The sequence below is a fragment of the uncultured Slackia sp. genome (genome assembly GCF_959608125.1).
GTDB lineage: Bacteria > Actinomycetota > Coriobacteriia > Coriobacteriales > Eggerthellaceae > Slackia.
In genome coordinates this window covers 56,490-171,832 of sequence record NZ_CAUHPG010000001.1, presented here as the reverse complement: position 1 = coordinate 171,832, position 115,343 = coordinate 56,490, and the positions used below count along the sequence as shown (strand labels likewise).

The following is a 115,343-nucleotide window of genomic DNA, read 5'->3' as shown; positions in this document are numbered from 1 at the left end:
CTCCGACTACACGGGCAAGGTGTCCAGGTCCGCCTCCGACGAGACCGTGAATCTGACGGTGCACGCCGCGCTCAACGCGGGCGGTCCCGAGGGCCTTTCGGCCTCCAAGACGTTTACCGTGGTGGTGAAGGGCGACCCTCAGAAGGTCGAGGAGGATCGCAAGGAACTCGCGCAGAAGCTCGATGACGCGTTCAAGCCCGAATCGCTCGAGTACTCCGAAAACGGCGCTTCCGCCGTCGACCCGTCGAAGGTGACGGGCGACCTTCGACTGCCGACGGCGCGCCAAATCGGCGTGGACGGAAAATACTATCCGGTCACGTATACGGCCGATTCCGATGCCATCGTGGTGAACGGCTATCGCGCCAACGTGTATCGAGGCCTGCCCGGCACCGAGCCGGTGAAGGTGAAGCTGACGGCCGCCGTTGAAAGCGCGTCTAATGCCGCCGTGTCGGCCGCCAAAACGATCGAAGTGACGGTCCTGCCTCTCAAGGCCGCCGAAATCGACGCCGAGGTCGCGCTGATGGATGCGGCGGTCGCAGGCTATGCGCCGGCCATCCTGAACGGCCAGCCCGCCGATGCGGTGACGGGGGATCTGCATTCTTTCCAGAAGGCGTATCGCGCAAGCGATGGCTCTGTCGCGTGGTCGTACGACGTTCACGACAACGCCCCCGACGGCATCGTGCCTGACGATCTTCCGAACGCGTCCGAACAGGCGGGCTATCGTACGTTCAAATCGAGCGTTCCCTCTGTCGTTAAGCACGAGAATCTGCACGTCTCCCAGCCGGAATACAACACGAAGGTCACGGTAAGCTCGCGCCTTAAGAGCGAGGCGTTCGCCCGCTATGCCGAGCGCTATGCATCCGATCCTGCGTGGGGCTCGAAGTTCGCGCAGCTCGCGGACCGCGACGTTTCGACGAGCTTCACGGTGCTCGGCACCTCGGGCGTCGACAACCCGAAGGTCACGGCGACGCTTTCCGTGGTGGGAGAAGACGCCCAGGGCAACCCGCAGACGTGGGCCGCGGCCGATACGTACACGCTCGACACCGGAGCCACGGCGGCCGACCTTTCCATGGCGGCGTTCAAAGCCACGGGCCTGAAGGCCGACTACGGCACGAGCGAATACGGCTGGTTCCTCAATACGATCACGTCCCCCTTCGACGGCCGCGTGCTCGGCTGGGACCAGTCCACGGGCAAGTTCTGGCAGCTGTTCGTCAACGGCGTGTCTTCCGATTTGGGGGCGAGCGGCGTCGTTTTGCAGCCGGGCGATTCGGTGGTGTGGTCGTATTCGACCGACGGCTCGCAGCCTCCCGTCGAGGAAGTGTCGGTCAGCGCTGCGGTCTACGGCAAGAACGCCGCGGGCGATCGCGAAACCTGGGCTCCTTCGACGAGCTTCACGATGAAGCGCGGCGCCACGGCGGCCGAGCTGTCCGACGCCCTGTTCGCCCAGGCAGGCTTGAAGACCGATACGGGCATGGGTTCGTACGGCTGGTTCCTCAACAGCATAGCCTCGCCCTTCGACGGCCGCGTGCTGGGATGGAACGAAGCCACGGGAGATTACTGGCAGCTGTTCGTCAACGGCGTGTATTCGCAGCTCGGTGCGGGAAGCGTCGTGCTGCAGCCCGGCGATACGGTGACGTGGGTCTACGGCTCCGATGAATCGATGACCCCCGAAGGCAAGGTGTCCGCGACGATCGACGTCATGGGCGAAGACGCCAACGGCGTCGCCCAGCGCTGGGCCGCTCCCGCGAGCTTCGAGCTCGACGAGGGCGCCACGGCGGCCGACCTGTCCGAGGCCCTGTTCGCCCAGGCGGGCCTTAAGGCCGATTACGGCACGGGCGCCTACGGCTGGTATCTCAGCACGATCACGTCTCCCTTCGACGGCCGCGTGCTGGGATGGGACGAGGCCACGGGCAAATACTGGTGCCTCTATGTGAACGGCGTGCAGTCCGAAATGGGCGCCGGCGGCGTGGTGCTTGCCGAAGGCGACACGGTGAGCTGGTGCTACACCACCTACGGCGCCGAGCTGCCCGATGCCGACGATATCGTGATCGATCCGTCCGCCCCGCGTCCCGACTACAAGGGCGAGCATGCCATGTTCGGCGGCTCCACGCAGGGCGGCAATGTCACGCAGGCCCCCACGCCTACGGCCGGTACGCAGCTGAACTGGGAGTATGAGTTCGGCGAAGGTCTAAAGAGCGGATCGGACCCGCTGATCGTGAACGGCGACCTGTATGTGGTCGCAGGCACCGCGTTGCGCGTGCTCGACGCGAAGACGGGCGTCGAAAAGGCCCGCACGTCGATCGGCGCGCGGGCGGGCTATTTCTGCCGTCCCGCCTATGCGGGCGGCATCGTGATCGTGCCGCGCGAAGACGGAAGCCTCGCCGCCTTCACGGCCGACACGCTGACGTGCGTGTGGATCAGCGATGCTCTGGGCGCGCTCGAGGCGCGCGCGGGCAATCAGTACCAGGCTCTTTCGACGCTCACGGTGAACGGCGATTACGTCTACGCCGGCTTCACTATGGCGGGCAGCTTGGGCGCGTCGATGGACCTGTCGGTCGCGGGCGCGCTGGTGTGCGTCGATACGAAGGACGGCCGCGTGGTGTGGACGAAGATGTCCGACGCGGCCCAGACGGGCGAAGCCGCAGGCTACTACTGGGCAGGCGCTGCCGCTTCGGGCGACGATATCGTGATCGGCGACGAGTCGGGCACGGTGTCGTTGATCGACGGATCGACCGGCGACGTGCTTTCGAGCGTTTCCGGGCTCGGCGGCGCCGTGCGCGCCGGCGTGATTTCGGTTCCGGGCGATGCTGACACGCTGCTGGCCGTGTCGCGCGATAACGGCACGCTGCACAAGATCGCGCGCGAGGGCGACCGCCTGGCGCTGAAGGCGTCGGTTCCGTTCGCCAAGGAGTCCACGTCGACGCCTGCGGTGGCAGGCGGCAAGGCGTTCGTCTGCGGCGTGGACGCCCAGGGCTACGGCACCGTTTCGGCGATCGACCTGGCCTCCATGACGGTCGTTGCCACCGCGCGCGGCGGCAACGGCAAAGCGCAGGCGGCGCCGCTGGTCTCGATGACGGGCGGCAAGACGTACGTCTATTTCACCTGCAACGGCCGACCGGGCGGCGTGTATGCGTACTGTTTGGAAGACGACGCGGTGACGCAGATCTATGTGCCCGAAGAGGGCCGTCAGCAGTATTCCACCTCCACGGTGGTGGCCGACGCCCAGGGCAACCTGTACTATGCCAACGATTCGGGCGTGCTGTTCTCGCTTGCAGGCGCCGAGTCGTGGAAGGTGACGTTCGATTCGTGCGGCGGCAGCGCCGTGAACGCGGCGTTCGTGGCGAAGGGCCGCGCCCTTGCGCGCCCGGCCGATCCGACGCGCGACGGCTTCGTGTTCGACGGCTGGTATGCCGATGCGGCATATGAGCAGGCGTGGGACTTCGCCACGGCTCCTTCGGCAGACATGACGCTTTACGCGAAATGGACGCCTGTCGAGCAGGGCGGTCAGAACGCGCCGTCCGCGGGCGGCGCGCTGAACGCTTCGACGGGCGCGTCTTCGTCCGCGGGCATCGCGCAGACGGTGCTTGCGGGCAAGACGGTGCTGTCGGCGGCGGGCGCTCCCGTCCAGGCCGCTTCTGCCGCTGCGGCCGTCGAGGCCGATGAGGCGGTTGCGGAGGCGTTCGTTTCGTCGCAGGGCGCTGCTGCGAAGGCGTCTTCGGCGGCATCCGACGCCGCCCAGCCCGAGCAGGGCGGCTCGATGCCGTGGTGGCCGTTCGTCGGCCTTGCCGTGGGCGTGTGCGGCCTTGCGGTCGCCATCGCCTGGGCCATGAAGACGAGGAAGAACGACGGAAGGTAGCCGTATGCAAGACCATAAGACCGGTCGAAACGACGCGCAGGGCGGCGGACGCGATTCCGCCGCCGCAGCGGCGCTCCATGTGGGCGCCCCTGCCGATGAAACCGCCGCGATGCCCGCCGAGCGCGTCGAGCGCGCGCCGCGCAACGTGCGCGCCCAACGCATCGGCATCGCCGTGGTGGCGGTGCTTTCCGCCCTGCTGATCGGCGTTTCGGCCTTTTCGCTCGCGGGCGGCGGGTCGTCCGACGAACGCGAGATGGCGGCCGAGGCCCCTGCGGCCTTCGAGTCCGCGGTCGAGACGGGCGAAGACGAGACCGCCGCTCCCGACGAGGACGCGTCGGACGCATCGCATGAGGTCGAAGGCGACGCCGCCGATTCCGCGTCGGCGAGCGCGCCGCAGGCTTCGGCCGAGGCGTCTCAGCCTGCGGCGGTCGCGACCGTCCAACCCGCTCCTGCGCCGCAGTCGCAGTCTTCGGCGAGCGAGCCTCCCGCCGCGCGCATGGTGAACGTGACGGTGACGGTGGATTCCTCGATCGTGGGCAACCCCGTTTCCGGGTCGGGTTCGTTCTCGCTACCCCAGGGCTCGACGGTCTATGACGCGTTGTGCCAGCTGACCACGCCGAACGGCGGTCCGAACTACGTGCGCGCCATCGGCGGCCTCGCCGAGTTCGACCACGGCAGCCAGAGCGGCTGGAAGTACTCCGTCAACGGGGTGGACCCCTCGGTGGCGTGCGGGTCGTATGTGCTCTCCGACGGCGACGTCGTGGCGTGGCGCTACGTGACCTCGATCAACGGCTAGCTGCAAGCCGGCGAAGGGCGGATTTTCCGTCTTTCGCCGGTCCCGCGCATCGTGCGGGCGTTTCGGCGGAAAGAGAAGAAGGGAATGCGCATCCTCTTATGCACCACGCGTTTTCGTCCTACCATCCCGCGGCGGCGTTCTCGTTCATCGTGAGCGCGGCGTTGCTTTCCATGGCCGCCATGCATCCCGTGTACGTGGCGCTTTCGCTCGCGGGCGCGCTCGCTGCATCGATCGTGCTGCGCGGCGCTCGTCGAACCGCGCGTTCTCTGACGTGGGTAGCACCGATGTGTGCGATCATGGCTTGCGCGAACCCGCTATTCTCCGCATCGGGCTCGACCGAGCTCTTTCGCGTCGGCGGCCTGGTCGTCTATGTCGAATCGGTCGTCTACGGCCTGTGCTCGGGCGGCATGTTCGCGGCGGTCTTTCTGTGGTTCGCTTCGTATGCCCGCTGTATGACCAGCGAGAATTCGCTCGCGTTGCTTGGCAATGTCGCGCCGACGGTGACGCTCATGGCGTCGCAGGTGCTGCGTTTGGTTCCGCAATTCGTTTCGCGCGGCGCCTCGGTGGCCGCCGTGCAGGATGCGGCGAGCGCCGCCGCCCCTGTCACGAAACGCGATGCGGCACAGGGCCGTTTCCGCATCGTATCGGTGCTGATGGAGTGGGGGATGGAGGACGGCATCGGCCGGACCGACGCCATGCGGGCCCGCGGCTACGGCTGCGGGGCGCGTCGCAGCACGTATAGGCGCTATCGCTTCGGATCGACCGACGCCGCGCTGACGGGGCTGATCGTCGCCTTGGCGGCGTTGAATGCGGGCCTGATCGCGGCCGCGTGTGCGGCTTATGAGTTCTATCCCGTGATGACCCCGCTGCATATGCAGGCGGGCTATGCGGCCTATGCCGCGTTTTTGGCGATTCCTATCGTGCTGCAGGCGAAGGAGTGGTGGCAGTGGCGTTCATTGAAGTAGAAGGCTATTCCTTCGCGTATCCGCCTGCGGAAGGGCGGCCGTCCCGTTCGCGGACTGGGCTCGACGGTCCCGTATGGGTCGTGCGCGACGTGGGCTTTCAGGTGGAAGAGGGCGATTTCTGCGTGATCGTGGGTTCGACCGGCTGCGGCAAGACCACGTTGCTGCGCAGCCTGAAGCCCGAGCTTTCGCCCGTGGGAACGCGCGCCGGGTCCGTGCGCGTGGCGGGGCGCGCCCTTGTGGAAGGCGGCGAAGTCGTGCACGGCTTCACGCCGCTGGAAAGCGCGTCTTCGATCGGGTATGTGATGCAGGACCCCGGCGCCCAGATCGTCTGCGATACCGTGTGGCACGAGCTCGCCTTCGGGCTTGAAAATCTCGGCATTCCGCAGGACGAGATGCGCCGTCGCGTGGCGGAGGTCGCCCATTTCTTCGGCATCGAGCCGTGGGTGCGCAGCGATGTCGAATCGTTGTCGGGCGGCCAACAGCAGCTGGTCAACCTGGCGGCCGTGCTGGCGTTGCGCCCGCAACTTCTGCTGCTCGACGAGCCGACCGCTCAACTCGACCCCAACGCGCTTAAGCGCTTCCTGTTCATGCTTGCGCGCGTGAATAAAGAGCTCGGCATCACGGTGGTCATGGCGACTCATGCTCCCGAAGATGTGTCCGCGTACGCGACGCGCGTGATCGAGCTGCGGCCTTTGGGCGCGGCCGCGTCGCGCGAAGAGGCGGAAGCGAAGGTCGCTCCGCGCAGGAGGGCGCGCCGCGAGGAATTGGCGTCGGCGGGGGCTGCGATCGAGGTCCGCGACGCGTTCGTGCGTTATGGCCGCCAGGCGCCTTGGGTGCTGCGCGGCATGGATCTGCGAGTTCGCCGCGGCAGCGTGCATGCGCTCGTGGGAGGTAACGGATGCGGCAAATCGACGCTGCTCAAGCTGATGGCAGGCATCCTGCGTCCGCAGCGAGGCAGCGTGAAAAACGCGTTGGCGGGTTCGCAGGCCTTGATGCCGCAAGACCCCAAGGCCCTGTTCGTGTGCGACAGCGTGGCCGAAGAATTGCACGAGTGGAGCGCGCGCTGCGGCTACGGCGAAGACGACGAGGCCGAGGCGCTGCGTCGTTTCGGGCTCGCGCAGCATGCCGCGCAGCATCCTTATGATTTGTCGGGCGGCCAGCAGCAGAAGCTCGCTTTCGCGAAATTGCTGCTCACGGGTGCGCGTCTGCTGTTTTTGGACGAACCCACCAAGGGCCTGGATCCTGCGTCGTGCGCCGATGCGTCGCGCATCGTGCGCACGCTGGCCGACGAGGGGCGCACGGTCGTCATCGTCACGCATGATCTCGATTTCGCGTTGGTGACAGCCGACGAGGTGTCGATGCTTTTCGACGGCGAGATGGCCTGCACCGAAGGCGCGGAAGAATTCTTCGCGAACAACCTGGTCTATCGTCCGAACGTGCAGGCGCGTCTGTTCGGGGAGGTCTAGATGGGCGCACGAAAGCATGCGGCGCAGACGTCCGAGGCGTCTGCTGCCCGCGCGCCGGGCCGTCTGCGGCTGCGCGTTTTCCCCCTTCTTGCCGAAGCGTTCGCCGTGGGCGCGGTGCCTGCGGCGCTTATAGCCTGCGCCTGGTGCGGCGTCGAACAGACGGCGCTTGCGAGCATGGTCGTGGTGGCTTGCGCGCTGCTGCTGTTCTTCGCGGGCTACGAGGCAAGCCGCCCGCGTTTGCGCGACATCATGCCCGTGGCGGTGCTCGCCGCGCTCGCTGCGGCGGGCCGCATCCTGTTCGCTCCGTTTCCGAGCTTCAAGCCCGTGTCGGCCATCGCGATCATCGCCGGCGCCGTGTTCGGGCGGCGCAGCGGCTTTTTAGTGGGCGCGCTTGCGGCCCTGGCTTCGAATTTCTTCTTCGGGCAAGGACCTTGGACCCCTTGGCAGATGTATGCATGGGGCATGATCGGCTACGGAGCAGGGCTGCTTGCCCAGGCGGGGTTCGAGAAAAGCCTTCCGGTCATGTGCTGCTACGGGTTCGCGTCGGGGTTCGGTTACGGTCTCGTCTTGAACACGTGGAGCATCGTGGGATTCTTCCATCCCCAAAGCATCGTCCAGGCATTGGCCGTTTATGCGGCGGCATTGCCGCTCGATACGGTGCATGCAGCGGCCACCGTCGCGTTTCTCTTGGCTCTGTATGCGCCCTGGCGGCGCAAGCTGACGCGTATAGGGCGTAAATACGCCCTTGGCGACCGATCGACGTGATATGGTGTGACGCATCGAGGCGGCGTCATCATCCGCAGGGCCTCGGAATGCCATAAGAAGGAAAATCGGTCGTTCGAGGCCCGATACGGCAAGGAGCGAAGGCAATGACGGAAATAGTCATCGGAGGGTTCGTCGCGGCGGCGTGCCTGATATCGGCAGTCATCCTCTTTTCGGGGCATGGCGTATTCATGGTCGCCACGCTGAACCGCATGGATCCCGCCGAGCGCGAGGCGTCCTACGACGTGCCGCGTGCCTGCAGGATCACGGGCGTGTTCGCGGCGGTCGCGGGCGTTTCCGTCCTCGTCTTCATCGCGTTAAGGTATGTTGCGCTGACGAGCGGCCTGCCCGATGTCGTGATGTCCGCATATACTGTCGTCATGTTCGCGGCCATCGTCTTGTCTCTTGTTTGGAGCGTGTCGCGCATCGAAAGCCGCTGCAGAATACAGACGCATGGGAAGAAGAAGTCGAAGAAGAAGGCGCGGTAGGGCGCCGTCTGCGGCCGGACTCGATGTGCCGGCCGTCGTGCATGAAGGTCTTCGTTATGCGTTATTTGATGCGTTATAGCTTAAATTCAACCGTCGATTTCCTGTTTTCGTGCATGTTACACGATACATTCCGTATCAATATCGCGCTTTAGTGTGCTAGACTGAGGCGCATTGTCGAGATGCGGGCATGAGCGCCGACACCGATCGCCCTCGGGCGATTTTTCGTGTCGCCTGCACGGTTCGGAAAGGCGTTCGCCTGCCGCGTCTTCGACGTATCGGCCGTATCGCACGAAAGGGGGCGTCTATGTCGTCTGAATCCGAGGCTATGAGCTTCGAAACCGAAGGAATGCATGTCGACGAATCGGAGAAGCGGGGTTTGTGGCCGCTTACGGTTATCTGGATCAGCAATGCGTTCAACGTTTCGACGCTTATGACGGGCGCGGCCCTCGGCGCGGCGCTTACCTTGGGCGATAGCTTCATCGCTGCTTTCGTCGGCTTCGGTATCATCACGGCCTACATGGTGCTTGTCGCCATGCAGTCTTCCGACTTGGGTCTTCCCACCTCGGCGCTTTCCACTGCGGCATTGGGCAAGACGGGCGGGCGCTATCTGATCAGCATCGTCGTGGGCCTGGCGCTCATCGGTTGGTTCGGCGTGCAGACGGCCGTATGCGGCTCGTCGTTTTCCATCGCTCTTGCCGAAATCACCGGCTTCGAGATTCCTGTCTGGGTATCGTCGGTGGTGCTGGGCGGCTTGATGCTGGTCACGGCGGTGTTCGGCTTCGACGGCGTGAAATGGGTCAACTACATCGCGTTGCCGCTGCTGTTCATCATCTGCATGTACGGCCTGGTCGTGTCCGTTTCGGGTGCGGGTGTCGACAGCGTGTTCGACTACGTTCCCGCCGAAGGCATGGGCTTGGTCGCAGGCATCAATATCTCCGTCGGCCTGTTCGCGCTCGGCGGTGCCACCATCGGCGATTTCACCCGTTATGCGAAAAGCCGTCGCGACGCCGTGATATCTTCGGCGGCGGGCGTGTGGCCCGCAAACGTCGTCGTGATGATGATCGGCGCGGTGCTTGCCATCGTGGTTCCCGAGTCGGGCGGCGATATCACGCTGATCATGGCGGGCCTCGGCCTGGCGGTGGTCGGCATGGTGGCGCTTGTGGCAAGCACGTGGACCGTCAATGTGAGCAATGCTTATTCGGCAGGCCTGGCTTTCGCGGTCATGCTCGGCAAGGGCGAACGCGGCTACAAGATTTCAACCATCGCGTCGGGCGCGATCGGCATCGTGCTGGCGGCGATAGGCATCATGGACCATTTCACGTTCTTCCTTACGCTGCTCTCGGCCATGATTCCGGCGCTGGCGGGCTCCATGATCGCCGACTACTGGCTGGTGCGCAAGGCGCGTCCCGAGAACTTCAAGCCGCTCGACGGCGTGTCGATTCCCGGCATCGTGAGCTTCGTGGTCGGTGCCGTGGTGGCTATGATCACGGGCGGCACGTTCGCGGGCACCGCGCTCGCGTTCTTGGACATTCCGTTTTTGCTCGGGCCCGTCAACGGTATCGTGGTTTCCATGGCGCTGTACGTTCTTATCTACAAGGCCATGAAGCTGCCGTCGTTCGACGGTCCCATCCAGATCAAGACCCCGCAGCGTTAGACGGGCGTCGTTATTGAGGAAACCGGGCGTCCGTGCGTGCGCGGGCGCCTTCGGCATGTAAGGAAAAGGTTCGCTCTGCGGGGCGGACGAAGAAGGAAAGGATATCGACGTGCGCACGATAGGTTTGGAAGATATCGACGATATCGCGCTCGGTTCGTCGCTCCTCGGTTCGGGAGGCGGAGGCGATCCGTATATGGGCCGCCTCGAGGCCATTGCCGCCGTGAAGGAGCATGGTCCCGTGACGCTGCTCGACCCCGATGAGGTTCCCGACGATTGGACGGTCGCTCCCATCTGCGGCGTGGGCGCGCCGAGCGTTTCTCTCGAGAAGGGCACCAACGGCATCGAGTATCCGAAGGTGCGCGCGATGATGGAGCGCATGCTCGGCAAGAAGCTCGATGCGTTTCTGCTGTCCGAGGCCGGCGGCATGAATTCCATGATTCCGATCAGCGCGGCGGCGCGCGCGGGACTTCCTCTGGTCAATGCGGACGGCATGGGCCGAGCATTTCCCGGCATCCAGCAGGATACGTTCACGCTCAACGGCGTGTCCACCAACCCGTTCATCATCGCCGATGAAAAGGGGAACTGCACTGTTCTCTACACCATCGATAACGACTGGACCGAATCGATCGGCCGAGAAATCACCACGGCTTCGGGCGGACAAGTGACCACGCTTGCTTCGCCGATGACGGGCGCGAAGATGAAGACGAGCGTCGTATCCGGTACGGTCGACTATGCTCAGAAGCTCGGTCGCGTCATCCGTACCGCGTCCGACGCCGAAGGCGAAGAGCCCGAGGCGTATTTCCTGCGCGAAAGCGGCGCGCTGCGCTTCTTCAAGGGCAAGATCTGCGACGTGCTGCGAGAAACGCGCGAAGGCTTCAACTTCGGCAAGGTGACGCTCGAGGGAATCGCGGAAGACAAGGGCCGCGAGGCGGTGGTCGAGTTCCAGAACGAGAACATCTACGCCGAGGTCGACGGCGAAATCGTCGCCACGGTTCCCGACCTGATCTGCCTGGTCGATTCCGAGACGTTCGTTCCTGTTACCACCGAGAACCTCAAGTACGGCAAGCGCGTGCTGGTCGTCGGCCTGCCGTGCGATCCGGCATGGCGTACTGAAGGCGGCCTCGAGCTTGCCGGTCCGCGCTGGTTCGGGCTGGATATCGATTACGTGCCGGTGGAAGACCGCGCGTCTGCAAGGGGGACCAATGCGTAAGCTGGGCATACAGGATATCGAAGAGATCGCTCTCGGCGCGGCGCTTCTGGGCGCGGGCGGCGGAGGCGACCCGTACATCGGCAAATTGACCGCTATCGGCGCGGTGAAGGAATGCGGCGAGGTCACGCTGATCGACGTGGATGAGCTCGACGACGATGCCGTGGTGGTTCCCGTGGCGTCGGTCGGCGCTCCCACGATTTTGACCGAGAAAGCCGTCGGCAACAACGAATTCGCCAAGCTGCTCGACATGATAGAGACCTACTACGGAAAGAAGGCGACCGCCGTCATGCCGATCGAGGCGGGCGGTGTGAACTCCATGCTGCCGATCGCTGCGGCGGCGCGTCTCGGCCTTCCCATGGTGGACGTGGACGGCATGGGCCGTGCGTTCCCCGAAATCCAGATGGTCACGTTCACCATCGGCGGCCAGAGCGCAAGCCCGATGATCTTCATCGACGAGAAGGGCAACCTGGGCCTGATGGAGACGGTTACCAACAAATGGGTCGAAACCGTGTGCCGCGCGGGCTGCACCGCATGCGGCGGATCGGTGCTGAGCGTCGAGTACGTCATGGAGGCGCGCGTCGTCAAGGAATTCGGCGTGAAGGGCATCGTGACGCGTTCGCAGGAGCTCGGGCGTACGATCAGAGCGATCAAGAATTGTCCCGAAGGCATGACGCCCGAGCAGTACTTCCTCGAATACACCCAGGGCCATCGTCTGTTCAAGGGCAAGATCGCCGACTTGGTGCGCGAGACGCGCGGCGGTTTCAATTTCGGCCGCGTGATGCTCGACGGCATCGGCGAGGACAAGGGTCGCAATGCGTTCGTCGAATTCCAGAACGAGAATCTCGCCTGCACCGTCGAGGGCGAGATCGTTGCCACGACTCCCGACTTGATCTGCCTGGTGGATACGGAGACGTTCATGCCCATTCCCACCGATGCGCTCAAGTACGGCAAGCGTGTGCTGGCCGTGGGGCTGCCATGTTTCCATCTGTGGCGTACCCCCGAGGGCCTCGAGCTCGCGGGACCGCGCTATTTCGGCCTCGACACCGACTATATCCCCGTCGAGGAGCGTTGCAAGAAATAGCGTCGAAACGAGGCGTATCGGCGCCTTGCATTCGATCGGATGACGCGCCTTTCGGGGCGTTTCGAAAGAGGAGGAACCAATGTATAAACTCGGTATCGACGTCGGAGGCACGAACACCGACGCGGTCTTGATCGATGAGAATCTCGATGTGGTGGCTGCCATCAAGAACCCTACGTCGGGCGATATCTACGAAGGCATCATGGGCGCGGTCGACGCCGTCCTGGCTGCGAGCGGCGTCGATCCGGCGCAGATCGGCCAGGCGATGCTCGGCACCACGCAGTGCACCAACGCTATCGTCGAGCGCAAGGGCCTGGCTCCCATCGCCATCCTGCGTATCGGCGCGCCTGCATCGGTGGGCATTCCCCCGATGGTCGACTGGGCCGACGACATCGCGGCCGTCGCGGTGGATTCCGCCATTATCGGCGGCGGCTTCGAGTATGACGGCAAGCGCCTCGCCGAATTCGACGAAGCGGCGTGCCGTTCGTTCTTCGAGGGCGTGAAGGGCAAAGTCGGCGCCGTGGCGATCAGCTGCGTGTTCTCTAGCGTCCGCAACGACGACGAGCTTGCCGCCGCGCAGATCGCGCGCGAGGTGCTCGGCGAAGACGTCCACGTGTCCATTTCGTCCGAAATCGGCTCCATGGGTTTGGTCGAGCGAGAAAACGCCACCATTCTCAACGCTGCTCTTCATGAGGTCGCCAAGCGCTTCACCGAAGGCTTCGCGAAAAGCCTCGCCGAACGCGGCATCACGAACGCCGACGTGTACCTGTCTCAGAACGACGGCACGCTCATGACCATCGAGCACGCTCGCCAGTATCCGATCCTCACCATCGCATGCGGCCCCACCAATTCCATCCGCGGCGCAAGCTATCTGTCCAAGATGGAAGACGCCATCGTTATCGACGTGGGCGGCACCACCACCGACCTGGGCGTTCTGCAGAGCGGATTCCCGCGCGAAAGCGGCGTGGCGGTGACGATCGGCGGCGTGCGCACGAACTTCCGCATGCCCGACGTCATCTCGATCGGTCTGGGCGGCGGCTCCATCGTGCGCGAGCATGAAGACGGCCGCGTCACCGTGGGTCCTGATTCGGTGGGCTACGAGATTACCAAGCACGCGCTCGTTTTCGGCGGCGACGTCATGACGGCCACCGATATCGCGGTGCGTCTGGGCATGGCCGAGGTGGGCGACGCTTCCAAGGTCGCGCATATCGACGAGGCCTTCGCCAATAAGGCGCTCGACGCCATGCGCGAGCTGGTGGAAGAGGGCATCGATATGATGAAGGTGTCCAATGACGACATCGACGCTATTCTGGTGGGCGGCGGCTGCATCATCCTGCCGACCGACCTGGCAGGCACGGCCGAATGCGTGAAGCCTGAGCACTCCGGCTGCGCCAATGCGATCGGCTCCGCCATTTCCAAGGTGAGCGGTACATACGAGGCGCTCGTCGATTACGACGTGACGCCGCGCGAGCAGGCTCTGGCCGCCGCCCGCGCTGCGGCCATCGACCAGGCGGTCGAGGCAGGCGCCATCCGCGAGACGGTGGAAATCATCGATTCCGAGGACGTACCCCTGCAGTACTATCCCGGCCACACCAACCGCGTGAAGGTGAAGGCGGCGGGCGATCTGGCGCAATAGCCGCGCCGCGCGCTCGAAGGAGGGCCTCCGGCTTCGTGTCGGAGGCCCTTTGGCTGTCGAGCGGCGCTTTGGGGCGTTCTTTGGAAAAAAGAGGCCGTTGCGGCCATTTTTTCGAGGGTTTGCCACGAATGGACGCGCTGCCCTGCTTTGGTGCGTCATTTTATTCTACATTTATCAATTAGATGAGTATTAAAGAGCATTCTGAAGTGATAATGGGGCGTCTTCGGGGCTTTGCGCGTGGCAGAGCTTCGATTTTTCGGCCTCATGTTGCTGATTTTTCCAAAATACCGGCGGCCGTTCTGTTGAAGCTGTAACGAATGGCTGCTGAAACGCGTCGCGTGCTTGCCTGCGGGTATTATGCGGAATCGACGATGCCGCCGAGGCGCGGCCGTGAAAGCGAGGTTTTCATGAAACAGACCGATAGCATCGAGAAAACCGCTGCGGCGCTGACCGCAGGCAAGCCCGTGGTGTTTCCGACCGATACCGTTTACGGCATAGGCGTGGCGGTTGGCCTGGCGAAAACGCCCCAGGTGCTCTACGACATCAAGCGCCGCGATTCCGATAAGGCCATCCCTTGGCTCGTCGGCAAAAAGAGCGCGCTCGCGTTCTACGGCCGCGATGTTCCTGCGTATGCGCTTGCGGCGGCCGAGAAGTTCTGGCCCGGTCCTTTGACCTTGATCGTGAAGGCTGCAGGCAATGTGCCCGAGGCGTTTCGCGCCGAGAACGGCACTATCGCGTTGCGCATGCCGAACGATCCCGTCGCGCTCGCGTTGATCGAACGCGTCGGCTTTCCGCTCGCAACCTCGAGCGCCAATTTTCAGGGGAAGCCTCCCGCGCACACGTTCGACGAGGTCGATCGCGAGCTGCTTGGCTTGGTAGCGGCTGCGCTCGGCGACGGTTCGCCGCGCAGCGGCATTTCTTCGACCGTGGTCGACTGTACGGGGTCGCGTCCGATGGTGCTGCGCCACGGCTCGGTGACGGAGAAGGATCTGTTTGCGCTTGTATAGCCTAGCCGTGCTTGATCGGCTTGAAAGAATCTTTGCCGCGAAGGCCTGGATGGATAGCCGTCCAGGCCTTCGCCTTTCGTTCTTGAGCATGCGAAGCTCGTTTCCCTTTTGCGGTCATTTTGCCTACGAACTGGAATTATACGTTACTTTACAGTGTAAATAACATTCAGTGTCATCGGAGCTTCTGCATAATGCATGGCGGCGCAACGCGCTTTTTTCCGCACTAACGACGCCATTGCCTTATGAAGGGCATGGCGATCCATGCGACGACGCATGCGAGCACGCCGATGATCGGGGCGAGCATCCAGTTGGGGCTGCGCAGGACGAAAAGCGTCATTAGCGCGACGATCGCGGAAAGCGCCATGATCACGCCCGTCGCGGCCTTTCTTCTCTCCTGAATGCGGTAGTAAAGCGATTCCGCACCGGCCTGGCGTTCGCATGGCGCGCCGCCGGCGTCAAGGGTGTGCGGGTCGGCTTCGTATGAAACAAGCGCCGAATCGAGCGGGCCGGCTTCGGGCGATTCGCTTTGCGCCGGCGTGCGGCAACCCTGCGTTTTGTCGGTGCACGGCGGCAGCTCTTGATGCGCGGCGGCGTTGCTCGGGCGTGCAACCAGGCTTAAGCGGCGGGCTTCGTGGTCTTGCCACGCGGCGCGCTCTTCCATGCGACGGTTGTAAGAGGCAACGTTGACGGACGATGCGCGCATCGATGCGTAGACCACGGGCCATGCGGCGCATGCGAGCGAGATGTTCAGCGAGGCCAGCCCGCCGTAGAGATGCTGTAGCGGAATCGTCTGGAACCAGCAGACGGCGGCACCCACGATCGTGATGACGACCGCCGCCGCCCATGCCATGCCACGCTGTTTTCGTGCACGGACTTTGTCCTCTTCGCTATAGAAGTCCCCGACGAAAGGATGGCGGCGCGTGAACGAGCGATGGGCGCTTTGGGCGAAAATCAGCAGAGCGCAGGCGGGCAGGATGCCTGCCAGAAGGAATACGTACGGCCACATGATGTATTGCGTCTCGATTCCGTAGATTGCGATACCGCCTGTGCCGCAGAATCCGGCAACGCCGAGCAGCGCGCAGGATACTCCCGTGGCGACGATGGCCGCTCGCGCACGCATGTGACGGTCGTAATCGCAGATGTCGCTGGCCGGTCCCGGGGCGACGGCCAGCGCGGGTTCGTCGGGCCGATGCGTCAGATCGCCGCGGGCAAGCTCGTCGAGCGAGCATTCGAAGATGTCGCACAGGCGCAAGAGTTTGTCCATTTCGGGATAGGCCGCGTCCGATTCCCATTTCGAAACGGCCTGCCTGCTTACGCCGAGCAGCATGGCGAGCTGTTCTTGGGTCATGGAGCGTGTCGCACGAAGGTGCTGAAGGTTTGCACTGAAGCTCATGGCGTCCTCCTTCACTCGGTAGGCTGTTTGCTTGGCATAAAGTTTCGCCGTTTCGCGCGGTTGCGGCCACCATGTTTCGGTTGCGTTTTGGGAAAAGGCGGTTGCGGGCGAGCGGGGTGCGGCGCGGCGACGGATTGCGGGAAGATGACGGCAGGAATCGATCCGGGACGGATCGCCGAGCCGCCTGGATTCGCGACGGGGCCGTCATCTAGGCTAGGGGTATGGAACTGCTGTTCGACATACCTTTCGATTTTATGCCGCGACTATGCGCCGGCTTTGCGGCGACCGCGCTCGGGTGCGTTCTCGCGTGGGCGAGCGTCGTAGATGCCAGATTCCGTATCGTGCCTGATGCGGCGGTCATTTCGGGTATTCTCGCCTGGGCGGCCGCATTCGTTTTCTCGGCGATTTGCGATGCCGTCGGATGGCAAGGGGGCCGGTCTGTTTTTTCGTGGATGCGCGGAATCGCCGCAGGAGGCGTCGGCGCCTCGGCCGTTTCGGCGTTCGCCCTGATGCTCGATTTCCTTCTTTCGCATAGAGCGGGCAGGTCGGCGCTCGGCATGGGGGATGTGAAGCTGCTGTTCGTGATGGGGTTGTATTGCGGGACGGCAGGGGCGTTCGTCTGTCTTGCTGCGGCCTGCGTGTTTGCCGTATCGTATTCCGCCGTCCGCTTCGCTCGCGACCGCGTTTTCGCTATGCTTCAGGCGCGCGGGCTAATCCGAGCGCCTTTTCCTGCGCCGTTCGACGGAACGTTTCCGTTCGTGCCGTTCCTTTCGGCTTCGCTCTTCTTGCTCGCCATGGCGCACATCATCGTTCGGGGAGTCGGATAGCGCTATCTCTGCGTCGATGGCGCCGATGCGTGCGCTTGAAGACGATGCGATGCCCCGCGCCTCGATGATGATAGGAGGCACGGGCATCTTATGCAGGTCTTATTCGTATCGACGCGCCGCTTCGGCGAGCCGGTCCACGATGTCTATCTTCTGCGGGCACATGTCTTCGCAAGCGCCGCAGGAGATGCATGCGCTTGCGGGGGCTTTGGCCTGCCATGAATACTGTCCTTTGACGAAGGCGCGGTTTTCAGTGTACGCCTCGAGATTGAGCAGCGCCAAGATGTTTGGTATGGCTACGCCTTGCGGGCAGTCTTTCACGCAGTATCTGCAATTGGTGCAGGGGATGGATCCAACGGCATGCAGCGCCTTGACGGCGTCGTCGAGCGCCCGACGCTCTTCGATGGAAAACGGATCCGACCCGAATCGCTTCCAGTCGGAGACGTTTTCGCGTACCTGTTCGGTCGTCGACATGCCCGAAAGCACGGCGATCACGTTCGGCAGGCCGTAGCAGAATCGATACGCCCATGATGCGATGCTGTTGCCGGGCGCCGCCTGCTCGAGCACGGTCGCCGCGCGCTCGGGGAGTTCGATCAGGCGTCCGCCGCGCGCTGGTTCCATGACGATTACGGGAACGCCATGCTTTCGGGCGATTTCCAGGCAGCGGCGCGACTGTACGATCGGATCGTCCCAATCGAGGTAATTCGCCTGAAGCTGGACGAAATCCACTTCGGGATGCGCCGTCAGCAGGGCGTCGAGCGCCTTTGCGCCGTCATGCATGGAAAAGCCGATGTTGCGGATTTTTCCCTGGGATTTCATTTCGCGCACGAAATCCCACATGCGGTATTCGTCGAATTTCGCCGTGCGTGCGCCGCCGACGTTGTGCAGCAGGTAATAGTCGACGTAGTCGACGCCGAGGCGCTCGAGGGACGTTTCGAGATTCGATCGCGCGGTGCGTGCGTCGGGCGCGGCCCAGGCAAGGCATTTCGTCGCGATGGTATAGGCTTCACGCGGGTAGCGATTCACGAGCGCTTCGCGCAATGCGCTTTCCGAGGCGCCGTCATGGTATACGAAGGCGGTGTCGAAATACGTCCCGCCTCCCTCGATGAACGTATCGACCATGCGTTTGAAATGCTCGATGTCGATGCTCGTCGGATCGTTTCGGTCGAGCAGCGGCAGGCGCATGCAGCCGAATCCGAGTCGCGGGGTGTTTCGGGGAGCTTCGCTCATGATGTCCTTCCTTTCCGGTTCGTCGACAACCCTAACGCTTCGAGTGCGGTTCAAGTCAAGAAGTCCGACGCGCATTTTTCGCAAAGCCGATGCTTTGGCGGCGTCCCGGTCGGTAAGGCGATTCACATGCTTGCTCGCTTTCGCCGTCGCCTCATGCTCCGACCCTCGTTTTTTCTCGAAGGGGACTTTCGTAAAAGGTTCGCCCGACATTCTCCGCGCATGCGGACGGAGCGAGTCGGGTATTCTGTAAGTTCATATTGCCGAGGGAGGGAAGGGATATGAAAACACAGCGTCTCGGATTCGCGAGCCATGACGGAGCGTCGCGCATCCATGCTTTGCTCTGGCAGCCCGACGCGCAGTCCGTCGCGCCGCGCGGCATCGTACAGATCGTGCACGGCATGGCCGAGCATATCGACCGATACGAGCCTTTCGCGCGCTATCTGGTGTCGCAGGGTTTCGTCGTGTGCGCGAACGACCATGCAGGTCATGGTAAAAGCGTGCACGACGAAGGCGACCTCGGCCATCTTCCTGTGGAGGGTGGCGACGATGTGCTGATCGAGGACGTTCACGAGCTGCGCTGCATGACGGCCGCGCGATTCGCGAGCACCGTCCCGTACGTGATGTTCGGGCATTCCATGGGCAGCTTCGTGACACGGTGCTATCTGACCAGGCATGGCGAAGGGCTTGCAGCTGCCGTGCTGTGCGGCACGGGCCAGCAGCCGCGTCCGTTGGCGCGCGCGGGCAATATGCTGTCGCGCCTCATCGCGGCTCTCAGGGGGGGACGTCATCGCAGCGCGTTCATCGATTCGCTCGGCGCCGGCTCGTTCGGAAAGGCCATCGCCGACGCGCGCACCGAGGTGGATTGGATATCGACGGACCCCGCGGTCGTCGATGCCTATATCGCCGACCCCGCATGCGGGCAGATGTTCACGGTGGGAGGATACGCTTCGCTGACGGCGCTCACGCTCGAGGCCACCGATGCCGCGCGCGCCCGCCTCGTGCCGCACGGCCTGCCGCTTCTTTTCGTGGCCGGCGTCGAAGATCCCGTGGGCGAATGCGGGGCCGGCGTCCGCCGTGCCGTCGACGAATACCGTACGGCGGGCGTCGTCTCGGTCGATTTGAGGCTCTACGACGGCATGCGCCACGAGATTCTCAACGAGCCTGGTAAAGAGGGCGTTTACGCCGACATCGAGCATTGGCTGGAAGGCAAGGGAATCTGATCGCGTCGCTGCTTCGATATCCCCATAGACGAAAAACGACCGCGATATTCGCGGTCGTTTTCATGCATCGGGCCATCGGTCTTCCGGGGCACGATGTCCTTTTATCGATGCAGGAGGGACGAGCATGCCGTGTGGAGGGGAATGGGCGGCATGCTCGTTGGAAAAGGCGTAGAGGGCGGCGGTTCGGCGAGGCCGGGCCGCCCGGCCTCGCACGTCGTTCGCGTTTCGTTAGGCGATTTCGCCCGCGACGGTGTCGGCCATGATGAAGCCGTAGTTCATGGCCGCGTCGAAGCCCATGCCGTACTGCTTGCCGTCTTTCTCCTCGATGGAGCCGCACACGTCGCCTGCGGCGTAGAGACCGGGGATGACCGTGCCGTCTTCCTTGGTCACGTGGCAGGTGGTGTCGATCATCAGACCGCCCGTGGTCAGGTAGAAGGTCGGCTCGATGCCGCAGACCCAGATGCCGTCGTGGGTGTCGAGGTAGGGCAGCTTGGAGCGCTTCCACTCGTCCTCTTCGCCCGCCAGCGCATGCTGGTTGTGCTTCTCGAGGGTCGCGGCCAGGTTCGTGCAGCCCGTGGCCTCGGCGGCTTCTTCCACGGTGTCGTAGTGCACCATGTCGCCGCGCTCGAAGACGGCTTTATAGGTGTCGAAGCCCCAGGTGAGGTTGTTCATCGTGGTCACAGCGCCGGATTCGTCGGTGATCCAGTAGAACTTGCCGCCGTTGGTCTCTTCGTCGAGCAGCGCGTTGCCGATCACGAAGTGGTTGGCCTTCATGACGTTGCCGAACTGGTCGCCGTGCGCGTTGACCATGATGCCCGGGGTGGTCTGGTACATGAAAGCGATCTCCATGCGGGAGCCCGCCTGCGAGGTGGTGGACATGTAGGCGCCCAGCTCGCGGCCCATGCACTCGATGCCCGCGCCGACCTTCTGGCCGAGCACGATGCCGTCGCCCGTGGATGCGGGGCAGCAGTTGAAGGAGCGGCCGGCGTACTGCGGGTAGTACTGGTCGACCATTTCCTGGTTGGCGCCGAAGCCGCCGGAAGCCAGCAGCACGGCTTTGGCGTTGGCGGTGTAGACGGAGCCGTCCTTGCCTTCGGCCACGAGGCCGGCGGCGCGGTCGCCGTCCATCACGATATCGACGACCTTCGCGCCGTAGATGATGGTGCCGCCCAGGGCGCCCACGCGGTCGGCGAGGTACTGCATGGCCTGGCCGCAGCCGCCTTCATAGCAGCCGGGCGCCAGGTACGGGGTGATGCCGTAGGCCTTGTTCACGCCCATGCTGTAGAAGCCGATGCCGATGCCGTGCATCCAGTCGACGAGCGCTCCCGACGTGTCGTACATGGCGTGGTCGTAGGGCATCGCGCCGTCGAAGCGGTCGAACTCGGGGTTCACGTACTTGGACAGGACGGCCATCATGGCGTCCTTGTTGTAGTTCGGGTTATCGTCGAAGCGGCCCTGGGAATAGGTCTCCTGCAGCTTGCTGCCCGCGCTGGCGACGCCGGAATAGGTCATCGACATGGAGCCGCCGGGGATGTCCTGCTTCTCGAACAGGGTGACCTTCACGCCCTTCTCGAGCAGACGGGCCGCGGCGACCAGGCCTGCGGTGCCGGCGCCCATGATGACGACGTCGGTGTCGATGGCCTGCTCGGTGCCGCCGGTCAGCTGCTCGGGGCCCTTCTGGAATTCGGCCGAATCCACGCCTGCGTTCTCGAGGCACTCGAGTGCGGCGTTCTTGATGGCGTTGCAGGTGGTGGTGGCGCCGGAGATGGCGTCGACGTCGAGGTTCTGGGTCTCGAGGACCTTCGCGGGCCACATGGTGGCGGCCAGGCTGCCGATGCCGGGGGTCTCGTCGTGGTTGAGAACCTGCAGGTTCGCGATCGCGCCGTCCTTGACGGTGGTCTCGACGAAGACGAAGTTCTCGTGGCCCATGGCCTTGGCCACGTACTTGCCGTCGGTGGACTCGTCCATCTTCTTATAGACGGTCTCGTTCGGGGTTTTCACGCCTGCGGCGGTTTCTGCGGTCTCGGCCTTTTCAGTGGACTGCGCGGGCGCGCACCCCACGCCCATCGTTGCAACGGCGCCCAGTGCGCCCACGACGCCTGCGCCCTTCAGGAAATCGCGACGATTCAGATCCATAGTCATTTCTCTCCTCCTTGGTTCCTCCCGTTTCGGTGCGAAGAAGCGTGCGTGCAGCCGTGCGGCGCAAGGCGCGTTCGGCTGGCCTGCGCATGATGTGCGCCGCCGTCGGGCGGCGTGGCCGCGTCGCGAAGGAGGGGCTTCGTGACGAACGCGTCTGCAGGCTTCGCAAGCACCGAAGACGCCATCAACCTTACGCGCCTGTGCTGCCGATGTCCTCACCGAGTATCGGTGAAGTTTGGAAAATGCCTGGTGAAGTTGATGTTTTGCAATTCGATCGGTGATACGCTGGGCGATGTGCCGTGCTGAGCCCGACAGGCGCCTGCGCGGGCATTCGCATGGGCTGTGCTTCATGGGGCGCAGCGCTTGCGGGGTCGCGCCGGTCGTTTTCGACATCGCGCGCGTCGGTGCGTCTTTCGGTCGCTTTCGGCCGCGGGGCAGGAGTTCTCGATCCATATCGGCGCGCTGTGATTTCGCGGCAAGGAAGGCGCTCTCTCGTGCGAGCACGCGCATGCGAGGGCTATACTGTGCCGAACTACTCAGGGGGAGGGTATCCATATGCGCGTTTTTGCTCCGAATGCCGGGGCCGTTTCCGCATGCGGTTTCGGATTGTCGAAGGCGGCCACGTCTATCGGCTATCTGTCCGCCATGGGATCGGTCGCGCACAATATAGGTTTCGTGACCGAGTTGTGGTTCATGCTGGCAAGCGAAACGGTGTCGCTCGCGATCGCCGCCGTGGTGGGCGTGCTCGCCGCCCGCGGCCGTATTCGCCCGCGTTCTATTCCGCAGTGGCAGGCGCTTCTGGTGTTTCTCGCCGGCTTCTGTCTGAGCACCACGGGCGTGCTCGCGGGTCTGCCCGCTGCAGCGTCGGCCGCGGTACTCGGCGTGACGTACGGCGTCTCGTCGTTTCTTCTGTGTGTGACGTGGCTCGAGGAGTTCGCCTATCAGGAGCCGCGCGAGTCGCACAAGAACATGGTGGCGGGCTTATGCATCCAGATGGTCGTGGTGGCGCTTACGTCGCTTCTGCCGACGTTTCTGGTGCCGGCGAGCGCGATGGCTTCGGCGGTCGTGTCCTGCCTGTGCCATATGCACGTCGGCCTGCTCGCGTCGGGCGCGCTCGATGCCGAGGGGAAGGGGTCTCCGAATCGTTCCGCGCCGTCGGTTTCCGAAACCTTCGAGCCCGTGACGGCGCGTGCGTTCGTGGCCAAATACGGCGCGTCGTTCGCCTGTCTGTTCGTGCTCGTGGGCGTGGTGGGCATCTTGCATACGTCGGTTCTCGGATCGTCGTTCGAGCATATCGTCGGCGGCGTGTCCATGTGGATCCCGCTCGCGGCGGCGACGCTCGTCACCGTGGCTGCGGCGTTGGTGGCGCTGCGCCTGCCCGACCCCACGTCGGTGTATAAGGCGGTCCTGCCCGTCATGCTGGTGCTGCTGTCGCTGCTGCCGTTCATGGGCGAGCTGCTCGGCCCGTTCGCCGGCACCGTCATGATCGCCTGCTACGACGTGTGCGGCATGCTGTTTCTGTTCTTCATCGTCGATGCGGCCCACTGCCATCGCCAGCAAAGCTATCTGCTCTCGAGCGTCTACATGGGCGGCTCGAACGGATTTCTCGCGCTGGGCCTGGGCATCGGCCTGCTGCTGAACTACCTGAGCGGCGATTACGACATCTCGCTCATGACGCTGCTTGCGTTCGTTGCCATCTATCCGCTGTGCATCGCCTTCGTGGTGGTCATGCGTCGCAGCCTGCAGGGCATGAGGCGCACGGTGCAGGCGCAGTCGGACGGCGTGCAAAGCGACGCTCCCGAAGCTTCGACGCCGGCCGCGGCCGCTGCGTCGCAGACGGCCCCCGCTTCGCGCGAGGAGGCTTCTCGCCTCGAAGGTGCGCCGGCTTCGTCCGTGCCGCTCGAGCCTGATTGGGAGGCCGCGCTGCAAGCCTTCGCCGCGCGCTACCGGCTCACCAAGCGCGAGACCGAGATCTGCTCGTATCTGGTGCGCGGCCGTTCGGCCAAGCGCATCGCCGAAGAGCTCGTCATTTCCGAGAACACCGTGTGGACGCATACGAAGAACGTCTATGCGAAGACGAAGGTGTCGGGTAAAGACGACCTGATCAACCTGTTCGAGTGCGAAGCGCTCGGCGGCGGGGCCTCCTAGCATTGCGGGGCATTACAATAGTCGATTGCATCGCATATCGAATCGCGTCGAAAGGACCTCTTTTATGAAACGCCTGACTTCTCGTGCCGAAGACGGCTCCGCATCCGTCGACCAGGATCGCATCGACGAGGCGATCGGACGTCTGGCGGCGTATGAGGACATGCATGACGACCTGGTGGCGCGTCTTGCCGATTTGGAAGAGACGATTGCCGAGCGCAAGGCGGAAGGAACGCTCAACGCGTCGACGGGCAATCAGCTTATCGCGCAGAAGGTGGCCCTTAAGACCACGATCGGCATGTTCGACATCTACGGAATAGAGTAGGGGGCAGACATGTCCGCTCGTTACGTTCTGTCGCTCGACCAGGGCACCACGTCGTCGCGCGCCATCGTCTTCGATCGCCGCGGCCGCATTCGCGGCTCGGCGCAGCATCCGTTTCGTCAGATTTATCCTCAGCCCGGCTGGGTGGAACACGACCCGCGCGAAATAGCGTCGTCGCAGCTCGGCGTCATGGTCGAGGCGCTCGTTTCGAGCGGCGTCTCGCCCGACGATATCGACTCCATCGGCATCACCAACCAGCGCGAGACCACGGTTGCATGGAACAAGAAGACAGGCGCGCCTTTGTGCAACGCCATCGTGTGGCAATGCCGTCGCACGGCCGACATGATCGAAGAGCTGTGCGGCCATCCCGATGTGGCGGCCATGGTCCGCGCCAAGACGGGCCTTGTTCCCGACGCCTATTTCTCCGCCAGCAAGATGCGCTGGATTCTGGACAACGTGGAAGGCGCGCGCGAGCTCGCCGATGCGGGCGATTTGGCGTTCGGCACGGTCGACTCGTGGCTTATCTGGTGTTTGACGGCGGGAGCCGTGCATGCGACCGACGTGACCAACGCGAGCCGCACGATGCTTTTCGACATCCACGAAGGCCGCTGGGACGACGACCTGCTCGAACTGTTCGGCGTGCCCGCTTCGACGCTGCCCGACGTGCGTCCGTCCTCGGCCGACTTCGGCGTCACGGCCTATCCGGGCCTGCCTGCAGGCATCCCCATCCGCGGCGTTGCGGGCGACCAGCAGGCCGCCTTGTTCGGCCAGTGCTGCTTCAGCGCGGGTCGTGCGAAGAACACGTACGGCACGGGATGCTTCCTGCTCATGCACACGGGCGGGCGCGCTGTGGAGTCGGCTCACGGCTTGGTGACCACTATCGCCGCCAGCGCTCCCGGCACGCAGGGGATCGAATACGCCCTCGAGGGCAGCGTGTTCGTGGCGGGCGCCCTCATCCAGTGGCTGCGCGACGAGCTGGGCATCATCGGCAGCGCCGCCGAAAGCGAGGCGCTTGCGGCGAGCGTGCAGGATACGGCGGGCGTCTACGTGGTGCCCGCGTTCACGGGTTTGGGCGCGCCGTACTGGGATGCGCAGGCCCGCGGCGCCATTTTCGGCCTGACGCGCGGCGCGACGCGCGCCCATGTGGCGCGCGCGGCGTTGGAGTCTCTCGCGTTCCAGGTGGCCGACGTGGCGCGCACGATGGAGCAGGATGCGGGCATCGTCATCGACCAGCTCAACGTCGATGGGGGCGCTTCGGCTAACGACCTTCTCATGCAGATGCAGTCCGATATCCTGAACGCCCAGATCAACCGTCCTGTGGTTATCGAGAGCACCGCGCTCGGCGCGGCGTTTCTGGCGGGCTTGAACACCGGGTTTTGGGAAAGCCTGCAAGAGATCAGGGCCATGCGCGAGCCGGACGAGCATTTCCTTCCCGCGATGGATGCGGCGACGCGCGAGGAACGCATGGCGGGTTGGCACGACGCCGTGCACCGCGTGCTGACCGATTGACGTCGGTCCGAGCGGGGCGGGGAAGCGTTCCGATGTCGTCGGTCGTCGGGCCGGGGTGTCGTCCGGCCCCGCTCGGCCGCGGTTATTTCGTGTTCGACGGGCCATAGGGCCTGAAGCGGGCGCGCGGTTGTTATTATGGGTTCGTTAACGGAGACGGGGCGCGGCCCCGAGGCGAAAAGGAACGGCGGGCCCACCCGTCGTCGCGAAAGGAACAGACAGCTATGATCATCTCCATCGCAAGCGATCACGCGGGCTTCGAGCAGAAGCAGGCGCTGGCCGAGTACCTCAAGGGCGAAGGCTACGAAGTGATCGACCGCGGCCCCGAAAACGACGACCGCGTCGATTATCCCGATTACGCCGCTGCCGTCGCCAACGACGTCTCCGATGGAGCCGCCGACCGCGGCGTGCTGGTGTGCGGCACCGGCATCGGCATGGCCTTGGCCGCTGACAAGGTGGTCGGCTGCCGCGCCGCCAACGTCATCAACGTGCAGTTCGCCGAGCTGTGCCGACAGCATAACGACGCCAACATCGTCACGCTGTCCGGTCGCTTCGTCGAACTCGAGGAGAACAAGAAGATCGCCGACGCCTTCCTCACCACGAAGTTCGAAGGCGGCCGTCATGCCATGCGCGTAGCCAAGATCATGAAGCTCGACGCCCAGGGCAAGGCCGTGATCGGAGCCGACGGCAACGTCCGTCGCGGATAAGGAACGAATCGGAATCGGTCGCCTCGGCGGCCGATTTTTTTACACTCTCGTTTCATGCGTGCTAAAACCTACCGCAAGGCCGCTTCTCCGGATGTCGGACCTTTCGGCGGTGGTAGGATGGACCGACCCAGTCATGCTCGGGGCCCGATCGGGGTTCCGACGAACGAAAGAAAGGACGCACCTATGCCTTTTGCCTATCTGGACAAAGACCCGAAAGTCGCTGCCGCCGTCTCCGCGGAGCTTTCTCGCCAGCGCGATTCTATCGAATTGATCGCGTCCGAGAACTTCACGAGTCCGGCCGTGATGGAGGCCATGGGCAGCGTTCTTACTAATAAGTATGCGGAAGGGTATCCGGGTAAGCGCTACTACGGAGGCTGCGAAAAGGTCGACGTGGTGGAGGAACTCGCCCGCGAGCGCGCCAAGGAGCTGTTCGGTGCGAAATTCGCAAACGTGCAGCCCCATAGCGGCGCCAACGCCAACCTCGCCGCTTACTTCGCGCTGATCGAGCCCGGCGACACCGTTCTCGGCATGAGCCTCGATAACGGCGGCCACCTCACGCATGGCTCGCCGGTCAACTTCAGCGGCCGACTGTACGATTTCCACGGTTATGGCCTGACCGAAGACGAGACGATCGATTACGACGCCATCGACCGCATGGCTTCCGAGCTCAAGCCGAAGCTGATCGTCGGCGGCGCTTCGGCCTACCCGCGTACGATCGATTTCGAGCGCATGGCCGACATCGCCCACTCTCATGGCGCCTACTTCATGGTGGATATGGCCCATATCGCAGGTCTTGTCGCCACGGGAGCCCATCCCAGCCCCGTGCCGTATGCCGACGTGGTCACCACCACGACGCATAAGACCCTGCGCGGCCCGCGCGGCGGCTTGATTCTGTGCAACGATGAGGCGATTGCGAAGAAGATCGACAAAGCGGTTTTCCCTGGAAGCCAGGGCGGTCCGCTCATGCACGTGATCGCCGGCAAAGCCGTTGCTTTCGGCGAGGCGCTGCAGCCTGATTTCAAGGAGTATATCGACAACGTCGTGGCCAATTGCGCCGCCATGGCCGAGGGTCTGATTTCCGGCGGCCTTCGCCTGGTTTCGGGCGGCACCGATAATCATCTGTGCCTGGTCGACTTGACGCCTGCCGACGTGACGGGCAAGGATGCCGAGAAGCTGCTTGAAAGCGTCGGCATCACGGTGAACAAGAACTCGATTCCCAACGAGCCCCGTTCTCCGTTCGTTACGAGCGGCATTCGCGTCGGATCGGCCGCCGCGACCACGCGCGGTCTTAACGCTGCCGATTTCCGTCGCGTGGGCGAGCTCATCGCTGCGACGGTGTTCGCTGCGGGCGACGAGGCCAAGATGGCCGCTATCGCCCAGGATGTCCGTGCCATTCTCGACGCGCATCCGCTGTATCCCGACTACGATTTCTAAGACGTCTTCTATCGCATAGATACGCGAAACGGCGGGGCCGATGCTTCGAATAAGCGGTCCCGCAGTCGTGCGCTCCGCGCCGGCAAGCGGGCCGAGGAGCACGGCGGAGGCGAGGAAGCGCACGGTTTTCCGTGTTTTCACCTTAAGGAGGAACGATGGCTTTCGAGAACAATGACCGCGTCGCCGTGGTCGACCACCCCATGGTCCAGCACAAGCTGGCTATCTTGCGCGACAAGACCACGTCGTCGAAGCAGTTCCGCGAACTGGTGCGCGAGCTCGCCATGTTCGAGGCCTACGAGGCGACGCGCGACCTCCCGCTCGAGGAGGTCATGGTTGAGACCCCGGTGGCGGAGGCTACTTGCAACATCATCAAGGGCCGCAAGATGGCGATCGTGCCGATCCTGCGCGCCGGCCTCGGTATGGTCGAGGGCGTGCTCGACCTGATTCCCGCGGCTCGCGTCGGTCATTTGGGCATGTATCGCGACGAGGAGACCCATATTCCGCACGAATACTATGCCAAGATGCCCGAAGATATCGCCGACCGCGACGTCTTGGTGGTCGATCCCATGCTCGCAACGGGCGGAAGCCTCGTCGCGGCTATCGAGTATCTGCGCAATCAGGGCGTGAAAAACCTCAAGCTCATGGTGCTCGTCGCCGCCCCCGAAGGCGTGCAGACGGTTCTCGATGCCGATCCCGACGTGGTGCTTTACACCTGCGCCGTGGACGAGCGCCTCAACGACGCCGCCTATATCGTTCCCGGTCTTGGCGATGCAGGCGACCGCATTTTCGGCACCAAATAGCCTGAGGGCTTATCGAATGATTTCCTTGCGAGGGGGCGGATGCCTCCTCGCATGTTTTCCGGTAGGGCTTCCGCGCTATCCGGTATTCCTGCGTATCGCCGAAAACGCGTCGGGCATGCGCTTCAATCGCGGGGCGTTTCCACTATAATGCCCTGCGTCGTGTCCGTCCGATAAGGAGTCTGCTTTGGCAACGCGTCATATCGAGCGCCCTTCGTGGGACGAGTACTTCATCCACCTCGCATTCGAGGTGTCGAAGCGCTCTACCTGTCTACGTCGAGCGGTCGGCGCGGTCATCGTCAAGGAGCGTCGCATCTTGGCAACGGGGTACAACGGCGTGCCTTCGGGTCTGCGTCACTGCGAGGAAACGGGTTGTCTGCGCGAACAGCTCGGCATTCCTTCAGGACAGCGTCATGAAATCTGCCGCGGCCTTCATGCCGAGCAGAACGCGATCATCCAGGCTGCGCGTTACGGCATCGATATCGAAGGGTCTTCTATCTATATAACGACGGAACCCTGCTCGGTATGCGCCAAGATGTTGATCAATGCCGGCATCAAGGAAATCGTGTTCGCGACGCCGTACCCCGACGAGCTTTCGCAGGAATTGCTATCGGAAACGGACATACTCATTCGTTGTGTCGATAAGTCTGTATAAAAGTCGCATAAATCTCACCCCATTTGCGCGATTTTTTCGACTTTTCTTCACGCAATACGGAACACCTGCGTATTTTTTGCTAGAGTGCATGGTGTTTTCGCAACATTCGCGGTGTTTGGCTGGAAAAAAAGGAGAGTGACCAGCGCGATATGCTCATTGTGTTAGGAGTGCTGACTGGAATCCTAGGATTCCTGCCCCTGTTCCTTTCGTTGAGGTTATCTCGCCGTTCTACTTCCACCCAGGCTCTCACGATCGGCCTTTACGGCCTTGCCGGCGTCGCCGTTTCGCTGGTCGTTTTGATCGTGGGCCTTCTTGCCTGCGCTTTTCTTGCGCGCGACGGCCTTGTTATGTTCGTCGTCGCCGAAGGCGTCGTTTTTCTGGGCAGCACCATCGTTTATGTCGTGTATAAAAACGTGCTTGCCAAGCGCAAGCGCGTCGAATAGGGAATCTTTAAGGAAGGAATCTCATGGGCGAAGCTCTCAACCAGTTCGTCGCGGAGGCTCAAGGCCTTGCGGCGCACTTCGATCCCCACACGGTGTTCAGCATCGGCGGCTGGGATGTCACCCAATATGTGATCTGGCTGTTCATCGCGCTTGCAGTTACGTTCGCGGTCGTGCTGGTCTCTGCGAAGAAGTTGCAGCTCATTCCTACCAATAAATTCCTCAATACGGTGGAATACGGCTACGAATTCGTGAATAAGAGCATTGCCGAAGATGTTATCGGCAACGGCTTCAAGCAGCACGTTCCCTTCTTGGCTACGATGTTCTTCTTCATCTTGATCTGCAACATTCTCGGCCTGATTCCCGGTTTCAAGACCGCTACAGGCGCGATTTCTTGCACTTGGGCCCTTGCCGCCATCTCGTTCGTGTACTTCAACTACTACGGCTTGAAGAAATTCGGCTTTATCGGTTACTTCAAGAACCTCTGCCCGAGCGGCGTCCCCGGCCCCATGATCCCGGTCATCTGGTTCCTCGAGCTGTTCTCCATGGTCATCCGCGTTCTTACGCTGGCCGTCCGACTCTACGGCAACATGCTCGCCGGCCATATGATGCTCGCCATTTTCGGCATCGCCACCACGTGCTTCATCCAGCAGGCGCTGTTCGCCGGCTCCATGGACTTGATCGCAGGCCTGCCCTCTATCGCATGGTTCGTGCTTCTGGTTCTGATGTACGCCATGGAGTGCCTGGTCGCTTTCATCCAGGCGTTCGTGTTCGCCATTCTCTCGGCGTCCTACGTCAACACCGCTACTCACGCGCACTAAGGCTTCCGCCTTCGCGCACGGCAAACGTCCGCCGCACGTCACGCGGCATTGAATTCGGTGTCGCAGCTGCACCCCTCAGCTGACAAATATAGGTAAGAAACCCCGATTAGAAAAAAGGCATGGGGTTCGACAAAGGAGGAAACTGTGGAAATCACTGTCGCACTCGCCGCACTGAAGGTCGTCGGCTACGGCCTGGCCGCCATCGGCCCTGGCATCGGCATCGGTATCGCTACCTACGGTCTGTGCGTCGCCGCTGCTCGCCAGCCCGAGATGAAGGGTCAGCTCATGGGCTACTTCTTCATCGGTGCCGCTATGTCCGAGGCTCTGGCGCTGCTCGGCTTGGTTCTGTTCTTCATCGGTTAATCGATTCGATTCACTGCATGATTTTCACGAGAGAAGAACAGGAGGCAAGCGAGTTGAAAGCGTACTCACCTAAGGCTGGCAAAATCGGCGCCGTGATCGTTTCCGCGTCCGCCGTCGCTCTTTGCAGCCCCGCGTATGCATTCGCTTCTGAGGGCGGTGGCGTCGAGGCCATTCTGCCCAAGATGAATGAATTCATCCCCATGCTCGTCGCCTTCATCATCCTGTGGGTCGTCCTTGCGAAGTTCGGCTGGCCTGTGTTCGATCGTATGCTCGAGAAGCGCGCGAACACCATCCGCGATGATTTGAAGAATGCCGAAGATGCCCGCCAGGAAAGCGAGCGTCTGCTTGAAGAGTACAAGCAGCAGCTCGCCGAGGCCAAGGCCGAGGCTTCTCGCATCGTCGCCGATGCCAAGAAGACCGGCGAAGACGTGAAGGCCGACATCACGGCTAAGGCGCACCAGGAAGCTGCCGACATGATCGAGAAGGCCCATGTGGCCATCGAGGCCGAGAAGAAGGCTGCCGTTTCCGAGCTCCAGAGCTCCGTCGCCGACCTTTCGGTCGCCGTCGCCGCCAAGCTCATCGGCAACGATCTGTCCGACGAACAGCACCGCGCTATGATCAAGCGCTATGTTGAAGAGGCAGGTAGCTTCAATGCCAACTAATCGTCTGCTTGCAAAAGAAGAAGTCGCCACGTACGTGAACCTGCTTCTGGAAGCCGCCATGAACGAAGGCGGACAGGAGCGCGTGCTCGACGTGCGCGATCAGCTGGAGGCCGTGCTCGGTATCTACCGCGGCAACGCGGATTTGCGCGACGCCCTGGCCAACCCGGCGTATTCCCCTGAGCAGCGTGGACGTTTGGCCGCCAACGTGTTCGAGGGAGTAGACCCCTTGGTCAACAGCGTGATCGCCGTTATGGCGGAGCGTGGCAACCTCGGCAAGCTCTCGGCGGTCGTCTCTTCTTTCGAAGAGGCTTCCGAAGAGAAGCTGGGCGTTTGCGTCGTCGATGTGACCACGGCGGTCTCTCTCGACGACGAGCTTCGCACGGTCATCACCGACAAGCTTTCCAAGGATTTGGGCAAAAGCGTCGTGCTGCGCGAGCACATCGACGCGTCCATCCTGGGCGGCATTATCATGAGTACCCATGGAAAACGCATCGACGCGAGCGTCGCTTCTCAGCTGGAGCATACTCGCAACGTGCTTACGGAATCCAACGATGGAGGTGAATGCTAGTGACAGAAATCACCGCAAAGTCTATCGACGAAGCATTGCGCAAGCAGCTGGAATCGCTCGAAACCAGCGTCGATGCCCGCGAGGTCGGTACGGTCGTCCAGGTCGGCGACGGTATTGCTCGCGTCGATGGGTTGAAGGGCGCCATGGCAGGCGAGCTTCTGGAATTCCTCGGTGAGGGCGGCAAGACCGTGTACGGTCTGGCTCAGAACCTCGAGGAAGACGAAGTCGGCGCCGTGCTCCTCGGCGATGTCACCGCAATTCGAGAAAACGACCAGGTTCGCACCACTGGCAAGATCATGGAAGTGCCTTCGGGCAAAGGTCTGCTCGGTCGCGTCGTGAACCCGCTGGGCATGCCGATCGACGGCAAGGGTCCGATCAAGGCCGAGGGCGTGCGCCCGGTCGAGTTCAAGGCCCCGGGCGTCATCAGCCGCAAGCCCGTCCACGAGCCCATGCAGACCGGCATCATCGCCGTCGACGCCATGGTGCCTATCGGACGCGGCCAGCGCGAGCTGATCATCGGCGACCGCCAGACCGGCAAGACCGCTATCGCGATCGACGCCATCATCAACCAGAAGAACACCGATATCATCTGCATCTACGTCGCTGTCGGCCAGAAGGCCTCCACGGTGGCGGGCGTCATGGAGACGCTGGAGAAGCACGGCGTCATGGACAAGACGATCATCGTCGCCGCTAATGCCTCCGACAGCGCTCCGCTGCAGTACATCGCTCCGATGGCCGGCGCCGCGATGGGCGAGTACTTCGTCTACACCGGCGAAGACGGACAGCCCGCGGGCCCCGAGAACCACGGCCGTCACGTGTTGATCATCTACGATGACCTGTCCAAGCAGGCTGTCGCATACCGTCAGATGTCTCTGACCCTGCGTCGCCCGCCGGGACGCGAAGCTTACCCCGGCGACATCTTCTATCTGCATTCTCGCCTGCTCGAGCGCGCAGTGAAGATGTCCGACGAATACGGTTGCGGCTCCATGACGGCTCTGCCGATCATCGAGACGCAGGCAGGCGACGTTTCGGCATACATCCCGACCAACGTCATCTCCATTACCGACGGTCAGATCTTCCTGGTCACGGACCTGTTCTACCAGGGCCAGCGTCCTGCAATCGATGTCGGCATCTCGGTTTCCCGAGTCGGCGGCTCCGCGCAGACCAAGGCCGTCAAGTCCGTTTCCGGCACGCTGCGTCTCGACCTTGCGGCATATCGCGAGCTCCAGGCGTTCACCCAGTTCGGCTCTGACCTTGACAAGTCCACGCAGGACCAGCTCAACCGCGGCGCCCGCATGACGGAGCTGCTCAAGCAGAACCGTTACAACCCGCTGGCGTTCGAGGAAGAGGCCGTGGCCGTCTACTGCGGCGGTAAGGGCTTCCTGGACGACATCGACGTCAAGGACGTCGTTCGCTTCCGTGACGAGCTCATCGTCTACCTGCGCGCAAGCCATGCCGACGTGCTGAAGAAGATCCGCGAGGATGCGAAGTTCACGCCTGAAAGCGAAGAGGGCCTCAAAGCGGCCATCGACGCCTTCAAGAAGCAATTCGCGGCGTAAAGGAAGGCCTGAATATGCCTAACCTGCACGACATTGAAAAGCGCATCAAGTCGGTCTCTTCGACCAAGCAGATCACGCGCACCATGGAGATGGTCGCGGGCGCCAAGGTGAAGCACGCCACCGAGCGTATCGCCGTCGCGACGCCCTACGCCGAATCCATGACCGAGATGCTGCAAGGCGTCGCCGCGCGCGTGCAGGCCAGCGAGAACCCCTTGCTGGAAAAGCGTTCGGATGTGAAACGCATGCTGGTTGTGGCCGTGGTCTCCGACCGCGGCCTCGCCGGCGGCTTCAATTCCAACGTCCTGCGTACGGTCGAGAAGCTGATCCGCGCGAAAAAGGCGCAGGGTGTCGAGGTCGATGTTATCGCCTGCGGCAAGAAGGCTATTGGATTTTTCAAGTACCGCAAGATCGAACCGGTGCTTGATTTCAAGGATCTTTCTGCCGACCCTACGCTCGAAGAGGCGAATGCCATCGCCGATTACGCTGTCAAAGCGTATGAAGAAGGCAGTATCGACGAGGTGGTGCTGGTGTACAACCACGCGAAGAACGCTGCCGAACAGGTGCTTCGCGAGGAAGTCATCCTGCCTGTCGATACGCAAGCTGTCATGGCCGCTACCGCCGATCAGGCGGAAGCTGCAACCGATTCCGTTCCCGCCGGCCTCGAGTTCGAGCCCGAGCCGGCCGATGTGCTGGCGCGTTTGCTGCCCGCATACCTGCGCACCTCGATTTACCATGCGTTGATCGATTCCGCCGCAGGCGAGCAGTCTGCACGTCGCTCCGCAATGCACTCGGCTACCGAGAACGCGAACGAGATGGTGGAAACGCTGTCGAGGTTGTATAACCGTGTACGTCAAGGTGCCATCACCACTGAGATCTCCGAGATCGTGGGTGGCGCTGCAGCTTTGGAGGATTAAATGGCTGACGAGAAAATGCTTACCAAAGCGGAGCTTGAGGCCAGCAAAGGCGCTACGGGACGCATTGTGCGTATCGTCGGCCCTGTCGTTGACGTCGAGTTCCCTGCGGATCAGCTGCCGGCGATTTATAACGCGCTGACGGTTGATGCCACTACTCCTGTCGGCGAGATCCACGTCGTCCTGGAAGTCGAAACCATGCTTCCCGGCAACCTCGTGCGTTCCGTCGCCATGAGTTCCACTGACGGCCTGGTGCGTGGCGCCGAGGTCGTCGACACGGGCCATCCCATTATGATGCCCGTCGGTCCTGAGACCCTGGGTCGCATCTGGAACGTCGTCGGCGAGCCCGTCGACGAGAAGCCGATGCCCGAGGTTTCCGGCTACATGCCGATCCATCGTCCTGCTCCCGAATACGATAGCCTGATCACGAAGACCGAGATCTTCGAGACCGGCATCAAGGCCATCGACCTTATCGAGCCCTTCATCAAGGGTGGTAAGACGGGTCTGTTCGGCGGCGCAGGCGTCGGTAAGACCGTTATCATCCAGGAGCTCATCAACAACCTGGCCCAGGAGCACGGCGGCACGTCCGTGTTCACCGGCGTCGGCGAGCGTACCCGCGAGGGTACCGACCTCTATCTGGAGATGAGCGAGTCCGGCGTTATCGAGAAGACCTGTCTGGTCTACGGCCAGATGAACGAGCCGCCGGGAGCGCGTCTGCGCGTCGGCCTGGCCGGTCTGACCGAGGCCGAGTACTTCCGTGACCAGGGTCAGGACGTGTTGTTGTTCGTCGACAACATCTTCCGTTTTACGCAGGCAGGTTCCGAGGTGTCCGCACTGCTCGGCCGTATGCCGTCCGCAGTCGGTTACCAGCCTACGCTGGCTACCGAGATGGGCGACCTGCAGGAGCGCATTACGTCTACCACCACGGGTTCCATTACCTCGGTGCAGGCCGTTTACGTTCCCGCCGACGACTTGACCGACCCCGCACCGGCCACGACGTTCACCCACCTCGACGCCAAGACGGTTCTTTCCCGTTCCATCGCCGAGCTCGGCATCTACCCGGCTGTCGACCCGCTGGAGTCCACCTCCCGCGCTCTCGAGCCCGCCATCGTGGGCGAGGAGCACTACCGTGTCGCCACCGGCATCCAGGAGCTTCTGCAGAACTACAAGGACCTGCAGGACATCATCGCCATTCTGGGTATGGACGAGCTTTCCGAAGAGCAGAAGCTGACCGTGTCTCGTGCACGTAAGGCGCAGCAGTTCTTCGGCCAGTGCTTCCATGTCGCCACGCAGTTCACCGGTCTGCCTGGCAAGTACGTCAAGATGGAGGACACCGTCCGTTCCTTCGCTGCCATTCTCGACGGCGAGTGCGACGAGATTCCCGAGCAGTGCTTCCGCCTGAAGGGCTCCATCGACGACGTGTACGCCGATTACGAGGCTCTGAAGAAGAACGAGGCATAAGCTATGGCGAAATTCACCTGCGATATCGTGACGCCTGACGCGAAGTGCTACACCGGCGAAGTCCACTTCGTCGTGGTGCCCGGCACCGAAGGCGAGATGGGTTTCCTGTTCGGGCATGTGCCCCTGGTCTCCACGCTGAGCGACGGCATCGTCCGCGTTCAGGAAGACGAGGGCGGCTCGTTCAAGGAGTTCGCCGTCGAAGGTGGCTACGTGCAGGTTAGCGGCACGAAGGTCATCATCTTGGCCGATAAGGCCGAACAGTGCTAAGCATCGCGCTCGTGTTCACGAAGGCGGTCCCGTAGGGGACCGCCTTTTTTCATGCGTATGTTCAGCCGGTTCGATGTCGTTGCAGACCGCATGGACCTTTCGAACGCGTCCGTCTTTCTGCACATCGTGCGGGAATGTGTCGGGTTTTCGATACAGGGACGAAATCATCGACCTGAAGATCGTTTTGAAACGTTGTCGTGGTATGTTTTACCGGTTCGTCGAGACGAGCCGTTCAGGCGCTGTATGAGGAAGCCCGGAATCTGTCGGCTTTCGGCGCGCGGCCTTGACGTTTATATGGATGAATACGCTCAGGAGATATGCATGAAAACCAGCAATAAAGTCATCGCGACGGGCATGTCGGTCGCCCTTGCGCTCACCATGACGCCGGTCGTGGCGCTTGCCGACGGGTCCGTGGCCCAGGATGCCCCTGCGATCGAAGCCGAGTCCGATGGCGCCCTGACGGCAGCCGATTCCTTCGATTGGATGCCTGCGGAAGGCTACGACAAGGCCGAATTCTATAGCGAAGCCGCAGACGAGGATGCGGTGCTTCTGTCTGATTCCGCCCGTGCGGCCAGCGTCTATCCGGTGAAGATTTCGAAAGATATGCTGTATTTCGGCGCCTATGAAGGCGGCACGTACGACCGTACGTTTAGCTGGGGCGATGGCTACCATGCCCTCGGCTTCTATCAGTTCGACCATCGATACGGCCTTCAGAACTTCTTGATCGCGTGCTATCACTACAATCCCGTGAAGTATGCGATGTTCGAGCAGTTCGTCGACATTCCTTCTAACGAGTTCAAAGCCGCCGATGCCATCCGTCAGAAAAACGAAGAAGGCGTCGCGGAGTTCACCGCGCTGGGCAAGGCTCTCAACGAAGCCTGGGTCGCCGCCGCATATGCCGACGGCGTCGGTGCCGCCGATGGCGAGTTCGCACGTCTGCAGGACGGCTGGGCGTACGAGAACTACTACATGCCTGCCGAACGCTACCTGGCAAGCCGCGGCATCGATATTTCCGATCGCAACGACGCGGTCAAGGGTCTGTGCTGGGGGATGTCGAACCTGTTCGGCACCTCAGGTTGGCGCAAGTTCGTCGGTGGCGTCTCCGACGGCTACGATTGGGACGGCGTCTATCATTATCTGAGCGAGCAGTACGTGTGGCCGGGCGCGGGCCTGACCGATGACATGTCCGACACCGAGTTCGTCAGCGTGCTGTGCGATTACGTCATCCAGAACGTCGCGGTGTTCTACAAGGGCCAGCCGCAGTATCACGAGGGTTGGCAGAACCGCTATAAGCGCGAGAAGGCCCAGTGCCTGGCCATCATCGAGCGTACGGGCGACACGCACGAGCCCAGTCCCGAACCGCAGCCGGATCCCGAACCCGAGCCTCAGCCCGATCCCGACCCGGCGCCTGATTCCGATGCGTGGTACGAGCCCTATATCGCGGAGGCGAAGCGTCTCGGCCTGATGCAGGGCTATCCCAACGGCGATTTCGGGGCCGAGGAGGCCGTGACGCGTGCCCAGGTTGCTATGGTGCTCTGTCGTGCCGGAGGCGCTGATACGGGATCTCTTCCGGACAATAAGACTCCCTGGGTCGACGTGCTCGACGGCGCGTGGTATACCGAGGCCATGAATTGGGCTTATCGCAAAGGAATCTTCACGGGCGATACCGGCGCGAACCCGACGGTGCGTCCTGATGACACGATCACGCGTGAAGAAATGGCCAAGGTCATAGCGACTTATATGAAGAAGTTCCGCGGTGCGGATATCGACGCTTCCGGTCTGGAATGGCCGAACGGCACGTCCAACACGCACGATCTCGATAAGCTTTCTCCGTGGGCCGCTCTGTACTTCAAGTGGCTCGCCAATGAAGGCGTCATGGGCGGCATCGTCAACGGGGACGGTTCCGTTTCGCTCGACCCTCAGGGCACCGCGACGCGCGCCATGTTCTGCAAGGTTGCCGTCGACGCCGTGAAGTGGTAGGACGTCCGCGTTCGCGCATGAAGAACCGTATATCGACGATGGAAAGAACCGCCTTTCGGGGCGGTTCTTTCCATCTGCAGGCGTCTTCCTGTAACGAAACGCGCCGCCCTGAAAGAGGGCGGCGCGCCGTTTTGCGGAAATTCGTCGCGTCGGGCTATTCGATCGCGGCGGTCCTCATGGCCATCGTGGCGATTTGGGCACGAGTGGCGGCTCCTTGCGGAGCCAGCATGCCGTCGATACCGGTGACGATTCCTTCTCCGGTGGCCCAGGCCAAGGGGCTGACGGCCCAGGAGCTCACCTTGTCCTTGTCGGGGAAGTCGCCGCTGATCAGGCCGTCGCCCTGTTGTCTAGTAGCGTTGTAGAACACCTTGGCGAACTGCTCGCGCGTGACCTTGTCGCCGACGACGAAGCTCGGTTCGGCACCCTCGTAGCCTTTCATCGCGTCGTCGTATCGGGCGGGTTACCCGCGTTTTTTGTTTGCGCGGTTCGTGCGGGCCGTTGCGGCTGTCGCAAGCGCCAGGGCGGCGGCGCCGAAAGCTGCGAAGGCGATTGTCGCGGCTCCATCGCCGGTTTTGGCGAGGGTGCCGCCGTGGGCTTCGTCGGAAGCGTTTGTCGAAGCGCCGGGGGACGTTCCCGAAGCATCGGCCGTGCCGCTGCCGGAGTCGCTCTGGTTTTCGCCGCCGCCATGGGGCTTGTCGGGAGCGACCGTGCCTCCGTCTCCATCAGGGGCATCGGGCTCGATCGGCCTGTCGGGGTTCGGTTCGGGGTCGGGTGCCGGTTCAGGCTCGGGGTCGGGCTGCGGATCGGGTTCTGGGTCGGGCTGCGGATTGGGGTCGGGTGCCGGTTCAGGCTCGGGGTCGGGGCCGGGGCTGGGCTGAGGGCCAGGGTCAGGGCTGGGTTCGGGCTCGGGATCGGGGTCGGGTGCCGGTTCCGGTCCCGGATCGGGTTCGGTTGCTACGGGCTTGTTCGTCACCGTTATCGCGACAGGAATGAAGCCGACGGTCGCGGTCGTTTCGGTCTTTCCGTCTTCGAGCTCGTATCCTTCGGGAGCGGTGGTTTCCACGAACGCATAGGTGCCGAAAGGCAGTTTGAGGTCGACAGGATCGGTCGACCCCGATGTGCACAGCTTGCCCGCCTCATTGGTGACCAGGTTTTCGAGCAGAATTCCGCCGCTGGTTTTCGCTACGGTGCGCTTACCTTCCGCGTCCACGGCGTACACGGTGAACGTGGCGCCTGCGAGCGGCGTTTCCGCCGCGCCGTCCGCAGGAACGGCTACCTTGGTGAAATCGATCGTGCCATATTTGGCGCCTTCGACGATCACGCCGCCGGGTTCGATGGTAGCGCTGCCAGTGGTGTTTCCCTTGATGACGGCGTCGAGTGTCGACCCTTCGTGCCGGACAGGATTATCGGGAGCGATGGGAATCTCCTGGCCGAAATACGATGCCGTGTTCTTATATACGGGGTTGCCTTTTTCGTCGATCGTCGGCGAATTGTTCACCAGGTTCATGGTGTAGGTCATCGTAATGAAGCCGCCTTCTACGGTGCCTGCGTTTGCGCCATGGAAGTTTTTGATGCGGACCTTGAATCCCTTGCCGACGGTTTTGTTCAGGCCGCCTGCGTTGTCGATGAGGGCTTGCTCGTCGCTTGTCAGCGGCTCCCCCGAAGGCTTTTCAAGCAAAATGTTCGCGGGCACGACGGCCGGCACGTCGCTCGCGTACGGCTTGCTGCCTACAAGGCGGTCTTCGTAGACGAGCGTCTTTTCTTGATAGCTCGCTTCACGCGGCACGTTCGCGTTCTCTGCCTCTTCGGTAAGGAAATATACGTCGTAGAGCCAGATCTCCATCGGGTCTGTCGCGGGGCTGACCGTAGTGGAGTTGCTGCGGTAATGGTTTCCCTCGAAATCGAGCGCATCGCCGCCGCCTTTATAGCTTTCGGGGATGGCCATGTCGAAATCGCCATCGAAGCGTTGGTTGATGTCGGGTGTGTCGTAGAAGACGAATTCGTTGTTGGTGCAGAGCTTGGTGGACGCGTAGATGGAATACATGACCGAACCGTAGTCGGTGCTGCCTTCTTGGGGCTCTTGATAGCGTCCGCTCGTTTTGACGAATTTCGCCTCCTTGGGAAGAAGCGTGTTGTTCACCGTCAGCTTGATCGCTTTGTCTTCGATGGGGGTGCCGTTGACGGAGAGGCAGTAGGTCAGATCGACGGATTTTTTGTCGGCGTGCTTCTTGAAGTATTCGGCATGCGCTGCGCGGTCGATCGCGTATTCGAGATGGACGGCCTCGACGGTATGGAATTCCGTGTCTCCGAGGTTCGCGAACGTGAAGGTCATGGCTTTGCCGTCCGGGTAGGCGAGGTCGGCGATTTTGGCCCCGTTGAGATGGACCTCTTTGTTTTTGTCCGAAAAGCCCTTGTAAACGCGCAGCAGGTCGGGCGTATCGGCGCCGACGGGCTCCAATGCAATAGTGAGCGTGTCGCCCTTGCCGAGCCTATCGTCGGCCGTCGGCGTGTACTCGAGGCCGAAGTTCACGTCGACCGTCTTGGCTACGTCGAGCTCGTGTGGCTCGACGTTTCCGAACAGATCGTCCGAATGGTCTTTGTTCGATGATGCCGTGATGCTCTCGACGCCGCCTTTGATGATCGCGGCGGTGTCCATGCCCGACGCGCCGCCCGAAGGCGCGGTTTCGTCGGCGTATGCCGGGCTTATCAAAGGGCAGAGCGCGAAAGCCATGATGGCTGCGAGTGCCGTCCTGAAAGCCCGGGATAGGGGATGCAGCGTGCCTGCCATGGTTTCTCCTTGTTTCCCGGTTCGAACGCTATGAAGCGAAGGCGCGATCCGACCGTTTGCGGCCGACGCTCCTTCGGTACACGGAACACATCGTGGCGGTCTGGTGTGTAACGTCAACCCATCAGGATAGCAACAAGGGGCAATAATGCAAATGCTCGGCGTTTCGATCGCGGGTTGGCAGGGTCTCTGGTCGCGTCATGGTGCCGCACCGCCGCCAGGATGCACGAAGGCCGCCCATGGGGACGGCCTTTCGCTTGTCGGACTGTCGGGTTCGTATGAATGCGAAACGGGCCGTCCAAGGAGGGGACGGCCCGTTTCTTAAAGGGGTATTGGCGACCCGCCGTTACAGGCGAAACATTGTCGTGCTATGCGCCTACCATGACCTGCGCCACAAGCAGTGCGCCGCCGAAGACGAACAGGAAGCCGACCATCGGGAGAACGAACTTCAACCAATGCGTGTACTTCATGTCCAACATGGTCAACGTTGCCATGACCAGACCCGTCGGTGCCAGGTAGAGCATTGCGTACTGGCCCCAGTTGTAGGCGGAGACGATGATGGAGCGGTCGATGCCGACGGTGTCGGCCAGCGGCGCCAGAATGGGCATTGCCAGAACGGCCAGGCCCGAAGAGGACGGCACGATGAAGCCGAGCAGGAAGAAGATGACCATCATCATGATGATGAAGACGGCGCCCTCCATGCCGGCGACGGCGTTGGAAGCCCAGTAGAGCAGCGTGTCGGAGATGAAGCCCTCTTCCATGATCAGGTTGACGCCACGGGCCAGACCGATGATCAGGGAAACGCCGACGAGGCTCGAAGCGCCGTTGATGAAGGCATCGACGACGGTCTTCTCGTCAAGACCGGTGAGGAAGATGCAGATGATCGCGATGAACAGGAAGGAAGCAGCCATCTGCGGGAACCACCAGTGCAGGTTCACGACGCCGTAGATCATGATGACGAAGGCGGCGACGAACAGCACCAGGATGAGCTTGCGACGCCAGTCGAAAGCAGGAATGCTGGAAGAATTGGAGTCATGGACGCTGAAGAGCTTGGCGAAGTGCTCGCGGTCCTCGTAGGTATAGGAGGCCTCGGGGTTCTTCTTGATCTTCTTGCAGTACCAGTACAGGTAGCTCACGACCACGATAGCGCCCACGACGCAGCCGATGACGCGCCATTCGATGCCCTCGGTCCAGGCGACGCCTGCAGCGTTGGATGCGATAACGACGGAGAACGGGTTGATCGTGGAGAACGTGGTGCCCATGGAGCCGGCGAGGAAGATGGCGCCGACGCAGACGATGGAGTCATATCCCAAAGCGAGGAATATAGGTACGAGGATCGGGTAGAACGCGACCGCTTCCTCCTCGAGGCCGCAGGTCGTGCCGCCGAGAACCATCAGCACGCTGACGAGGAATACCAAGAGGAACTCGCGACCCTTGGTCTTCTTCGTCAAGGCGACCAGGCCCGACTCGAAGGCGCCCGATGCGTTGACGACGCCGATCAAACCGCCCAGAACAAGGATGAAGACCATGATGTCGACGCCGTTGATGGTGCCGTTGACCATAGCGGCGGTGACATCGAACAGGCCCTTGGGCTGCTGCGGAAGTTCCTCGTAGGTGCCGGGGACGGAGATGGGCTTGGTGATGGAGCCGTCGAGGAACTTGGCGACGTCGACCTTCATGTCCTGAAGCTCGGGATCGGCGCGGAATGCCTCTTCGGTCGCGGGTATGGTGCGGACTTCGCCGCTAGGCTCGGTGATCTGGAACTCGGAGCTATCGGGCAGGTACGCCAGCTTGGAGTAGGCGCCTGCGGGGATGAACCACGTGGCGATAACGGCCAGGATCGTGATCACGAACAAAATCGTGAACGCTGTAGGAACGCTGAATTTCTTCTTTTTCTTCTTCGGCGGTGCGTCTACCGTCGCGACCGGCTTGGCGGCCGTGGCTTCTGCTGACATTGTGCCTCCTTGCAGTTGTTGCGCCGCTTCGCCGAAACGAGGCGGCCTCTCTCTCGCTCTATCGAAAGGCCGCTCTTCCCATACGGCCTTCGTTAGACATAATTCTTCCGCCGGGCACGTCTATGTCCGTTTCGGAAAATATGGAAAAGGGGCGCAGGCCGCATGGGATAGGGGTGAATGCGGCCTGCGGCTTCGCGTGAAGTTGAATATTCGAATAGAAATTCGATTCGAATCCGGTTGCTTCATCGGTAGTCGCTTTTACGAGACGAATATACAGCCGAAATGCATTTTCGGCGATATTTAAGAGGGGTTGGGGATGGGTTTAATTTGGGTGTAGAATGCTAAATGCATCGTTTTAAGTGCGGTTTTGTCGCCGTTGCGGCTTTTCCGCCGGGTTTTGTTCTGATTCGTGCGAAACAGGGGCTTATCTGTATGACGATCGTAGTTATGTTCTATTACACCTTGATGATTCTGTTGGTGAGCATCGTCGCGGCCGCTTTCTGCCTTTCGGGCTATCTCGTCTCCCATCGACGCTTCCTTATTTTCGCAGGCGTCGGATTCCTGTCGTATTTTCTCGACGTGGCATTGGTGTTTCAAGACGATTTTCTGTTGCGCGGCAGTTCCGAGCCGCTTGATTCGATTTATTTCGTAGGGTCGCAGCTGCCCTCTGTCATCACGGGCGCAGGGCTTGTCACGGCGTTCTGGCTGTGCCTGTGCGACTTCTTCGAGGTGAAGAACAAGGTGCTTCTAGTCGCTCCTACCGCAGTGTTCGTGGTCGGCAGCGTCACGCTGTATTTCACGGTCGGCAGCGGACCGATGGGTCTGTTCCTGTTCTACGGCATGCGTTCGCTCGTCATGGTGTGGATGCTGCTTTACGTCGCCATGCGCTACATCGGCTCGACCGACGGCGTCGTGCGCGAGCGTTTGTGGCGCCACCGCTTCTTCTATGCGGGTCTGTGGGTTTTGGTCGTGTGCATCGTGGCCGAAAATGCGGTGTTCATGTTCGTGATCGATCCCCAGTTGGTCGAATCGGGGTCCGTCCCGTTCTTCCCCGAGCGCAATTTCGCCGAGAATGCGCTTATGATTTGGTGTGCTGCGTTCGTTTGCGTCGGCTGCTGGCGTCTGTTCGCGCTGCATTTCAAAACGCCCCCTGCCGAAAATTGCGATAAGGCGGTCGCGTTCATCGACAACGGACTGGCTTCGTATTGCGATCGCTACGGCCTTTCGGCACGCGAGGAGGAAGTGCTCAAAGAAGTGCTGTTGGGAAAAGACAACCAATGCATCGCCACCGAGATGAGCTTGGCGCTTTCGACCGTCAAGGTGCATGTTCACAACATCCTGCACAAAACGGGCCAGGCGAACCGCCAGGATCTTATGCGCGACTTCCGCATGCATTCGTAGCGGCGTTCGCTTTATGGGAAAGGCCGCCCCGAATTCTTCTTCGTGAAGGAGCGGGGCGGCCTTCTCTCTTGCGTGTCGTTAATCGGCGATCGTCACGGAGGGGTTTTCGCGCGTAATCACGGTCTTGCGCTCGATCGTCGCGTCGAGACAGGATTCGACGAGGCTCGCCAGATCGTCAAGGGCCGCTTTCAGGTCGTCGAGACGTGCGGGGTCGACGCATTCGATGACGAGGAAGGCATTTTCCGAATCGTCGGAAAGGGCGCTGCGTTGCCCATCGCGCCAATTCCAGCAGCGGCAGATCGCGCCGGCGTCATCACGATAGCAAAGCTCGCCGGGAAGGGTGGGGTCCTCGTCGTTTTCTCCGAGCGGAAGGAAGGAGTCGCCGCCCTCGGTGAGGCCGAGGCGCACGTCTCCGACGAAGGCGTCGATGTCCTCGCCTCCGACGGGAAGGGCGTATTTGAGCGAGATGGCGTTATAGATGTCGACAGACGGGTTGATGGAGCGCACGGGATTGCCTTTGAGGACGCGCTTAAGCAGGTTCTCGATGGAGCAGCGCGCTCCTTTCTTGGTCTTGAATGAACGATAGGCGTCTCTCCATACTTTGACGACGTCGTTTTCGGAGATGGTGTCGCTCGTCAAATGCATTTCGGCCATGCCGTTCGCGGCGACGAGCAGCTGGGAAAGCATCGTCGCCTTTTCGGGCGAGACGTCGGCGGCGCTTTTCATGCCCCGTGCCACGACGATGCCGACGGCGGCGTCGGGGAAGAGGTCCCAAAAGCTTTCTTCGGCGATGAATTGCTGCATAAGTAACCTTTCATGCGATAAAATCCGCTACTTGTTCTTATTCGATGCAGTATAGCGAATTTGCGGGTCAGTTTTTCTTCCCCGAAATCTCCTCGATATCGAGCGCCCAGACGGCGGTCGCTTCGAAATCGGCTTCGAGCGCGGCCTCGATGCCGTCTTTGTGTTCGGGCAGATATTTCATGCATAGCCCCACAAGGGCTTTTCGTGCGGTCACGGGGTCTTCGACATGCCTGACGCGCCCGAATGCCATGACCGATGAAAAGCCTGTAGTGAACGATCCGTCTTGAAAGCGCGCCGCCACATCTTCGACGATCGTGGCGCATGCGTGCCGACCCGTGGCGAAGGCGTCGAGCTTGCGTCCCGCCTCGTTCGTAGTGTGGAAGTAAATGGCGCCCAGGCCGGCGTGCCCTTCTCTATCGTCTTTCATGTAGATATAAGAGAGGGGGACGCCGTAGGGGAGGCCGTCTGCGTCGATGCAGGCGAGCGTGCAGTATCTGCCGCGTGCCAGAACTTCGCATATGGCGTCGTCGTCCATTCGTCGCGATGCCCTGCGCATGTCGTAGCGGTGCATGGAATTCTCCGTTCCTCGGAGGAATCGACGGGCTCGGCCGTCGATGCGAATACGGTGCCATGATACACCCGCGAAAGCGTGCGGTCCGTGCCGCCGTTGCCTTGTGCGGTGAAGTTCGTTGGGGAAATAGACCGATTCGCGCATCTGAGAAGCGTTTCGGCCGCGGGACCTTTCGTCGAAAAAGTTGTGCTTAAAACTCCATAGCCTGTTCGCTTTTCGTTTGGCTGACGGCCGGTATGATGATGCGGAATCCATTCGAAAGCGCGCGGAAAAGCGGCGGATCGCCGGCTGCATTCGACGGCGTACCCGATCCGTTTCGTTCGCGCATCTGCCGTATGACGGATAGCATGAGCACCAAGGAGCAAGCACACTATGGCATTCGTTCATCTTCACAATCACACCGAGTATTCGATGCTCGATGGCGCTACCAAGATCAAGGACATGGTGCGTCGAGCCGCCGACTTGGGCATGTCTGCCGTGGCGATCACCGACCACGGCGTCATGTGCGGCGTGCCCGAACTGTGCGACGCATGCGACGCGGTCGAGAAGGAGACCGGCACGCGCGTCAAGCCGATCTACGGTTGCGAAATCTATTTCACCGAAGACCCCGAGGTGGGAACGAAGAACAAGTCGCGCTTGTACCATATGGTGCTTCTGGCCAAGAATAACGTCGGCTATCACAACCTGGTCCGTTTGGTGTCTGAGTCGCACGTCGATAACTTCTATTACAAGCCGCGCACTACCTTCGATATGCTGCAGCGCTACTCCGAGGGCCTCATCGCCTCATCGGCTTGCATCGCCGGCATCATCCCGCGCTGCATCGATGCCCGCGATTTCGACGGCGCCCGCACATGGGCCCGCAGGTTCGCCGACCTTTTCGAGCCCGGCGACTTCTATATCGAACTGCAGGACCAGGGCATTACGACCAACGGCGGCATGACGCAGCACGACATGAACGTCGAGCTGACGAAAATCGCCAACGAGCTAGGTCTCAAGACCATCGCTACCAACGACTTCCATTACCTGACGCAGGACGACGCCCGCGCGCAGGACATCATGCTGTGCATCGGCACCGGCTCCAACATGGATGACGAGAACCGCATGCGCTTCGCCAACGATCAGTTCTATATGAAGACCGAGGAGGAGATGCGCGCCGCGCTGCGTGATTTCCCCGAGGCGTGCGATAACACGGTGGAGCTGGCCGAGAAATGCAACGTCGAGCTGGAGCGCGATTCGATCCTGCCTCGCTTCCCGCTGCCCGACGGCGAGACGGAGGAGAGCTGGTTTCGCAAGCGCGTCCAGGAGGGCTTGGTCAAGCGTTACGGCGACCCCGTGCCCGACGAGGTGCAGGAACGCGCCGACTACGAGATGGGCATCATCATCCAGCAGGGCTTCCCTGCGTACTTCCTCATCGTGCAGGAATACATCGAATGGGCCCGCAGCCAGGGCATCGGCGTAGGACCCGGCCGCGGTTCGGCCGCAGGCGCCATCGTGGCGTACGCGATGGGCATTACCGACCTCGACCCGCTGTCCAACGGCCTGCTGTTCGAACGATTCCTTTCTCCCGAGCGCGTCGAGATGCCCGATATCGACGTCGACTTCGAGGATGAGCGCCGCCAGGAGGTCATCGAGCATATCAAAGACGTCTATGGCGAAGACCACGTTTCCGGCGTCATCACGTTCGGCAAGCTGCAGGCGAAAAACGCCATTCGCGACGCGGCGCGCGTGCTGGGCCATCCGTACGGCGTGGGCGACCGCCTGTGCAAGATGGTCGGCGACGAGTTGGGTATCACGATCGACAAGGCGCTGGCCACCAATCCCGATTTCAAGAAGGCCTACGACGGCGAGCCCGAATCGCGCGAGGTCATCGACGCGGCGCGTTCGATCGAAGGCAATGTGCGCGGCGAAGGCGTGCATGCGTGCGCAACGATTATCTGCCGCGACCCGATGTCCGATCACGTGCCTATGAAGCGCGATACCAAGGGCGGCGGCATCATCACGCAGTACGACGGCCACTATACGCCCGACCTGGGTCTGCTTAAGATGGACTTCCTCGGTCTGCGCACGCTGGGCGTGCTTTCGCGTGCGTGCCGCAACATCAAAGAGCGCTTCGGCATCGAAATCGTTCCTGAAGAGATCCCGACCGAGGACGACAAAGCGTTCGAACTCATGCAGTCGGGCAACATGGACGGATTGTTCCAGGTCGAAGGCGCGTTGTACGTCGGCCTGTTCGCTCGCCTCCCACCCAAGCGCTTCTCCGACGTCGTGGCGTCGATCGCGCTGAACCGTCCGGGCCCGCTCGAGTCCGGCATGGTGGAAGACTATATCAAGGTGGCAAGCGGAAAGACGCCGGTGCACTACTACGACGACCGTCTGCGCCCGCTGCTCGAGGAAACCTACGGCACCATGGTCTACCAGGAGCAGATCATGCAGATTTCCATGGTGATGAGCGGTTTCTCGGCCGGCAAGGCGGACAAGCTTCGTAAGGCGATGGGCAAGAAGAAGCTCGACGTCATGATGAAGCTGAAGGACGACTGGTGCAACGGAGCCGTCGAGAACGGTTATTCGCTCGAAATCGCCGAGAAGATCTGGGAAGACGCCGAGAAGTTCGCGAAGTACGCGTTCAACAAGTCGCATTCGGCGGCGTACGCCATTCTGGTCATGCGCACGGCATACCTGAAGGCGTACTATCCGCACGAATACATGGCGGCCGTTTTGTCCAGCTACATGGGCAACGCCGACAAGCTGATCAAGTACATCGCCAGCTGCACGCACAGCAACATTCCGGTTCTGCCGCCCGATATCAATTCGTCGAACCTCGAGTTCACGCCGCTCGACGAAGGCATCCGCTTCGGTCTGGCCGGCGTGCGCGGCGTCGGCGGCGCGGTGGCCGAGGCGATCATCGCCGAACGCAACGCCAACGGTCCGTACACGAGTCTGCACGACTTCGTGAACCGATTGGACACGAAGTGCTATAACCGCAAGACGCTCGAGGCGCTGATCAAGGCGGGCGCATTCGACAGCACCGGCTATACGCGCAAGCAGCTCATGTACTTCATCGAGGAGACGCCTATTTTGGAAAGCGCCTCGAAGCGCCAACGCGACCGCGACGCCGGCCAGGTGAGCATGTTCGATATGTTCGCAGGCGTCGAGGACAGCGGCTTCAAGGAAGACGTTCCGCCCGCCGACGGCGTGGAATGGGACAAGCGCACGCTGCTCGCCTACGAGAAAGAGATTCTGAAGATCTATGTATCGGACCATCCGCTGCGTCCGTTCGAAGGCGCGCTGCGTCGCATAACCAAATACCACCTGGGCGACCTTGCCGAGCACAAGGGCGACATCAACAGCGGCGTGTTCGCCGGTCTGATCACGAGCGTCGGCGTGAAACTGACCAAGAAGGGCAAGAAGATGGCCAACTTCGTGCTTGAAGACACGACGGGCCATGTCGAGGGCGTGTGCTTCAAGTACGACGACTTCCAGGACGCTTTGCAGGAAGACGCCATCGTGAAGGTGAAGGGCAAGTTCGAGCACTCCGACCGCGGCGACCAGATCATGGCGTTCGAGGTGGAGCGTCTCGAGCTGGATGAGGCCCATGCCGGCCCGAGCCATCTCGAGATCAGACTCAATTCGTCTGATTTCGATGCGGCGACCTCGGCCCAGCTGCAGAAGATTCTGAAGAGCCACCCGGGTCGCGACGCCGTGGTACTCAGGATCCAGCAGGCCGATGGACGCAAGTTTCATGCCGAGCTTCCGATGACGGTGGATGTGACGAACAATCTGCTGTATTCGGAAATCCTCGACCTGTTCGGCCGTCCGGTATGGAAGGCGAGTTAGGTTCGGCTTGGGACGCGAGCACGCCGCGGGGCGGCCGCATTCGACGCGGCCGCCCCGTTTTCGTTGGCCGTCTCGCGGCGGGAACGGGGCGCGGTCTTGCTATACTTGGCTGCATGATGACGAAAGAACAGGCGCCTGTGATCGGCGCATCCAACGAAGAGCAGGCCGAAGGTCTCTGCCATACCGTGTCTTTTACTCTGGGCTATAACGGCGCCCCGTTCGCCGGTTTCGCGCGCCAGGCGGAAAGCCATGTCAAAACCGTACAGGGCGAACTAGAGCAGGCGCTCTCGCTTCTGTATCGTCGCGAGGTCAAGACGGTCTGCGCGGGTCGCACCGATGCGGGCGTTCACGCGCTGGGCCAGGTGGTCAGTTTCGACTTGACCGAAGACGAAATGCGCGCCAAGACGCCGCGTTCTTTGCAGCGTTCGATGAATGCACTGGTGGACGACGGCATTTCCATTTCGGCGGTGGAGGAGCGCCCGTTCGGCTTCAGCGCCCGTTTCGACGCGCGTTGGCGCGAATATCATTATCATATCTGCACGCAGAGTGCGCGCCCCGTGCTGGTCATGCCGCTCGTGTGGCATCTCGGCGGGGTCGATCTAGACGTGGAAGCCATGCGATCTGCAGCATCGCGCCTGGTGGGCGAGCATGATTTCAAGAGCTTCTGCATGGCTGCATCGGCCCATATCATCGAGGCCGACGGCCGTTCCACATGCCGCAATGTCATGTCGTGCGACGTCTATTCCGAAATGCTCGCGGGAACGCCCGTGGTCACCGTTCGCGTAGTGGGCAATGCGTTCCTGCATTCGATGGTGCGCACGATGGTGGGCACGCTGGTCGAGGTGGGCCGCGGCAAGCGCGACGCCGCCTGGGTCAACGATGTGCTTGCTGCTCGCGACCGTTCGGCGGCGGGCCAGAATGCGCCGGCTGCCGGTCTTACGTTCTGGCGCGTGGGTTACGACGACTATCAAAGCGATGCCGTTCGGTAGAATCCCATCTTCGGCGGCGAGCGGCGGCCCCGGCGTTTCTTTCGGCCTTCAACGTTTCTGGCGTGTTGCCGTTCGTCGCTCGAAATGAATTCTTCCATGTGGAATCAGGGCGCTACGTTACAATAAAGTGCCATATTCGCGAAACGGATCGTTTTGTTGGCTAAAAGGTTCGCACATCCAGCTGCAAGAATGTGCGAGCCATTTTCATATCGGTCCGCTTTCACTCGGCTCGCGGGCGAATGCCCGCCTGGATAGAAAGGACGGACCATGGCAGATTCGGCTACTCCCGCACGTGCGTCTTGGTCGGGCAAGTTGGCATTCGTGCTGGCTGCCGCCGCTTCCGCAGTCGGCCTGGGCAGCATGTGGCGTTTCCCGTATCTGGCGGCGAAATACGGCGGAGGCACGTTCTTGTTCGTGTATCTCGTGTTCGTATTCACCATCGGTTTGGCGCTGCTGCTGCTTGAAACGGCACTCGGACGTAAGACGGGGCAGAGCTCGATCGGCGCTTTCAAGGCGTTCGGCAAGAAGTACATGTTCATCGGCGTGCTGATGTCGGCGGTTCCGTTCATTATCGTGCCGTATTACTGCGTCATCGGCGGCTGGGTTACCAAGTATCTGGTCGGCTATGCGGTCGAGGGGCCTGCGGCGCTCGCCGACGGCGGCGGATTCTTCACGAACTTCATCTCCAGCGGTTCCGAGAGCATGGCCTTCATGCTGGTGTTCATGGCTTTGACTTATCTGGTCGTCGCTTTGGGCGTCAATAAAGGCATCGAGAAGGCGAATCTCGTCATGATGCCGCTGCTGATCGTCATGGCCGCCGGCGTCGCGATCTATTCGCTTACGCTGCCGGGCGCTATGGACGGTCTTGCGTTCTATCTGCTGCCCGATTTGAGCGCCCTTTCCCCCGAGTTGATCATCGCGGCGCTTGGACAGACCTTCTTCACGCTTTCATTGGCCATGGGCATCATGGTGACTTACGGTTCCTATCTGAAGAAGTCCACCAAGCTCACCTCGAGCGTCACGCAGATTGCCGGCACCACGTTCGGCGTTTCGCTGCTCGCGGGTCTCATGATCATTCCGGCCACTTTCGCAGCTCTTGGTTCGGGCGAGGCCGTAGCCGAGAATTCCGGTCCGTCTCTGATGTTCATCATCCTGCCTCAGGTGTTCGAGAACATGGGCGGCATGGCTTCCGTGCTGGGCTTCGTGTTCTTCATTCTGGTTCTGTTCGCCGCTTTGACGAGCTCCATCTCGCTCGTCGAGACGTGCACCTCGATCATTTCCGACGGCACCAAGTGCTCCCGTCGCCGCGCCTTGGTCATCGTGATCGCGTTCACTACGATCATGGGCATCGTCGTCAATATGGGCTACAGCTCGCTGTCGTTCATCCAGCCGCTGGGCGAGGGCTCTTCGATCCTGGACTTCCTCGACTTCGTTTCCAATTCCGTCATGATGCCGATCGCTGCTCTGCTGACCTGCATCTTCGTCGGTTGGATCATCGGCCCCAAGGTCGTTATCGACGAGGTCCGCGAATCCGCCAAGTTCAAGCTGGCGGGCGTGTGGACCGTGATGGTGAAGTATATCGCCCCCGTCGTCCTCGTCGTCATTCTGATCGCCTACGTAGCGCAGACGCTGGGGTTGTTCTCCATGTAGCGCTCGCGGGGTCGCGCCCGATATCGCCCGCTCTCCTACCGCTCGCTTCGCTCGCTATGCGTCGAGCTCCGCTTGACGGCCTATGAAAAGGGAAGTGTGAGGAAGCGAGCGATTCGGATCGCGACCCCGCTCGCTTGGGCTTTTGGACGGCTTTGTAACTCGTCCGATCGCTTGGGCTTTTAGGACCCGCGCTCTTTGGAGCGCGGGTTTTTTTATTTGGGCCGAGCGGCTGATCAGGTTGCTTGGATTCGGGTCTCTTCATGCGCGCTTGCATGGTTTGGTATGATGGACGGTACGTTTATTCGTCGCTTTCACGGCTTCAAGGAGAATCGCCATGTCGCTTTCCATCGGTATCGTGGGCCTGCCGAACGTCGGCAAGTCCTCGCTGTTCACCGCGCTTACGAAGAAGAGCGGTTTCGCCGCCAACTATCCGTTCGCCACGATCGAGCCCAACGTCGGCCTGGTCCCCGTTCCCGACGATCGCCTCGAGGCGCTCGCTACGCTGGACCATCCCACGAAGATCGTCCCGGCCACGGTCGAGTTCGTCGACATCGCAGGTCTGGTGGCGGGTGCGAGCCAAGGCGAAGGCCTCGGCAACAAGTTCCTGGCCAACATCCGCGAGACCGATGCCATCTGCGAGGTGGTGCGTTTCTTCAGCGACCCCAACGTCGAGCATGTCTCCAAGAAGGTCGACCCGCAGTCCGACGTCGAGACCATCAAGACCGAGCTTATCTTGGCCGACATCGCCACGCTCGAAAAGGCGCTGCCTCGTCTTGAGAAGGAGTCCAAGCGCGACAAGACCGCCGTGTTCAAGTTCGAGACTGCCAAGAAGGTTCTCGCGGGCCTCAACGAGGGCCATCGCGCGCTCACGCTGGGCCTGAGCGACGATGAGATGGCGGCCATCAAGGACCTGTGCCTGCTTACCTGCAAGCCTATGCTCTACATTGCCAACGTTGATGAAGACCAGCTGGACGCCGAGCTTCCCGAAATCGACGGCCAGATCCCCGTGCCCATCTGCGCGAAGACCGAGGCCGACCTGTCCGAGCTCGACCCCGAAGACGCCAAGATGTTCATGGAAGAGCTGGGCCTGTCCGAAAGCGGTCTGGCTCGCCTGATCCGCGAGGCCTACAAGCTGCTCGGCCTGCAGAGCTACTTCACCAGCGGTGAAATCGAGACCCGCGCCTGGACCATTCCGGTCGGTGCGAAGGCGCCGCAGGCCGCGGGCGTCATTCATTCCGACTTCGAGCGCGGCTTCATCAAGGCTGAAACCGCCAGCTTCGAGGACTATATCGCCCTAGGCGGCGAGAAAGGCTGCCGCGAAGCCGGTAAGCTGCGCCAGGAAGGCAAGGAATACGTGGTGCAAGACGGCGACGTCATGCACTTCAAGTTCAACGTGTAAGGCGGGGTTCGGCCGTCTCGAATATCGCGCTGGAAGGCGTCCTCGTTGCGAGGGCGCCTTTCGTTTTCAGGAAGAGCGGTTTTGCGCGGCGGCCGCCGACCTAGGCTTTTCCGCTGCGAGCAAGCTTGCGGCCGGCTCCGCGCGGTAAGATAAGCCATGCACCGTGCAGCGCGCGCAAGCGGCCAGCGCGGCGGTCTCAGTTTTCCGAAGGAGCGCCCGTACGGTGCTCAGATGAAGGGAGAGCCATGTCGGATATTCGCACCGATTACGATTTCGCACCGCTGGGTTTCGGCTTCATGCGTCTGCCCGAAACGGAACGCGATGGTCGAACCGTTTTCGAACACGAGAAAATCTGCGCGATGGTCGACGAGTTCATGGCGGCCGGGTTCACGTATTTCGATACCGCGTACGGCTATCACAACGGGAAATCGGAATGCGAGCTGAAAGCGGCCCTGGTCGACCGTTATCCTCGCGATTCGTATACCATTGCCACGAAGCTGCCCGCCTGGCTGGCGAACGATGCGAATCATGCTCGCCATATGTTCGACAAATCGCTCGAGAAGCTGGGCATCGAATACTTCGACTATTATTTGCTGCATAATCTTGGCGGCCCGTTGACCGAGCCTTTCGAGGAATACGGCTTGTGGGAATACGTCGCCGAAAAGCGCGAGCAGGGTCTTATCCGCCATCTCGGCTTTTCGATCCACGACAAGGCCGAAGCGCTTGAAGAGGTTCTGGCCAAGCATGCCGACATCAAGCTCGATTTCGTGCAGTTGCAGATCAATTATGCCGACTGGGAAAGCACCATCATCGAATCGCGCAAGTGCTACGAGGTCGCCCGCGCCCACGGCCTGCCTGTCGTGATCATGGAGCCCGTCAAAGGCGGGTCGCTTGTGAATCTGCCTCCCGCCGCGGCCGACATCTTGCATGAGGCGGACCCGCGCGCATCGTTGGCCTCGTGGGCGCTTCGCTTCGCCGCGTCGCTCCCCGGCGTCATGGCGGTGCTTTCGGGCATGTCCACGATCGAGCAGGTGCGCGACAACGTGAAGACGTTCACCGAGGCCCGTCCGCTCGACGAATCCGAGCGTGCCGTGCTCGATCGCGTGCGCGTCGTGCTGGATGGCATCGAAACGGTTCCCTGCACCGACTGCCGCTATTGCATGAAGGGATGCCCCGAGGGCGTTCATATTCCCACGATCATGGATTCGCTCAACATCATGTCGGTGTTCGGCGATATGCATCGCGCCAAGGAGAACTACATCTGGAATGCGACGGGCGGCGAGGCGAGCAAGTGCATCCAGTGCGGCGCATGCGAAGAAGTGTGCCCGCAGAAGATCGACATCATCGACCAGCTCGAGCGCGCAGCCGAGCTGTTCGAGAAATAAGGCGTTCATGTCCGTTTTCGAAAATCAAGGCGCGCGCCCTGAATTCGCAGGAATCGGGGCGCGCGACATACCCGCCGACGCGCCTCGTCCGATGATGGACGACGCTCGTGCCGCTTTGTCCCGTTATTTCGGATACGAGGATTTCCGCGAAGGCCAGCGCTTCATCGTGGATGCCGTCCTTGCAGGGCGCGATGCGCTTGGAATCATGCCGACGGGCGCGGGAAAATCCATGTGTTACCAGGTGCCGGGCATTGTTTTGCCCGGCCTTGCGCTTGTGGTTTCGCCGCTTGTTTCGCTTATGTCCGATCAGGTGCATGCGCTGCTCGATGCGGGCGTGAGGGGTTCGTATATCAATTCTACGTTGACGCCCGGCCAGCAGCGCACCGTCATGCGTCGCGCGATCGAAGGCACGTACAAGATCATGTATGTCGCGCCCGAGCGTTTGGCGGATCCCTCCTTCCGCGAATTCATCGCCCAGGTGCACGTTCCTTTGGTGGCGATCGACGAAGCGCATTGCGTTTCGCAGTGGGGTCAGGATTTTCGTCCGTCCTATCTCGAGATCCGCGATTTCATCGAATCGTTCTCGACAAGGCCGACGGTGGTCGCTTTGACGGCCACGGCTACCGAGCGCGTACGCGACGATATCTCCGAGATGCTCGGGCTGCGCGATCCGGCGACGATCGTCACGGGGTTCGACCGTCCTAATCTGGCGTTCGGGGTAGAGCGTCTCGATGCGAAGGCGAAGCGCCGCCGCGTGGCCGGATACATCGCCGAGCATCCGCGTGAAAGCGGCATCGTGTACTGCAACAAACGCAAAGAAGTGGACGACTTGGCGGATTGGCTCGCATCGCAAGGCGTCGAAGTGGCGCGCTACCATGCGGGTATGGGCGTCCTCGAACGTCAAGAGAGCCAACAGCGCTTCATCGACGATGATGCGCTTGTCATGGTGGCCACCAACGCCTTCGGCATGGGCATCGACAAGTCGAATGTGCGCTACGTGATCCACCACAATATGCCGAAGAGCATCGAGGCGTATTATCAGGAGGCCGGTCGTGCAGGACGCGACGGTGAGCCTTCCGAATGCCTGCTGCTTTGGAACGACGGGGATACGTCGACCTGCCGGTATTTCATCGACAGGGTAGGCTTGAGCGATGGCGTCGTCGAAGACGACGTCGAGCGCGTTCAGGCGATTCAACGCAGGATGCTCGATTGGATGCTGGGATATTGCCGCACGACGGGATGCCTGCGTGCATATATCCTGAAATATTTCGGCGAAGAATTCGCGGGTCGAGCGGTCGAAGGCGAGCAGGCGGATGCGCCCGGATGCGGGAATTGCTCGAATTGCCTGGGAGATTTCGAGACGATCGATGTCACCGATGTGGCAAAGGCCTGCGTGCGCTGCGTGCTCGAGCTGCACGGTTCGTTCGGCAAGTCGATGATCGCCGACATCGTGCGCGGATCGAAGGCGAAGCGCCTGTTGGATGGCGGGCTCGACCGCCTGTCTTGCTATGGTACGGTGAATGATTCGGCCGACCTGGTCAAAGACGTCATCGAGCTGTTGGCGGCCGAAGGTCTGTTGGGCATTTCCGACGGAACGTATCCGGTGGTCGAAGCCGGGCCGCGCGTCCTTGAGGCCGAAGCCGATGGCTTCGTGTTCTCGATGAAGAAGATCAAGCGTGAACGGCCTTCGGGGGACCCGCTGCGCGCGCCCGCGTTCGGCTCGTCGGGTTCGGGCGACGCCGAACTGTTCGAGCGATTGCGTGCGTTGCGCAAGCGCCTTGCCGACGAGCAGGGCATCCCGCCGTACGTGGTGTTCTCGGACAAGACGCTTCATGATATGTGCGCCCGCATGCCGTGCAACGACGACGAATTCCTCACGGTCAACGGCGTGGGCGAGCGCAAACTCGAGCGTTACGGGACGCTGTTCCTGGGCGAAATCGCCGCATTTTCCGCAGAGCGGTGATCGGAGCGGCTCGGTTATTTCTACAGATAGGCTCCATGACGCCCCCGATTTCGACGCATCGGGGGCGTCGTGTTTCCGGACGCTTTCGAAAGGATGTCCGCAAACGGCGTTCAATGTGTCTACCTGCATATTCGACGATGGGCAATGCGGGTCGATCGCCCCTATGGTTTGCCTTTTGAGCGGGATACGATTCCCGAAAGAGGTGCCTGGAAATCCGGAAGAGGGGCGGTGGTCCTGTGTCGAATGGGTATAGGGGATATGCGAGCGAGGAATGGTGCGACCTGCAAAGGATGGTTTCGTATCGAGCGAGGCTCGACCCGGATAAGACGGCCATCAAAGAGCCTGGCGGGAAAACGGTGGGTTACGCCGAGCTCGACGCCCTCGTCGACGCCCTTGCGCGCGGTCTTGCGGCAAGAGGGCTCGAAAAGGGGGATGTGGTCATTTCGGCTCTTCCCGATTGGCATGAAGCTGTCGTGGTGTTTCTTGCCGCAGCCAAGATGGGTCTCGTCCTGGTTCCGAACAATGCGATTTCAGGCAGACTCGAAGCTCAGGAGCGTCTTGAGATGACCGATGCCAAGGCCGTCTTCGCCGCGCGTGAAGACGTTGCCTGCTTCACGATGCGCGTCCGTCCCGACTGCATGGTGATCGCGGTTCGCTTTGCGATGGAGGGCTGCATCGCCTTCGACGATGTGCTCGACGAGGGTGTTTTCGATCCCGTAGAGCTCGACCCCGAAACCCAGACGCTCGTCATCGCGTTCACGTCGGGTTCGACCGGCGAGCCGAAAGGCATAGAGCTGGTTCATCGCGCCCTGTTCAGTTCCGCGCGCGATTACGGCGAGGCGATGCGCATTTCGTCCGACGACGTATTCGCCATGCCGATGCCTGTCTGTCATCTGTTCGGCTTGAACGCAGGCGTCATTTTGCCCCTCTCGATGGGGGCTACGATTCTTCTGACTGACAATGCGACCCCCGAGCGGCTGCTCGATTTGGTAGAAAACGAAAGGGCTACGGTGCTTTACGGCGTTCCTACTATGTTTGCGCGTGCCCTCGATGTCATGAGGGTCGATCCGCGCGATACCTCTTCGCTCCGTACCGGACTGATCGGCGGCGCCAATTGCCCCGAAGCCTTGGTGCGCGACATCCGCGATATCCTGCATTGCAATGTCGTGGTGGGCTATGGCTCGACCGAAGCGGGCGCCGTCACGGCGACTTCGATGGACGATTCCGCCGAACGCGTGTCGCAGACGGTCGGCCGTCCGTTCGACGATGTCGATATTCGCGTCATCGACGCGTCGACGGGCGAATGGCTGGAATGCGGCGAAGGCGAGCTCGTTTGCACGAGCCCTTGCGAGATGAAGGGCTACTTCAAACGGCCCGACCTGACCGCTTCCGTGATGTCCGGCGGATGGATCCATACGGGCGATGCCGCCTTGATAGGCGAAGACGGCTATGTGCGTATTCGCGGGCGCATCGACGATATGATCATCCGGGGCGGATACAATATCTACGGATCGGAACTCGAGCACGTTTATGCCGAATGCCCCGATGTCGTGGAATGCTGCGTCACGGCATTGCCGCATGATGTGTTGGGCCAGCAGACCTGCATCGCGGTAAGGCTTTCTCGAGCAGCTTCCTGTACGGATCCTTTGGAGCTTCGAGAGTTCGCGCGCGGACGCATCGCTAAATACAAGATCCCCGACCATGTCGTGATTTTCGACGAGCTTCCCCGCACGCCTTCGGGAAAGGTGGATGCGAAAAGGGTGAAAAAGGAATGCTTACGGCGCGTATCGGGCTGCGATCAGGTTTCCGATACCGTCCGATAGCCGGGGTGTCCGTCCTTTGCACAGTCAAGCGAGTCCTGTAAAGACCCCTGATGGGATGGCTTTTATACTGGCCGCATCGAATTCGTCTCGGTGCGGCCGTTCGTTTTCTCCGACGCGTTCCGCCGCCTGTGATGGAAGGGGAATGCGCGCGATGCGCGCGAGAATCGAACGAGAGGGGAGCGGTTCGCATGGGAATCCTGTATCAAGCGGCCGACATGTCGTATTGGGCCATCTGGTTGTTCATTCTATTCGCTTTGATGGCGTTCAACGAGTTCGGCCGCACGAGCAAATGGGGCGGCATCGCGCTGTTCGCCGTGCTGCCCGTCGTGCTGACGATCTTCGTGTGGCCCACCACTGCGGCTCCGGGCAACGAATACGGCACGGGCACGTGGTTCAACTGGGTGAAGACCTATTCGGCCTTGGCAGGCTGCCTCGGCTTCATGGCGCTGCGTTTCGTGCATTGGAAGGGCGCCGACGGCAAGGCCCGCTATCTGTATGAGAAGAAATGGGCGCTGTGCTTCCCGCCGCTGATCTTGGCCATCAACATCGCCGAGGCCGTCATCCGCGATTTCCAGGTGTTCAGCTTCGGCCTGTGGCAGGGCGGCACGGTGGAAAACCTCTGGACCATGTCCGGCCCCTGGAACATCATGAACGGCATCGCCGGCATCTTGAACATCGTCACGATATGCGGCTGGGTCGGCATCGTCATCTCGAAGGATAAGACCCGCGACATGATCTGGCCCGATATGATCTGGGCATGGATTCTGGCATACGATTTCTGGAACTTCGCCTACACCTATAACTGCATTTCCGACCACTCCGCCTATTGCGGCCTGGCCCTGCTTCTCTCCTGCACCATTCCGACGTTTTTCATCAAGCGCGGTGCCTGGCTGCAGCATCGCGCCCAGACGCTTGCGCTGTGGATCATGTTCGTGATGACCGTCCCGCAGTTCGCCGACGTGCTGGCGCCCATTCCCACCACGCATAATCCCGCAGCCTTCTTCGCGGTGAGCTTCGTTGCTCTGGCGAGCAACGTCGCCCTTGCGATCTATCAGTTCAACAAGATTCGCAAGAACAAACTCAACCCCGTCAAAGACGAGCTCTACGCCGATACCAAGGTGTACAAGAGCGTCCTCGAGGAGAATATCTAGGCATCGTGTTTTTCTGCGCATGCCGCTCAAACGAATGGATCCGATGGGGGTCGATTCGAGCGATATAATGAAGGCGTCCGCTTTTCGTCGCGGACGCCTTTTTGCATGCATGCGGCGCAGGGGGAATGCGTCGTGTTTCCAGGGGAGGGTGAGCGCATGCGATTCGAATCGACGGCTTCGTCGCCCGAGGCGCGCGAGGCATATAAAAAAGGCCGGCGCATCGAGGGGCGAGCGAGCGACATCATGCAAGCTGCGCGCGATCTGTTCGAAGCGAAAGGCGTGGCCTCTACCACCGTCAAAGACATTGCGGCCGAGGCCGGCATCACGCGCGAACTCTTCTACTATTATTACTCGAGTAAAAACGACGTGGTTGCCGCCGTACTTGACGACTACGTCGCCGATATCGTCGAAAGCGTCGCGGTATGGAACGAGACGCGTCGCCTCGGAGCGATGCCCGAGGCCTTGCGCGATTGCATGGCGACGCTGCGTCGCACGCTCTACGATGCCAACGGCCCGCGTCCGATGATCGCGGTGCTCGAAGAGCTGGGAGTGCGCGATTCATTCGATGTCCGCGCCGTGCGCGAGACGGCCGATTTCCTGTGCAAGAACGTAGCGGAGGAATATGGGCGCTATCACGACGTGAAAATCGATTTGCTGTTCGAGATGTTCTGCGTGATGCTGTTCGGCCTGGTCGGTCTTTTGAAGATCGATCCGCAGATAAGCGATGAAAAGCTGATGCGCGTGGTGGAGCAGGCTTTGAGACTCGATATGGAGCCGCCTGTCGACCGAGACGCGCCGAAATAGCGCCGAATTGCTCCGTCGTTATCGTGCCCTTGCGTCGTTTGCGATCGTGCGTCCTTCGCCCTTTGCTATCATAGGCGAGTTAAGCGAAACCAACGAATACACGAGAGGTTGGAGGATGCTGCATGGCAGAACGCCTGACTGAAAAAGACGTGCGCGACATTGCGACGTACGCGCGCATCGGGCTCGACGACCAGGAAGTCGCCCAGATGACCGTCGATCTTAACAATATCATCGCCACGCTCGAGCCGATCACGCACTTCGAGCTCGATGGCGTGGAGCCTACGTTCCATCCTATCGGAGGCCTTCATAACGTCATGCGCGAAGACGTGGTGGAGGAGTCCTTCACGCAGGAGCAGGCGCTCGCCAATGCTCCGAAGCAGCAAGACGGCAGCTTCCTGATTCCGGCCATCCTCGGCGGAGGTGATCAGTAATGGCATACAACACCGATATGGGCGTGCGTGCGATCCATGAGGGAATCGCCGCAGGCGAATTCTCCGCGCGCGAGGTGGCCCAGGCGTCGTTCGAACATATCGCGAAAGCCGATGCCGACGTCCACGCCTATCTCGAATTGACCGAAGACGCTGCATTCGCCGCGGCCGACAGGATCGATGCGGCCGTTGCGGACGGCACGTTCGAGCAGATGGGTCCGCTCGCCGGCGTGCCCGTGGCATTCAAAGACAACATGAACATGGAGGGCACGCATACTACCTGCTCATCTAAGATGCTGGAGAATTACGTGTCTCCCTATACCGCGACGTGCGTTTCCCGTCTTGTCGAGGCGGGCGGCCTTCCGCTGGGCAAGCTCAATATGGACGAGTTCGCGTTCGGCTCTTCCACGGAAACCTCCGCGTTCGGCCCTACGAAGAATCCTTGGGATCTTTCCCGTGTTCCCGGCGGTTCGTCGGGCGGTTCGGCCGCCGCGGCCGCTGCGGGCATGGCGTGCATCACGCTGGGCTCCGACACCGGCGGATCGATTCGCCAGCCCGCTTCCTTTTGCGGCGTCGTGGGCGTCAAGCCCACCTATGGCATGGTGTCTCGCTATGGCGTGGTCGCCTTCGGTAGCTCGCTCGACCAGGTGGGCCCCTTCACGCGAAGCGTCGAAGACGCCGCCTATGCGATGGACGCCCTGTGCGGCTTCGATCCGCGCGACTGCACCTCGCAGCACTTCACGCCGCATTTCGTCGACGCGCTTTCCCAGGGCGTCGAGGGCATGAAGGTGGGCATCGTTCCCGGATTCATGGATGCGCCTGGTCTGACCGCAGAGGTCAAGGAGAAGGTGAACGAGGCCGCCGCCAAGCTCGAGGCCGCCGGCGCCGAACTCGTCGAGGTCGAGCTTCCCCATGCCGATGCCGCCATCAGCGCGTACTACGTGCTGGGTCCCTGCGAGGCGTTCTCTAATCTGGCCCGCTTCGATTCGGTGCGCTACGGCTATTGCGCCGAAGGCCATAAGGACCTGGGCGGCCAGTACGAAGGCAGCCGTGCCGGCGGTTTCGGCATGGAAGCCAAGCGTCGCATCATGCTGGGCAGCTACCTGCTTTCCGCGGGCGTCTACGAGAAGTATTACTATCCGGCACAGCAGGTCCGTCGTTTGATCACGCAGGATTACGAGCGCGCTTACGAAAGCTGCGACGTCATCCTCATTCCTACGAGCCCGCGCGCCGCGTTCCAGTTCGGCGAAATCGGCGACCCCGTGGAAATGCATCTGTCCGATATCTTCACGGTATCGATCAACATCGCCGGCAACGGCGGCATGAGCGTTCCGTGCGGTCCGGGCAGCGAAACCGGCCTGCCGATCGGCGTCCAGCTGGTCAGCCCTCAGTTCAAAGACGTCAATATGTTCCGTGCGGCCGCCGCGTTGGAGGCCGCCTACGGCCCGGCTCCCGTGGCGCCGGCGTTCCAGGCAGGTGAATAGAGCATGAAAACCCTCGAAGAAGTACTGCAGGATTGGGAGGCCGTGATCGGCCTGGAGGTCCATGCCGAGCTGACCACGCTGAACACGAAGATGTTCTGCGGTTGCAAGCTTGAGTTCGGCGCCGAGCCCAATACGCACACGTGCCCCGTATGCCTGGGCCTGCCGGGAGCCCTGCCCGTGCCGAACAAGGCCGCCATCGAGTCGATCGTACTGGCCGGCCTGGCCACCAACTGCGACATCGAGAAGCATTCCATGTTCTACCGCAAGAACTACATGTACCCCGACATGTCGAAGAACTTCCAGACCACCCAGGGGCCGATCGCGTTTTGCATGCGCGGCCATCTCGACCTGGATGTGGACGGCCCGGGCGCCAAAGAGCGCGCCGATCTGGACGGCCTTGAGCCGGGCGAAAGCCGCGGCAACGTCACCCGTACCGAAGACGGCTATGTGGCGCACGTCGGCATCACGCGTATCCATATGGAAGAGGACGCAGGCAAGATGGTGCATATCGGCGGCGGCGAGGGACGCATCGCCGGCGCCACGCACAGCCTGGTCGATTACAACCGCGCCGGCACCCCGCTGATCGAGCTGGTCACCGAGCCCGAGCTGCGCACGCCCGAAGAGGCGCGCCTGTTCATGCAGAAGCTGCGTCAGGTCTATCTTGCCATCGGCATCTCCGACTGCTCGATGGAAGAAGGCAGCCTGCGCTGCGACGGCAATATCAGCCTGCGCCGCCGCGGCGAGACGAAGTTCGGCACCAAGACCGAGCTGAAGAATATGAACAGCTTCAAGAACCTGCATGACGGCCTCGCGTACGAGATTTGCCGCCAGGCCCAGGTTCTTGAAGAGGGCGGCACGATTTATCAGGAAACGCGTCACTGGGACCCCTCCGCGAAACGCACCATCGTGATGCGCGTCAAAGAGACCGCCGACGACTATCGTCTGTGCCCTGAACCCGACATGGCGCCGTTCGATTTGTCCGATGAGTTCATCGACAACGTGCGTTCGCGCCTTCCCGAGTTGCCCGACCAGAAGGCCAAACGCTTCGAAGCCGAGTTCGGCCTGTCGGCCTATGACGCTCGTCACCTGGTGGAGCATCGCGTGACGTCGACGTTCTTCGAAGCGGCCATGGAGGCCGCCGGCGACGTGAAGCTTGCCAAGCCGCTGGCCAACTTGGTGATCAACGACATCACGGCGCGCATGAATGCCGATGAGTCGTTCGACTTGGAAGCTTCGGCGTTGACTCCCGTCCGTGCGGTCGAACTGGTGAAGCTCACGGCGAGCGACGCTATTTCGTCCAAACAGGCCAAGGAGGTCTTCGCCGCCATCGTCGACGAGGATAAAGATCCCGCGGTCATCGTGGAAGAGCGCGGCATGAAGCAGGTCAGCGACACGGGCGCGATCGAAGCTGTGGTCGACGAGGTCATCGCCGCCCATCCCGACGAGGCCGCTCGCTACAAAGAGGGCGAGACCAAGCTGATCGGCTTCTTCGTCGGCCAGTGCATGAAGCAGATGCGCGGCCAGGGCAACCCGAAGATGATCAATCAGATTCTGGCGAAAAAGCTCGGCTAGTTGAGCCGCTCGCCCGAGTATAAGGATTCCTTTTCGAAGGGTGTCGACTTCGGTCGGCACCCTTTTCTCTTTTCCTAAATCGGGACAGTAGTGAGGGATTGAGGCGTTTGATATGGTGTTTTAACTGGTGTTTTGCATTAATTTAATGCGCGATTCGAATAATCGCCGCTCGTTCCGTCATTAGCTGGTAGCTAATGTTTTACACGAAGCTCTTTTTTATGATGGGTCCGAAAGGGAGGTTGAAAACCTGCGGATTCCCTTGTTGCACCTCGATTGAAGGAGAGACGAATATGAAGAAACCGATCATCGCTTTCGTGACCGCATGCGCGCTGGTATCCTCCATGCCGCTTGTCGCCTGCTCGAGCGAGGGCACGCAGGAGCCCGCGCAGGATGCCTCTGAGCCTGCTGCCGCTACGCCTGCTGAAGAGAAGGCAGCCGAGTCTGATTACACGGTGAGCATCGACGCTTTGAGCCAGACCACTGACTACCAAGGTAAGCCTGCCGTCGTGGTGACGTATACGTGGGCGAACAATTCGGATGAGGCGACGAGCGCTGCCGTCGCCCTCATGGCGAAGGCGTTCCAGAACGGCGTGCAGCTCGAGACGGCCATCGTATCGGGCAATATCGACAATGACGGCTACATGGCCGAGGTCAAGCCTGGCGCGGGGACGACGTACCAGATGGCGTACCTTATCGAGGACCAGTCCGATGTGACTGTCGAGGTTTCCGAACTGATTTCCTTCGACGACACGTTGCTCGCAGAGCAGGTGTTCACCCTTGCTTAGCATCGGCCGATGACGTTGTTTGAGCGCGCTTTGTTCGATGCCTTCGGTCCGTATGCTTGCTCCGGTTCGGAGGCTTCGTTTCTTTTCGTCGGGGGGAGGCGTTTATAATGAATGGCGAAAAACCCCGACGGAAAAGGAGAAGGCGCCGCGTGGAAGAGCCGTTGACCGAAGAGCTGCTTGAAGAGCTGCTCGTATCGCCCGATCCCGCGCAGTTCGCGCGCAAGCATCGCATCGCCGAGAAAGGGCTGTCGGAATATCTCAACGAGCTCCTTGAAAGCAAAGGGCTGGCTCGCATCGATGTTATTCGCGAAGCGGGCCTCAACGAGACATTCGGCTACCAGATCTTCGTCGGGCAACGCAATCCCTCGCGTGACAAAGTGCTCCAAATCGCATTTGCCATGCATCTCGATTTACGCGAAGCCAATAGGCTGTTACGCATCGCCGGCGTGAGCGACCTGTACTGCAAAAACCGCCGCGACGCCATTATCATTTTCTGCCTCGATAGGGGCTATTCGCTGCGCAGAACCGACGAAGAGCTGTATCGTCTTTGCGAGCAGACTCTCTGTCAGCCGACTTAAGTCGATGCATATCGCCATATCCGCCGAATGTGCGACAGCTTCGGCGGGGATGGGAAGACGGGCGTCGAGTCGCCCGTCTCTTTTTTGGTAGCATAGCCCTTATGAAAACCGATGAATTGGAAGAATATCTCGACTCCCTGCAACGCGATGCGCGATATCGCGTCGATGCGGTGCTGAAGGAAGGTTCGTGCGAAACCACCCAACGCGTGATGTTCGTAGACGAGGACGGGTCCGAACGGGGTCCGTACGTACGCAAGTACATCAAGCGCGACTCAGGGATGGGGTCGGCGTATGTACGTATTCGCGAAGCGCAGCGAAACGGATGCCGTTTCCGTTTTATTCCGCGCATCGTCGACTGCTATACGACGGGCGAAGACGACGTCGTGATTATGGAGTATGTGCAGGGAGAGACGCTGCGGGATGCGGTAGCGCGCTGCGGCGCGTCCATGGAGCTTGCGGCCGATGTGTTTCCATGGCTTTGCGACGCGGCTTCCGAATTGCATGAAAGCCTCGATGCCCCCATCATCCATCGTGATCTCAAGCCGTCGAACATCGTGATTTCGAGGGATTCTTTGACGATTATCGATTTAGGAATCGCGCGGCTTTACCGCGATGGCGCCCATAACGATACGCGGCATTTCGGCACACGTGCTTATGCGCCTCCCGAGCAGTTCGGTTTCGGCCAGACTACGGTTCGAAGCGACGTGTATGCGCTCGGCATGCTGCTGTATTTCTGCCTGACGGGGTGCGATCCCGATTCTGGATCTCGTGAAAACGGTTTCCACGACTCCCGTATTCCCGAACCCGTGCGTGCGGTTCTGCTTAAGGCGACGGAGTTCGATCCGTCCCGTCGTTTCGCCGATGCGCGCACGCTGCGCGTCGCATTCTGTCGAGCTGTTGCGACCTGCGGTTTCGGCGGCATCGTATCGGTATCGGCGGATGATACGGGGCGAACCCCGTCTGCTCGCGGGCGAAAACCGCATGCGGGACGGCCTGTTTCGTTGCGCGCCGCCGTTCGCTCTGCGGCCGAACGTATCCCCGTGCCGTTGTGCATCGCGTGGAACGCATTGGTCACCATCGCCGCAGGAGTGCTGTTCGTCGGATGCGTTTGGGCCGCCTTTTTCCCCAATCAAGCCGATGCGTCGTATCCGTTGTGGTTCAGGGTCGTCGAATATGTGGGTTTCGCCGCGTCGAATGTCGCTTTGGGGGCCTATGTGGTGTTTGACAAACGAAGGCTGTATCGAGCGTATCCGCGTTTGCCGCGCGTTTCCCTTCTGCGCCAGGCGGCGGTTTTCGCGGCGTATTTCTTTTCGAGCTTCGTGGTCGTGGCATTGGTCATGGCCGCCGTTTCCTAAGATGCGGCCCGATGACTTGTCGCCCGAGGGCCTATGCGTGCTTGCGCACATGACTCCTTCGAGCATGAAAAAGGGGCCGCATGAGCGGCCCCCTGAAGAAGCGGCAATCGTCTTCCTAGGCGAAAAACGCGGCGTATACCTGCTGGTCGGTGCCGTCTTTGGGCGTCCACGTTCCATCGACCAAGGAGTATTCGAAGGTGCAATCGGTCGTTTTCGTGGCGGTCTCGTCCATTGCCTGCACCATGATCGAACCGATTTTCTTGTTCATTTCGTCCATGGTCATATCCATCATTTCGCCGCTGGAGGCGAATTCCTCGGAAAGCGCGGTTGCGCGCTCGCCCGCATCGGAGAACGATTTGCAGGTGATGGCGACCGTCGCAGAGGCGTTTTCTCCGCTTTCGTCGACGACGACGTCTTTGATTTCATAGTCGAACCCGGTGAGCATGGACGTCACATAGGCTACGCCGTCGATGCCATACGCCTCGAGGTCGTTGTTGGCGGAAATGTCGGAGGCGAGCTGGTCGATCGATTCTTGGTCGAGATTCTTGATCGCGTCGAATTGCGAAGCGACCTCCGTCTTGATCGCGTCTTCGGGTCCTGGCCCGGAAGAGCATGCCGTCAGCATAAGGCCGCAGGCCAGCGCCGACGCTGCAAGCAGCATCGAGAACAGGCGTTTCGTTTTCATAGATATTCCTCCTCGGTGGATTGATGTCGGCCGCGTTCGACGCGGTTCCTCCCCAGGCGTCATTGTATCGTGCGCGTCGCATAAAGCGAAGCGTGCGCCTGCGGGGAAGGCGCGAAAAAGACGCTCCTTTCCGCATGGAGGGGTAGAATAGGTCTTCTGTTCGCCGACGCGTCCGCGTTTCGCATCGGCGCGTCGTGAAAGGAGCAATGGCATGCAATCCAACAGGCGTCTTAACCCCGCTCATCTCGAACAGGTGAAGCGTCTCGCCGACAACAGTCCGTTTCTCGGCTTGCTTGGCGTGAAGCTCGTCGACCTCGGCGTCGACTATTGCCGAACCGAGGTCATGGTGACGCCCGATCTGCTCAACGCATTCGGCGGCATTCACGGGGGCGCGTATGCGGCCATGATGGACAACGCATCGTATTGGTGCCTGTATTGCGGCATGGATGAAGACACGGGTTTCACGACGATCGATTTGAACGTATCCGACCTGCGTTCGGTGCACGAGGGCCTTATCGTCACCGAAGGGCATGCGATCAAGTACGGAAGCACTCTGTGCCTGAGCGAGGCCGTCGTCAAGGACGAGCAGGGACGCATTCTGGCCCACGCCACTTCGAAATTCCTGGTGTCGCCGCGAATCCAGACTATTTCGATGGCCGCGCGCAGGGCGGGAATCGACTCGCTTCCGCCGAAGTTCATCGGCTAACATCGACCGGTTCCCGTTCGTCGTCATCGACGTCTGTGCGCATTTCCCGCACGCCGCCGCCGAAGGCCGCACGAACGGGTATCATACGCAGAATCACTATCCGTTTTGAAAGGACGCTCAATGAGCAACGAAGGCAAGAAGGTCAAGGCCCACTATCGCGGCACGCTGGCCGACGGCACCCAGTTCGATTCCAGCTACGATCGCGGCGAGCCGCTCGAGTTCACCTGCTGCGCGGGCCAGATGATCCCCGGCTTCGACGCCGCCGTGAAGGACATGGCCCTCGGAGAGAAGAAAACCGTCACCATTCCCGCGAAGGATGCCTACGGCGAGTACAATCCTCAGGCCGTTCAGACCGTTCCGGTTTCCCAGATTCCGAATGCGGCTCAGCTGCCTGTGGGCCAGACCGTGTATTTCCAGGGTCCCATGGGCCCCTTCCCCGCGAAGGTCGTTTCCGTCGATGCGGAAAACGCCGTGTTCGACATGAATCACGAGCTTGCGGGCAAAGACCTCACGTTCGAAATCGAACTGGTTGAAATCGCCGAATAACGTTAGCAAAACTTCAGCCGAGCGACGGTTCGGAATAGACGGGGCGGATCCTTCGCGGATTCGCCCCGTTTTTTTCTGCGACGGATCCGGTTTCGCGAGGGCGTGCGTCAGTCTTCGTCGCGACGGAGGTTCAGATAGTCCATCAGCTCGCTTCGTTTGTGCACCTGCATCTTGCGATAGATATGCTGTATGTGGGTCTGCACGGTATAGGGCGACACGACGAGCTTTTTCGCCACGGCGTCGACGGCGTGGCCGCGTGCGATGAGCTTGAGAATCTCCGTTTCGCGGGGCGAAAGTCCGAAGTCCTGAGCGGCCGATTCGCAGACCTTTTCGGTGTCGTCGGCCTGAGGCGCGTCGCTTGTCAAGAATGCGATGGTCCGTTCCTGGTGAAGGATGGCGATGAGGAGGAAGGCGAGCACGCAGACGAAGGCGAGGCAGACCGTCGAGACCAAGCCGATCCCGTCCTGCCAGGTTTCGCGCAATGCGATGCCGCATCCGTCGCCGAGCGCCGTGCTGAGACGCGGCAAGCCCATGGCGAGCGCGAACGAGAGCGCCGAGGCGAGATAGCCCTTCGAGGCGAGCGTGCCGAAAAAGGCCATGAGAAGCACCTCGAGCATCATGCACGTTCCGATGCAGATGGCGAAGGCGGCAAGCGAACAGAGCGCCGCTCCTTGAACGGAGAGGCAAAGCGCGACGATGCCGAATGCGACGAGGAAGGGAATCAGCGCGTAGACATCGGCTCGTTTGCTGCGCGATGCGGCTGCAAGAAGCGCCGATCCGATGATGATGATGCCGACGGCCGTATTCCAGGGCAAGAGCGTGCCGTCTTGGCCTATTCCGCGAAGTTCGTGGGGAGTGATGCCGCATACGAACGAAAGCATGAATTCGAGAAGCACGGTCGTAACGCAGAGCGTCTTGACGCAGCGCATCATGGAGGCCCTGCTTTCCCGAGGCAGGGGCACGGGCGCTTCTTTCCCCTCCACTTCCTTTTCGTTGCGTCGATAGACGGCGAACGATGCGAGCGGAAGCAGCGCCGTTATGGTCGCGGAGACGAAGGACGGCGTGAAGAAGGTCGACAGCATGGATGCGAACAACGCTCCGGCGAACGACAGCTCCACCGTTTTCATGGAGAATGAGGCGCGAATGGCGGTGTATCGCTCGGCCCAGGCGAGGATGAGCACTGCGTTCGAAATGCCGAACGCCACGCCCGAAACGAGGCATAGCGGGCCGGGGTCGGGGCATGCCGGGGCCGCGAAGCAGAAGATAAGCGTGGTTGCGGCCATGACGACGGCTGCTGCTGCCGCCGTTTTTCCCATGGCGAATTTCATACGGCCGGCCAGGGCGGCTCCTGCGAGAGCGAATACGCCCGTGCAGGCGAGCGTGACGAGCCACGTTTTCGTCACCTGGTCCGAAAGAAGGCCCAAAGAAGCGGTCGAGCTGGGAACGAACCAGAGGCAGTAATGCCACGCAAGAAGCAGCGACACGCCGAGATACGGCATGTCGGGAATGCGGGCCGCTTTGGCCGCGAGGGCGTGTTCGGAAAGCTTCATGGCTACCCTCCTGGTCGTCGATCCGTGTGGCGATTCGAAATCCTATCGCCGCGTACCTTCGCTCCGGGTCGACGCGGCAGTGCTGCGCGATTTTAGCAAAAGGCCTTACCAGAGGCATCATTAATAAATCATTATGTATGCATGAGTACCTCTATCGCGTCCTTTTCCCGGTCGATTAATGAAGGTTTGAGGATGCATTCGCGATGGAGGGTTCCCATGATGAATGCATGTTTCGCATCCGCGACGAAGCAGAGAGTCCGGGGAGGATGCGAGACGATGCATGTTTCAAGGGAAAGGGGATTTCCATGACGAATTCGATCGCGGCAGGGGAGAAGAAATACACCGACCTGTCGAAAGCGCGTCGATGGCTCCTGCTGATTCTCGTCAGTATGGGGTCGTCGGTTCTGTACGGTCCGATTTACCTGAAGATGGTGTTCTACGACCCGCTGATGCAGGCGCTCGGTTGTACCAACGAGCAGCTCGGCACGCTCGTGACCGTTTACGGCATCGCCGCGCTCGTCTTCTACCTGCCGTCCGGCATCATCGCCGACAAAGTGCGCGTGCGCACGCTTTCCTGGATAGGATATGCGGGCGTGGCTGCTTTGACGCTGGTGTACGCGCTCATGCCTTCGTATACGGTCCTGATGGGAGTGTTCGTGGGTTACGCCGTGTTCTCCATCCTCATCTGGTGGGGCACGCGCTATAAGCTCGTCCGACTGATCTGCAGCGAAGAGGAATATCCCCAGAAGATCGGCATGTCCTACGGCATTTACGGCGCGGTCGGCCTGGTTTTGAGCTTGATCCAGACGGCGATCGTGTCGAGCATCATCGATGCGACCCAGGCCGTGCAGGTGGTCTTGATCGTATCCGCCGTGGTCATCGCTGCATGCGGCGTGGCATCGTTTATCTTCATTCCGAAGTTCGAGGGCGAAATCAAGCGCGATTCCAAGAGCGCGTTCAGCCTGCATGAGGCCGCCGAGGCATTGAAGAATCCCGGCGTGTGGTGCGCCGCGCTGACGATGTTCTTCATCTACTTCGTCTATATCGGAACCACGTTCACTACGCCGTTCATGACCGCTTGCCTGGCCGCGCCCGTGGCCGTCGTGAGCCTGATCGGCACCATCCGCTCCTTCGGCGTGTCCATCATTTCCGCCCCGGTGTTCGGCTGGTTCTCGAAGATCGCGAAATCGCCGTCGAAGGTCATCCTCGTCGGCACGCTCGGCGCAATCGCGTGTCTGGTCGCGCTGATCGTCATGCCGCGCACGCCGTCGATGATCATCGTGGTCGCCGTCCTGGTCTGCCTGATGGCCTTCGTCACCAATGGTCTGTACGGCATTTCTTCCGGCCAGCTCGCCGAAACCCACATTCCGCCGCATCTGTTCGGCGCGGGCGTCGGACTCGTTTCGGTTATCGGTCTTCTGCCCGACGCGTTCATCCATACGTGGTTCGGCTCCATGATCGATGCTCAGGGCGCGGACGCGTTCAACACCATCTTCATGATCATGATCGCATGCTGCGTCCTCATCATGGTGTTCGCGTTCTTGACCATACGCGTCTCCAGGCGCAACGAGCGTAAGAACGCAGGCTCCGAAGAGAATCGATAAGAAGCGTCGCTTGCGTCGTCCGGGCCTTCGGGTGCCGTTTCGAAAACGATATCCGAAGGCCGCTTTCGACGCGCTTCGCTCGTAGCATCATAGAAAACGACGGGTTTTCGATCGAAGGAAAGGAAAACGCATCATGGAGAATAAGCTCGACGTCATGAAGCTGATGAACGACCAGATGAAAGCCGTGGTCGAAAAGCAGAACGAATTGGTCGAGAATGCATTCGACACGTCGGTCGGCCTCGAGAAGACGCGCGAGAACTACATCAAGGAGCGCGTGTTCTGGAACGAGGGGGGACCCTCTATGGCCAAGACCGAGGAAATCGTCGTCGAAGGGCCGATGGGTCCGTTCTCGGTCCGCCTGTACTATCCCGTCGAGGCCGATGTCTTGCCTGTCGTCGAATTCATCCACGGAGGCGGTTTCATCCTGGGCAATATCGACACCCACGATCGCGCGTGCCGCGTTTTGGCCGAGAAGACCGGAGCTTGCGTGGCAAGCGTCGACTACCACCTGTCGCCCGAATCCAAGTTCCCCACCAATATCGAAGAATGCGCCCTTGTAGCGCAGTATCTGCATGAGCACGGGGCGGAGCTGGGCATCGACGGCGACGACATCGCCCTCGCGGGCGACTCCGGCGGCGCCTTCCTGAGCCTCTCGTCCAATCTTTGGCTGCGCGACGAAGAAGGGGACAATTCCTTCATCAGCTGCCTCATGCTGTACTATGGCGCCTTCGGCCTGACCGATTCGATATCTTTCCGCCTGTTCGGCAACGAAATCGACGGTATGCGCCGCGAAGACTACATGTTCTATATGGGGTTGTATCTCGACGATATGGAAAACCAGCTGAAGAGTCCGTATTTCGACATGCTGAGCAATGACCTGAAAACCTCGATGCCGCCGTGTTATGTGGCAGCGGCGGGGCTCGATCCCCTGCGCGACGACAGCGCCTGCTTGGCCGCCATTCTCGAGAACAACGGCGTGAAATACCGCCATGAGGTTTTCGACGGCGTGCTGCACGCCTTCATCCATCATACGCGCATGCTCGACGCGGCGAACGAATGCATCGAGCACAGCGCCGAATTCTGGAAGGCCCGTCGCGCGTAAGGAGGCTTGCCATGTATGATTTCGAGACCTTGGTCGACCGTCGCGGTACCGGCGCGTCGAAGTGGGTGAACGTAAAGGCCGAAGGGGAGCTCGAGGATGTCGTCCCGCTTTCCGTCGCCGACATGGAGTTCGTGGCGCCTCCTGCGGTGCGCCGCGCGCTTCGCGACGTGGTCGATCGCGGAGTTTTCGGATACCAGAATGCCGACGAGCCTTATTTCGAGGCATGCCGCGACTGGTATGCCCGCCGCCAGGGATGGGTCGCCGAGCAGGATTGGCTCGTTCCCGCCCAAGGCGTAGTGCAGGCTCTTTGCGCTGCGATCATGGTCTTCGTGCGCGAAGGCGAGGGCGTGATCATACAGGAGCCGGTGTATTACCCGTTCCGCGCAGGCATCGAAGCGCACGGTCGCCGCGTGGTGAACAACCCGCTGGTCGAAGGCCTCGACTCGGACGGGCGGCTCGCTTACTCCATCGATTTCGAAGGCCTCGAGGCCGCAGCGTCGGGAGAAGACGTGCGCATGATGCTGTTCTGCAATCCCCATAATCCCGTGGGGCGCGTATGGACTTCCGAAGAGGTGCGCCGGGTGGCCGAAATCTGCAAGAGGCATGATGTGATCTTGGTTTCGGACGAGATACACGGCGATTTGATCATGGGCGATCGCCCGCTCACCAGCGTCATGACGCTTTCCGATGAGCTTCGCGGCAACGCCATCGTCTGCACGGCCCCTTCCAAGACCTTCAATCAGGCGGGTCTTATGAATTCGAACATCTGGATTTGCGACGAGAAATTGCGCAGGACGTTCAACGAGAAGATGGCCTGCGTCGTCATCAACGGGCCGAGCAACTTCGCCCGCGCAGCCCTGATGGCGGCATACGGGGAGTGCGAGGACTGGCTCGATGAGCTTATCGTCTACATCCGCGGCAACGACGCTTATGTCAAAACTCGTTTGGGGGAGGCATTCCCCGAAATGAACTGGTCGCCTCTGGAAGGGACTTATCTGTCCTGGACCGATTGGCGCGCCTACTTCGACGACGCCGATTCCCTCGAGCGTTTCGCGCAGGACGAAGCGAGGATCGCATTCGACGAAGGCAAGATCTTCGGCTGCGGCGGCGCCGGCTTCGAGAGGTGGAATCTGGCGTGTCCGCGCAGGGTCCTCGAAAGGGCATGCGACCGTTTCATAGAAGCGGCCGCTCGCGACCCGCGTTTCGCATAGCGCTTTTCATGGCGGCGGCCGCTCGGAGCGGCCGCCTTTTTTCCTTGCGCGTCCGCGCGGGGCCGCGCGAAGGCTTTTTCGCTCAAGACGTGCGCACTTCGCTTTCTTCGTGGTATTATCGCCCCATTCGTTCATTCGAATCCCATCGCTACATTCTGATATCGCGTGCGACCGCAGCGTCGCGTTTCCCTACGTGTCATATGCCCTCTGCGGAACGAGGGCGATTCCTGTTTAGAGGAGGAAAAGTGAAGTTCTTTCTGGATACCGCCGATCTGGACGAAATCAAAGAGGCGGCTAGCTGGGGCGCCCTTGCCGGCGTGACCACCAATCCCACGCTCTATTCGCGCATCGGCGGCAAGCTCGACGATTTCCACAACCATATCGCTCGCATCTGCGAGATCGTCGACGGTCCGGTGAGCGCCGAGAGCGTCGCCATGACCCGCGATGAGATTATCCGCGACGGCCGCGAGCTGGCCAAGATCGCGCCGAATGTCGTCGTGAAGATCCCGACGATGGTCGAGGGCCTCGCTGCATGCCGCGCCCTGGCCGACGAGGGCATCCGCGTGAACATGACGTTGTGCTTCTCCGTGCCCCAGGCCATCCTCGCCGCCCGCGCCGGCGCCCGCTATATCTCTCCGTTCGTCGGTCGTTTCGACGACATCTCCGAAGACGGTCTGTCCCAGCTCGGCGACGTCGTGACCGCCATCGGCAACTACGACTATTCCGAAAACACGGTCAACGGCGAGCAGGTCGAGATCATCGCCGCTTCTATCCGCAGCGCCAATCATGTCACGCAGTCCGCTCTGATGGGCGCGGACATCGCCACCGTGCCGTTCGGCGTGCTGAAGAAAATGGTTCAGCATCCCCTGACCGACCGCGGCCTCGAGTCGTTCCTCAAGGACTGGGAAAAGGTTGCTAACGCATGATCTCCGACGAAATAACACCGCCGGAGGCCCCTGTCGCGCAGCAGGCTCCTTTGTTCGAGGAGCCTGCCGCGGCAGCCGCGCCCGCGCCTGCGAAAAGGCGCCCGGGCCGTCCGCGTAAGAACCCCGTCGAGCCGCAGGCCGATTCCGACTCCCGCGCTACAGACGGATCCGACGAATCTGCAGCATCGGGCGAAGCGCCCGAGAAGCCCGCGCCGCGCCGTCGTACGCGCCGCGCCGCCCAGGATGCCGATGCTGCATCCGAGGCGAAACCCAAGGCCAAGCCCGCACGTGCGACGAAGCGGGCATCTTCTCGCAAAACGGCCGCCGCTCCCGCCGAAACAGCCCCTGCCGCTTCCGCAGCGCCCGAGGCGCTCGAGTCGCAGGCCGATTCCGCGCAGCGCACGGTCGAACCCGACGAGGCCGCGACGCCGAAGCGCGCCGCAGCCCCCGTGAACCCGCGTCGTCGACGCACGTCGAAGCCGACGGTCGACCAGACCGCATCCGAGGGAAGCGCCGCGGAGAAGACTTCCGCCGTCGCAGGCTCCGATTCCGCCCGGAGCGCCGTATCCGACCAATCCGAATCCGCGAAACCCGTTCGAACCGAAGAAAAGCCGGTCGTACGCAAGCGACCCGGTCGTTCCACTATGCTGCGTGCTGCGGTGGAGGCTTCGCGCATCGAAGAGGCCCGTGCCGCCGACGAGCGCGCCGCCGAGCCTGCATCCGTCGTTTCCGACGACGATGCCGCTCAGGAAAAGCCTGCGCGTCGCCGTCCCGGACGCCCCGCGAAGGCCAAGCCTGCCGAGCAGGAGGAGAAATCCCAAGAAAGCGCCGTCGAGCCCGAGCGCCAGGACGCGCCCGAGGCTCAAGAAGTTCAGGCGCGGCAGGCAAACGAGCATCGCGACCAGGAAGGCGAGGCTTCTGAAGGCAAGAGGGCGAAGCGCGAGAAGCAGGACCGCTACGAATCCAAGCAGCGTGAGCGTCGTCAGGCGCAAAACGAGCGCAACGACCGCGGCGAGCGCCGTCAGGACCGTCAAGGCAAGCAGAACGGCGAGCGCCGTCAGGACCGTCAGAATCAGAACCGCGACCGAAACGACCGTTATGATCGTAACGACCGCAACGCCGACCGCAACGATCATCGCAGGCAGCGTCGCGGTCATGACCGCGAGCCTGTCATGCCCAAAACCACGATGGAGGATCTGGCAAAGCTCAAGGTGGCCGAATTGCGCGAAAAGGCTGCCGAGCTCGAGCTTGATGTCGCAGGCCTGAAGAAGGCGGAGCTCGTCGAGAAGGTCTTCGAGGCGTCCGTACGCGCCGAGGGCTTTATCGAGGTCGAAGGCGTGCTCGACATCATGCCCGATGGCTATGGATTCCTTCGCACGAAGGGCTATCTGCCCAGCGAGAACGACGTGTATGTGGGCCTTTCCACCATCCGTCGCAACGGTCTTCGTAAAGGCGATTACGTCAAAGGCCAGACGCGTCCTGCGCGTCCGAACGAGAAATACGCTGCGCTGCACCAGGTCGGTTTCGTCAACGGCGATTCGGCCGACGCTCAGGCGCCGCGCGTGAAGTTCGGCGATCTGACCCCGGTGTTCCCGGATGAATGCCTGACCATGGAGCATGGCAAGTCGACCATCACGGCGCGCGTCATCGACTTGGTCTCGCCGATCGGCAAGGGCCAGCGCGGCCTGATCGTCAGTCCTCCGAAGGCCGGCAAGACCACGGTTCTCAAAGATATCGCGGCCGCGATCACGGCGAACAACCCCGAGGTGCACTTGATGTGCCTGCTTGTCGACGAACGACCCGAAGAGGTCACCGACATGCAGCGCTCCATCAAGGGCGAGGTGATCGCCTCGACCTTCGATATGCCTACCGAAAACCACATCGCAGTGTCCGAGCTGGTGATCGAGCGCGCGAAGCGCCTGGTGGAACGCGGTGAAGACGTCGTAGTGCTGCTCGACAGCCTGACGCGCCTTGCACGCGCCTACAACCTCGCCCAGCCCGCGAGCGGACGAATCCTGTCGGGCGGCGTCGATTCCACGGCCCTTTATCCGCCGAAGCGCTTTCTGGGTGCGGCGCGCAACATCGAAGGCGGCGGCAGCCTCACCATCCTGGCTTCTGCCCTGATCGAGACGGGTTCGAAGATGGACGAGGTCATCTTCGAGGAATTCAAGGGCACGGGCAATATGGAGCTCAAGCTCGACCGATCGCTTGCCGACCGTCGCGTTTTCCCCGCCATCGACCCGGTGGCGTCGGGCACGCGTCGCGAGGACCTGCTGCTCGATCCCCAGGAGGCCCCGCTCATCTGGGCGGTGCGCCGCATCCTGTCGAACATGAACAGCACCGAACGTGCGATGGATATGCTGATCAAGTCTCTGAAGCAGACCAACGACAACAACGAGTTCCTTCTTCGCACGGCGAAGAAGGCGCAGGGCAATCGCGATTCGGAGAACATCGAGTTCTAACGACGCGTGAAAATGCCGATCCGCATGTCTGCGCGGCCTATCCCGTGCAGACCGGGCCGTCCCGGGGTTCGCCCTCGGGGCGGCTTTTTCATGCCGTGGCGTTCGTCGGCTACGGCCTGCCGTCGCCTTCATGCGAAAGCGCGTTTCGCCGCCGGTTTCGCTTCGATGTTCGTTTTCCGTATCTTTTCTGCCCCGATCGCTTGGAAGTGTGGCGCGAATGGGACGGAATCGAACCGCCCGCTTTTTTGCGGCGTTATGATGGGATGGTTCTTCGATACGAAAGAGGGCTGCCGTCCGCCGGAGCGTGCCCGACAGCCCCTTTTCGCGCGCATTCTAGGGGGCGGCATGTTGATAAGGAATGGAAAAAGCTGGGTTTACGCGATATTCGGCGTCGTGGTCCTGGGATCGGCTTTGGGCAATCTCTCGCAAACGGGCCTCAATGCCATGCTCGTCACGGTGTGCGCGGAGTTCGGAATCTCAACGGGCCTGGGCCAGTCCCTTACCACGGCGTACATGTTCGTCCTCGGCGCGGTGGTTCCCCTTTCGGCATATTTCATGGGACGCTTTCGCTTGAAGGACCTTTCCGCAGGTTCGGTCGCGTTGTTCGCGGCGGGGTCTGTGGTATGCGCATGCGCCGGGGGATTCGTGTCGCTGTTCGTCGGCCGCGTGATGCAGGCCGCTGCGGCCGGCATGTTGTTGCCCGTGCTGCAGACTGTCGCGATGACGCATTTCCCCGACGGGCGCAAGGCCACGGCGATGGGGATCGCCGGCGTGGCGATGGGGTTCGCGCCGAATATCGGCCCTACGATCGGCGGCGCAATGGTCGATTCGACGGGGTGGCGAAGCTTTTTCGTGCTGCTATCCGTGCTCTCGTGCGCTGTTCTGCTGTTCTGCCTGCTGTTCATCGAACGCCGCGACGACGCCTCGCGTCGCACGCCTCTCGATTTTCTTTCGTTCGTCCTTTCCACGGTGGCATTCGGCGGCATGCTCGTCGGCTGTTCCGAGGCGTCTTCGGTGCCGTTTTCCCATCCTTTCGTATGGGCTCCGATTCTGGTGGGCGCATCGGCTCTCGTGTGGTTCGTCATACGGCAGCGCCGCATTGCCGACCCTTTGATCGATATGGGGATTTTCGCCGACGCGGGTTTTCGCGCGGGTTTCGTCGCGCAGTGCCTGCTGTTCGCATCGTTTATGGGGATCACGCTCTTGGTGCCGTTGTATATCGAGAATCTGTGCGGCGGAACGCCCATGGAGGCGGGCATGGTGCTTTTGCCCGGCACGGTGGCGGCGCTCATCGTCAATCCCTTGGCAGGTCTTCTGACGGATAAAGCGGGCATACGTCCCGTTGCGCTGGTTTCCGGCGTGCTTTTGAGCGTTGGCGCGCTTTCGATGGTGCTGTGCGACGAAACCACGCCGTTGTGGCTGGTGTGCGTGATGCAGGGCGTGCGCGCGTTAGGCGTTTCCGGTTTGGTGGGACCGCTCAGTTCATGGAGCTTGAAGGGCCTTGCCGGCAAGCGCATCGCCGATGGCAGTGCGTTCGCCACGGCGGTGCGTCAGACCTGTGCGTCTATCGGCACGGCCATGATGGTGTTTTGCGTGGAAGGGGCGGCGCTCGCGGGAAGCGCCGGGTTCCATGCGGCGTTCGGGCTTTCCGCCGCGTTCGCGGTAGGCGCGTTCATCTGCATCGCGATTCGTATCCGCTAGGAATCGCCCCGACGGTGTCCGCCGCCTTCGCGTATCGTCCGCATCGGCCGCCTCTGAACGACGTCTGTGCTCTTTGGTATGCTTTTGCCTGCGATGCGGCGAGTCGTGTCGTCTCGTCAGGATGCGGCGATGGGCCGCTTATGCAGGAAAGGGGATCGCTGTGATCAAGGAGTTCAAAGAATTCATCATGCGCGGAAATGTGCTCGACCTCGCCGTCGGCGTCGTGATCGGCGGCGCGTTCACGGCGATCGTTACGGGAATGGTCGACGGTTTGATCACGCCGCTCATCGGCATGGTGGTCGGTCTTCTGTCGGGCGGGGGAGACCTCGCGGGCATGCTGTCGGTCCTCGATGTGACGGTCGCAGGGTCGACGTTCAAGTTCGGCGCCGTGATCAGCTCGGTCATCACGTTCCTCATCACGGGCTTCGTGCTGTTCATCGTGGTGAAGGCCGCCAATGGGGCCCGCGCTCGCGCCGAGGCGCTGTCCAGGAAGGAGACCGAAGAAGAGGCCGCCGCGCCCGAGCCTTCCGCGGAGGATTATCTGCGCGAGATCCGCGATTTGCTCGCCGCGAAGCAGCAGGCTTAGGAGTCGGGTCTCGCCGCCGGCGTTCGGATATACGAAAATGCCCGCTCGAGCATCGGCTCGAAGCGGGCGTTTCTCATGCGTGCGGCTGAATTCGCGCTAGGCGCGCGCAAGACCCGCCTCGCGCGCGGCGGCGGCTACGGCCTGCGCCACGGCGGGCACGACGCGGCGGTCGAATGCGTCGGGGATGATGTAATCGGCACGGCGATGCTCGTCGTCGACCAGGTCGGCGATGGCATGTGCGGCAGCCACCATCATGTCATCGTCGATGTCGTGGGCGCGTACGTCGAGCGCTCCGCGGAAGATGCCGGGGAAGGCCAGAACGTTGTTGATCTGGTTGGGGAAGTCGGAGCGGCCGGTGGCGGCGACGGCGGCGCCCGCCGCGATGGCCTCGTCGGGCATGATTTCGGGCACGGGGTTCGCCATGGCGAAGACGATCGGGTCGTCGGCCATGAGGCGCACCATGTCCCGCGACATGACGCGCGGCGCCGAGACGCCGATGAAAGCGTCCGCGCCTTCGAGTGCGTCGGAAAGCGCGCCGGTCAGGCGACGCGGGTTGGTGAGCGCGGCGATGTCGGCATGTGCGGCGTTAAGCGACGGATCGCCTTCGCATAGGATGCCGTCGATGTCGCACATCACGATATCGCGCACGCCCAGGCGCAGCAGCAGTTTCGCGATCGAGATGCCCGCGGCGCCCGCGCCCGAGAACACCACGCGGGTGTCTTCGAAAGAACGGCCGGTGAGCTTGCAGGCGTTGATCAGTGCGGCGCTGGTGACCACGGCCGTGCCGTGCTGGTCGTCGTGGAACACCGGGATGTCGCAGCACTCCTTGAGCTTCGCCTCGATTTCGAAGCAGCGCGGCGCGGCGATGTCTTCCAGGTTGATGCCGCCGAAGCTGCCGGCGAGAAGCGAAACGGTGCGTACGATTTCGTCGACGTCCTGCGTGCGCACGCACAGGGGGAACGCGTCCACGTCGGCGAACTCCTTGAACAGGGCGCACTTGCCCTCCATGACCGGCATGCCGGCTTCGGGGCCGATGTTGCCCAGGCCGAGCACGGCGCTGCCGTCGGTGACCACGGCCACCAGGTTGCCGCGTCGCGTGTAGGTGTAGGACAGGTCGACGTCGTCGGCGATGGCAAGGCACGGCTCCGCGACGCCCGGGGTGTAGGCCACGGCGAGGTCGGCGGCGTTTTCGATGGAAGCGCGGCTGACCACCTCGATCTTGCCGTGCCAGTTCTCGTGCGCTTCGAGCGCGTGTTGCTTGGTGTCCATGGCGTGCCTTTCTCGCACGGGGCGCCGCCCGCATGCGCGGTCGTTCGTCGGCTGACGCGGCGGCGGGTCCGCGGCCGCGAGCCGTGCTTGTCTCGTGTTCGCCCGTGCGCACGAACGCCCGGGCATACGAAACGCCCGCACATCGGCGGGCGTTTCGGCGGTTCGGTCGGTCTAGAGGCTGTCGACGTAGGCGACGAGCTCGTCGATGGTGGTAAGGCCCTCGGGCTCGCCGAAGTCGATGTCGCAGCGGTCCTCGAGCTCGCAGACCAGTTCGACCATGTCGAGGGAGTCGACGTTGAGCGACTCGAAGGTGGACTCGCCCGTCACGTCGGCGGGATCGATGTCGAGCTTTTCGTTCAGGATGTCTTTGATGGTATCGATGGTGGCCATGGCCGTCCTTTCGTCGGTCGCGCGAAGCGCGTTTCGCCCGCATGCGGATGGGGCGCCTGCGATACGAGCGCCCGCGTCTGCGCAGGCCCTCGTCGATATCGGTATTCTAGTGCATTTGGACGACGGCGTGCGCCGCGCCGCGCCGCCTGCATGAATGCTGCGCGATCGGCGAATCTCCATAAACGATCCTTCCATCGGTATAACCGTGTGTGATAGAATACCAAGGCTGTCTAGTCTTGGTCGGAAACCAAGGCGCCTGAAAAGGAGAAACCAACATGAAGCAGGGTATCCATCCCGAATACATGGACTGCACCGTCAAGTGCACCTGCGGTAACACCTTCGTTACCCGCTCCACCAAGCCCGAGCTGAAGATCGACATCTGCAACGCATGTCATCCGTTCTTCACCGGCACCCAGAAGCTGATCGACACCGGCGGACGCGTCCAGCGCTTCGCTGACAAGTTCGGTTCCGCTTCCGCCGCCGTCGCCGAGCGCGAGGCCGCCAAGAAGGCCGCCAAGGCTGCCGCCGCTGCCGAGCTCGAGGCCAAGAAGAAGGCCGAGCGCGAGGCCAAGGCCGCCGAGAAGGCCGCCCGTGCTGCCGAGTATGCCAAGAAGGCCGAGGCCGCTGCCGCCAAGGCTGCTGCCGAAGAGGCTGCCGCTCCTGCTGAAGAGGCCGTCGAGGCCGCCGAGGCTCCCGCGGAGGAGAATGCTGCCGAGTAACGGCGCATACATCGCGTGAATGCAAAGCCCGTCTCGTAAGAGACGGGCTTTTTGCTTTTCGGGATGGATTCGCGATGCACAGAGGCCGTCGGCCTATGCGTCGCTCCGTGCGGCGGCCAGCTTGGCGACGATCTTGCGATAGATGCGGTCGCGCATCCACGGCTCGGTCGATCGCTTCAGTGCTTCATCCATCGGCATCCAAGCCACGGCGCTGTTTTCGCCTGGCGCGCAGCGCAGCGGTTCGGCCGGGTCGGCGACGGCCAGATAGGTCACGTTGAGGTGCAGATGCGAGCTCACGTAGACGCCGAGTTTCTCGTGGCCGTCCACGGTGAGCGTCTCCAGCGAAAGGATGTCGCTTCCGCAGCAGGGCACGAGCCGTGCGCCTGCGACGCCCGTTTCTTCCTCGAGTTCGCGCAGGGCCACGGAGGCGAGGTCGTGTTCGCCATCGGCATGGCCGCCGATCCACGACCAGGAATCGTAGATGTCGTGATAGACGAAAAGCGTTTGCTCCATGGCCGCATCGACGGTCCAGACCGAGCAGGTCATATGCGCCTGGGCGCTGCGATCGAAGCAAGCTTCGTCGCTTTCGAGGACGGCCAAGATGGTGCGCTTGTCCACCGCCTCCTGCTCGTTGAACGGCGTGTACGTCTCGATGTCTTCGTAGATTTCCACTTAGCGGTCCTTTTTCGAGATGAGCAGCAGGATGCCGCCGAACAGCGATACGAAGATGAGCGTGCATACGCCGAAGGCCGTGGTGTTCGGGCGCGTGCCTTTGTAGATGCGCCACGACGTGATGCACATGGGAATCATCCATGCCAAGGGAATGATGAGGATGGCCGACACGGCCAGGGAGACCATGTTCAGGATGAAGGCGACCATGCGCAGCGTGCGGTCGAAGTCGCTCATCGGGTAGGCGGCGGGGTAGGGTGAAGGCGCCTGCTGATAGGGCTGCTGCTGATACGCTGTCTGTTGACGATAGGCTTGCTGCTCGTAAGGGTTTTGCTGCGGTGCGGGGGCGTAGGGAATCTCCTGTGCCGGTCGGGCGGGCTGCTGCCGATACGCCGCTTCGGGTTGCGCCTGCGAGGGCTGTTGCGAAACCGGTTCGGATTGCGGCGCCGCGGGTTGCGAGGGCACGGGTTCCGGATGTTCGGGCGCTTCTTGAGGCGCGTTCTGCTGCTTGGTCGGGTCGGTGGGCTGCTGCACGGTCGGTCCTTCCGTCGAATGGGATGGCGGTCTTTCCTGCATCATACAATGTCGCGCTCGGCCCGTCGCGTTCCTTTGCCGGCGTGTTTCTTTTCCGCGCCGCGCCGCCTGATCATCGCGCTTTTTCGATGCAGTCCGTACCGACTGTTCGATTCGCTTCGTGACGCGCGGGCACTTGCGATATAATCGCGGTCTGTATCGTTTTATGATACGAAATGCGTCGACGAAGACAGCGGTGCGCAGGCGTAGCCGTCAGAGAAGGGCTCCTAGGCTGGAAGAGCCCGGCGAAGCGCTCACCGATTCCCTTCCGAGCAGCAAGGCTGAACGCGGGGTGCGCGGTCTTGCGGCATCGCACGGCATGGGCCGCCCGATGCCGCGCGACGGCACGGATGCTCAGTAGGCGTTGCCGGGTGCTCCCGTTATAGAGCGAACGAGTGGGCGGCAGCCCGCGCGCGGGATCGTTTTCCTTCCGACGTGCCCGATCGGGGCGCACGGGAAATCGATCGCGGCGCCGTGCGGCCGTCAACCAAGGTGGTACCGCGAAAGCCTTCTTTCGTCCTTGGACGCGCATCATCGATGCGCCGGGATGAAAGAAGGCTTTTTTTCGTTGTCGGCCTCCATGCGCCGGCGACGATGCATATGAACCCCGGGCAAAGGCCCGTTCGAAGGAAAGGCGAAGGTGACATGGCGATAATCGACGAACTTATCGATTTGAAGGCCGCGACGCTCGAGCGGATCGCGCAGGCCGGCGACACGGCCGCGCTCGAGAGCGTGCGCGTCGGCGTGCTGGGCAAGAAGGGCACGCTGACGGGCTATCTGCGCGGCATGGGACAGCTCGCTCCCGAGGATCGCGCCACGGTGGGCAAGACCGCCAACGAGGTGCGCAACGCCGTCGAGGCGGCGCTCGAGGCCCGCAAAGCCGAGCTCTCGCAGGCCGAGCTTCTGGCGAAGATGGACGCCGAGGCCGTCGACATCACGCTTCCCGGCCGCGTGCAGCAGATGGGCACGCGCCATCTGATCAGCGGCATCATCGATGAAATCTCCGACATCTTCTTGGGCATGGGCTATTCGGTGGCCCAGGGTCCCGAGGTCGAGACCGACTACTACAACTTCCAGGCGCTCAACGCTCCCGAAGACCATCCGTCCCGCGGCATGCAGGACACCTTCTACATGGTCGACCGCTCGGGCGACCACGCGGCGGTCCGCGGCGAGTCGAAGGTCCTGCTGCGCACCCAGACGTCCGGCGTGCAGGTGCACACCATGGAAGAGCAGAAACCGCCGATCTACATCATCGCGCCCGGCAAGGTGTATCGCCGCGACGTGGCCGACCCCAGCCACCTTCCTCAGTTCCATCAGGTGGAGGGCCTGGTCGTCGATGAGGGCATCACCTTCGGCGACCTGAAGGGCACGCTCGAGTACTTCTGCAAGCAGATGTTCGGCGAGGACCGCAAGACGCGTTTCCGCGCGCATTACTTCCCGTTCACCGAGCCTTCCGCCGAAGCCGACGTCAGCTGCGGCGTGTGCGGCGGCACGGGCCATCTGCACAACGGCGAGCGTTGCCGCATGTGCAAAGGCACCGGCTGGCTCGAGATCTTGGGCTGCGGCATGGTCGACCCCAACGTCTACGGTTTCGTGGGCATCGATCCCGAAAAGTATTCCGGCTTCGCGTTCGGCATGGGCGTCGAGCGCATCGCCTGCCTGAAATACAACGTGCCTGACCTGCGTATGCTGCTCGAAGGTGATATGCGCTTCCTGCGTCAGTTCTAGGTTTCGAAGGGAAAGATCACGATATGAAGGTTTCTCTGAAGTGGCTGTCCGACTACGTGGACGTGCCCGGTGATATCAAGGAATTCTGCGACCGCCTGGATCTGACGGGCACGGGCGTCGAGGGCGTCGAAACGCTCGGCGCCGCGTTCGACGGCGTTGTCGTGGGCTATGTCGAAACGTGCGAGGAGCACCCCGATAGCGACCATATGCATGTGGTCGCGGTGAACGTGGGCGGCGAAGAGCCCATCCAGATCGTGTGCGGCGCTCCCAACATCGCCCAGGGCATCAAGGTTCCCGTGGCCACCGTGGGCGCGGTGCTGCCGGGCGATTTCAAGATCAAGAAATCCAAGCTGCGCGGCGTGGCGAGCTGCGGCATGTGCTGCTCTAAACGCGAGCTCGGTCTGGGCACCGAGCACGAAGGCATCTGGGTCCTGCCCGAGGATGCCGTCGTGGGCACGCCGATCGCCGACTATCTGGGTCTTACCGACACGGTGCTCGACCTGGAGATCACGCCCAACCGCCCGGACTGCCTGTCCATGGTGGGCTTCGCGCGCGAGGTGGGCGCCATGTACGGCCGCGATTGGTGCGAGCCGACCGCCGAGCTGGAAGAGGCGGGCGATAAGACGGCCGATGCGGTGAGCGTCGAAATCGTCGAAGCCGACCGCTGCCCGCGCTACACCGCGCGCCTGATCAGGGACGTCAAGGTGGGCCCGAGCCCCGAGTGGCTCGTCGAGCGCCTGACCGCCATCGGCCAGCGTTCCGTGAACAACATCGTCGACGTGACGAACTACGTGCTCTTCGAGCTGGGTCAGCCGCTGCATACGTTCGACTTCGATACGCTCGACCTGGAAGACGGCAAGGCACGCATCCTGGTGCGTCCCGCGCAGGACGGCGAGAAGCTCGTCACGCTCGACGGCGAAGAGCGCGAGCTTACGTCCGACATGACCGTCATCGCCACGCCGAAGCGCGCGGTGGCGCTCGCGGGCGTCATGGGCGGCCTCGATTCCGAGGTTACCGACGCCACGGTGAACGTCCTGCTCGAGACGGCCGCGTTCGAGTCCGGCCGCACGAGCCGCACGAGCCGCAATCTGGGCTTGATCAGCGAGTCCTCGCTGCGCTACGAACGTCGCGTCGACGACAACGGCATCGATGCGCGCGCCGATTACGCGGCGAGCCTGATCGCCGAGGTCGCGGGCGGCACGGTGTGCGAGGGTCTCGTGGATGTGTGGCCCGGCGAAAGCGACGGATCGCGCGCATTGACGTTCCGCATCGACCGCTTCCAGAAGATGATGGGCGCCGACATTCCGGCCGACTTCATCGTCGACTGCCTGACGCGTCTGGGCTGCGGCGTCTCCGAGCAGGCCGAGGGCGTGCTCGCCATCGAGGCTCCGACGTTTCGTCCCGACCTCGAGCGCGAAATCGACCTGTATGAAGAGGTGCTGCGCCTGTACGGCATGGACCGCATTCCCTCGACGCTTCCCGCCGGCCGCGGCCGTCTGGGCGTGCGCACGCAGCGCCAGGCCGTCGACGCCAAGCTGCATGCCGCCCTGTCCGCGTGCGGCATGAACGAGACCATGACCTATTCGTTCGCCGCCGCCGACGACGTCGAGAAGCTGCGCATGAGCGAAGAGGGCCTGGGCGAGGCCGCCGAGCTGATCAACCCGATGAACGCCGACCAGTCCTGCATGCGCCGCACGATCGCTCCCGGCCTGCTGCGCAGCGTCGCCTACAACCAGAGCCGCGGCGTGGCCAACATCCAGCTCTACGAGATGGGCACGGTGTTCTCCGCACACGAGGGCTCTCAGAAGCCCAAGGAGCGCCGCAAGCTGGCGGGCGTCCTCGCCGGCGCCATGGGCGATACGGCGTGGAATAACGCTCCCGCCGCCTTCGATTTCTTCGACGGCAAGGGCGTGCTCGAGTCCATCGCGCGCGAGCTGGCGCTGCCCAAGGTGCGCTTCAAGGCCCTTCCCGCCGACGAGGCTCCGCATCTGCAGCCCGGCCGCGCCGCTCAGATGCTTTCCGGCGGCGACGTGATCGGTTGGATCGGCGAAATCCACCCGCTCGCCGCGGCCGCCTTCGATGCGGCGGCGCCGGTCGTCGCCTTCGAGCTCGACATGGCCGCTCTCGAGCGCACCTGCCGTCCCGCCCGCGACTACGTCGATGTGCCGCAGTTCCCGGCGGTCGAGCGCGACGCCGCGTTCGTGGTGGACGAGTCCGTGACGCACGAGAAGCTGATGCAATGCATGAGCTCCGCAGGCGGCAAGCTGCTCGAGGACGTGCGTCTGTTCGACGTCTATCGCGATGAAGAGCGCGTGGGCGCAGGCAAGAAGTCCATGGCCTATTCGCTGACGTATCGCGCGGCCGATCGCACGCTGACCAGCGAAGAGGTCGACAAGGCCCATGAACGCCTGGTCAAAAAGACTTGCGCGGCCACGGGCGCCGAGGTGCGCGGGTAGCGTTTGCCTGGGGCGCGGGCGATAACGGTTCGCTCCGTATCCCGTAAACGGGCGGTCCTTCGAAGCGGGGCCGCCCTTCACGAAAAGAGCCTCCGACGCGGTCGATCGTCGGAGGCTCTTCTCATTCATGGGGCGGTATGCGCCTTGCGCGCCTCGTCGAGCGTTGCGGCTACGACAGGTCGGCTAGCGTGGTGCGCGCGGCGACAAGCGACGCCAGCGGATCGAGCAGGTCTTTCTCGTGCGGGGCGATGGCGGTAAGGCCCTTGCGCGCCATGTCGAACAGCTCGTCGGCGAGCGGTCCTGCTTCGCGTCCGTAGACGCGGGCGCGGTAGCCGCCGCGCATGATCGCCTCTTTGGCGCGCCATACGTCTTCGGCGCCGATTTGTGCGCAGGCCGCTTCGAGCGACTCGAGGTTCTCGTCCCAATAGAACAGGCCCTTGACCAGCGCGGCGTAGGCGATGGCGTAGGGTACGGGCATGGAGTCGGCGGGACGGATTTCCACGTAGGATTTCAGGCGCACATCGGGAAACACCATGGAAAGGGCGTGCTCCACATCGGCGCGCGTCATGGGCGTATCGGCATAGATCTCCCCGAAAGGCCTGGGGTCGTAGTGCGCCTCGCCGTGTTCGTCCATGCGAACGATGGCGGGCGTGTTCAGGATGTAGTCGGCGTAGTCTTCGTAGCCGAAATCGTCGTCTAAAAGCCCCGGCACCGTGTTGCAGCGGTCGGGGTCGCAGTACTTCCATATTTCAGTGCGCATGCAGGCATGCGGGCGCGGGCCGCCTTCGAAGATGGCGGCGTTGTCGCAGATCAGCGCGAACATGGGAGAGAGCACCGACGCCACGCGCATCTTCGCCACGCAATCGGCCTCGTCGCGGTAATCGATCGACACCTGCGTGGAGGCGCTGCCGCGCATCATGCGCGGGCCCCACGGCGATATGGCCGAGAGATATTCGTTCATGTAGGCGTAGCGTGCTTTGGGGATGAGCTCCTTGTCGACGGCGCGGCCCGAGGGGTCGTAGCCGATGGCCAAGGCGCGGCCGCAGACGGGACGCAGCGCGTCGGCCACATCGGCTTCGAATTCGTCGAAGATGCGGCGCGCGGTGTCGAGCGAAGCGAAAGGGCCGGCGGAAAGCTCGAGCTGGGCGGCCGGTTCGATGGTCACGTTCATCGAGGGCTTGGCCACGCCCAGAAGGTCGCCGTCGTGCACGGTGACATCGGGGTATCGCTTGGAAAGAGTCGTCAGCACGTCGCGCACGCCGTGCGGCTGGCTGTAGGACAGCGGCTCGCCCGTGCCGTCGACGAGGAAGTGCTCGAGTTCGATTCCCACCTCGCGCGGGTCGGCGACCGAGCCTTCTTCGAAATATGCCACGAGGGCCGCTTTGTTATGGGCGCGGGCAGGCTGGTCGCCGTGCGTCGCCTGCGAGGCCGAGAAGATGTCGGATGCGTTCATAATTGCTCCTCGATCGGGGTTTTGGCTCATGGTAGCGCACGCGGGCCTCGTGTGCGACGCGGGAGCGCAACGCATCACAGAGCTGCCATCGAGTTGTTGCCGGTCGGCGGCGCCCGCGCGACGGCAGGTGATTCGATGAATATTCATATATGCTACGATTCGATGACATAAAGCTCGCCTGCGTGAATACTGCTTGAAAAATAATGCATCGTCCTGTATTTTCTCGTTGGTGAATCATATTGGATTCGTATCGCATTCCAGTGCTTTGCATAAAATCGAGGGGAGAATTATGACGAAGCGAGCAGTGCGCCACGACGTGATCAGAGAAATCATCCGTCGCGGCAACATCAAGACGCAGCGCGACCTCGTGGAGCAGTTGCGCTCCGAGGGCTACGATTGCACGCAGGCCACCGTGTCGCGCGATATCGCCGGCATGGGATTGGCGAAATCGCGCGACGGCTATTACGTGCTTCCTGAAGACCTGCGCCTCCAGCGCATGGTCGGCGAGCTGGTCGAGGGCATCGAAATCGTGAACAACTTCCTGGTCGTGCGCACGCCTTCGGGCATTGCGAGCGGCGTGGCGGTCGCGCTCGATGCGGCCCAGCTCAAAGGCGTGGCGGGTACTCTGGCGGGAGACGATACGATTTTCGTCATGTGCCGAAGCTCGATCGAAGCCCAGGGCGTGGCGGAAGTCATCCGTCATCTGCAGGACCATCAGTAGGCCATGCGTCCGTCCGGGGAAGGGCGCGTCGTGCGTTTCATGACGTAACGGCTCGTCAACCTCGTGTGGAAATACCGGCGGCGCCTCGGGGCGCCGCCTTCTTTTTGGTATAGTGCGGTTTCACGGCACTATGAAAGGGTTCCGATGAACATGTCTATGAAACGAATTTCCTGCGTCGTGGCTTGCACGGCCGCGGCCGTCCTGCTGAGCTTCGTCCTCGCGTCTTGCGGCGGCGACGGCCAGCAGAAGTCGCCCGCTCAGCTCAACCGCGAATACATGGCCAGCGTCAACAGCATTAGCGCCGAGGCGGCCGATTCGCTGTCTTCGTTCAATACCGCCGTTTCCGAAGGCGATCTTGCGGCCATGCGCCTTGCGGCCTCCGATGCGGCCAAGAAGCTCGAGAAGATTTCCGATATGACCGCTCCCGAGCCGCTGGCCCAGGTGCACGAGGAATACAAGGCCGGCGTGAGCGACCTGACCGCAGCGCTATCCGAGTACGTGGAAGCTTACGCGGCGCTTCAGAGTTCCGCCGACGCCGCGAGCAAGAGCACCGCGCAGACGTCTGGAAAGAACCAGACGGCCGCGCCGAGCGTCGATACCGAGACGTTCGCATCCCAGGTGGCCGACATCCAGGCCCGCTACGACAGCGGCATGGCGCACCTGTCCAAGGCCGACTCCATGGTGGCCGAACTCGCCGGCGGCGAAGCTTCCGCCGAAGACGACGGCGCCGAGGCCGATGCTTCTCAGGAAGAGCAGCAGCCCGCTCAGGAATAATCCACCCGCATCGTTTTCTCAGCCCGGCTTCAAGCCGGGCTTTTTCATGCGCTTTTGTCCTGGCGGGCGGATGTGACATCGCTACCGGGCTCGCCTGCGCTATGATGCATCGACCCTTTGCAAGGGCCGCATGCGATCGTATTCGCGCACGGCAGCCCGTCTGCGGGGAATCGATTCGACTATACAGCGTAAAGATAAATGATGGCCGCACGTCGCAGTAGCTCGAGAAGGCGCGCGGGCGTCGTGTCGCGAAAGGGGATGCCGGGTATGCAGGTCGATGCGCATCGAGACGAAGGCAACGCGCAGGTAGCGAAGGCGCCCGCGACGAGCGACGCGCGCACGGAGCGCACCGCCCGCATCATCGGCGCACAGGGCGTCGAGCGCTTGGCCGGCGCCACGGTGGCGGTGTTCGGCCTGGGCGGAGTGGGTTCGAGCTGCGCCGAGGCCTTGGCGCGCGCCGGCGTCGGCTCGCTCGTGCTCATCGACCGCGACGAGGTGGAGGAAAGCAACATCAACCGCCAGGCGCTCGCGTTCTACAGCACGATCGGTCGCAGGAAGGCCGAGGTCATGGCGGCCATGGTGCGCGACATCTCGCCGCAGGCCCGCGTGGTCGCGCACGACGCCTTCGTCACTGAAGACCGCGTCGGCGAATTCATCGACGATTCGGTGGACTACATCGTCGACGCGCTCGACACCGTGACCACCAAGCTCGCGCTGGCCGCTTACGCGCAACAGGCGGGCATCGCGTACGTGGGCAGCATGGGGGCGGCGAATAAGCGTCGCCCTGAAGAGCTGCGCTTCGCCGATATCTACGACACCCAGACCTGCCCGCTGTGCCGCGCGGTGCGCAAACAGGCGCGCAAGCGCGGGATCGAACGCATGCGCGTGCTGTATTCCGCCGAGCAGCCGGTGCCCGTTGCTGCTGCGGAAGGCGCGCTGCGCAGGGAGCGTACCGAGCTCGGCACGTTTTCCTTCATGCCGCCGATCATGGGGCAGATGATCGCGGGCGACGTGATCAAATCCATCGTGGGCATCGAGTGACCGAGGCTACACGCCCCTGTCTGTTCTCCTTTTTGAGAAAGGACGTGAAATGAACGCGGAATTCCTTCCCGTCACCATGGAAGAGGCGCGCGAGCGCGGCTGGGACCAGGTCGATTTCGTCTACGTGTCCGGCGACGCCTACGTCGACCACCCCTCGTTCGGCGCGGCCATCATCACGCGCGTGCTCGAGGCGAACGGCTACAAGGTGGGCGTGATCGCGCAGCCCGATTGGAAAGACCCCGACAGCATCTCGGTGTTCGGCGAGCCGCGCCTCGGCTTTCTCGTGTCCGCCGGCAATATGGACTCGATGGTCAACCATTACACGTCGTCCAAGAAGCCGCGTCGCTCCGACGCTTATTCGCCGGGAGGCAAGGCGGGTTTGAGGCCCAATCACGCCGCAGCTGTGTACGGAAACCTCATTCGCAGGTCGTACAAGAACACGCCGATCATCGTGGGCGGCATCGAGGCGAGCCTGCGCCGCCTGGCCCACTACGATTACTGGTCCGACAAGCTCAAGCGCTCGATCCTTTTGGACTCGGGCGCCGATATCGTGTCGTACGGCATGGGCGAGCGCTCGATCGTCGAAATAGCCGACGCGTTGGCGAGCGGCCTTTCGATCGAGGACATCACGTTCATCGACGGCACGGTGTACAAGACGCGCTCGCTCGACTACGTCTACGACGCCGTGACGCTGCCGTCGTTCGAACGCATGCAGCAGGACAAGCTCGCCTATGCCGAAAGCTTCGGCGTGCAATACCGTAATTCCGACCCGTTTACCGGCAAGCGCTTGGTCGAAGAGTATCCTCACGACGTCTACGTGGTGCAGAATCCGCCTTCCAAGCCGCTTTCGCGCGGCGAGCTGGACGCCGTTTACCGCCTGCCGTATGCGCGCACCTACCATCCCATGTACGAGGAGGAAGGAGGCGTGCCCGCCATCTCCGAGGTGAAGTTCAGCCTGGCTAGCAGTCGCGGCTGCTTCGGCGAATGCTCGTTTTGCGCGCTTACCTTCCATCAGGGCCGCATCGTGCAGTCGCGTAGCAAGGAATCGCTGGTCGACGAGGCGAAGCTGTTCGTTGACGCCCCCGACTTCAAGGGATATATCCACGATGTGGGCGGGCCGACGGCTAACTTCCGCGCGCCTGCGTGCCGAAAGCAGATGTCGCACGGCGCCTGTCCGCATAAGAGCTGCCTGTTTCCCGAGCCTTGCAAGAAACTCGAGGTCGATCACGAGGACTATCTGGACGTGCTGCGCAGCTTGCGCGCGCTGCCCGGCGTGAAGAAGGTGTTCATCCGCTCGGGCGTGCGCTTCGACTACGCGCTGGCCGATCCCGACGACACGTTCATCCGCGAGCTGTGCGAACATCACGTGAGCGGCCAGCTCAAGGTGGCGCCCGAGCATGTGTCCGATGCCGTGCTGTCGGTGATGGGCAAGCCGCGCAACGAGGTTTATGAACGCTTCCGCAAGCGCTATGCGCGCGTGAACGCCGACTTGGGCAAGAAGCAGTACCTGGTGCCGTACCTCATGTCGTCGCATCCGGGCTCCACGCTCAAGGAGGCGGTCGAGCTGGCGGAATACTGCCGCGATCTGGGCTATATGCCCGAACAGGTGCAGGACTTCTATCCCACGCCGTCCACCATCTCGACGTGCATCTACTACACGGGCGTCGATCCGCGAACGATGAAACCGGTCTATACGCCGAAGAGCACGCACGAAAAGGCCTTGCAGCGCGCGTTGATCCAGTATCGCGACCCGAAGAATTACGACCTGGTGGTCGAGGCGCTGCGCAAGGCGGGCCGCGAAGACCTGATCGGGTTCGATGAACACTGCCTGGTGCGCCCGCGCAAAGGCGGGGGCAAGCAGGCGGCGTCGAAGCGATCGGGCGGCGGAGAGCGCAAGCAGCGTCCGCAGAAGGACCGCTCCGGCGCTCGCGACGAGCGCGGATCGAAGCAGGGCCGCGGGTCGGATCGCCGCCGCTCCAAGGGGTCGTCGAACGGCGGGGGCGCGCCGGCTTCGCGTCCGAAGAAGGGCTCGCAGCGTCGCTAGGGCATGCCCCGATGCCGGTTCGGCAACACATCGGGGCGTCTTGCTTCGGGTACGCCTATCATGGAGACGGACGGCGTTTCCGCCGTTTTCTACCGAGAGAGGACCGACCTATGAGCACTGAGGTCATCGTGCCGCCCGACGCCGTGGAGAAAGCCGCGGATGCGCGCGCCGCCGATGTGATGCTTGTGAGGGAGACCCTTCAGAAGTATCAGGCGGCCATGCGCCAGATGGAGGTCCGATTCGAGGTCTTGGATAAAGACCTGAGCCTGAAGAAGAACCGCAATCCCATCCACCATATAGAATCGCGCGTGAAAAGCCCGTCGAGCATCGTCGAGAAGCTTCGTCGCCGCGGATACGAACCCACGCTGGCCAACATGGAACGCTATCTCACCGATGTTGCGGGCGTGCGCGTGATCTGCTCGTATATCGACGACGCCTACGGCCTGCTCGAACTGCTCGAACGTCAGGACGACCTTGAAATCGTCACGGTGAAAGACTATATCGCAGAACCCAAGCCCAACGGCTATCGCAGCCTGCATGCCATCGTGCGTATGCCGGTGTATTTCATGGACAAGAAAGAGTTCGTGCCCGTCGAGGTGCAGATTCGGACCATCGCCATGGATTTCTGGGCGAGTCTCGAGCACGGTCTGAAATACAAAGCCGTCGATGCGGTAAGGGGCATCGACTCTTTCGACGAGCTACGCGACTGCAGCCGCGTGATCGAAGACGTCGAGAAGCGCATGCAGATTCTCGCGCATGCGATGGACGACGAGCGCTAGGCTTCGTGCCGCCGCTCGTCCATGGAGCGAATGCGCACATCCTGTAACGCAGCGGTGACGTTTGCGTGAAAGCCCTCCCTGCCGCTTTTTTCGCGGCGCCTCGGCGCGTATCTTCATCGTACAGACGATGTCGAAGGGAGGATGCATGGCTGAGGAAGCGAAAGCGGCCGAAAAGGCCGAGCTGTCGTTTTGGCGGAGCCTGTTCGACGACATATCCATCGCCCAGCTGCTTGCAGGCGCGTTGGCAGCCGTCACATCGATGCTGCTCGCCTCGCGAATCGGCATCGCGGGTTCGGTGATCGGCGTCGCGGTAGGCTCGATCGTCTCGGCCGTCGCGTCGCAGGTGTATAAGAAATTCCTATCGGCCTCGGCCGAAAAGCTCAAAGACATGGCTCCCGACCACGGGCCGTTCGCTTCGTTATCGCATCGCGGCGATTCTCAGAACGACGACGCCGCGAGCAGCGCGCAAACCGCGGTGCTTGCGGGCGTTCCTGCGGCCGAGACGGCCGCCCTGCCCGCTTCCGCCGCGCAAGGCGGCGGTCCCGCGTCTGCGCGTTCGACGAAATCCGACGTCTATGCCGAAGCGGCCCGCGTACGTTCGCGTTCGGCCCGCGCGCGCAAGGCGAGGATCCAGCGCAACGCCGTGATCGTTGCCGTCCTGTCGGCCCTTGTCGCGATTGCGCTGAGTGCTGTGGTGATCGAAGTGGTGACTGCGGGTCAAGGCGTGGGCGCCAAACCCGAACCGCTTATGCCGTCTGCGCTATGGAGCTCGCCTGCGAAAGAGGCGCCCGCGCCCGCCGAAGGCGATATTGCGAGCGGCGCGGCTTCGTCGTCCGACCAGTCGGGGTCGTCCGAGCAGGATGGGGCGCAAGATGCCTCGTCCTCGCAAGGGGGCGCATCCGATTCTCAGGATTCCCAGGCGGCTTCGTCTGACGGCCAGCAGAGCGATTCGGCTCAGTCTGAGGATGGATCGTCGGCGGGAGCCGCCGGTCAAGGCGATGCCGAATCAGGTTCGCAGGATTCGGGGTCGGCGGGCCAAGGGTCGTCTTCCGGTTCCGACGCTTCGTCGAGCGGGGGGATATCGGATGCGTCGGGGTCGGCTTCGTCGGGACAGACGGGCGCCCCGAACGCTTCGGCCGGTTCGTCGAGCCAGGCGGGCTCGTCTTCGGGCACGCCTGCTGCAAGCGTCGTTCTTTTCTAGCGGTCGTTTTCGGCGTCGCCTTGTGCGGGTTTATTTCTAAAAAGGAGCCTTATGCTCTACGACATGCATTGCCATCTGGATTTTTCCGACGAGGGCCCCTCCATCGCGCGTTCGATGGCGGGGCTTGTCTCGGCGTTTTCCGCGACGGTCGACCCCGACCGCTTCGACCGCGTGATAGGTCGTCTGGCCTGCGCGCCGCAGGTGCGCGTGGGGCTGGGCCTGCATCCGTGGCAGGCTTCATCGCCGCATTTCGACGGTCAGGTGGAGCGGTTCGTCGCCCGCGCGGCGGCGTGTCCGTTCGTCGGGGAAGTGGGGATCGACTTCTCGCCGCGCCGTCTGCAGACGCGCGAGGCGCAGATGCGCGCGTTCGACCGTGTCGTGCGCGCTCTCGTCGAGGGCGACTCGTCGTTCGCGAGCGGAATCGTATCGATTCATGCGGTCCATGCCGCCGACGAGGCGATCGACGCCTTCGAACGCTGCGGTGCCACGGCGCGTTCGCGTTTCGCGCAGCCTGCGAGCGCATCGGGACGAGCGCTTGTCTTGCACTCGTTCGCCGGCACGTCCGACCAGCTGCATCGAGCGATCGAGGCGGGATTTTTCTTCTCGGTCGGTCCGCGCATGCTGGCCGCGAAACGGGGTCGTGCCTATGTGCGCGCCATTCCCGTCGAAAGGCTGCTGCTCGAAACCGATATGCCGGCCCATGAGGGCGATTCGTTTTCTGCGGACGTTTGGCGCGATTCCCTTGAAAGTTCGCTTGCGGCGCTCGCCGAGGCCCGCGGCGACGATGTCGAAACGCTTCGCGCCGTGCTGTCCGCCACGAGCGCGCGCATTCTAGGCGTGTAGGAAGCCCGAGGCGCCGCACCGGTTTCGAAAGCCCGGCCCGCCTGCGGCATTCGTGGTCGTATAGCGGCGTGTGTGCTGCTAGGATAAGCGCATGCAAGATGCCGGGGCGACGGATGCCCCTGCGGCGGCCGAAAGAGGGCTTATGTTCAACGAAAACCTTGATTCCATCGTCGACGGCTTCGCGAGCAACTACGCGTCGCCCGAAATCTTTTTCACCGACCCCGATCGCCATTTTCCCAATCGCGATGCGATCATCGGCATTCTCGCCGACCTGCGTCATCTGATGTTTCCCCGCTACTTCGGCGACGAGACCCCGACGGGCTCGGATCCGCGTTACTTCATCGGTGAAACCCTGATCCGCATCGAAGATTCGCTCCGTCGCGAACTGCGCGAAGCGCTGCTGTTCCGCGACGGCGACGCCATGGACGATGCCGCTATCGACGCGCGTGTCGAAGAAGTGTGCTCGACGTTTCTGGCGAAGCTTCCCGAGCTGCACAGGCTTCTGCTCAAAGACGTCCAGGCCGCTTTCGACGGCGACCCGGCCGCGCAGAGCAAGGAAGAGATCATCTTCTCGTACCCTGGATTCTTCGCGGTGTTCGTCTACCGCATCGCCCATGAGCTCTACGTGCAGAAGGTGCCGCTCATTCCGCGCATCATGACCGAGTACGCGCACGGCCGCACCGGCGTCGACATCAACTCGGGTGCGACGATCGGCGAGTATTTCTTCATCGACCACGCCACCGGCGTCGTTATCGGAGAAACCACCACGATCGGCAATCATGTGAAGATCTATCAGGGCGTTACGCTCGGCGCTCTGTCTACGCGCGCCGGCCAGCAGCTTTCCGGCGTCAAGCGTCATCCTACCATCGAGGACAACGTCACGATTTATTCCAACGCCAGCGTTCTCGGCGGCGAGACGGTGGTCGGCGAGGGCACGGTGATCGCGGGCGGCGCGTTCGTCACCGAGTCCATTCCCGCCAATTCGCGCGTCAGCGTCAAGGGCGTCGAAATCAACGTGCGTCAGCCGCGCAAGAGCCCCGCTAGCTGGGAATTGTAAGAAAATCCTCGCATTTCAGAGAATTTCTGCAAACGAAAAGAGCTCGGACATAGCCTCCGAGCTCTTTTCGTCCAAGGTCCGTTCGATGTCTGCGTTTCGTTACGAACGGGTTTTTTCCGCCTGCAATCGCCGCATGCGCTTGGCGGCAATGGCGGTAGCTGCGAGAAACACGATTCCGACGCAGGTCAGCGCGCCGGCGGCGGGGAAAGCCGCCAGATAGCTGCCCGTCGCGGCCAAGACGCTCGCGCCGAGCATGGGGCCGATGACCGACGCGCATGTGTAGCCCGAGAACATGAATGCGTAGTTCTGCCCGAAATGCTCGATGCCGAATAGGTCGGCGGTCAGGGCGGGCATGACGGCCATGCAGCCTCCGAACGTCGCGCCGATGACGCAGAACGCGATGGTGATCGAGATGAAGTCATCGGCCTTGCCGAGGAAAAGCGCCATCGTGGCCGCCGTGCCTACCATGCACAGGCCGAGGACGGTGTAGCGGCCCAGACGGTCGGAAAGCATGCCGAATACCAGGCGTCCGCTGAAATTGGCCAGGGCGAGAATGCCGACCTGCGCGGCGCTTTGGGCTGCTGTGAGCCCGGCGAGCTCTGCGCCGATGCCCGCGGCGTGGCCCGTGACCATCATGCCCGCGCTTGCACATACGGCGAACAGCAGCCACATCAGCCAGGCGCTCGGCTGACGGAGCATCTGCGCCATGGTCATGCCGCCTGCGTTCGCAGGAGCTTCGGATCGGGCATCTTCTTTTCGTTCGGGAGCCTTGCGGATGAAACTCGCCGCCGCCACGGCGGCCACGGCGAAGAACCCGCCGAGGATATGGAACGTCGCGCCAGGGCCGAACGTGGCGATGAGAAACGTGCCGAGCGGCGCGAAGAGGATGGGAGAAAGCCCTAGGCATCCGACGCATACGCCGTTGGCCAGTCCTCGTTTGTCGGGGAACCATGCCGTGGCCGTGGCCACCGATACGTTGTAGATGAAACCGCTTCCGACGCCGCCGAGCAGGCTGAACGTCAGGTACAGAAGGAACACCTGGTCGGCGAAGCCTGCGAGAAACCAGCCTGCGGCAAGGCAGAGGCCTCCGCCCATCATGAGCAGGCGAGGGTTCGCCCTTGTCTGCAGATAGCCTGCGAAAAAGCCCGCGAAGCATTCGCATACGATATAGAACGAGTAGGCGAAGGCGACTTCGGGGGCGGCCCATCCGTGTTCGGAGGAAAGCGCGACGCTGATGATGCTCCAGACATAGATGGAGCCGACCAGCGCATTGAGCGTTCCTGCCGCCGCGAGCACGACCCATCGGTTGACGCCGCGGCCCTCTTTCGTCATGCGATTCGCAGACATCGCGCACCCCTTTCGTCGCCCGCCGCCGTATTTCCTCGGTTCGGCGCGGTCTGTTCCATTATCGGCAGATGAGCGTCGGTCTTGTCAAGAGAGCCCGTCGCGGTGCCGGCCTTGCCGCCGTTCGCCTGACGACCGCGCCGCTTGCCCCGATACGCGGATGCCCCGCCGTCGGGCGGGGCATCCGTTCGGATTCCATCTGTATTCGCGGTGCTAGAGTCCGAGGCCTTTGGCTACGTTCGCGATGAAGTCCTGTACGTTCGTCACGATGCCGCGCGAGGAAAGCGATCCGCGGTCGGTGAGCTTGTTCACGGCGAATTCCGCGATGTCGACGCAGTAGAAGTACACCTGGCGTACCGTGCCGTCCGGCAGCACGCGATACGACGGCGTCATGTTGCCGGTGGCGATGGTGTGCAGCATGGTGGCCATGCAGATCACCGTGGTGGCCTTGCGGATGTGGTCGCGCATGGCGTTTTGCGCCTCGTAAGCATTGCCGATGACGGGCGGCAGCGGTCCGTCATCGCGGATAGAACCCGCCAGCACATAGGGCACGTGGTTCTTTTCGAGGCTGTACATGATGCCGTCATGCACGCTTTCCTCCTCGATGAATTTCGCGATCGATCCGTGGTATTTCACGCGATTGATGGTGTCGAGGTGGTGATAGTGGCCTCCTGGCTTGTTTTCCTGCGTATCGATATCCTGGCCGAGCGCGGTGTGCAGGTAGGCGCCTTCCAAGTCGTGCGTGGCCAGCGCGTTGCCGGCGAACACCGCGTCGACGTAGCCTGCTTCGATGATTTTCGAAAAGGCCGTGCGTGAAAATCCGTTGAACGAAAACGCCGGTCCCATGACCCATACCACGTAGCCGTGGTCGCGTTCGTATTTCAGCAGTTCGTAGAGTTCGTCGTAGTCGCGCGAGAATGCCGTTTCGCGGCTGCGGCCCAGGCGGAAGGCGAAGCTTTCTTTCGTACGGTCGGGCTCGTCGAAGCCTTCGGTATGCACGTAGATGCCCTCTTCGGCGTTTTCGGTGCGTCCGCACACGATGGCGTCGCCTTCTTTGATGAAGCGGAACTCGCGTACGAAGATGCGGCCGTCTTCGTAGACCGCCACGCAGTCCATGCGGCTGTCTTCGGCAAGAAGCCAACGTCCGTCGATTTTGAAATACTCAGGGTAGATGCTCAGGGCATGGTAGCCTTCGGGCGCCACGGAGTCTTTGGGCGCGGGCGCAAGCATCGCGTCCGGAGCGTCCAGAAAACGTGATTGTGCGAAGTCGGGCGGGGTGTAGGGTTTCAGCGTGAAGCTCATAGGCATTCGCCTCCAGGGTGCGTTGTCCGACGCGCGGCCTCGCGCGAACGTCGGCGGCGTTTCTCGCGTTTCCGTCCGCCGTATCCGTCGCGTTCGAACGGTGCTTTGCGAATCGATAATCCGAAAGCGATTCTAGCAGAAGCGGCCGCTCCTTCTCGACGGGCCGGACGTATTCGCGGCTTCGATGCGCGCGGCGCTGCATTCGGCTTCTTTTCGTTTTCGCTCATTTCGCCCGTGTCGCGAAATATCCGTTTTCGCGGAGGTTTCGGCAACGAGAAAGCCGGCCCCGAAAGGCCGGCTTCGATGCGACGTATGCGGTTCGGACGAGCGAGGCTATTCCTTTTCGGCAGCCTTCGCCTTCCTATCGATGATTTCCATCTTCTGCCCGCGCGTTTTGGCGCACATGCTCACAGCACCGCCGAGCGCGATGAGCGCGATCGCGTTGGGAAGGACCATGAGCTGGTTGAACATGTCGGCGAGTTCCCAGACCAGGTCGTTGGCGAGCAGCGAGCCGATGAAGATGAACACCAGGGCGATGCAGGAGAACACCGGCACGGCCTTCTTGCCGAAGAGGTATTCGATATTGATCTTCGCGAACAGATTCCAGCTGATGATCGTGGAGAACGCGAAGAACAGCAGGCAGATGGCCACGAAGACGTTGCCGCCCGTGGTGCCGAACAGGCTGCCGAATGCGATCTGGGCCATGTTGGTCTTGTCGATGCCGTCATAGAGGCCCTGGGCGAGCGTGCCGTCGCCTACGTAGAGCGTGACGATGCAGGTCAGAGCGGTGATGGTGACTACGACGAAAGTATCGACGAAGACGGCTATGATGGCGACGACGCCCTGCTCGTGCGGGGTCTTCACGTTGGCCATGGCGTGCGCGTGCGGGGTGGAGCCCATGCCTGCCTCGTTGGAGAACAGGCCGCGCTTGGCGCCCTGGGACAGCGCGGCGATCAGACCGAAGGTGACGCCGCCCACGGAGGCCTGCGGGTTGAAGGCGCATTCGAAGATCAGGGCGAACGCTGCAGGAACTTCGGAAGCGTTCACGATGAGCACGCCGATGCCGCCGATCAGATAGATGACCGCCATGATCGGGACCATCTTCTCGGTGACCGAGGCGATGCGGCTCACGCCGCCCAAGAAGATGAAGCCGCCGGCGACGACGATGATCAGGCCCATGACCCAGGTGGGAATGCCGAACGCGGTGTTGCAGGTGGATGCGATCGAGTTGGACTGCACCATGCAGCCCATGATGCCGAGCGCGAGCACGATGGCGACGGCGAAAAATCCTGCGAGGAACTTGCCGAACTTGCCCTTGAACGCGGTCCTGATGTAATAGACAGGGCCGCCGTGGACGGTGCCGTCGGCGTCGACGCGGCGGGTTTTCTGGGCGAGCACGGCCTCGGCATAGTTGGTGGCCATGCCCAGGAACGCGATGGCCCACATCCAGAAGATGGCGCCGGGTCCGCCGATCAGGATGGCGCCGCAGGCGCCGACGATGTTGCCGGTTCCGACCTGCGCGGCGATGGCGGTTGCGAGCGCCTGGAACGAGCTCATGCCGCTCTTATGCTTGCCGCCGTTGAGCGAGAAATTGCCGAAGACGCCCTTCAGGCCTTCGCCGAAGCAGCGTACCTGCACGAAGCGCGTTTTGATGGTGAAGAAAAGACCGGTGCCGATAAGCAAGACGATTAGCACGTAATTCGAAAGATACGAATTGACGGTTTGGACGAATGTGAGCAGTGCGGCTTCCACGTTACCTCCTCAGGGCACATCGAGAAGCCTCTGGGGAGCGAATGAATCCGCCGACTGTCGTCGGAAGAACCGTTCTCTGTCCTTTTGCCTGAGAGATTCGGCTTTGTTCCAGGGCACATGGGAATGCGCGCTGCCCGAAAGCCTTGCACCGTCGGCACTCATTTAAGAGTTCTCCAGAGGTTTCTCCACTTCCGGTTTCGATCGATCCCGAAAGCTTCAACGAAATGGTATGGCTGGCATTATCGTACGAAAGCGCGCGAATATGCAAGAAAAAGTTCCTTCAGCATCGAAGAAAGGGGTTTTGACGCATGCATCGCTGTGAACGGTTTGCAATGAAGGGCGAGCGGCGTAATGCTCGGTGCTCGGTCGGCAACGCCTTCGCCTATATCTGAGGCCGCCGCCCGGCCGTTCGCGAAATTGCACGGGTTTCGTGCTTCCGTCGAGCATATCGGCGCTATCATGCTTTAGCATGCAATAGCAACGAAGCCTCGGGCGCGACGCCTGCGACCAAGGCCTTTCGCGTTCGACGGATCGAGAAGAAGGGTGGACCATGGCGAAGATTCAGATGACCACGCCGCTGGTTGAGATGGACGGCGACGAGATGACCCGCATTATCTGGCAGATGATCAAAGACGAGCTGATCTGCCCGTTCGTCGACCTGAAGACCGAGTACTACGACCTCGGCCTCGAGCATCGCAACGAGACCGACGACGCCGTGACGGTCGAATCGGCCGAGGCCACCAAGCGCCTCGGCGTCGCCGTGAAGTGCGCGACGATCACCGCCAACGCCGCTCGTGTGGAGGAGTACGGCCTCAAGCAGATGTGGAAGAGCCCCAACGGCACCATCCGCGCCATGCTCGACGGCACGGTGTTTCGCGCTCCGATCGTGGTGCGCGGCATCGAGCCGTGCGTGAGCAACTGGAAGGCCCCCATCACGCTGGCCCGCCATGCGTACGGCGATGTGTACAAGAACGCCGAGATGCGCATTCCCGGCGCCGGCAAGGTCGAGTTGGTCTATACCGCGGCCGACGGCTCCGAGCAGCGCGAGCTGGTGCACGAATTCGACGGCCCGGGCGTCGTGCAGGGCATGCATAATCTGGACGCGTCGATCGAAAGCTTCGCGCGCAGCTGCTTCAACTATGCGCTCGACACGCACCAGGACGTGTGGTTCTCTGCCAAAGACACCATCTCCAAGAAGTACGACCATCGTTTCAAGGGCATCTTCCAGGAAATCTTCGACGCCGAATACAAGGAACGCTTCGATGAGGCCGGCATCGAGTACTTCTACACGTTGATCGACGACGCCGTGGCGCGCGTGATGAAGTCCAAGGGCGGCTTCATCTGGGCCTGCAAGAACTACGATGGCGACGTGATGAGCGATATGGTGTCGTCCGCGTTCGGTTCGCTCGCCATGATGACCTCCGTGCTGGTTTCGCCCGACGGCGTGTACGAGTACGAGGCGGCCCACGGCACGGTGCAGCGTCACTACTACAAGCATCTTAAGGGCGAGGAGACGTCCACCAATTCGGTGGCTACGATTTTCGCGTGGTCGGGTGCGCTGCGCAAGCGCGGCGAGCTCGACGGCCTGCCGGAGCTCATGGCTTTCGCCGACCGTCTGGAGCAGGCGACGATCGACACGATCGAGGCGGGAGAGATGACGGGCGATTTGGCCCTGATCACCACGATCGAGAACCCGGTGAAGCTTTCCACGCGCGAGTTCATCAAGGCGATCGCGAAACGCCTGGCCGCATAGCGCCTTGCGCCATTCGATCGGACAACGAGAAAGCCCGGAGCGCCTGCGTGCTCCGGGCTTTCGTGCGTTTGGGGATGCAGGCGCCTAGAACCACTTCAAGCGCTTGAGGATGGCGAGCATGATGACAAGCACGCCTGCGGTGACGCCTGTGACGATCGCGAATCCGTAGGGCGAATCGGCGAGCGGGATGCCTTCGAGATTCATGCCGAATACGCCGCCGATCACCGTGGGAACGCAGAGCACCAGGGTGATGGTCGCCACCAGCTGCATGGTGTGGTTGAGGTCGTAGTCCATCATCAGGCCGAAATGATTGATGGTGGAATCGAGGATTTCGGAATAGATCTTCGTGGTTTCAAGGGCCTGCTTGTTCTCGATGATGGCGTCGTCGAGAACCTCGAGGGATTCCGGCGTATAGGAAGAGGCGGCATAGCGTCGGTAGCGCTCGAAGATGTTGTCGTTCGTGGTGAGCGAGGTCTTGATGTAGACGAGCGATGCATCCAGGGCATAGAGCTCTTCGAGGTCTTTGCGCTCGGGTTTGTCGGTGGCGTCGGAAAGCCCGATGCGGCGTCTGTTGATCGCGTGCAGCGTCGAAAAGTACGCCTCGGACGAAGCGATGAGTATGTCGCTCGCGAACGCCTTGATATCCGATGTGTCGTGCACGTTGCGCCAGGATTTCAGGATGGCTATCAAGGGCACGCGATAGACCGAGCATACCGAAATGACGTGGCTCGACGTTTCGAAGATGCCGATAGGGATGGTGGTGTAGCGCTTGCGTTCGGCGTTTTTGACATGCATGGGCGTGTCGACGATGAACATGGTGTAGTCGACGTTGCGCTCGATGCGCGAGACCTCTTCGAGGTCGAGCGGGGCGCGCATGTCGTCTTCGTCGATGAAGAAACGCCGGGCGACGGAGGAAAGCTCGTCGGCGGTCGGTTCGAACAAGGCGATCCAACAGCCGGGCCGTTCTTCGTCGATTTTGGTCAGGATGCGGGACTGTTCGTCGGTGTGGAAGTATTCGATCACGAAGGCCTCCTCTGTCGAGTTCGAGACGCCTAATTCCCACCATCATAGTCGAATATGCGAGGAAATGACGTCGATCTGACACGATGCGCAGACAATCGCCGTCAGGGCGGATCGCAAAACGAAAGGAGCCTCCCGAGGGAGGCTCCTTGGAAAATTCAGGGACGAATTTTTATTCTTTGCCGGTCCAGCAATAGGTGCAGACCTTCGAAGGGTCGATTCCGATGCCCTCGAGCATGCCGTCGAGCGACTGGTAGCCCAGCGAGTCGAAGCCGAGCTTTTCACAGATGGTGCGCAGGAGGCACTTGCCGCGCTCGGTGGAAGCGTCGGCATACTCGTCGAGATGCTTCTGCCCCTCGTCGCCTTCGAGCTCCTGGATCGTGCGGCGCGAGATGAGGTCCATTTCGGACTTGCTGCTGGAGAAGCTCAGGTACTTGCAGCTGAACATGATCGGCGGACAGGCGGATCGCATATGCACTTCCTTGGCGCCCGCGCCGTAGAGGAAGTCGACCGTCTCGCGCAGCTGGGTGCCGCGCACGATGGAGTCGTCGACCAGCAGCAGCTTCTTGTCGGCGATCAGTTCGGGAACGGGAACCTGCTTCATCTTGGCGACGCGGTTGCGCACTTCCTGGTTGGAGGGCATGAACGAGCGCGCCCACGTGGGCGTGTATTTGATGAAGGGACGCGCGAAGGGCGTCTTGCTTTCGGTTGAGTAGCCGATTGCATGAGGCACGCCGGAGTCGGGCACGCCGGCGACGTAGTCGACCTCGGGAAGCCTGCCCTGGGCGGCTTCGTCGCGGGCCATGATGGCGCCGTTGCGGTAACGCACCACTTCGACGTTCTGGCCTTCATAGTTGGAGTTCGGGTATCCGTAGTAGGTCCACAGGAACGCGCAGATCTTCATATCGTCGCCTGCGGGCGAGATGGTTTCGTAGGAGTCGGCGTTTACGCGCACGATCTCGCCGGGCCCCAGCTCGTATTCGTCGTCGTAGCCCAGTTTGTGGTAGGGGAACGATTCGAACGAGATGCAGTGGCCTTCGTCGTTTTTGCCCACGAGCACCGGCAGGCGGCCCATCTTGTCGCGCGCGGCGAGGATTTCGCCGTCATCGGTCATGATGAGCAGGGTCAGCGAGCCGTCGATGACCTCCTGGGCGAATTTGATGCCGTCGACGAAATTGTCTTTCTGATTGATCAGAGCGGCCACCAGTTCGGTGTTGTTCACCTTGCCGGAGCTCATGGCCATGAACTGCTTGCCGCCCGCCGAGAAGCATTCCTCGATCAGCTGCTCCGCATTGTTGATGATGCCTACCGTGGTGATGCCGAAGGTGCCTAGATGGGAGCGGACGAGCAGGGGCTGAGGATCGGTGTCGCTGATGCATCCGATGCCGCTTCCTCCGTGAAAGCTCTGGAGGTCGGCCTCGAATTTCGTTCGAAACGGCGTGTTCTCGATCGAGTGGATTTCCCTTTGGAATCCGGTCTCGGAATCGAAGAAGATCATGCCTGCGCGACGCGTTCCCAGGTGGGAGTGGTAGTCGACGCCGAAGAACACGTCGAGAACCACGTCATGATGGGACGCGGCTCCGAAAAATCCGCCCATTGCGCACCTTTCATCGTTGGTTGTTGTGTTGAAAAGGCAAGTATACCCCCAAAGGATTGCGAAACGGCGGGAGCGGCATCTTGCGGCGATTATTCAAAATATCGAAACAAATCGGCTCGGGTATCCGGTCGGCGATTTCCGTGCGCCGAAAACGCCGAACTCGGGCATCGGATTCGGTGCGGGAATGAAAAATGCGCCGCGCTCCTGAATGGAACGCGGCGCATGGATGCGGCTTTTCGTTAGTCGAGCAAGGGCGTCAGGGCGCCGGGCGCCAGGATGACGATGCGTCCCGTGGCGCGTGAGATGCTCGTGTACAGGCGATTGCGCGCCACGCGTCCGTCGCCGAACACCTCGGCGCGGGCGTCGGGGATGATCACCTGGTCGAACTCGAGGCCCTTGGCGAACTCGAGCGTCATGAGCACCACGCCGCTCGCGGGAAGCGTGGCGTCGTCGGAAATCACGGCAGGCGCGTTTTCGCCCAGGATGGACCGGACGCGCTTGAGCGACGTTCGGCTGTCGGCGATCACGGCGGTCAGGCCGGCCATGCCGCGCGCTTGCGCGACGGCATCGCGTAGGGCGTCTTCGTAGGCGCCCTCGTCGTTGAAGGCGGCGATGCGCGGTTCGGCGCGCTCATGCTGCACCGAGGAGACGCGCATGCGATCCCCTTTCGGCATGAGCTTCGTGAACAGCTCCGTGATCTGCGGAGAGGAGCGGTAGCTCGTTAGAAGGCGGCATTCCTGCACTTCGGAGCCCGCCCGCTCGAACACCGATTTGATTTCGGCGAACGATGCCGTATGGTCCTTGATCGCCTGGTTCTCGTCGCCCAGAAGCAGGAAGCGCGCGCGGCGGAAGTAGCGGCGTAGCACCATGAGCTGGGCGCAGGTGTAGTCCTGCACCTCGTCGACCATGACGTATTTGACGCTCGCGTCGCCCATGCCGCTCACGGCCATCTTCAGATAGACCCATTCCACGGGCAGCAGGCCTTCGGCGCCCAGGATGCGCATGCCGATGCGGTCGATGCGCAGCCATTCGTCGCGCTCGACGATGTCGAAGGCGGCGGCGTAGCGGTCGTGAAGGTAGGTCAGCGTGCATTCGCGCAGCTCGGCGTCGGTCTGCGGGGCGATGGTCTCGTGGAAGATGCGCACTTGCTCCTGGACCGAAAGCGACGTGGCCTCGTTTTGCGCGCGTTCGGTGGCGGCCATCTGCCTCAGGCGGTTTTCCAGGCGTTTGTGCAGTTCTTCGCGCATGAGCGTGACCAGGTGCGGACCTGCGGGAATGCGGCGGAACTTGTCGGCCGCCTGGCGGATTTGGCCGGCGGAGATGAGCTGCGTGCCGTCGCAGACGATGTCTTTGAAGTCGTCGGGGTCGAACGCGAGCCCGCGCACGGCCTCGTCGATGCGCGCCAGGGCGTCGGGCGAGATGTCGGCGCGCCCGCGGCTGCGATCGGCCGGCATGACGCTTGCCATGAACTGGTCGAACGTCATGGTCTCGGGGTTGCTTTCACCCAGGTCGGGCAGCACTTGCTCGATGTAGCGGCTGAACACCGGGTTCGGCGTGATCAGGCATACTTCTTCGGGTTTGAGCGTTTCGCGATGCTGGTAGAACAGATAGGCGATGCGCTGCATGAGCACGGAGGTCTTGCCGGAGCCCGCGATGCCGTTGACCAACAGGACGTCGACGTCTTCGTGACGGATGACCTCGTTCTGTTCTTTCTGGATGGTGGCGGTGATCGCCTTCATGTGCGAGGAGCGCTCCTGCGAAAGCGAGGCCAGAAGCATGGCGTCTTGGATGGCCACGGTGGTGTCGAAATAGGCGTTCAGACGGTCGGCTTCGATATCGAACTGGCGGCGCAGCTTGAGGTCCACATCGATGGTACGGCCGTTGGCCTTATACGACGTGGGGCCGTTTTCCTGGTTGTAGTACACCTCGGCCACGGGCGAGCGCCAGTCCACCACGAGGCGTTTGTAGTCGTCGTCGGAGATGCCGGCGTTGCCGATGTAGAGCTCCTTGGGCGCATCGCCAGGCTTGAATTGCAGCGCTACTTTGGCGAAGTAGGGCTGGTGCATGAGCAGGCGCACCTTCTGCAGGTTCTGGAAGTTGAGCTCTTGGGTGGCGTTATACAGGTCGATCGTCTTATTGGCCGAGGCGAATTCCGCATAGGTCTCGAAGGCTTCGCCCATGCTGGCGAAGTTGCCGGTGAGCTCGTCGGCGAGCATCTCCTTATCGGCCGCCACGTCGTCGTCGAGCTTTTTGATCTTGGCGACCAGAGCTTGTTCCATGGCCTCGAGCTTCGCATAGGTCTCGCTCAGGTGCCGACGCTCTTCGACCAGGATGGGGTCGTCGGTTCGTTCGTCCTGGTCGCAGGCGGGCGGCGTCTGGTCGCTCGCGGTGCGGGGCAGGTTCGGTTGTGCTGGGTCGGTGAACACGATGTCTCCTTGGAATTCGTCGGTTGCGCATCGGCGGGCGGCGCGCGTGAAACGCCGCCGCCCTGAAAAGGTATTCCGGGTACAATGGCACATGCGCGCACGCCCGGGGAGGTGGCGCGTCATTTTGCACGATAACTACGGCTTGCGGCGCCTGCGTCCGCACGCCTTCGCCGTCCGTGTGCGGACGGATTCTCGATGACGGATAGAGGTTCTATGGCAGACGAACAGGAAACCGTCGGCGGCGGCGCCGACGCTTACGGATCGCTCGGCGCGCTGGTGCCGCAGGCGGTCTGGGACAAATATTGGGACTACTCTCAGGACGAAGAACCCGACGAGGCCGATGCGCCGTTGCCGGGCGATTCCGGCCCCGAGGGGGCGGAAGAGGAGGGGCGTCATGCTCAAACGGTCCTGAGCTCGCACGATCGCCCCGCCGGGGCGATCGGCTCGTGCGGAACTGCGCGTGACACCCCTCCTCTTCCTTCGAGCGGCGGAGAAGCGGGCGAGCACGAGATACCCCCTCTCCCCACCTCCGAGGAAGCGCTCGAGATGTTTCTGGAATGGGTCGACGAGCGTGGCATCGAGCCGTGGCCGCATCAGGAAGAGGCGCTCATGGGCCTGATGATGGGCGACCACGTGATCTTGGGCACGCCGACCGGCTCGGGCAAGTCGCTCGTGGCGCTGGGCATGCACTTCATGGCGGTCATGACGGGCAAGGTGTCGTACTACACGGCGCCGATCAAGGCGCTCGTCAGCGAGAAGTTCTTCTCGCTCGTCGACGTGCTCGGCCGCGAGAACGTGGGCATGATCACGGGCGACGTGTCGATCAACCCCTACGCCCCCGTGGTGTGCTGCACGGCCGAGATCTTGGCCAACCAGGCCCTGCGCGAGGGCGAGGGGGCCGATGTGGGCTGCGTCGCCATGGACGAGTTCCACTTCTACGGCGACCCGCAGCGCGGCTGGGCGTGGCAGGTGCCGCTGCTCACGCTTCCGCAGACGCAGTTTCTGCTGATGAGCGCCACGCTCGGCGACGTTACGCAGATCGTCGACACGCTCAAGCGCCACACCGACGCCGAGGTCGACGTCATCGCCGACGCGCCCCGTCCCGTGCCGCTGAGCTACGAATACGTGAAGACGCCGCTCGAGGCGACGGTGGAGCTGGCCATCCGTGCGAAGGAGACGCCGCTCTACATCGTCCACTTCTCGCAGGACGCCGCGCTCGACACCGCGCAGTCGCTGGCGAGCTACGGCGTGGCCACCAAGGAGCAGCGCGAGGCGATCAAGCAGGCCATTAAGGGCGCTCGCTTCACCACGGCGTTCGGCAAGACGCTCCAGCGTTTGCTGGGCTGCGGCGTGGGCGTGCACCACGCGGGCATGCTGCCGCGTTACCGTCTACTTATGGAAAAGCTCGCCCAGCAGGGCCTTCTTCCCGTGATCTGCGGTACCGACACGCTGGGCGTGGGCATCAACGTGCCCATCCACACGGTCATCCTGACCGCGCTCACGAAGTTCGACGGTTTCAAGATGCGAAGGCTCCGTGCCCGCGAGTTCCATCAGATCGCCGGCCGCGCGGGCCGTTCGGGCTTCGATACCGAAGGCATGGTGATCGCCGAGGCGCCCGAGCATGAGATCGAGAACGCCAAGGCCCTGCAGAAGGCGGGCGACGACCCCAAGAAGCTGCGCAAGCTGAAGAAGAAAAAGCCGCCCGAGGGCTTCGTGAACTGGAACGAGGATACGTTCACGAAGCTGATCGACGCGGCCCCCGAAACGCTCAAGCCGCGCATGCGCATCACGCATTCCATGGTGCTTGCCGTAGTGTCGCGCGGCGGCGACGCGTTCGCGCGCGTGCGCAAGCTCATCGACGACTCGGCCCAGCCGCTCGAGGAGAAAGAGCAGCTCTATGTGCGCGCCGACGAGGTGTTCGCCACGCTGATCGACGCGGGCGTCGTGGAGAAGGTGGAAGCCGAGGACGGCGGCGTCGAGTATCGCGCCACGGTGGATATGCCGCAGGATTTCGCGCTCGACCAGCCGCTTTCGCCGTTCTTGCTGGCGGCGCTCGAGCTGCTCGATCCCGAGAGCGAGACCTACGCGCTCGACGCGATCTCTATGGTGGAGGCCACGCTGGAGAACCCGCGCCAGGTGCTGCGCGCCCAGGAGCGCAAGGCGCGCGAGAAGGCGGTGGCCGAGATGAAGGCCGACGGCGTCGATTACGAGGAGCGTCTCGACCGCATCGCCGACATCACGTATCCCAAGCCGCTCGAGGAGCTGCTCGACCAGGCGTTCGCCCAGTATTGCGAGGCGGTGCCGTGGGCGCGCGACTACGAGCTCGCGCCCAAATCGGTGCTGCGCGACATGCTGGAGACCGTGTCGGGCTTCAAGGAATACGTGGCGCGCTACGGCATCGCCCGCAGCGAGGGCACGTTCTTGCGCTACCTGTCCGACGCCTACCGCGTGCTCGACCGCACGGTGCCGCAGGACAAGCGCGACGACCGCCTGAAAGACATCATCGCGTGGCTGGGCCTTGTGGTGCGTTCGGTCGACTCGAGCCTTGTGGACGAATGGGAGTCGGCGGGTTCGATGGAAGACGTCGCGGCGCCGACGGATGCCGACGCGGTGGTGCACGACCGTCGCGGCCTGACTTTGCTGGTGAGGAATTCGCTGTTCAGGCGCGTGACCCTGGCCGCGCGCGGCGATGTCGAGCAGCTCGGCGATATGGATATGGAATGGGGCTTCGGCGCCCGTCGCTGGCAGGAGGCGCTCGATGCGTTCTACGAGGCGCACGAAGAGCTGCTGCTCGACGCCGACGCCCGCTCGAACGCGTATTTCGTCCTGGACGAATCCGACGAGCGCTCGCAGCGCGTGTGGCACGTGCATCAGATCTTCCACGATGCCGACGGCGATAGCGATTTCGGCATCATGGCCGACGTCGACCTGGACGCCACGCAGGAGGCGGGCGAGGCGGTTCTCGCGAACTACCGCGTGGGCTTCGCCGAAGACATCCTGGATTAAACGGTCCCTTGAAGGCCGCCGTATGAAAGAATCCGCAGAACGGTCTGCGGATTCTTTTGCGTTCTGGGGTCGTTCGCGCTAGGAAAGCGTCGTCAGGCGGCCTTGGTAGCCGCAGGCGATGCGGGCGGGGTGCCCTTCGCGCGCAACGACGGCGGTGAACCCTTGTTTCGCCAGGTCGTATTCGTTGTTGTTCTCGGATACGTGCATGGCCGCCGCCGCTTCGAGACGCGTGCTCAGAAGCGCAGCGAGCTCGTCTGCCGCCTGCTCGTTGGAAAGATGCCCTTCGTCGGATGCGATGCGCCGCTTGACCACGTAGGGGTAGGGCCCTTCACTCAGCATGCGCGGGTCGTGGTTGCTTTCGAGCGCGAGCAGGCGCACGTCTTGCAGATGCGCATGCGCGGCGTCGGTCACGATGCCCGAGTCGGTCATGAATCCTGCCGCGTCTCCGTCCGCCTCGAAGCGAAAGCCGAATGATGCGGCCGCGTCGTGCGAGGTGACGAAGGGAAAGATGCTCACGCCCGCCGCCGAGACGAGCGCTTCGGCCGCAAGTGGGTGGATTTCGCAGGTCTCTTCTATTTCTTGAAGGGGCTTGCTCGCCCGCAGCGTGGCGGGTGCGGCATAGATCGTGGGGCGGCGGCCCAGCTTCGCCAAGCCGCGCATGGTCACGCCGATGCCCTTGGTGTGATCGCCGTGCTCGTGCGTGATCAGCACGGCATCGAGTTTGGCGGGGTCGAATCCCGCCTCGTCGCAGCGGGCGAAGAAGTCGCGCTTGCAGATGCCGCAGTCGATCAGCGCGCCGCGTCCGGTGGCGGCGTTTTCGACGACGGCGGCATTGCCGCGGCTTCCGCTGGCAAGAATATGGAGCTTAAGCATGAAGGCGTTCCTGATCGCGTCGCGGGCTAGTCGCCCATCGAGAACACGAGGACGCCCGTCTGGCCCAGGCCGATGACGCACATGGCCACGCCGACGATGCCCAGGATGAGGCCCGCGGTGGAGGCGTTGTTGCCGTTGGTGCCGGTGATAGACTTGTGCGCGCGCGATGCGGCGATGGCGGCGAGGCCCATGATGAGAGCGAACGGGATGCCCGCCAGGCCGAAAAGCGTTCCTTCGATGGAGGCGATGATGCCCATGACCAGCGACGCGATGCCGCAGCTTTCCTTGTTCGCGCCCGTCTTGGCGCGCCTCCACAGCACGATGCCTGCGATCGCGCCGCCGACGAACAAAGCGATGGCGGGCGTTGCGGCGACGAGGATTTCGGACAGGTCGAGGCCGAAGATTTGCATGAGGGTCCTTTCGAGAGGCGTTCGTATTCCGTCCAGTATAGGCCATCGCGGCGCGCGGACGTGCCGCTATGGGTTACAGCAGCATGACGGCGGCGATGACGATGACCGAGAACAGGGCCGCGATCAGTCCGAACAGACCTAGGGCGAATCCCGTGCGGTAGACGTTGCTGCGCGCGGCGGTGCGTTTGCGGTAGGTGCTCGACTTCATCAGGGCGCCTATGCCGAGGGCCGCCGCGAAAGGCGCTCCTACGACTCCGAAGACGACTATCTCGGCTGCGGCGACGGCTCCCATGACCACGGACGCCTTCGCAAGGCGCCGCTCGCCTCCTCGACGCCGTGAATCCCTGCATATGATGCTCGCGGCCAAAAAGGCGACGAGCATCGCGATCGTCGCGACGAGCGCGATGATGATGGTGCGGAGGAATTCGGGTATGTCGGGAAGCAGCATGTCCATGGGCATCCTTTCGCGGGGGCGTTTTCTTAGTATAAGCGCACTGTGTGGAGAGCGCGGACATGCGAAGGGCCTCCGCATTCATGCTGCGAAGCGAAGGCCCTCGAGGAAAGCATGCGCAGGCGCGGCGGCGCTATGCCAGCGGCACGCCGCAGGGGTGCGTCGGACGCGCGTCGAACGCGGCGTCTTCGGCGACGGTCGAATACAGGCGCCAGCCGCCCGCCAGGTTCGAGCAGTCGAAGCCGTGGCCGGCGAGCATGCGGCATGCCACGTAGCTGCGCAGGCCGCTGTGGCAGTTCACGAACACGGGGCGGTTCGGGTCGAGCTCGCCGATGCGTCCGCGCAGCTCGTCGAGCGGAATGTTGACGGAACCCTCGATCGCGCCGCGGGCGTATTCGCCTTGCGTACGCACGTCGAGCAGCTGCGCGCCCTGTTCGACCAGTGCGTCTACGTCGTGCCACTGGTGCTGCTTCACCAGGCCGGCGCGCACGTTCTCGATCACGAAGCCCGCCATGTTCACGGGGTCTTTCGCCGAGGAATACGGCGGCGCGTAGGCCAGGTCGAGCTCTTCCAGGTCGGCGGCGGTCATGTGCGCGCGGATGGCGGTGGCGATCACGTCGATGCGCTTGTCGGCGCCTTCGAAGCCGACGATCTGCGCGCCCAGGATGCGGCCGGTTTCGGGCTCGAAAAGCGTCTTGATCGACATGTTGCGCGCGCCGGGGTAGTAGGTGGCGTGCGAGGGCGACGAGGTGAATACCTTGTCGTAAGAAAGCCCTGCGCGCTGCGCCGCCTCTTCGCTCAGGCCCGTGGTGGCGATGGTCATGTCGAAGATCTTCAGCACGGAAGAGCCCTGCGGCGCGGCGAAGGTGTGCGTGCGTCCGCAGATGGCGTCGGCCGCCACACGGCCCTGTTTGTTGGCCGGACCCGCCAGCGAGATAAGCGCATCGCCGCCGCCGACGAAGTGCTTCACCTGCACGGCGTCGCCCACGGCGAAGATCGAGGGGTCGGACGTGCGCATCTGCGCATCGACCGCGATCGACTTGCGGATGCCCAGTTCAAGGCCCGCATCTTCGGCAAGATGCGATTCGGGCGCCACGCCGATCGCCATCACGGCGATCGATGCGCGCAGCGCCTCGCCGTTTTCGCCCAGCACGCGTACTTCGTCGCGTTCGTTGTCGGCTTCGAAGCCGACCGCGTTGAAGCCGAGCTTCAGGTCGATGCCGTTCGCGCGCAGGTAGGCGTGCACTTCGCAGGCCATGTCGTAGTCGAGCGTGGGCATGACATGGTTGCCACGCTGCAGCAGCGTGACGGAGAAGCCGCGCTGTTTAAGGTTTTCGGCCATTTCCAGGCCGATGAAGCCGCCGCCGATAACCACGGCGTCGGTTTTGCCGGCCGCCATAAGCGCGTCGGCGCGCTCTTTGATGGCGAAGGTGTCTTCGACGGTGCGCAGCGTGTCGATGCGCGGGTCGTCGATGCCGGGCAGGGGCGGCACGACCGCCTTGGCGCCGGGCGAAAGGATCAGGTAGTCGTAGGACTCCTCGTAGACGACGCCGTCGTCGAGGCGGCGGATCGCCA

General features: G+C 62.2%; 93 protein-coding genes and 1 riboswitch (2 of these 94 cut by a window edge). Of the genes, 68 read left to right on the top strand and 25 right to left on the bottom strand.

The window, feature by feature from the left end; genetic code table 11:
* The 11 genes from Q6E04_RS00740 to Q6E04_RS00690 form a co-directional block, all read left to right on the top strand.
* Window positions 1–3,856: part of a DUF4430 domain-containing protein coding region (locus tag Q6E04_RS00740; RefSeq protein ID WP_303248933.1), annotated on the top strand (this coding region is incomplete at its 5' end). The annotated region extends 670 nt beyond the left edge of the window; the window shows 3,856 of its 4,526 annotated nt.
* 4 nt (window positions 3,857–3,860) lie between these two features.
* Window positions 3,861–4,652, top strand: coding sequence for a DUF4430 domain-containing protein (locus tag Q6E04_RS00735; protein ID WP_303248932.1), 792 nt, complete (start codon window positions 3,861–3,863; stop codon window positions 4,650–4,652).
* Between the two features lie 98 nt (window positions 4,653–4,750).
* Window positions 4,751–5,617, top strand: a complete 867-nt coding sequence (locus Q6E04_RS00730) for an energy-coupling factor transporter transmembrane protein EcfT (protein WP_303248931.1) — start codon at window positions 4,751–4,753, stop codon at window positions 5,615–5,617.
* The gene (locus Q6E04_RS00725) at window positions 5,599–7,083 is read left to right on the top strand and encodes an ABC transporter ATP-binding protein (RefSeq protein ID WP_303248930.1); all 1,485 of its coding nucleotides are present in this window, start codon (window positions 5,599–5,601) and stop codon (window positions 7,081–7,083) included. The genes Q6E04_RS00730 and Q6E04_RS00725 overlap by 19 nt, the downstream gene beginning before the upstream one ends.
* The gene (locus Q6E04_RS00720; RefSeq protein ID WP_303248929.1) at window positions 7,084–7,848 is read left to right on the top strand and encodes an ECF transporter S component; all 765 of its coding nucleotides are present in this window, start codon (window positions 7,084–7,086) and stop codon (window positions 7,846–7,848) included.
* Window positions 7,849–7,952: 104 nt separating this feature from the next.
* Window positions 7,953–8,333 carry a DUF3784 domain-containing protein gene (locus Q6E04_RS00715; protein ID WP_303248928.1) on the top strand — a complete coding sequence of 127 codons (381 nt, stop codon included), beginning with the start codon at window positions 7,953–7,955 and terminating at the stop codon, window positions 8,331–8,333.
* A gap of 304 nt (window positions 8,334–8,637) precedes the next feature.
* A complete protein-coding gene (locus Q6E04_RS00710) occupies window positions 8,638–9,987 on the top strand; it encodes a cytosine permease (RefSeq protein ID WP_303248927.1) in 1,350 nt (449 codons plus the stop codon).
* A 109-nt stretch (window positions 9,988–10,096) separates the two neighbouring features.
* Window positions 10,097–11,197 carry a DUF917 domain-containing protein gene (locus Q6E04_RS00705; protein ID WP_303248926.1) on the top strand — a complete coding sequence of 367 codons (1,101 nt, stop codon included), beginning with the start codon at window positions 10,097–10,099 and terminating at the stop codon, window positions 11,195–11,197.
* Window positions 11,190–12,278 (top strand): DUF917 domain-containing protein, encoded by a 1,089-nt coding sequence (locus tag Q6E04_RS00700; RefSeq protein ID WP_303248925.1) that lies wholly within the window; start codon window positions 11,190–11,192, stop codon window positions 12,276–12,278. The genes Q6E04_RS00705 and Q6E04_RS00700 overlap by 8 nt, the downstream gene beginning before the upstream one ends.
* Before the next feature lie 79 nt (window positions 12,279–12,357).
* Complete coding sequence (locus Q6E04_RS00695) at window positions 12,358–13,911, top strand: hydantoinase/oxoprolinase family protein (RefSeq protein ID WP_303248924.1); 1,554 nt, start codon at window positions 12,358–12,360, stop codon at window positions 13,909–13,911.
* Between the two features lie 407 nt (window positions 13,912–14,318).
* On the top strand, window positions 14,319–14,918 hold the full coding sequence (locus Q6E04_RS00690) for an L-threonylcarbamoyladenylate synthase (protein WP_303248923.1): 600 nt from the start codon (window positions 14,319–14,321) through the stop codon (window positions 14,916–14,918).
* 223 nt (window positions 14,919–15,141) lie between these two features.
* On the opposite strand, the gene Q6E04_RS00685 is transcribed toward Q6E04_RS00690, so the two are convergent.
* Entirely contained in the window at window positions 15,142–16,311 is a 1,170-nt protein-coding gene (locus Q6E04_RS00685; RefSeq protein WP_303248922.1) for a helix-turn-helix transcriptional regulator, read from the bottom strand.
* 221 nt (window positions 16,312–16,532) lie between these two features.
* On the opposite strand from Q6E04_RS00685, the gene Q6E04_RS00680 reads away from it, so the two are divergent.
* On the top strand, window positions 16,533–17,138 hold the full coding sequence (locus tag Q6E04_RS00680; protein WP_303248921.1) for a prepilin peptidase: 606 nt from the start codon (window positions 16,533–16,535) through the stop codon (window positions 17,136–17,138).
* A gap of 99 nt (window positions 17,139–17,237) precedes the next feature.
* On the opposite strand, the gene Q6E04_RS00675 is transcribed toward Q6E04_RS00680, so the two are convergent.
* Window positions 17,238–18,365 (bottom strand): aldo/keto reductase, encoded by a 1,128-nt coding sequence (locus Q6E04_RS00675; protein ID WP_303248920.1) that lies wholly within the window; start codon window positions 18,363–18,365, stop codon window positions 17,238–17,240.
* A 278-nt stretch (window positions 18,366–18,643) separates the two neighbouring features.
* Here Q6E04_RS00675 and Q6E04_RS00670 point away from each other — a divergent pair, with 278 nt between their 5' ends.
* Window positions 18,644–19,585, top strand: a complete 942-nt coding sequence (locus tag Q6E04_RS00670) for an alpha/beta fold hydrolase (protein ID WP_303248919.1) — start codon at window positions 18,644–18,646, stop codon at window positions 19,583–19,585.
* 228 nt (window positions 19,586–19,813) lie between these two features.
* Here the strand turns inward: Q6E04_RS00670 and Q6E04_RS00665 are convergent, their stop codons facing one another.
* Entirely contained in the window at window positions 19,814–21,727 is a 1,914-nt protein-coding gene (locus Q6E04_RS00665; RefSeq protein ID WP_303248918.1) for an FAD-dependent oxidoreductase, read from the bottom strand.
* Between the two features lie 552 nt (window positions 21,728–22,279).
* Between Q6E04_RS00665 and Q6E04_RS00660 the strand changes: the two genes are divergently transcribed.
* The 17 genes from Q6E04_RS00660 (at window position 22,280) to Q6E04_RS00580 (ending at window position 38,322) form a co-directional block, all read left to right on the top strand.
* Window positions 22,280–23,872 (top strand): helix-turn-helix transcriptional regulator, encoded by a 1,593-nt coding sequence (locus tag Q6E04_RS00660; protein WP_303248917.1) that lies wholly within the window; start codon window positions 22,280–22,282, stop codon window positions 23,870–23,872.
* Window positions 23,873–23,936: 64 nt separating this feature from the next.
* Window positions 23,937–24,194: a hypothetical protein gene (locus tag Q6E04_RS00655; protein ID WP_303248916.1), complete on the top strand. Its 258-nt coding sequence runs from the start codon at window positions 23,937–23,939 to the stop codon at window positions 24,192–24,194.
* 9 nt (window positions 24,195–24,203) lie between these two features.
* A complete protein-coding gene (gene glpK, locus Q6E04_RS00650; protein WP_303248915.1) occupies window positions 24,204–25,700 on the top strand; it encodes a glycerol kinase GlpK in 1,497 nt (498 codons plus the stop codon).
* 221 nt (window positions 25,701–25,921) lie between these two features.
* Complete coding sequence (gene rpiB / locus Q6E04_RS00645) at window positions 25,922–26,404, top strand: ribose 5-phosphate isomerase B (protein ID WP_303248914.1); 483 nt, start codon at window positions 25,922–25,924, stop codon at window positions 26,402–26,404.
* Window positions 26,405–26,587: 183 nt separating this feature from the next.
* A complete protein-coding gene (gene glyA / locus Q6E04_RS00640) occupies window positions 26,588–27,838 on the top strand; it encodes a serine hydroxymethyltransferase (protein ID WP_303248913.1) in 1,251 nt (416 codons plus the stop codon).
* 155 nt (window positions 27,839–27,993) lie between these two features.
* Entirely contained in the window at window positions 27,994–28,638 is a 645-nt protein-coding gene (gene upp, locus Q6E04_RS00635; RefSeq protein WP_303248912.1) for a uracil phosphoribosyltransferase, read from the top strand.
* A gap of 184 nt (window positions 28,639–28,822) precedes the next feature.
* Window positions 28,823–29,290 carry a dCMP deaminase family protein gene (locus Q6E04_RS00630; RefSeq protein WP_303248911.1) on the top strand — a complete coding sequence of 156 codons (468 nt, stop codon included), beginning with the start codon at window positions 28,823–28,825 and terminating at the stop codon, window positions 29,288–29,290.
* A 149-nt stretch (window positions 29,291–29,439) separates the two neighbouring features.
* Window positions 29,440–29,733 carry a hypothetical protein gene (locus tag Q6E04_RS00625; RefSeq protein WP_303248910.1) on the top strand — a complete coding sequence of 98 codons (294 nt, stop codon included), beginning with the start codon at window positions 29,440–29,442 and terminating at the stop codon, window positions 29,731–29,733.
* A gap of 23 nt (window positions 29,734–29,756) precedes the next feature.
* The gene (atpB, locus tag Q6E04_RS00620; protein WP_303248909.1) at window positions 29,757–30,551 is read left to right on the top strand and encodes a F0F1 ATP synthase subunit A; all 795 of its coding nucleotides are present in this window, start codon (window positions 29,757–29,759) and stop codon (window positions 30,549–30,551) included.
* Window positions 30,552–30,695: 144 nt separating this feature from the next.
* Window positions 30,696–30,914, top strand: coding sequence for an ATP synthase F0 subunit C (gene atpE / locus Q6E04_RS00615; protein WP_009139508.1), 219 nt, complete (start codon window positions 30,696–30,698; stop codon window positions 30,912–30,914).
* A gap of 17 nt (window positions 30,915–30,931) precedes the next feature.
* Window positions 30,932–31,576, top strand: a complete 645-nt coding sequence (gene atpF, locus Q6E04_RS00610) for a F0F1 ATP synthase subunit B (protein ID WP_303248908.1) — start codon at window positions 30,932–30,934, stop codon at window positions 31,574–31,576.
* Window positions 31,566–32,144 (top strand): ATP synthase F1 subunit delta, encoded by a 579-nt coding sequence (atpH, locus tag Q6E04_RS00605; RefSeq protein ID WP_303248907.1) that lies wholly within the window; start codon window positions 31,566–31,568, stop codon window positions 32,142–32,144. The genes atpF and atpH overlap by 11 nt, the downstream gene beginning before the upstream one ends.
* Window positions 32,138–33,703 carry a F0F1 ATP synthase subunit alpha gene (gene atpA, locus Q6E04_RS00600; protein WP_303248906.1) on the top strand — a complete coding sequence of 522 codons (1,566 nt, stop codon included), beginning with the start codon at window positions 32,138–32,140 and terminating at the stop codon, window positions 33,701–33,703. The genes atpH and atpA overlap by 7 nt, the downstream gene beginning before the upstream one ends.
* Before the next feature lie 14 nt (window positions 33,704–33,717).
* Window positions 33,718–34,617, top strand: a complete 900-nt coding sequence (atpG, locus tag Q6E04_RS00595) for an ATP synthase F1 subunit gamma (RefSeq protein WP_303248905.1) — start codon at window positions 33,718–33,720, stop codon at window positions 34,615–34,617.
* Between the two features lie 15 nt (window positions 34,618–34,632).
* A complete protein-coding gene (atpD, locus tag Q6E04_RS00590; protein WP_368656390.1) occupies window positions 34,633–36,075 on the top strand; it encodes a F0F1 ATP synthase subunit beta in 1,443 nt (480 codons plus the stop codon).
* Between the two features lie 3 nt (window positions 36,076–36,078).
* The gene (gene atpC, locus Q6E04_RS00585) at window positions 36,079–36,342 is read left to right on the top strand and encodes an ATP synthase F1 subunit epsilon (protein WP_303248903.1); all 264 of its coding nucleotides are present in this window, start codon (window positions 36,079–36,081) and stop codon (window positions 36,340–36,342) included.
* 321 nt (window positions 36,343–36,663) lie between these two features.
* Complete coding sequence (locus tag Q6E04_RS00580) at window positions 36,664–38,322, top strand: S-layer homology domain-containing protein (protein ID WP_303248902.1); 1,659 nt, start codon at window positions 36,664–36,666, stop codon at window positions 38,320–38,322.
* Window positions 38,323–38,476: 154 nt separating this feature from the next.
* Here the strand turns inward: Q6E04_RS00580 and Q6E04_RS00575 are convergent, their stop codons facing one another.
* The 3 genes from Q6E04_RS00575 to Q6E04_RS00565 form a co-directional block, all read right to left on the bottom strand.
* The gene (locus tag Q6E04_RS00575) at window positions 38,477–38,761 is read right to left on the bottom strand and encodes an S-layer homology domain-containing protein (protein ID WP_303248901.1); all 285 of its coding nucleotides are present in this window, start codon (window positions 38,759–38,761) and stop codon (window positions 38,477–38,479) included.
* A gap of 21 nt (window positions 38,762–38,782) precedes the next feature.
* Window positions 38,783–41,110: a prealbumin-like fold domain-containing protein gene (locus Q6E04_RS00570; protein ID WP_303248900.1), complete on the bottom strand. Its 2,328-nt coding sequence runs from the start codon at window positions 41,108–41,110 to the stop codon at window positions 38,783–38,785.
* Window positions 41,111–41,475: 365 nt separating this feature from the next.
* Window positions 41,476–43,062: a YfcC family protein gene (locus Q6E04_RS00565; RefSeq protein ID WP_303248899.1), complete on the bottom strand. Its 1,587-nt coding sequence runs from the start codon at window positions 43,060–43,062 to the stop codon at window positions 41,476–41,478.
* Window positions 43,063–43,494: 432 nt separating this feature from the next.
* On the opposite strand from Q6E04_RS00565, the gene Q6E04_RS00560 reads away from it, so the two are divergent.
* Window positions 43,495–44,463 carry a helix-turn-helix transcriptional regulator gene (locus Q6E04_RS00560; RefSeq protein ID WP_303248898.1) on the top strand — a complete coding sequence of 323 codons (969 nt, stop codon included), beginning with the start codon at window positions 43,495–43,497 and terminating at the stop codon, window positions 44,461–44,463.
* Window positions 44,464–44,541: 78 nt separating this feature from the next.
* Here the strand turns inward: Q6E04_RS00560 and Q6E04_RS00555 are convergent, their stop codons facing one another.
* Complete coding sequence (locus Q6E04_RS00555) at window positions 44,542–45,267, bottom strand: B3/4 domain-containing protein (RefSeq protein ID WP_303248897.1); 726 nt, start codon at window positions 45,265–45,267, stop codon at window positions 44,542–44,544.
* Window positions 45,268–45,334: 67 nt separating this feature from the next.
* Window positions 45,335–45,838, bottom strand: coding sequence for a pyridoxamine 5'-phosphate oxidase family protein (locus Q6E04_RS00550; RefSeq protein ID WP_303248896.1), 504 nt, complete (start codon window positions 45,836–45,838; stop codon window positions 45,335–45,337).
* 372 nt (window positions 45,839–46,210) lie between these two features.
* Between Q6E04_RS00550 and dnaE the strand changes: the two genes are divergently transcribed.
* The 15 genes from dnaE (at window position 46,211) to Q6E04_RS00475 (ending at window position 67,038) form a co-directional block, all read left to right on the top strand.
* Window positions 46,211–49,672 carry a DNA polymerase III subunit alpha gene (gene dnaE / locus Q6E04_RS00545; protein WP_303248895.1) on the top strand — a complete coding sequence of 1,154 codons (3,462 nt, stop codon included), beginning with the start codon at window positions 46,211–46,213 and terminating at the stop codon, window positions 49,670–49,672.
* A gap of 113 nt (window positions 49,673–49,785) precedes the next feature.
* Entirely contained in the window at window positions 49,786–50,661 is an 876-nt protein-coding gene (gene truA, locus Q6E04_RS00540) for a tRNA pseudouridine(38-40) synthase TruA (RefSeq protein WP_303248894.1), read from the top strand.
* A 267-nt stretch (window positions 50,662–50,928) separates the two neighbouring features.
* Window positions 50,929–52,311, top strand: a complete 1,383-nt coding sequence (locus Q6E04_RS00535; RefSeq protein WP_303248893.1) for a sodium-dependent transporter — start codon at window positions 50,929–50,931, stop codon at window positions 52,309–52,311.
* A gap of 334 nt (window positions 52,312–52,645) precedes the next feature.
* Window positions 52,646–53,710: a redox-regulated ATPase YchF gene (gene ychF / locus Q6E04_RS00530; protein WP_303248892.1), complete on the top strand. Its 1,065-nt coding sequence runs from the start codon at window positions 52,646–52,648 to the stop codon at window positions 53,708–53,710.
* A 245-nt stretch (window positions 53,711–53,955) separates the two neighbouring features.
* Window positions 53,956–55,095 (top strand): aldo/keto reductase, encoded by a 1,140-nt coding sequence (locus tag Q6E04_RS00525; RefSeq protein ID WP_303248891.1) that lies wholly within the window; start codon window positions 53,956–53,958, stop codon window positions 55,093–55,095.
* A gap of 7 nt (window positions 55,096–55,102) precedes the next feature.
* Window positions 55,103–57,058, top strand: coding sequence for a DNA helicase RecQ (gene recQ, locus Q6E04_RS00520; protein WP_303248890.1), 1,956 nt, complete (start codon window positions 55,103–55,105; stop codon window positions 57,056–57,058).
* A 290-nt stretch (window positions 57,059–57,348) separates the two neighbouring features.
* Window positions 57,349–58,881 carry a class I adenylate-forming enzyme family protein gene (locus tag Q6E04_RS00515; protein ID WP_303248889.1) on the top strand — a complete coding sequence of 511 codons (1,533 nt, stop codon included), beginning with the start codon at window positions 57,349–57,351 and terminating at the stop codon, window positions 58,879–58,881.
* A gap of 188 nt (window positions 58,882–59,069) precedes the next feature.
* Complete coding sequence (locus tag Q6E04_RS00510; RefSeq protein WP_303248888.1) at window positions 59,070–60,032, top strand: DUF5692 family protein; 963 nt, start codon at window positions 59,070–59,072, stop codon at window positions 60,030–60,032.
* A gap of 243 nt (window positions 60,033–60,275) precedes the next feature.
* Window positions 60,276–60,836 carry a TetR/AcrR family transcriptional regulator gene (locus tag Q6E04_RS00505; RefSeq protein WP_303248887.1) on the top strand — a complete coding sequence of 187 codons (561 nt, stop codon included), beginning with the start codon at window positions 60,276–60,278 and terminating at the stop codon, window positions 60,834–60,836.
* A 122-nt stretch (window positions 60,837–60,958) separates the two neighbouring features.
* Window positions 60,959–61,267 (top strand): Asp-tRNA(Asn)/Glu-tRNA(Gln) amidotransferase subunit GatC, encoded by a 309-nt coding sequence (gene gatC / locus Q6E04_RS00500; protein WP_303248886.1) that lies wholly within the window; start codon window positions 60,959–60,961, stop codon window positions 61,265–61,267.
* Window positions 61,267–62,748 (top strand): Asp-tRNA(Asn)/Glu-tRNA(Gln) amidotransferase subunit GatA, encoded by a 1,482-nt coding sequence (gene gatA, locus Q6E04_RS00495; protein ID WP_303248885.1) that lies wholly within the window; start codon window positions 61,267–61,269, stop codon window positions 62,746–62,748. Before gatC ends, gatA begins: the two co-directional genes overlap by 1 nt.
* A 3-nt stretch (window positions 62,749–62,751) precedes the next feature.
* Entirely contained in the window at window positions 62,752–64,320 is a 1,569-nt protein-coding gene (gene gatB / locus Q6E04_RS00490) for an Asp-tRNA(Asn)/Glu-tRNA(Gln) amidotransferase subunit GatB (RefSeq protein WP_303248884.1), read from the top strand.
* A gap of 290 nt (window positions 64,321–64,610) precedes the next feature.
* The gene (locus tag Q6E04_RS00485) at window positions 64,611–65,105 is read left to right on the top strand and encodes a DUF5067 domain-containing protein (protein ID WP_303248883.1); all 495 of its coding nucleotides are present in this window, start codon (window positions 64,611–64,613) and stop codon (window positions 65,103–65,105) included.
* A 149-nt stretch (window positions 65,106–65,254) separates the two neighbouring features.
* Window positions 65,255–65,683, top strand: coding sequence for an XRE family transcriptional regulator (locus Q6E04_RS00480; RefSeq protein ID WP_303248882.1), 429 nt, complete (start codon window positions 65,255–65,257; stop codon window positions 65,681–65,683).
* A 101-nt stretch (window positions 65,684–65,784) separates the two neighbouring features.
* Window positions 65,785–67,038: a serine/threonine-protein kinase gene (locus Q6E04_RS00475; protein WP_303248881.1), complete on the top strand. Its 1,254-nt coding sequence runs from the start codon at window positions 65,785–65,787 to the stop codon at window positions 67,036–67,038.
* A 115-nt stretch (window positions 67,039–67,153) separates the two neighbouring features.
* On the opposite strand, the gene Q6E04_RS00470 is transcribed toward Q6E04_RS00475, so the two are convergent.
* A complete protein-coding gene (locus Q6E04_RS00470) occupies window positions 67,154–67,723 on the bottom strand; it encodes a hypothetical protein (RefSeq protein ID WP_303248880.1) in 570 nt (189 codons plus the stop codon).
* A 211-nt stretch (window positions 67,724–67,934) separates the two neighbouring features.
* On the opposite strand from Q6E04_RS00470, the gene Q6E04_RS00465 reads away from it, so the two are divergent.
* Together Q6E04_RS00465 and Q6E04_RS00460 are read left to right on the top strand one after the other, a co-directional pair.
* Entirely contained in the window at window positions 67,935–68,429 is a 495-nt protein-coding gene (locus Q6E04_RS00465) for a PaaI family thioesterase (RefSeq protein WP_303248879.1), read from the top strand.
* Between the two features lie 120 nt (window positions 68,430–68,549).
* On the top strand, window positions 68,550–68,975 hold the full coding sequence (locus tag Q6E04_RS00460) for a peptidylprolyl isomerase (protein ID WP_303248878.1): 426 nt from the start codon (window positions 68,550–68,552) through the stop codon (window positions 68,973–68,975).
* Window positions 68,976–69,082: 107 nt separating this feature from the next.
* Here Q6E04_RS00460 and Q6E04_RS00455 read toward each other — a convergent pair whose 3' ends face one another.
* On the bottom strand, window positions 69,083–70,525 hold the full coding sequence (locus Q6E04_RS00455; protein ID WP_303248877.1) for a helix-turn-helix transcriptional regulator: 1,443 nt from the start codon (window positions 70,523–70,525) through the stop codon (window positions 69,083–69,085).
* Window positions 70,526–70,830: 305 nt separating this feature from the next.
* Here Q6E04_RS00455 and Q6E04_RS00450 point away from each other — a divergent pair, with 305 nt between their 5' ends.
* The 7 genes from Q6E04_RS00450 to mscL all read left to right on the top strand — a co-directional run bounded on the left by Q6E04_RS00450 (window position 70,831) and on the right by mscL (window position 80,117).
* Window positions 70,831–72,129, top strand: a complete 1,299-nt coding sequence (locus Q6E04_RS00450; protein ID WP_303248876.1) for a nitrate/nitrite transporter — start codon at window positions 70,831–70,833, stop codon at window positions 72,127–72,129.
* Window positions 72,130–72,262: 133 nt separating this feature from the next.
* Complete coding sequence (gene aes / locus Q6E04_RS00445) at window positions 72,263–73,231, top strand: acetyl esterase (RefSeq protein WP_303248875.1); 969 nt, start codon at window positions 72,263–72,265, stop codon at window positions 73,229–73,231.
* A gap of 11 nt (window positions 73,232–73,242) precedes the next feature.
* Window positions 73,243–74,442 (top strand): MalY/PatB family protein, encoded by a 1,200-nt coding sequence (locus Q6E04_RS00440; RefSeq protein WP_303248874.1) that lies wholly within the window; start codon window positions 73,243–73,245, stop codon window positions 74,440–74,442.
* 245 nt (window positions 74,443–74,687) lie between these two features.
* Window positions 74,688–75,368 carry a fructose-6-phosphate aldolase gene (fsa, locus tag Q6E04_RS00435; RefSeq protein WP_123197809.1) on the top strand — a complete coding sequence of 227 codons (681 nt, stop codon included), beginning with the start codon at window positions 74,688–74,690 and terminating at the stop codon, window positions 75,366–75,368.
* The gene (rho, locus tag Q6E04_RS00430) at window positions 75,365–77,830 is read left to right on the top strand and encodes a transcription termination factor Rho (protein WP_303248873.1); all 2,466 of its coding nucleotides are present in this window, start codon (window positions 75,365–75,367) and stop codon (window positions 77,828–77,830) included. Before fsa ends, rho begins: the two co-directional genes overlap by 4 nt.
* Window positions 77,831–78,175: 345 nt before the next feature.
* Window positions 78,176–79,531: a DHA2 family efflux MFS transporter permease subunit gene (locus tag Q6E04_RS00425; protein ID WP_303248872.1), complete on the top strand. Its 1,356-nt coding sequence runs from the start codon at window positions 78,176–78,178 to the stop codon at window positions 79,529–79,531.
* A gap of 160 nt (window positions 79,532–79,691) precedes the next feature.
* Window positions 79,692–80,117, top strand: coding sequence for a large conductance mechanosensitive channel protein MscL (mscL, locus tag Q6E04_RS00420; protein WP_303248871.1), 426 nt, complete (start codon window positions 79,692–79,694; stop codon window positions 80,115–80,117).
* Window positions 80,118–80,213: 96 nt separating this feature from the next.
* On the opposite strand, the gene Q6E04_RS00415 is transcribed toward mscL, so the two are convergent.
* Together Q6E04_RS00415 and Q6E04_RS00410 are read right to left on the bottom strand one after the other, a co-directional pair.
* Window positions 80,214–81,386 carry an NADP-dependent malic enzyme gene (locus Q6E04_RS00415; RefSeq protein WP_303248870.1) on the bottom strand — a complete coding sequence of 391 codons (1,173 nt, stop codon included), beginning with the start codon at window positions 81,384–81,386 and terminating at the stop codon, window positions 80,214–80,216.
* 171 nt (window positions 81,387–81,557) lie between these two features.
* The gene (locus Q6E04_RS00410) at window positions 81,558–81,776 is read right to left on the bottom strand and encodes an acyl carrier protein (protein WP_303248869.1); all 219 of its coding nucleotides are present in this window, start codon (window positions 81,774–81,776) and stop codon (window positions 81,558–81,560) included.
* 275 nt (window positions 81,777–82,051) lie between these two features.
* On the opposite strand from Q6E04_RS00410, the gene rpmE reads away from it, so the two are divergent.
* Entirely contained in the window at window positions 82,052–82,495 is a 444-nt protein-coding gene (gene rpmE / locus Q6E04_RS00405; RefSeq protein WP_303248868.1) for a 50S ribosomal protein L31, read from the top strand.
* Window positions 82,496–82,588: 93 nt separating this feature from the next.
* Here the strand turns inward: rpmE and Q6E04_RS00400 are convergent, their stop codons facing one another.
* Together Q6E04_RS00400 and Q6E04_RS00395 are read right to left on the bottom strand one after the other, a co-directional pair.
* On the bottom strand, window positions 82,589–83,167 hold the full coding sequence (locus Q6E04_RS00400; RefSeq protein WP_303248867.1) for an NUDIX hydrolase: 579 nt from the start codon (window positions 83,165–83,167) through the stop codon (window positions 82,589–82,591).
* Window positions 83,168–83,743, bottom strand: a complete 576-nt coding sequence (locus tag Q6E04_RS00395) for a hypothetical protein (RefSeq protein WP_303248866.1) — start codon at window positions 83,741–83,743, stop codon at window positions 83,168–83,170. It abuts the gene before it with no gap.
* 639 nt (window positions 83,744–84,382) lie between these two features.
* Here Q6E04_RS00395 and pheS point away from each other — a divergent pair.
* Complete coding sequence (gene pheS, locus Q6E04_RS00390; protein WP_303248865.1) at window positions 84,383–85,465, top strand: phenylalanine--tRNA ligase subunit alpha; 1,083 nt, start codon at window positions 84,383–84,385, stop codon at window positions 85,463–85,465.
* Between the two features lie 23 nt (window positions 85,466–85,488).
* Window positions 85,489–87,921: a phenylalanine--tRNA ligase subunit beta gene (pheT, locus tag Q6E04_RS00385; protein WP_303248864.1), complete on the top strand. Its 2,433-nt coding sequence runs from the start codon at window positions 85,489–85,491 to the stop codon at window positions 87,919–87,921.
* Between the two features lie 169 nt (window positions 87,922–88,090).
* Here the strand turns inward: pheT and Q6E04_RS00380 are convergent, their stop codons facing one another.
* Window positions 88,091–89,374 carry a glutamate-cysteine ligase family protein gene (locus Q6E04_RS00380; RefSeq protein ID WP_303248863.1) on the bottom strand — a complete coding sequence of 428 codons (1,284 nt, stop codon included), beginning with the start codon at window positions 89,372–89,374 and terminating at the stop codon, window positions 88,091–88,093.
* Window positions 89,375–89,663: 289 nt separating this feature from the next.
* Here Q6E04_RS00380 and Q6E04_RS00375 point away from each other — a divergent pair, with 289 nt between their 5' ends.
* The 8 genes from Q6E04_RS00375 to Q6E04_RS00340 all read left to right on the top strand — a co-directional run bounded on the left by Q6E04_RS00375 (window position 89,664) and on the right by Q6E04_RS00340 (window position 97,834).
* Window positions 89,664–90,095, top strand: coding sequence for an arginine repressor (locus Q6E04_RS00375; protein ID WP_123197800.1), 432 nt, complete (start codon window positions 89,664–89,666; stop codon window positions 90,093–90,095).
* A 150-nt stretch (window positions 90,096–90,245) separates the two neighbouring features.
* Window positions 90,246–90,869, top strand: coding sequence for a hypothetical protein (locus Q6E04_RS00370; protein ID WP_303248862.1), 624 nt, complete (start codon window positions 90,246–90,248; stop codon window positions 90,867–90,869).
* A 267-nt stretch (window positions 90,870–91,136) separates the two neighbouring features.
* Complete coding sequence (locus Q6E04_RS00365; protein ID WP_303248861.1) at window positions 91,137–91,910, top strand: tRNA threonylcarbamoyladenosine dehydratase; 774 nt, start codon at window positions 91,137–91,139, stop codon at window positions 91,908–91,910.
* 49 nt (window positions 91,911–91,959) lie between these two features.
* A complete protein-coding gene (locus tag Q6E04_RS00360; RefSeq protein WP_303248860.1) occupies window positions 91,960–93,954 on the top strand; it encodes a YgiQ family radical SAM protein in 1,995 nt (664 codons plus the stop codon).
* 110 nt (window positions 93,955–94,064) lie between these two features.
* Window positions 94,065–94,733: a GTP pyrophosphokinase family protein gene (locus Q6E04_RS00355; RefSeq protein WP_303248859.1), complete on the top strand. Its 669-nt coding sequence runs from the start codon at window positions 94,065–94,067 to the stop codon at window positions 94,731–94,733.
* A gap of 145 nt (window positions 94,734–94,878) precedes the next feature.
* Window positions 94,879–95,934 (top strand): hypothetical protein, encoded by a 1,056-nt coding sequence (locus Q6E04_RS00350; RefSeq protein WP_303248858.1) that lies wholly within the window; start codon window positions 94,879–94,881, stop codon window positions 95,932–95,934.
* Between the two features lie 51 nt (window positions 95,935–95,985).
* Window positions 95,986–96,777, top strand: a complete 792-nt coding sequence (locus Q6E04_RS00345) for a TatD family hydrolase (RefSeq protein WP_303248857.1) — start codon at window positions 95,986–95,988, stop codon at window positions 96,775–96,777.
* Window positions 96,778–96,919: 142 nt separating this feature from the next.
* Window positions 96,920–97,834: a serine O-acetyltransferase gene (locus tag Q6E04_RS00340; RefSeq protein WP_303248856.1), complete on the top strand. Its 915-nt coding sequence runs from the start codon at window positions 96,920–96,922 to the stop codon at window positions 97,832–97,834.
* A gap of 99 nt (window positions 97,835–97,933) precedes the next feature.
* Here the strand turns inward: Q6E04_RS00340 and Q6E04_RS00335 are convergent, their stop codons facing one another.
* The 3 genes from Q6E04_RS00335 to Q6E04_RS00325 form a co-directional block, all read right to left on the bottom strand.
* Window positions 97,934–99,181: an OFA family MFS transporter gene (locus Q6E04_RS00335; protein ID WP_303248855.1), complete on the bottom strand. Its 1,248-nt coding sequence runs from the start codon at window positions 99,179–99,181 to the stop codon at window positions 97,934–97,936.
* Between the two features lie 210 nt (window positions 99,182–99,391).
* Window positions 99,392–100,480: a hypothetical protein gene (locus Q6E04_RS00330; RefSeq protein WP_303248854.1), complete on the bottom strand. Its 1,089-nt coding sequence runs from the start codon at window positions 100,478–100,480 to the stop codon at window positions 99,392–99,394.
* A 333-nt stretch (window positions 100,481–100,813) separates the two neighbouring features.
* Window positions 100,814–102,232: a sodium:alanine symporter family protein gene (locus Q6E04_RS00325; RefSeq protein ID WP_303248853.1), complete on the bottom strand. Its 1,419-nt coding sequence runs from the start codon at window positions 102,230–102,232 to the stop codon at window positions 100,814–100,816.
* Window positions 102,233–102,298: 66 nt separating this feature from the next.
* A riboswitch (glycine riboswitch) is annotated at window positions 102,299–102,419 on the bottom strand.
* Between the two features lie 363 nt (window positions 102,420–102,782).
* On the opposite strand from Q6E04_RS00325, the gene Q6E04_RS00320 reads away from it, so the two are divergent.
* Window positions 102,783–103,985, top strand: coding sequence for an NADP-dependent isocitrate dehydrogenase (locus Q6E04_RS00320; RefSeq protein WP_303248852.1), 1,203 nt, complete (start codon window positions 102,783–102,785; stop codon window positions 103,983–103,985).
* An 84-nt stretch (window positions 103,986–104,069) separates the two neighbouring features.
* On the opposite strand, the gene Q6E04_RS00315 is transcribed toward Q6E04_RS00320, so the two are convergent.
* The 3 genes from Q6E04_RS00315 to Q6E04_RS00305 all read right to left on the bottom strand — a co-directional run bounded on the left by Q6E04_RS00315 (window position 104,070) and on the right by Q6E04_RS00305 (window position 109,028).
* Window positions 104,070–105,008 (bottom strand): magnesium transporter CorA family protein, encoded by a 939-nt coding sequence (locus Q6E04_RS00315; protein ID WP_303248851.1) that lies wholly within the window; start codon window positions 105,006–105,008, stop codon window positions 104,070–104,072.
* 169 nt (window positions 105,009–105,177) lie between these two features.
* On the bottom strand, window positions 105,178–106,602 hold the full coding sequence (locus Q6E04_RS00310) for an amidophosphoribosyltransferase (protein ID WP_303248850.1): 1,425 nt from the start codon (window positions 106,600–106,602) through the stop codon (window positions 105,178–105,180).
* A 239-nt stretch (window positions 106,603–106,841) separates the two neighbouring features.
* A complete protein-coding gene (locus tag Q6E04_RS00305) occupies window positions 106,842–109,028 on the bottom strand; it encodes a UvrD-helicase domain-containing protein (RefSeq protein WP_303248849.1) in 2,187 nt (728 codons plus the stop codon).
* A gap of 213 nt (window positions 109,029–109,241) precedes the next feature.
* On the opposite strand from Q6E04_RS00305, the gene Q6E04_RS00300 reads away from it, so the two are divergent.
* Window positions 109,242–112,034 (top strand): RNA helicase, encoded by a 2,793-nt coding sequence (locus Q6E04_RS00300; protein WP_303248848.1) that lies wholly within the window; start codon window positions 109,242–109,244, stop codon window positions 112,032–112,034.
* 78 nt (window positions 112,035–112,112) lie between these two features.
* On the opposite strand, the gene Q6E04_RS00295 is transcribed toward Q6E04_RS00300, so the two are convergent.
* The 4 genes from Q6E04_RS00295 to Q6E04_RS00280 form a co-directional block, all read right to left on the bottom strand.
* Window positions 112,113–112,907 carry an MBL fold metallo-hydrolase gene (locus Q6E04_RS00295; protein ID WP_303248847.1) on the bottom strand — a complete coding sequence of 265 codons (795 nt, stop codon included), beginning with the start codon at window positions 112,905–112,907 and terminating at the stop codon, window positions 112,113–112,115.
* A gap of 26 nt (window positions 112,908–112,933) precedes the next feature.
* Window positions 112,934–113,317, bottom strand: coding sequence for a hypothetical protein (locus tag Q6E04_RS00290; protein ID WP_303248846.1), 384 nt, complete (start codon window positions 113,315–113,317; stop codon window positions 112,934–112,936).
* Between the two features lie 73 nt (window positions 113,318–113,390).
* Window positions 113,391–113,771 (bottom strand): hypothetical protein, encoded by a 381-nt coding sequence (locus Q6E04_RS00285; RefSeq protein WP_303248845.1) that lies wholly within the window; start codon window positions 113,769–113,771, stop codon window positions 113,391–113,393.
* A gap of 130 nt (window positions 113,772–113,901) precedes the next feature.
* Window positions 113,902–115,343 carry the 3' portion of an FAD-dependent oxidoreductase gene (locus tag Q6E04_RS00280; protein ID WP_303248844.1) on the bottom strand. The gene runs 268 nt beyond the window's last position, so the window shows 1,442 of its 1,710 coding nt (coding positions 269–1,710); its start codon lies off the right edge, out of view — the gene reads right to left on this strand; it ends in the stop codon at window positions 113,902–113,904.

Bases quoted from the DNA above. Each gene is read 5' to 3' on its own strand.
- atpA (WP_303248906.1), top strand. From the start codon at position 32,138: ATGCTAGTGACAGAAATCACCGCAAAGTCTATCGACGAAGCATTGCGC.
- Q6E04_RS00340 (WP_303248856.1), top strand. From the start codon at position 96,920: ATGTTCAACGAAAACCTTGATTCCATCGTCGACGGCTTCGCGAGCAAC.
- Q6E04_RS00345 (WP_303248857.1), top strand. From the start codon at position 95,986: ATGCTCTACGACATGCATTGCCATCTGGATTTTTCCGACGAGGGCCCC.
- Q6E04_RS00665 (WP_303248918.1), bottom strand. From the start codon at position 21,727: ATGACTATGGATCTGAATCGTCGCGATTTCCTGAAGGGCGCAGGCGTC.
- Q6E04_RS00380 (WP_303248863.1), bottom strand. From the start codon at position 89,374: ATGAACGCATCCGACATCTTCTCGGCCTCGCAGGCGACGCACGGCGAC.
- Q6E04_RS00685 (WP_303248922.1), bottom strand. From the start codon at position 16,311: ATGAGCTTCAGTGCAAACCTTCAGCACCTTCGTGCGACACGCTCCATG.
- Q6E04_RS00505 (WP_303248887.1), top strand. From the start codon at position 60,276: ATGCAAGCTGCGCGCGATCTGTTCGAAGCGAAAGGCGTGGCCTCTACC.
- Q6E04_RS00335 (WP_303248855.1), bottom strand. From the start codon at position 99,181: ATGTCTGCGAATCGCATGACGAAAGAGGGCCGCGGCGTCAACCGATGG.
- Q6E04_RS00355 (WP_303248859.1), top strand. From the start codon at position 94,065: ATGAGCACTGAGGTCATCGTGCCGCCCGACGCCGTGGAGAAAGCCGCG.
- Q6E04_RS00300 (WP_303248848.1), top strand. From the start codon at position 109,242: ATGGCAGACGAACAGGAAACCGTCGGCGGCGGCGCCGACGCTTACGGA.
- Q6E04_RS00350 (WP_303248858.1), top strand. From the start codon at position 94,879: ATGGCTGAGGAAGCGAAAGCGGCCGAAAAGGCCGAGCTGTCGTTTTGG.
- Q6E04_RS00290 (WP_303248846.1), bottom strand. From the start codon at position 113,317: ATGCAAATCTTCGGCCTCGACCTGTCCGAAATCCTCGTCGCCGCAACG.
- Q6E04_RS00515 (WP_303248889.1), top strand. From the start codon at position 57,349: ATGGTTTCGTATCGAGCGAGGCTCGACCCGGATAAGACGGCCATCAAA.
- atpB (WP_303248909.1), top strand. From the start codon at position 29,757: ATGGGCGAAGCTCTCAACCAGTTCGTCGCGGAGGCTCAAGGCCTTGCG.
- Q6E04_RS00555 (WP_303248897.1), bottom strand. From the start codon at position 45,267: ATGCAGCAATTCATCGCCGAAGAAAGCTTTTGGGACCTCTTCCCCGAC.
- pheS (WP_303248865.1), top strand. From the start codon at position 84,383: ATGGCGATAATCGACGAACTTATCGATTTGAAGGCCGCGACGCTCGAG.
- Q6E04_RS00470 (WP_303248880.1), bottom strand. From the start codon at position 67,723: ATGAAAACGAAACGCCTGTTCTCGATGCTGCTTGCAGCGTCGGCGCTG.
- Q6E04_RS00550 (WP_303248896.1), bottom strand. From the start codon at position 45,838: ATGCACCGCTACGACATGCGCAGGGCATCGCGACGAATGGACGACGAC.
- truA (WP_303248894.1), top strand. From the start codon at position 49,786: ATGATGACGAAAGAACAGGCGCCTGTGATCGGCGCATCCAACGAAGAG.
- Q6E04_RS00410 (WP_303248869.1), bottom strand. From the start codon at position 81,776: ATGGCCACCATCGATACCATCAAAGACATCCTGAACGAAAAGCTCGAC.
- Q6E04_RS00440 (WP_303248874.1), top strand. From the start codon at position 73,243: ATGTATGATTTCGAGACCTTGGTCGACCGTCGCGGTACCGGCGCGTCG.
- Q6E04_RS00680 (WP_303248921.1), top strand. From the start codon at position 16,533: ATGGAACTGCTGTTCGACATACCTTTCGATTTTATGCCGCGACTATGC.
- aes (WP_303248875.1), top strand. From the start codon at position 72,263: ATGGAGAATAAGCTCGACGTCATGAAGCTGATGAACGACCAGATGAAA.
- Q6E04_RS00310 (WP_303248850.1), bottom strand. From the start codon at position 106,602: ATGGGCGGATTTTTCGGAGCCGCGTCCCATCATGACGTGGTTCTCGAC.
- Q6E04_RS00575 (WP_303248901.1), bottom strand. From the start codon at position 38,761: ATGAAAGGCTACGAGGGTGCCGAACCGAGCTTCGTCGTCGGCGACAAG.
- rho (WP_303248873.1), top strand. From the start codon at position 75,365: ATGATCTCCGACGAAATAACACCGCCGGAGGCCCCTGTCGCGCAGCAG.
- dnaE (WP_303248895.1), top strand. From the start codon at position 46,211: ATGGCATTCGTTCATCTTCACAATCACACCGAGTATTCGATGCTCGAT.
- Q6E04_RS00455 (WP_303248877.1), bottom strand. From the start codon at position 70,525: ATGAAGCTTTCCGAACACGCCCTCGCGGCCAAAGCGGCCCGCATTCCC.
- rpmE (WP_303248868.1), top strand. From the start codon at position 82,052: ATGAAGCAGGGTATCCATCCCGAATACATGGACTGCACCGTCAAGTGC.
- Q6E04_RS00625 (WP_303248910.1), top strand. From the start codon at position 29,440: ATGCTCATTGTGTTAGGAGTGCTGACTGGAATCCTAGGATTCCTGCCC.
- Q6E04_RS00460 (WP_303248878.1), top strand. From the start codon at position 68,550: ATGAGCAACGAAGGCAAGAAGGTCAAGGCCCACTATCGCGGCACGCTG.
- pheT (WP_303248864.1), top strand. From the start codon at position 85,489: ATGAAGGTTTCTCTGAAGTGGCTGTCCGACTACGTGGACGTGCCCGGT.
- Q6E04_RS00485 (WP_303248883.1), top strand. From the start codon at position 64,611: ATGAAGAAACCGATCATCGCTTTCGTGACCGCATGCGCGCTGGTATCC.
- Q6E04_RS00285 (WP_303248845.1), bottom strand. From the start codon at position 113,771: ATGGACATGCTGCTTCCCGACATACCCGAATTCCTCCGCACCATCATC.
- Q6E04_RS00570 (WP_303248900.1), bottom strand. From the start codon at position 41,110: ATGGCAGGCACGCTGCATCCCCTATCCCGGGCTTTCAGGACGGCACTC.
- Q6E04_RS00735 (WP_303248932.1), top strand. From the start codon at position 3,861: ATGCAAGACCATAAGACCGGTCGAAACGACGCGCAGGGCGGCGGACGC.
- gatA (WP_303248885.1), top strand. From the start codon at position 61,267: ATGGCATACAACACCGATATGGGCGTGCGTGCGATCCATGAGGGAATC.
- Q6E04_RS00475 (WP_303248881.1), top strand. From the start codon at position 65,785: ATGAAAACCGATGAATTGGAAGAATATCTCGACTCCCTGCAACGCGAT.
- Q6E04_RS00425 (WP_303248872.1), top strand. From the start codon at position 78,176: ATGTTGATAAGGAATGGAAAAAGCTGGGTTTACGCGATATTCGGCGTC.
- Q6E04_RS00365 (WP_303248861.1), top strand. From the start codon at position 91,137: ATGCAGGTCGATGCGCATCGAGACGAAGGCAACGCGCAGGTAGCGAAG.
- gatC (WP_303248886.1), top strand. From the start codon at position 60,959: ATGGCAGAACGCCTGACTGAAAAAGACGTGCGCGACATTGCGACGTAC.
- Q6E04_RS00510 (WP_303248888.1), top strand. From the start codon at position 59,070: ATGGGAATCCTGTATCAAGCGGCCGACATGTCGTATTGGGCCATCTGG.
- Q6E04_RS00375 (WP_123197800.1), top strand. From the start codon at position 89,664: ATGACGAAGCGAGCAGTGCGCCACGACGTGATCAGAGAAATCATCCGT.
- Q6E04_RS00415 (WP_303248870.1), bottom strand. From the start codon at position 81,386: ATGGACACCAAGCAACACGCGCTCGAAGCGCACGAGAACTGGCACGGC.
- Q6E04_RS00360 (WP_303248860.1), top strand. From the start codon at position 91,960: ATGAACGCGGAATTCCTTCCCGTCACCATGGAAGAGGCGCGCGAGCGC.
- Q6E04_RS00535 (WP_303248893.1), top strand. From the start codon at position 50,929: ATGGCAGATTCGGCTACTCCCGCACGTGCGTCTTGGTCGGGCAAGTTG.
- glyA (WP_303248913.1), top strand. From the start codon at position 26,588: ATGCCTTTTGCCTATCTGGACAAAGACCCGAAAGTCGCTGCCGCCGTC.
- Q6E04_RS00700 (WP_303248925.1), top strand. From the start codon at position 11,190: ATGCGTAAGCTGGGCATACAGGATATCGAAGAGATCGCTCTCGGCGCG.
- Q6E04_RS00330 (WP_303248854.1), bottom strand. From the start codon at position 100,480: ATGAGCTTCACGCTGAAACCCTACACCCCGCCCGACTTCGCACAATCA.
- recQ (WP_303248890.1), top strand. From the start codon at position 55,103: ATGTCCGTTTTCGAAAATCAAGGCGCGCGCCCTGAATTCGCAGGAATC.
- atpF (WP_303248908.1), top strand. From the start codon at position 30,932: ATGATTTTCACGAGAGAAGAACAGGAGGCAAGCGAGTTGAAAGCGTAC.
- Q6E04_RS00690 (WP_303248923.1), top strand. From the start codon at position 14,319: ATGAAACAGACCGATAGCATCGAGAAAACCGCTGCGGCGCTGACCGCA.
- Q6E04_RS00720 (WP_303248929.1), top strand. From the start codon at position 7,084: ATGGGCGCACGAAAGCATGCGGCGCAGACGTCCGAGGCGTCTGCTGCC.
- Q6E04_RS00655 (WP_303248916.1), top strand. From the start codon at position 23,937: ATGAAACGCCTGACTTCTCGTGCCGAAGACGGCTCCGCATCCGTCGAC.
- upp (WP_303248912.1), top strand. From the start codon at position 27,994: ATGGCTTTCGAGAACAATGACCGCGTCGCCGTGGTCGACCACCCCATG.
- Q6E04_RS00320 (WP_303248852.1), top strand. From the start codon at position 102,783: ATGGCGAAGATTCAGATGACCACGCCGCTGGTTGAGATGGACGGCGAC.
- gatB (WP_303248884.1), top strand. From the start codon at position 62,752: ATGAAAACCCTCGAAGAAGTACTGCAGGATTGGGAGGCCGTGATCGGC.
- Q6E04_RS00295 (WP_303248847.1), bottom strand. From the start codon at position 112,907: ATGCTTAAGCTCCATATTCTTGCCAGCGGAAGCCGCGGCAATGCCGCC.
- ychF (WP_303248892.1), top strand. From the start codon at position 52,646: ATGTCGCTTTCCATCGGTATCGTGGGCCTGCCGAACGTCGGCAAGTCC.
- Q6E04_RS00730 (WP_303248931.1), top strand. From the start codon at position 4,751: ATGCACCACGCGTTTTCGTCCTACCATCCCGCGGCGGCGTTCTCGTTC.
- Q6E04_RS00710 (WP_303248927.1), top strand. From the start codon at position 8,638: ATGTCGTCTGAATCCGAGGCTATGAGCTTCGAAACCGAAGGAATGCAT.
- Q6E04_RS00370 (WP_303248862.1), top strand. From the start codon at position 90,246: ATGTCTATGAAACGAATTTCCTGCGTCGTGGCTTGCACGGCCGCGGCC.
- Q6E04_RS00675 (WP_303248920.1), bottom strand. From the start codon at position 18,365: ATGAGCGAAGCTCCCCGAAACACCCCGCGACTCGGATTCGGCTGCATG.
- Q6E04_RS00560 (WP_303248898.1), top strand. From the start codon at position 43,495: ATGACGATCGTAGTTATGTTCTATTACACCTTGATGATTCTGTTGGTG.
- Q6E04_RS00715 (WP_303248928.1), top strand. From the start codon at position 7,953: ATGACGGAAATAGTCATCGGAGGGTTCGTCGCGGCGGCGTGCCTGATA.
- Q6E04_RS00450 (WP_303248876.1), top strand. From the start codon at position 70,831: ATGACGAATTCGATCGCGGCAGGGGAGAAGAAATACACCGACCTGTCG.
- rpiB (WP_303248914.1), top strand. From the start codon at position 25,922: ATGATCATCTCCATCGCAAGCGATCACGCGGGCTTCGAGCAGAAGCAG.
- Q6E04_RS00660 (WP_303248917.1), top strand. From the start codon at position 22,280: ATGCGCGTTTTTGCTCCGAATGCCGGGGCCGTTTCCGCATGCGGTTTC.
- atpC (WP_303248903.1), top strand. From the start codon at position 36,079: ATGGCGAAATTCACCTGCGATATCGTGACGCCTGACGCGAAGTGCTAC.
- atpD (WP_368656390.1), top strand. From the start codon at position 34,633: ATGCTTACCAAAGCGGAGCTTGAGGCCAGCAAAGGCGCTACGGGACGC.
- atpG (WP_303248905.1), top strand. From the start codon at position 33,718: ATGCCTAACCTGCACGACATTGAAAAGCGCATCAAGTCGGTCTCTTCG.
- Q6E04_RS00695 (WP_303248924.1), top strand. From the start codon at position 12,358: ATGTATAAACTCGGTATCGACGTCGGAGGCACGAACACCGACGCGGTC.
- Q6E04_RS00395 (WP_303248866.1), bottom strand. From the start codon at position 83,743: ATGATGCAGGAAAGACCGCCATCCCATTCGACGGAAGGACCGACCGTG.
- glpK (WP_303248915.1), top strand. From the start codon at position 24,204: ATGTCCGCTCGTTACGTTCTGTCGCTCGACCAGGGCACCACGTCGTCG.
- Q6E04_RS00580 (WP_303248902.1), top strand. From the start codon at position 36,664: ATGAAAACCAGCAATAAAGTCATCGCGACGGGCATGTCGGTCGCCCTT.
- atpH (WP_303248907.1), top strand. From the start codon at position 31,566: ATGCCAACTAATCGTCTGCTTGCAAAAGAAGAAGTCGCCACGTACGTG.
- Q6E04_RS00670 (WP_303248919.1), top strand. From the start codon at position 18,644: ATGAAAACACAGCGTCTCGGATTCGCGAGCCATGACGGAGCGTCGCGC.
- Q6E04_RS00565 (WP_303248899.1), bottom strand. From the start codon at position 43,062: ATGTCAGCAGAAGCCACGGCCGCCAAGCCGGTCGCGACGGTAGACGCA.
- Q6E04_RS00525 (WP_303248891.1), top strand. From the start codon at position 53,956: ATGTCGGATATTCGCACCGATTACGATTTCGCACCGCTGGGTTTCGGC.
- Q6E04_RS00465 (WP_303248879.1), top strand. From the start codon at position 67,935: ATGCAATCCAACAGGCGTCTTAACCCCGCTCATCTCGAACAGGTGAAG.